Origin of the sequence: Rhizobium sp. ZW T2_16, assembly GCF_044987325.1 — a bacterium.
Classification (GTDB): Bacteria; Pseudomonadota; Alphaproteobacteria; order Rhizobiales; family Rhizobiaceae; genus Neorhizobium; species Neorhizobium cellulosilyticum.
Window position 1 is genome coordinate 115,344 of the sequence record NZ_JBJDRG010000002.1, and the last position, 112,212, is coordinate 227,555.

The following is a 112,212-nucleotide window of genomic DNA, read 5'->3' on the forward strand; positions in this document are numbered from 1 at the left end:
CTCGCTCCACACGGCGTCGCTTGCCTTTCCGGGCGGCTCGCATGTTCTCGGCGGCGATGCCGGCATCGCGTTGCCGGACGGGCGCAGGGTGGCGTTGGCCGACAAGGACAAGCCGGGCGAAGGCACGCCCGACGAAGATCGCATCAACCGCTCTGAAAAGAAGGGCCGCATCGTTGCCGTCATGCCGATGCTGCCGCCGAAGGCATTCTCTGCCGGCTCCATCCTCGATCGTTCGAGTTCGTTGACCAGGCCCGTCGATGACGAGGACGAGATGACCGCCTTCGTCAAGGTCGCCCGGGGCGAGCAGGCCAGTCAGCAACCGGTCGAAGTGGCCGAATTCTATTTCCGCAAGGATGAGGTGAAGGAAAAGAGCCTTCCGCCGATGATTGCCAGCCTCGTGACTAACGATCGTGCGGATATACTGGCAACCGCCTATGCTTCATCCGCCCCTGATTTCTCCCGCCAGTCACCCTTCGATGCAATCCTGAAGAAGCCCGAGGCGGGAAGGTTTATCCCGCCGATCGGTCCCGAGGACCATGCCTGGGCGGCGAACCCGCTGCCCGCCGATTCTTTTTCGCCCAAGCAGCAGCAGTGCCTGGCATCCGGCATCTATTTCGAGGCGCGAGGCGAATCGGTGCGCGGCCAGGCCGCGGTTGCCCAGGTCATCCTCAATCGGGTGCGCAATCCAGCATATCCGGATACCATTTGCGATGTCGTCTATCAGAACGAGGATTGGCGAAACCGCTGCCAGTTTTCCTTCGCATGCGACAATATCAAGGACCGGATACGTTCGCAGGATCATTGGAAGACGGCGCGTGAGGTGGCCATGGCCGTCACCGCCGGAAAGATCTGGATGCCGGAGGTCGGCTCTGCGACACATTATCACGCCACCTATATCCGGCCGAACTGGGCGAAGACGATGAAAAAGGTGGGACGCATCGGTTTGCACGTCTTCTATAGAACCTATGGTGGTGGTTGGAGCTGATACAAGCGCCCCAGTGCCCGCCGATTCCCGCAACAGTTTTATCCACTATCCCGTCACTTATGCTATAAGGCGATGAATTCATTAGCTTTAAAACGCTTGTGGCAAGCTTGTTCAGCGCCTTGACTAGCAAGGCGGTGAAAACTATGTTGCGCGCACTTGAAAGAGGGCCGGAAGGCGCGAAATCCCTCGCTAACCGTTGCACGGCTTTGCCGTGCGGGAGAGCCGGTGATGGAGGATGCGATGGACGACCCTGATGATGGTCTGGATGAGCGCCGGAAGCGCCTTTCTGCAGCCTTGGCTGAAAGAAAGGCCGAAGACGCGGCAGAGGATCGGAAGAACGGACAATCGGAAGCCAGCCGCAAGGGTATGGCGCTCGGATTGAAGATTTCCTCCGAATTCATCTCTGCCATCGCGGTTGGCGGGGTCATAGGCTATCTGATCGATTGGGCCATCGGCTCAAAACCCTGGGGGATGATACTTTTTGTCCTCCTCGGTTTTTGTGCCGGTGTGCTAAGTGTGCTCCGCGCCGTAGGTATGGTGGCTCAACCGCCGCACCTTGAAAGCCGGAGCAGTGAAGACAAGAAGTGAGGCGACCTCGGGTCGTCTTGGTGAACAGGCCGCGCGGGCGGTCATCGAAAGAGGGTAAACGGTGGCAAACGATCCGATCCATCAGTTCCACATCAACACGATCGTGCCGATTGAAATCGGTGGCATCGACTTCTCTTTCACCAATGCTTCCCTGTTCATGGTTGCGACAGTCGCTATTGCAGCCGGCTTTCTCTATTTCTCGACCTCGCAGCGCTCGCTGATCCCGGGCCGCGCGCAGTCTGTTGCCGAAATGTCCTATGAATTCGTCGCAAATATGTTGCGAGAAGGGGCGGGCAGCCACGGCATGAAATTCTTCCCGCTGGTCTTTTCGCTGTTCATGTTCATCCTGACTGCGAACCTGATCGGCATGTTCCCTTACTTCTTCACCGTCACCAGCCAGATCATCGTCACCTTCGCTCTGTCGATCCTGGTCGTCGGTCTCGTCGTGGTCTACGGTTTTGCCAAGCATGGCCTTCGCTTCCTGAAGCTTTTCGTGCCGTCGGGCGTTCCTGGTGCGCTTCTGCCGCTGGTTGTTCTGATCGAGGTCATCTCCTTCATCGCCCGCCCGATCAGCCTCTCGGTTCGTCTCTTCGCCAACATGCTGGCTGGCCACATCACGCTCAAGGTTTTCGCAGGCTTCGTGACCTCGCTCGGTGCACTCGGTGCGCTCGGCATTGGCACGGCTATCCTGCCCCTCATCATGACCGTCGCTCTGACCGGTCTGGAATTTCTCGTTGCATTCCTTCAGGCCTACGTCTTCGCAGTCCTGACATGCATGTACTTGAACGATGCCCTGCATCCGGACGGTCACTGAGAAATAAAGTCGTTGGTGCTTGAGGGCACCAGTCCAAAGCCGCAACAAACCATTCGAAGGAGTTCATCATGGACGCGGAAGCAGCAAAGTACATCGGCGCAGGTATCGCTTGCCTCGGCATGGGTGGCGCAGGCATCGGCCTCGGCACGATTTTCGGCAACTACCTGTCGGGCGCTCTGCGTAACCCGTCGGCTGCTGATGGCCAGTTCGGCCGCCTGATTTTCGGCTTCGCCGTTACGGAAGCTCTGGGCATCTTCTCGCTGCTCGTAGCTCTCCTTCTCCTGTTCGCTGTCTAAGACTTATCGTCTAGCGGCATAGGATAGGATCACGGCCGGCCGGCAACGGTGAGCCGTGATCCACTTTATATGGAATTCACCTGGAGGTGATGATGTTCGTGACCTCGGCATACGCGCAGACCGCGCCGGCCGCATCTGAAACGCCTGCTGCGCCCGCAGGCGAGGTTCATACCGAAACCGGCGTCGCTCACGGCGGAGAGCACGAGTCTGCGGGTTTCCCGCCATTCGACTCGTCGCATTTCGCGTCGCAGCTGCTCTGGCTCGCCATCACCTTTGGCCTTTTCTATCTCGTCATTCAGAAGGTCATCATGCCGCGCGTTGGCGGCATCATCGAAGATCGCAAGGGCCGTATCGCCGGCGATCTCGAAGAGGCAGGCCGCCTGAAGGCCGAAGCTGACGCTGCCGTCGAGACCTATGAAAAGGAACTGGCTCAAGCCCGTTCCAAGGCAAACGGCATTGCTGACGCTGCTCGTAACGACGCCAAGGCCAAGGCCGCTGCCGATCGCACCGCGATCGAGGCGGAACTTGCTGCCAAGCTCGCCGCAGCCGAAACCCGCATCGGCGAAATCAAGTCCAAGGCTTTTGCCGAAGTGGGCGCGATTGCCGAAGAAACCGCGACCGCGATCGTCGATCAGCTGATCGGCGGCAAGGCCACCGGCGACGACATCAAGGCTGCTGTCGCAGCTGCCAAGACGGGAGCCTGATCCATGGACGCAACATTTTGGGCCCTTATCGGTCTCGTCCTCTTTCTCGGCCTGATGATCTACATCAAGGTTCCGGGTATGGTCGGCCGTTCGCTGGACAAGCGCGCCGATAACATTCGCGGCGAACTCGACGAGGCAAAGCGCCTGCGTGAGGAAGCCCAGGCTCTGCTCGCCGAATACCAGAAGAAGCGCAAGGAAGCCGAGGCCGAAGCGGCAGCCCTGTTGGCCGCCGCCGAACGCGAAGCCGCTCTTCTGACCGAGGAAGCCCGCCAGAAGACCGAGGAATTTGTTGCTCGCCGCAACGCACTTTCGGAACAGAAAATCAAGCAGGCCGAAGCCGACGCCATCACCGCCGTCAAGTCCGCTGCCATCGACATCGCTGTCGAAGCCGCAGGCAAGGTGATCGCCGCAAAGACCGACAAGACCACCCAGACCGCCCTCTTCAAGGACGCCGTCGCCAAGGTCCAGTCGCGCCTGAACTGATTTTTTCTCAGAATTCGAATTTGAAAAGCCGGGTGAAAACGCCCGGCTTTTTTGTTTCGAGATGTCGGACGTTGATTATGGCCTGTAGACAAGTCTCTAATTCGAGGTAGAGCTTCCCGGCTCCTAGTAGAAATAGATTCTATCGAGTTCGATCTCATAAGGATCTATAAGGATCGGGCTGCCGTCCTCTTTATAGATTTCAAGCTCATCTATTTTCCCGTCGATGACATGAAGCAGCAAGTGGACCAATGCGCCGCTTTCATCGACGTCATCCATATAGAAGCCTTCAACGGGAATGCGCCCACTAACCCTATCCGATGGATAGTCATTATCGCGAACATCCGCCCAGGGGCCGTTGCTGCGCAATTTCAAGCTTCCTTCCGGATCAATGCGCATGACTTCTACAGACTGCATCTGGTCGAGAATTTGACGCCGTCCGGGGAAGTCGCCACGAAGGAGATGCATCAGCAGATTGTGCTCAACTGTTCCGATGGGTCTCCAATTGTCAACGATGCGCTCTTTGAACGGATCCTGACCTCGTTCTTCAGAAAGCCTGAGCCAGCCTACGGCTTGCCGGGCTTCGATGACTGCTTCGGCGGTGCTATAAAAAATTCCGGAGACTAGCTCTTCGACCCAGGCCGGCGGGCAGTCGTCCCACATCGATACCTGTTCCTCAACATAGAAAAACAGTCCACCGGTGCGCCTATATATACTTATGCGCTTTAGCTGATCGGCGCGCATAATTCGCTTTACGAGTTTCCTAGTCATCCTACTTGCTTGACCCTTGGACGATTGCTGTTGCCCGGAGAAGCGCAGCATCGGCCAATGAGGGCAAACAGGCAATGCGTCGAGACCGCCCGGCGTTCTGTTCGCTCTATTCTAAAAAGTCGTCGTTCTTCAACGGCCGAAAACTCATCCTGTGCAGCGGGCAGGGGCCGTCGGCGATGATCGCGTCCCTATGCTGCTTCGTCCCGTAGCCGGCATGCTTTGCAAAGCCATAGGCTGGATAGACGACGCCGGCGCGGTTCATCATCCGGTCGCGCGTCACCTTTGCGACGATCGAGGCGGCGGCGATGGAGACGGAACGGCTGTCACCCTTGATGACGGCCGTGCCCGAGCAGGAAAGCCCCTTGGGCACATCGCGGCCATCGACCAGCACATGGGCTGGAGCGACCGAAAGGAAGGCGACGGCACGGCGCATGGCATCGAGACTGGCACGCAAGATGTTGATCTCGTCGATCAGCTTCGGCCCGGAGGAGGCGATCGACACATGGGCGGTCGCCATGATCGCTTCAAACAGGGCTTCGCGCTGCTTCAGGCTGAGCTTCTTGGAATCGTTGAGGCCGGCCGGGATATTATCGGGGTCGAGGATCACCGCAGCGGCGACTACAGGGCCCGCGAGCGGCCCGCGGCCTGCCTCGTCGGTTCCGGCAACCGGCCAGTGTCCGGCATCGCGAGCGGCAAGCTCCAGGCTGAAATCACAGGTGAGGGGGGTATCGAAAAGCATCGGAGAATCGGGCGGCGTGTGAACCAACATGGCGGCAGGCTCGCACGCCGTCCCGATCTCCTGCAAGCCCCGAAAGCGAGTGCGGCTTCGCTTTCCACCGCGCTCATGGCGGTGGGCTCGGGGCAATGTTCTCGGCGGGGCAAGGGGGCGGAAACCTTACCGAGAACGAAGTTGAATATGTCGTGCCTCACGGGAGGCGCATGAATGACACAAAACTCGACATGCGGAGGACTGAAGAAAAATCTGGCTTAGAATGCGCGGGCATTCTTGGACGTTTCCCTTCCTGCGTGTTCTTTCGCGCTATGGTTCCTTATCCTAGAGAAGCGACAGCTGGATCCCGCCGCCATTGGGGCGGATGAACAGGTCGTCGCGCAGATGCATGCCGCGCCGGCCGAGCCCAAGCCGCTTGGTCGCCATTTCGAAACGGCGGCCGATCTGCCATGCATAGGGACCGGCACCCTTCATCCGCTTTCCGAACTCGGCATCGTAATCCTTGCCGCCCCGCATCGAGCGGATCAGCGACATCACATGCCGGTAGCGATCCGGATAATTGCGCAGCAACCAGTCGCGAAACAGCGGGCTGACTTCCAGCGGCAGGCGCAAAAGCACATAACTTGCTTCCGTCGCCCCCGCAGCATGGCCTGCATCCAGAATTCGTTCTATCTCGTGGTCGTTCAGCGCCGGAATGATCGGCGAAGCCATGATCGCAGTCGGTATGCCGGCATCCGACAGCGCCTTGATCGCTTCCAGCCGCTTGGCCGGTGTCGAAGCACGGGGTTCCATCGTTCGGGCGAGCTTGCGATCCAGTGTCGTCACCGAAATCCCGACTTTGGCCAGGCCTTTCGAGGCCATGTCGGAAAGGATGTCGATATCGCGCATGACCAGCGCCGACTTCGTCACGATCACCACCGGATGATTGGCCTTCTGCAGCACTTCGAGGATCTGGCGCATGATCCGCCATTCCCGCTCGATCGGCTGATAGGGATCGGTATTGGTGCCGATCGCAATTGCCCGCACCTTGTAATCCGGCCTGCTCAGCTCCCGTTCCAGAAGCCGCGGCACGTCCGGCTTGGCAAATAGTTTAGCCTCGAAATCGAGCCCCGGTGAAAGGCCCATGAAACTGTGGCTCGGCCTTGCAAAACAATAGATGCAACCATGCTCGCAGCCGCGATAGGGATTGATCGACCGGTCGAAACCGATATCGGGGCTGTCGTTGCGGGTGATCGCCGTTTTCGGCTTCTCGATCTGCACTTCCGTGCGGAACGGCTCGAGCTCCTCGAGTGTCTGCCAACCGTCGTCGAACACCTCGCGGCGTTCCTCCTCGAAGCGTCCGCTCGGGTTCAGGCCGGCGCCTCTGCCGCGCCGCCGATCGATCTCGATCCTGAGCCCGGATGATTGGACCAGTGCATCGGCAATGTCAGCCGTATGGGCGGGCGCAAACGCACCCTGCCGCAGTTGGGACAGCTCGGTCATTGAAGGCTCCTGACGGGATCACTTCCCGTTCTCGATGACTAAATTCCTATCGCCAAAATGAGAACATTGCAAGAACAAACTTTGTTCGTTGCTGGCTTTTGCCCAAGCTATGGGTTAAGGGTCAGAAATGCTGACTGTTTTAATGGAATGCAGGGACCAGGAAGCCGAGCTTGCGCAGACGCTTTCGATCCTCGTTACTGCCGCTGTGGAAGGACTTGTAAGTGACGTGATCGTGCTCGATCACGCGTCGCATGATGGTTCGTCCCGTGTGGCGGATGCTGCCGGCTGCCGGTTTCACAGTCACTGGGACATCAAGGATGTCCTGCGCAGTGCGCGTGGCGAATGGCTGCTTTTCATAGAGGCAGGCGCGCGTCCGCAAAGCGGCTGGATCGAGGAAGTCATCGAGCATCTGGCGATCCACAAGCAGCCGGCGCGCTTTTCGCCGTCGCGCAACTACCGCCGGCCATTCTTCCAGCGTATCGGTCGTTCGGTCCCTCCGCTGGAATACGGGCTGATCCTACCGAAGAAGAGCGCGATTGCGGTCGCCAAATCAGGCATGAGCCTGGAAGCGCTGGCAAAGGGCCACAAGGCGACGAAGCTGATGAGTCAGCTCATTCCGGCGTGGGTTGTCCGCAGCCGATAATTTCAGCCTTTCGTGCGCTTCAGATGTTCGTCCAGCCGCGGCAGGATTTCGACGAAATTGCAGGGCATGTGACGATAGTCGAGCTGCGCCTTCAATATCCCGTCCCAGGCATCCTTGCAGGCGCCGGGCGAGCCGGGAATGACGAAGATGTAGGTGGCATTGAGCACGCCGCCCGTCGCGCGCGACTGGATCGTCGATGTGCCGATCTTGTCATAGGAAATGCGGTGAAAAAGCGCCGAAAATCCGTCCATCCGCTTTTCGAACAGCGGTTCCAGCGCTTCCGGCGTCACGTCGCGGCCGGTAAAGCCGGTGCCTCCGGTGGTGATGACGACATCGATCTCCGGGTCGAGCGTCCAGGCCGTCACCTGTCCGGCGATCTTTTCGCGGTCGTCGGTCACGATGGCGCGGGCTTTCAGCAGATGCCCCGCCGCCTCGATGCGGTCGACAAGCGTCTGGCCCGACTTGTCGTCTTCGAGTGTGCGCGTATCGGAGACGGTCAGAACCGCGATGCCGAGCGGAATGAAGCTGCGCATTTCGTCTATCCCGATCATTATTTCGCTCCGATGGTCCGTGCGGCTGTGAAATACCAGTCTGGCCGCTTGCTCTGAAGATCGTTCGCAGCGTTTACCGCTTTGGCTGACGTTTCAAACAGTCCGAAATATGTCGCACCGGAACCGGACATGCGGGCAAGCCACGCGCCTTCCGCCGCAATCAGTTCGGAAAGCTCGCCGATCTCGCTGACAAGCGAGCGCGCCGGCGGCTCCAGATCGTTGCGCAAGGCGCTGAGATCGGCTTGCCAGTCTCCGGTAAGGGCTGGAATGGCGGGATTGTTCTTGGTTGTCAGCCGCCGAAAAATATCCGGTGTCGAGACGCCGCGAAGCGGATTGCCAAGCACGATGGCGAAAGACGGCATGGTGTCGAGCATGGTGATGTCCTCACCTATGCCTCTTGCGGCAAGCGGCCGGCTTTTCAGGCACATGGGCACATCGGCGCCGAGTGAAAGCGCAAGCGCCGAAAGTTCCGGCTCGCTGATCTGTGCATCCCACAGGCGTAAAAGACCGCGTAGGGTTGCTGCCGCATCGGCCGATCCGCCGCCGATGCCAGAGGCGATCGGCAGGTTCTTTTGCAGATGGATGGCAACCGGCGGCGCGGCAATGCCTTTTGCGTCAAGCGCAATGCGCAGGATATCGCGAGCCTTGAGCACGAGGTTCTGCTGGGCCGCATCCGGATCAGGCGAAAGCCCTTCGCCGAACCGGCCGGAAATCGAAAATGCATCCTTTTTGGAAAGCGTAAAACCCAGCCTGTCTCCGGCGGGCGCACCCGCCGTCGCATCGTCTGCATCAGCGGTAAAGGTCACGATACTGTCGAGCAGGTGATATCCGTCGGCGCGCTGGCCGACCGCATGCAGCGCCAGATTGATTTTCGCCGGTGCGAATTCGGTCACTGCGAAGTTTGTGAATGCTAAGTCGAAAAGGCCCGCGTCTGTGGCGGGCCTTTTGATATCTGCCGATGTGATGTCCAGAGACATATCGTGCATCAGGACTTCTTATCGGGCGTGGCAGGTGCCGGAGCGGCCTGAGCCGGGGTTTCCGTCTGGTTGCGCACCGTATTGGTGGCATTCGGATCGAGCGCCGGCAGGCCGTTTTCGATCTTCTGCTTCACATGCTCGCGGTTGACGTCTTCGCCTTCGGAAACAAGCGTGCGGTTCCACTGGTAGACGGCTTCGAGCTTGCGCCCGACCCGCCAATAGGCATCGCCCAGATGGTCGTTGATCGTGGCATCACCGGCGCGCAGCTGGATTGCTTTCTCAAGCTCCGTCACCGCATCGTCGAACCGGCCGAGGCGATAGTAAGCCCAGCCGAGCGAATCGACGATATAGCCGTCATCGGGGCGCGCATCGACGGCCGCCTGGATCATCTTCAGGCCTTCGTCCAGGTTGAGGTTCATGTCGACCAGCGAATAGCCGAGATAATTCAGAACCTGCGCCTGTTCAGGGTTCAGTTCCAGTGCCTTGCGGAAATTGGGTTCGGCTTTCGGCCATTCCTTCAAGCGCTCATAGGCAATGCCGCGCTGGAAGAACACCGACCAGTCGCTCTGCCGAGGCACCGAGCCGATGACTTCGACGGCCTTGTCGTAATTCGCGGCCATCTCCTTGTAGTCCTTGGCCTCGGACAAGACGCTGCCATAGGCGATGTAGCTGCGGATATCGGCCGGGTCGGACTGGATCAGTTCCTTCAGGTGGCTCTTGGCCTCATCGATCTTGCCGGTATCGGAAAGCGTGATGCCGAGCTGCAGTTCGGAAATCCGCCGCATCGGCGAATCCTCGGGAACCTGCTGGTAGAATGCGATGGCGCGCTGCGGCTGTTCCAGTTTTTCGGCAATGCCGCCGAGCATGATCAGCGTATCGGCACTCTTCTCGTCGAGCGCATGCGAGATCTGCAGGTAGAGCGCCACCATGTCTTCCGCACCCTGGCGGTTCAGCGCCCCGCCGATGGAGAAGAGCACGCCGGCTGCACCTTCGGCAGCGGTCGTGACCTGCTGGGCCGGCTTTTCACCCTTTTCGATGCTCTGGCGCAGCGCCTTGAGCGGAGCGTAATTGGAGATCATGCCGTCGCCGACAGAGATCGCATCGAGCGCCTTCTGCTTGTTGCCCGCCGAGGCTTCCAATCGCGCCAGCGCCATGACGGCGCGCATGAACGTATCCGGAGCGGTAGCGACCGCGTCATTATTGGTCACGGCCCGGTTGAGATATTGGCGGGCGGTCGAGGTGTCGCCGGCGACGATCGCCATTGCACCCAGATGGTAATCGGTAAAGACCTTGAACCAGGCGGGGCCTTTCAGCCCGTTGATCGTCGCGATCGCCTTTTTACCCTTGCCGGCGCCGACATCGGCCCAGCCGGACAGAAGAAGATGCGTCAGGCGGTCGAGATCGTTCGGTCCCTCATAGGCAAGGATCTTCCTGGCGCTGTCGTATTTACCGCTGCGCAGCGCATCCAGCCCGCGCACGATCTTCGTCACGCGCTCGACGGCGGTGTCGCTCTTCAGCGCTTCGGCTTCCTTCAACCCGTCGGCAAAATCGCCGTTGAGAAGAAGCGAGATCATAAGCCGTTCGCGGATTTCGAGATTGGCCGGCTCGAAATCGAGTGCCTTGCGATAAAGCGCGATTGCGGTCGGGTAGTCGTGATCGACATCGGCCGTGCGGGCAGCGAGAAACGCGCCGGCAAACGACTTCACGTCACGCGCCCCGAACGTCGCCGCCTTCTCTTCGGCCGGCTTGGCGTCCGGTGTGGCGGCGCCCGCCACAGAACCGAACACCAGGCATGCCGCGAGCGCGACGCTGGAAAGCAGGAGATGACGGTTTGTCTGCCGCATAAACGGGCCTTTCATGAAAGCTGGCGTGTCGGCGACGCGTCGCCGCAGGAATGCGCCGAATGATTCATAACAGAATGGCTTTTTTGAAGCAGGTCCGCAAGGAAATCTGCCGTGAGCTCAGCTATCCCCAGAAGGGTTGTCACGGCAGATTGATCAGTTCACCCGCTGGATGGTGAAGTCGATGACTTCCATCATCGCATCCTTCAGCGGACCGGCCGGAAGCGGAGCCAGCGCATCGCGGGCGATCTTGCCGTAATGCAGGGCGCGCGCGATCGTATCCTTCAGCGCGTCGTGCCTGGTAATCAGACCTAGCGCCTTTTCGAGGTTCTGGTCGCTGCTTTCACCCTTTTCGATGGCGCTGCGCCAGAAGGCTTGTTCTTCCTGCGTGCCGCGACGGAAGGCGAGGATGACGGGAAGTGTGATCTTGCCCTCGCGGAAATCGTCGCCGACATTCTTGCCGAGATCAGCAGCATTGCCGCCATAATCCAGCGCATCGTCGACCATCTGGAAGGCATAACCGAGGTTCATGCCGTAGGAGCGCAGGGCCGAACGGCTTGCCTTGTCTGCATTGGCGATGATCGGGCCGACTTCGGCAGCCGCGGCAAACAGTGCCGCTGTCTTGGCGCGGATGACGGAGAGATAATCGTCTTCGGTCGTTTCGAGATTCTTGGCGACAGAAAGCTGCAGAACTTCACCTTCGGCGATCACGGCGGCTGCTGTCGCAAGCACGTCGAGCGCTTCGAGCGAACCGACATCGACCATCATCTTGAACGCCTGGCCGAGCAGAAAATCGCCGACGAGAACGCTTGCCTGATTGCCCCAGATCATCCGTGCTGTGGACTTGCCGCGGCGCAGATCGCTTTCGTCGACCACGTCGTCATGCAGAAGCGTCGCCGTATGCATGAACTCGACCGAGGTCGCGAGCCTCACATGGCCTTCGCCCTGGTAACCGAACATCGAGGCCGATGCGAGCGTCAGCATCGGGCGCAGCCGCTTGCCGCCGGAAGAGATCAGGTGGTTGGCCACTTCCGGGATCATCTGTACATCCGAGCCGGCCTTAGACAGGATCAGCTGGTTGACGCGATCCATGTCCGCCTTGGTGAGATCCACCAGCGGCTTTACGGATGCAGATTTGTTTTTGCCTTCTTCAAGCGGTATGACGACGCCCAAGTTCAGGCCTCCCTGGAAATGTATGAGACGAGACTAGTAACGTCGTCATAGGGCGGTAGGGCAAAAACATAAAGGGCTTTTCACGAAAGGGTGCCTGATGATCGAGCTTATCCGCACCAATGATGTCGTCACGCTGTCACTTGCGGAAAGCCTGATGAAAGATGCCGGCATACATTGCCTCGTCGCCGATCAGTCGATGAGCGTGCTGGAAGGTTCGCTTGGCCTCCTGCAGCGCCGTCTTCTGGTGGAAGAGTCGCGTTCGCAAGAGGCCCGCACAATCCTTACTGATGCCGGCCTGGAGACCGAACTGCGGTCATGAGCACATCCGATCTGATCAAGTCCAAGCCGCAGGTAGACTTCACCATCGATGCCTTCCATCGTGGCCGCTTCCACGTTGTACAGCCGAAAAATGAAGGGCATCGCTCTGGTGTGGACGCCATGCTGCTTGCCTCGCTGGTATCGGGCGACGGGCCAGCAAGCGTTGCCGATCTAGGCTCCGGGGCAGGAGCGGCGGGTCTCGCGGTCGCCTCGCGGCTTGGTGGGGCACACGTCCTCCTGGTCGAAAAATTTCCGGTCATGGCGGATTATGCCAGACGAAGCATCGCTCTGCCCGAAAACGCCTTCCTGGCGGACCGCGTGGATGTGCTCGAGGCGGACGTGAGCCTGACCGGCAAGGCCCGGGTCGCAGCAGGTCTTGAAGACGAGGTTCACGATCACGTCATCATGAACCCGCCCTTCAATCATGCCGGGGATCGCAGGACCCCCGACAACCTGAAGGCAGAGGCGCATGCGATGACGGATGGCCTGTTCGAGGCCTGGCTGAAGACTGCGGGCGCTATCATGAAATCCGGCGGGCAGCTGTCGCTGATCGCACGGCCTGAATCCATTGCCGATATTCTGGCAGCTTGCGGAAAGCGTTTTGGCGGCGTCGAAATCACCCCCGTCCATCCGCGCCCCGGCGAGGATGCGACCCGCATTCTCGTGACGGCGATCAAGGGATCGAAGGCAAGGCTGATATTCCGCGCACCGCTTGTCGTGCATGGTCCAGACGGCCATTCGTTCAGCGCCGATGTCGACGACCTGAACAATGGCCGTTCGGCCTATCTGCGTCGCACTGTCAGCCGCTCACCACGTCGATCAGCAGTTTGACATTGAGCGCGGCAATGGCGAGGGCGATCAGGTAGGCAAGTGCCGCCAGCCAGCGTGGCGCGACCAGCGCACCCATCTTCGCCTTGCTGGTCGTGAACATCACCAGCGGAAAGACGGCGAAGGAAAGCTGCAGGCTGAGCACGACCTGGGTGAGGATCAGAAGTTCGGACGTTCCAGCATCGCCATACCAGATGGTGACGATACCGGCCGGCACGATCGCAATTGCCCGCGTCACCACGCGCCGGACCCACGGCTTCAGCTTGATATGCAGAAAACCTTCCATGACGATCTGCCCGGCAAGCGTTGCCGTCACCGTCGAGTTGAGGCCGCAGCAGAGCAGGGCGATGCCGAAGAAGACCGGCGCCAGAGCGAGGCCAAGGATGGGCGACAGGAGCGCATTTGCCTGGCCGAGTTCAACCACATTGGTGTGCCCGTTGGCATTGAAGGCTGCTGCCGCAAGGATGAGAATGGCGGCATTGATCATCAGCGCGAAGGTGAGCGCAACCGTGGAATCGATCGTCGCGAATTTGAGCGCCTCGCGCTTTTCCGGCACCGTCTTGCCGAAATCACGCGTCTGCACGATGCCGGAATGCAGGTAGAGATTATGCGGCATGACGGTCGCGCCTAAAATGCCGAGCGCCAGATAGAGCATTTCGGGGTTTTTGACGATCTCCGTCGTCGGCACGAAGCCGAACGCGACCTCAGACCAGACCGGATCTGCAAAGAAGATCTGCACGCCGAAACAGACGGCGATGACCCCGAGCAGGGTAATGATGAAGGCCTCGACCCAGCGAAAACCGAGCCTCTGCAGATAGAGGATGAGAAACACGTCGAGCGAGGTGACGAGAACGCCGACTTCCAGCGAGATGCCAAAAATCAGGTTGAGCCCGATCGCGGTGCCTATCACCTCGGCAATGTCCGTGGCGATGATGGCGATCTCCGCCAAAGCCCAGAGAACGACCGAGACCGACCGCGGAAAGGCATCACGGCAAGCTTGCGCCAAATCGCGGCCCGAGGCGATCGCCAGTCGGGCGCAGAGCGATTGCAGCACGATCGCCATCAGGTTGGAAAGCAGCGCGACAGAAAGCAGCGCGTAACCGAATTTCGACCCGCCGGCGAGCGAGGTGGCCCAGTTGCCGGGATCCATGTAACCGACTGCGACCAGATAACCCGGACCCGCGAAGGCAAGGACACGTCTCAGTTTCGAGCCGTGGCGGGTGACATTGACCGATTGATAGACATCCGACAGCGACGCCTCGCGGGCATCTTGCCGCCAGCCACTCTCGGTCTTTATGCGGGAGAAATCCATGTAATCCTCGGATGGGCAATAACGGCATCTTGCTTGTTTGGAATGAAATTGCAAGTCATTCGCAATAAGCCGTAAACCTTCGTTGGAACACAGCGATTGCACTTGTCGTTCCAATGCCTACATGCATTGCTGAACCGATATTCTGGAAGGATCTTAAATGGCTGGCTTGTTCAATCGTCTGCTCCCGAAGCGTTTTCGCAAGAAGGGATTGGCGATACCCGTCGTTCGCCTGCATGGGGCGATCATGACGGGCGGAAACCAGTTCAAGCCGACATTGAGCCTGGCGACGGCAGCCCCGATGCTGGAAAAGGCATTCGCCAACAAGGAGACACCGGTTGTTGCCATCTCGGTGAATTCCCCGGGCGGCTCGCCCGTGCAGTCGCGGCTGATCTTCCAGCGCATCCGGGCGCTTGCCGAGGAAAAGCAGAAGAAGGTGCTGATCTTCGTCGAGGATGTTGCGGCCTCCGGCGGCTATATGATCGCGCTTGCGGGCGACGAGATCTTTGCCGACCCGACCTCGATCGTCGGTTCGATCGGTGTCGTCTCCGGCGGCTTCGGTTTCCCTGAAATGCTGAAGAAGATCGGCATCGAGCGCCGCGTCTATACCGCCGGTGAAAACAAGGTCATCCTCGATCCGTTCCAGCCGGAAAAGGATAGCGATATCGAATATCTGAAGACGCTGCAGGTCGAGATCCACAAGGTCTTCATCGATATGGTGAAGATGCGCCGAGGTGAGCGTCTGTCCGATGACGGAGAAATTTTCTCCGGCCTGTTCTGGACGGGCTCGAAAGGTCTGGAACTCGGCCTGATTGACGGGCTGGGCGACATGCGCGAAGTCTTGAAACGCCGCTTCGGCAAGGATGTCCGCCTCGAACTGATCGGCAGCGCCCGCACCCTGTTCGGCAAGCGTCTGCCCGGCGTGGAAATGACCACACCCGCCTTTGGTGAAATCGCCGCGCAGGCGGGGGCGGGACTTGCCGCCAGCATCGAAGAAAGGGCATTGTGGAGCCGATACGGGCTCTGACGCCCGACACGTCTCGTTTGAGAGCGGGGCGCATTTGCATAAGGACTTCGAGGGGAAATGGCCCAGCTCATATTCATGGCCGTGCTGATCTGCGGCGGATGGATGCTTTACAAGCGCTTCATCAAGGACGCGGAGAAACTGACCGCACGCCGCAAGCAGCAGGAAAAGGAACGCCAGACCGGTGCCGTCGGCACGCTGGAAAAGGATCCGGTGACGGGCGAGTATCGGGTGAAGAAGGAAGAAGAGTAAGGCACTCGTGCCTTCACGCTTGACCCTCGCCGCCTCGCGTGGCACTCGTCCGCATCCTCAATCAAACGATGCCGATATGCCCATGACCGATCTGCCCGAACACATGGACCCCAAGCGCTCTTTCCAGGCGCTCATCCTGACGCTCCATAATTACTGGGCGGACAAGGGCTGCGCCGTTCTGCAGCCTTACGACATGGAGGTCGGTGCCGGTACCTTCCATCCCGCGACCACTTTGCGTGCGCTTGGTCCCAAGCCGTGGAAGGCAGCTTACGTTCAGCCGTCGCGCCGCCCGTCCGACGGTCGTTACGGCGAAAATCCGAACCGCCTGCAGCATTATTACCAGTATCAGGTCATCCTGAAGCCGAACCCTTCCAACCTGCAGGAGCTTTATCTCGGCTCGCTGAAGGCGATCGGCCTCGATCCGCTTCTGCATGACGTGCGTTTCGTCGAGGATGACTGGGAAAGCCCGACGCTCGGCGCCTGGGGTCTCGGCTGGGAATGCTGGTGCGACGGCATGGAAGTCTCGCAGTTCACTTACTTCCAGCAGGTCTGCGGCATCGAATGCTCGCCGGTTGCCGGCGAGTTGACCTATGGTCTCGAACGTCTCGCCATGTATGTCCAGGGCGTCGACAACGTCTATGACCTGAACTTCAATGGCCGCGAAGGCGAAGAGAAGATTTCCTATGGCGATGTTTTCCTGCAGGCAGAGCAGGAATATTCCCGCCATAACTTCGAATACGCCAATACCGAAATGCTGCATCGCCACTTCATCGATGCGGAAAAGGAATGCCAGGCGCTTCTCGCTGCCGGTGCACCGGGCGACAACGCCAACCAGATGCTGCACAAGTGCGTCTTCCCGGCTTACGACCAATGCATCAAGGCATCCCACGTCTTCAACCTGCTTGATGCCCGCGGCGTGATCTCGGTCACCGAACGCCAGAGCTACATCCTTCGCGTCCGCACGCTCGCCAAGGCCTGCGGCGAGGCTTTCCTGCTGACGGATGCCGGTGGCGCGAATTTCGGCGAAAAGGCCGCCTGAGGCTCGCTTGATACTATCGCGCGATGCCGCAGTTACGCGGCGTCGCTTTTTTCCAGAGCCAGCCGGAAGCCCAGAGCCTGAACGACTTTCTGGACGGTTTCGTAGCGCAGTTTCGATCCTGATTTGAGAGCTTTGTAGAGGCTTTCCCGTCCAAGCCCCGAAAGTTCTGCGACTTGGGACATGCCGCGCGCCTTGGCGACGTGCCCGAGTGCCGCGATGAAAACGTCCGGGTTTTCATCTTCCATGGCCAATTCCAGATATTCCAGCATGGCATCCGGGCTATCGAGATATTCGGCAATTTCGAATGTGCTGGTCTCGCTCATGGCCATTCTTTCCTGATTGTCGCGGCCAGCTCGATGGCTCGGCCTATATCCCGCTTCTGCGTGGATTTATCGCCGCCGACCAGCAGCAGGTAAACAGTCTGGCCGCGGCGGGTGTAGTAGATGCGGTAGCCGGGACCGTAATGAACACGCATTTCGGAAACCCCGCCGCCGACCGGTTCGCAATCACCGAAATTCCCTTGCTCTGCCGATGTCAGGCGAGCGAGAATTCGCAGCCTGCCCTTTTGATCCTTGAGCGAACGCAGCCACTCGTCAAATTGCTTGGTCTTCTCGAACGTGATCATACGAATGTATCCGATTGGATACGGTTTCGCAATAGAAGCGAAAGCCGTCAAAGTTTAGTGCGGTCAGCTATTCAATAAGTGACGGATCGCGTTAGATGTATCGGCAGAAACTGGGGGTATTACCGATATGTACATCGCGCTCGGCCTTATCGCGCTCGTCGCTCTCTACGTCATCGTCATTTATAACGGCCTCGTCCGCGCGCGGCAGATGGCGGAAGAGGCTTGGTCCGGCATCGATGTGCAGCTGAAGCGCCGCGCCGATCTAGTCCCCAACCTGATCGAGACGGTGAAGGGTTATGCTGCGCACGAAAAAGGCACGCTCGAAGAGGTGGTGAAGCTGCGCAATCAGGCTCAGGCGGTGCCCACCGGCGATGTCGCCGGTCGTGCGCAGGCGGAAGGCCTGCTCTCTCAGGCGCTCGGCAAACTGTTCGCGCTCGCAGAAGCCTATCCCGACCTCAAGGCCAACCAGAATTTCGCCGAGCTGCAGACTTCGCTGGAGACGATCGAAAGCGAGATCCAGATGGCGCGGCGTTATTACAATGGCTCGGCGCGCGACCTGAACATCAAGGTCGAGAGCTTTCCCGCCAATCTTGTCGCCGGCCCCTTCGGCTTTTCCAAGCGCGAGTATTTCGAGATCGAAAACGAGGCCGATCGCGCCGTTCCCAGCGTGAAATTCTAAAGCGGAGGTCGCTGATGTTTCGGCGCCTTGTCCTCGCCCTTGCCTTGGTTCTGGCAGGTTATCTTCCGGCTGCGGCGGAGGAATATATCCGCAGCTACAATTCGGATATCAGGATTGCTGCCGATGGTGAGCTGACGGTGACCGAGGCGATCACGGTCAATGCCGAGGGCAATCGCATCCGCCGCGGCATTTTTCGCGATTTCCCGATGACCATGGAGGATGCGAAAGGCCGCACGATCCGGGTCGGTTTCGAGCCCGTCTCCGTTACCCGCGATGGCCGCCCGGAAGCCTTTCATACGGAAACCATCTCCCGCGGCATCCGCATCTATGCCGGGGATGAAAACACGTTTCTATCTCCCGGCGAGCACACCTACGCCATCACCTACAGAACCAACCGGCAGATCCGTTATTTCGACGATCATGACGAGTTGTACTGGAACGCCACCGGGAATGGCTGGCAGTTCCGCATTGCACAGGCTTCGGCGCGTGTGACGCTGCCGGGCGGCAGGGTCACGGATACCACTGCCTTTACCGGTGCCTACGGTTCCACCGCCAGCGACGTCCGCGCAAGCGCTTCTGGCAGCCAGGCGACATTCACCACGACCCGCCCGCTGGGCAGTGAGGAAGGCCTCACGATAGTCGTCGGCTTCCCCAAGGGCATCGTTACAGCACCTTCCGCAGATCAGGAGAGTGCGTGGTGGTGGCGTGACAACCGTAACTTGTTCCTTGCCCTCGGTGGCCTCGCCGTCGTTGCTTTTTATTATTTCGTGGTCTGGCGGAGAGTCGGCCGTGACCCGCAAGGCGGCGTCATCGTGCCGCGCTGGGATACACCGGCCGGCATCTCGCCGGCGCTGGTCAACTATATTGACAACAAGGGATTTTCCGGCGGCGGCTGGACTGCGTTTTCGGCAAGCCTGCTTGATCTTGCGGTAAAGGGTTATCTGACGCTCGAAGACCTCAAGTCGCGGGTTGTCGTCAGGATCAGCGATAGAAAGCCGTTGAAGGATCTCCCCTCCGGACAAAAGAGCATGCTGTTCCAGATGGGCGCAGCGGGTGACACATTCGCGATCGAGAAGTCGAATGGCGAACGGGTACAAGAGATCGGCAAGGCCTTCCGGCAGGCGATCGAGAAGGAACATCGGGGCAAATATTACAGGCACAATACCGTCTATGTCGTGCTTGGCGTGCTGCTCAGCCTGATGGCCGCGGCGGCGTTGCTGATTTTTGGCGATATCGATCCGGATGATCTCGGGCTTCTGCTTCCCGCCGTCTTGTTCGGCGGCTTCTGGTCCTTCTTTGCGGTCAATGCCGGCAAGTCACTGCTGCGGAAGAAAACCATTGCCGCCCGCATCGTCGCGATCATCTCGCTTGCCATGTTCGGCCTTGTCGCCTTTTCCATTGGCGGGACTTTCATCGTCGGCATGATCGACAGCATCGGGGATGGCCAGTGGCCGGTCTTCGCCGGCATCGGCGGTTTCGTCCTCATCAATGCGCTGTTCTTCTTCCTGATGGGCGCGCCGACCCCGCTCGGCCGCAAGCTGATGGATGAGATCGAAGGCCTGCGCACCTACCTGACGGTCGCCGAAAAGGACCGGATGAACATGGCCGGCGCCCCTTCCATGTCGCCGCAGCATTTCGAAAAGCTCTTGCCCTATGCCGTAGCGCTCGGCGTCGAAAAACCGTGGAGCGAGGCATTCGAGGCATGGCTGGCAACGGCGGTTGCCGCCGGTGCCGCAGCCTATAGCTCGACCTGGTATCACGGTGACGGTTTCGGCAGTTTTGGCGATCGCATCGGCGGCTTCTCGTCATCCATGTCGCAGACCATCCAGTCCACCATCCCGACCCCGAAATCCTCGTCGTCTTCCTCCGGCTTCTCGACAGGTGGCGGTTTTTCCGGCGGCGGGGGCGGCGGCGGAGGCGGTGGAGGATGGTAGCTGCTGCTTGAATTCTGCAAGCTGATCGACTACGTTACATGTAACGCGATCCTTGGAGGTGAAAATGCCCGCTTCCGTTGGCAGAAGAGTACAGAAGCATCGGGATGCCCTGAGAGCATCCGGTCTGCGTCCGGTGCAGATTTGGGTACCTGATACGCGTCGACCGGGGTTTGCGGCGGAATGCCGCCGTCAGGCCAAAATTGCCGCCGCCGCGGATGCCGCCGATCGTGATCTCGATGCAATTCTGGATGCGACGCTTGCCGACCTTGATGACGAAGGCTGACCATGCGGCGTGGCGATCTCGTTACCATTGGGGTCTCTGGTGATTTCGGTAAACCACGCCCGGCACTAGTCATCCAAGCGGACCTATTTTACGAGACCGGCACGGTGACCGTGCTGCTTATTTCTTCCGCTCTTGTCGAGGCGCCGTTGATCCGGGTGAGGGTTGAGCCTTCCTCTTTAAACGGCCTGCAGAAGACCTCCCAGATCATGATCGACAAGGCCATGTCGGTAAAGCGTGACGAGCTCGGCCTCGTTATCGGCCGCCTCGAAGACGAAACGCTGCTTGCCGTCACCAGATCGCTTGCGGTGTTTCTCGGCCTGGTCTGAGCTTTACCGGCGGCCTAGCCGCCACTTTCCCAATCAGACCTGATGACTTTTGCGGATGGGCTTGCTAAGCCCGCCACGTCATTATTTTTAAGCGCAAAGACTTGAGCCCCATGCCCGACCTGCTTCTAGAACTTCGCTCCGAGGAAATTCCTGCCCGCATGCAGCGCAAGGCGGCGGGTGACCTGAAAAAGCTCGTGACCGACGCGCTGGTGGATGCAGGCCTGACCTATGAAGGTGCGCGCGAATACTGGACACCGCGTCGCCTGACGCTCGATATCCGCGGCCTGACAGCCCGTTCGGCCGATCTGCGCGAGGAAATCAAGGGACCGTCCACCAAGGCGCCGGAACAGGCGATTGCCGGTTTCCTGCGCAAGGCCGGACTTTCGGATATCTCCGAAGCCCAGGTCGCCACCGATCCGAAGAAGGGCGATTTCTATGTCGCCATCGTCTCCAAGGCCGGCCGCGCCGCCGAAGAGATTATTGCAGACGTGATGCCCGGCATCATTCGCTCCTTCCCTTGGCCGAAATCGATGCGCTCCGGTTTCGCCTCCATGCCAAAGGGTTCGAGCTATGGCGGCGTCGAGGGCAAGGGTTCGGAAAGTCTGCGCTGGGTGCGCCCGTTGCAGTCGATCATCTGCACTTTCGGCTCCGAGCATGACGAGACCAAAGTCATCCCCTTCGAAATCGATAGCATCACCGCCGGCAACGTCACCTATGGTCACCGTTTCCACGCACCGGATGCGATCACCGTTCGCCGTTTCGATGATTATGTCGCAAGCCTCGAAAAGGCGAAGGTCATGCTCGATGCCGACCGTCGCAAGGACATGATCCTGCACGATGCCCGTGATCTCGCATTCGCAAGCGGCCTCGATCTGGTCGAGGACGAAGGCCTGCTCGAAGAGGTTTCCGGTCTGGTCGAATGGCCGCATGTGCTGATGGGCACGTTCGAGAAGGACTATCTCGAAATCCCGGCTGAAATCATCCGCCTGACGATCAAGACCAACCAGAAATGCTTCGTTACCCGCCCGCAAGGCGTGGAAGAAGGCCTGTCCAACCATTTCATCCTGATCTCGAATATCGATGCCAAGGATGGCGGCAAGGAAATCATCCACGGTAACGGCAAGGTCGTGCGCGCCCGCCTGTCGGATGCCAAGCATTTCTGGACCCGCGACCAGGGCGATATCCCGGATCTCGGCACGCTGGTGGACTCGGCGAAAAAATTCGATCTCGACCTGAAGAAGCCGCTCGACCAGCGCATGGCCAAGCTCGATGCGCTGAACGTGACGTTCCACGCCAAGCTCGGCACGCAAGGAGCGCGCGTTGCCCGCATCCGCGCGCTGGCCAAGGAACTGGCCCCTATCGTCGGCGCCGACCCGATCCTCGTCGATCGTGCGGCTGTGCTCGCCAAGGCTGACCTTCGCACAGAGGCCGTCGGCGAATTCCCCGAACTGCAGGGCCTGATGGGCCGCCGTTATGCCGGTCTGCAGGGCGAAAAGGAATCCGTCGCGATCGCCATCGAGGATCACTACAAGCCGCAAGGCCCGTCCGACCGTGTGCCGAAGGACAAGGTGGCAATCACCGTCGCGCTCGCCGACAAGCTCGATACGCTTACCGGCTTCTGGGCCATCGACGAAAAGCCGACCGGCTCGAAGGACCCGTATGCGCTGCGCCGTGCGGCTCTGGGTGTTGTGCGCATTCTCTTGGAGCGGAGTGTCGAGTTGCCGCTCCTCAAGCAGATCGAAAATGCGGCTATTCCCGTTCTAAATTCGGACGCAGAGAGGTTCTTCTCTGAGATGGGGAAAAGCGTAAGTGCTGCAGCGGAGATACTGAACCGCCCAGAAATGGTTGAGGAATTTGATAGTTCTTCGCCCGTCATCGAAGGATGGTCGGATCACGTGTTTCACGGGATCTATCGAGTTCAGAACGACCTCCTGTCCTTCTTCCATGACCGCCTGAAAGTCTACCTGCGCGATATGGGCGCCCGTCACGACATCATCGACTCGGTACTGACGCCGGAGACCGATGATCTCCTGCTCGCAGCCCGTCGGGCAGAAGCGCTGACCTCCTTCATCTCCTCCGAAGACGGCCAGAACCTGCTGGCTGGCACCAAGCGCGCTACACAGCTGCTTGCCGCCGAAGAGAAGAAGGGCACCGTTATTGCCGAGGGCGTTTCCGGCGAACTCCTGAAGCTCGATGCCGAAAAGGCGCTTTGGGCTGCGGTCCAGGTGGCCTCTAAGGAAACCTCCGAAGCGGTATCGAAGAAAGAATACCGCTCCGCCATGGAAGCCCTGTCACAGCTGCGCGCGCCGGTCGACAAATTCTTCGAGGATGTTCTGGTCAACGACGAGGACACCGCCATCCGCGCCAACCGCCTGGCCCTCCTGAAAGCCATCCGCGAGGCGACCGGCACGGTTGCGGATTTCTCCAAGATCAGCGGGTAAGGCGCGGCTCTGCAAAAGCAGACGCAATCCATCCGAACTTTCAAAAGCCCCGCTAATCCGGGGCTTTTTTCTGCGCTGCGCTCCGTGTTAAACTGAGTGTGGATTTCTCCAGGAGCCTTCGATGAACAAGCCCGTGCAAGTGACCGTCAGCGATCAGGCCGCAAGCTTCGTCTCGCGCGAGTTGGAAAGCGGACGCTTCGAGACCGTTGACGAGGTTATCGAGGCGGGGCTTCGCATGCTCGAGGAAGAGCAGATGAAGATCGAGAGGCTGCGCGAATTGCTGATCGAGAGCGAGAATAGCGGCCCTGCGCATTACGTCGATCGGGATGAGTTCCTGTCCCGGATGCGTGAAAAGCATGGGCGATGAAAGTCTATCGTCTACGCCCGACTGCCGAGGCAGATCTTGACGATATCTGGTTATATACTGCCAATATCTGGTCCACTGAGCAGGCTGAGACCTATGTCTCCCGCTTGTTCGATATGTTCGTTTTGCTTGGGACCAATCAAGGTCTCGGGCAACAGGTAGATACGATCATGCCCGGCTATCGCCGCTTTCTATGCGACCACCATCTCATTTTTTATGTATGCGCTGATGACGGGCAGGTCGAAATCGTTCGTATCCTCCACGAAAAGGTCGATATCCGCCGCCATCTCGACGAACAGCAATGACAGTCTCCAAAATCCTCATCAGCGCCTGCCTTCTCGGCCATGCCGTCCGTTATGACGGCAAGGGAAAGCCGCTCGTCCATCCGGCGATCGATCGGTGGCGGGAGGAGGGGAGGCTGGTGACGATCTGCCCGGAGCTGGCCGGCGGCATGGGCGTGCCGCGGCCGCCTGCCGAGATCGAGAAGGGCATGACCGGGGCCGATGTGCTTGAGGGGCGGGCGCGGGTCATGGAGATCACCGGCGGTGATGTGACCGAGGCCTTCGTCGCGGGTGCCCGTCACGCGCTGGAATTTGCGCAGGCGCATGGCTGCACCCACGCGCTTCTGATCGACGGCAGCCCATCCTGTGGCTCGGGCTTTATCTATGACGGATCGTTCGAGGGGCTGAGACACGCAGGCAACGGCGTGACGGCTGCGCTTCTGGAGCAGGCAGGTATCGTCGTGTGTTCAGATCGCCAGGTGGAGGAACTGGTGGAGCTGTTGGCAAAAGCCTGACGCCGCCCGTTTGCCGCTATCGCGCGGATCCCGAAAAAGTACTGAAAAGAGAAAGCCGCCGGACCATATTGTCCTGACGGCTTTCATCCCCGCGTCCCCCGCGTAACTTGGTGAGCACTCCGCCCGACTAGGGCGGAACCTAGATAGTGTAAATTAGCTTGCCATGCGCATCTGGCCGGCCATGTCGCGCAGGCTGTCGGCGTGTTTCGAACCGCTGACGCGGAAGCCTCGGATCAGGTTCAGGAGGTCCTCGGTATCGACTGCGAGCGCTTCCGCAGAGGCCGTGGTCTCTTCCGCCATGGCGGCGTTCTGCTGGGTTGCCTGGTCGAGATGGTTGAGCGACGAGGAGATCGAACGCAGTGTCGAATCCTGCTCTGCGGCGGAATCGGCGATCTTGCTGACGATGTCGCTTGCCGCCTTTACCTGGCTCGAAATTCGCTTGAGCGCTTCGCCGGCCTCGCCCACCAAGCGAACGCCATTTTCCACCTGATGCGAGGAATGCGAGATCTGGTCCTTGATCTCCTTGGCGGCGGCTGCCGAACGCTGGGCGAGTTCACGCACTTCCTGGGCGACGACGGCAAAACCCTTGCCGCTTTCGCCGGCACGCGCGGCCTCGACGCCGGCATTGAGCGCCAGCAGGTTGGTCTGGAACGCGATCTCGTCGATGACGCCGATGATCTTGGAAATCTCGCCGGAGGATTGCTCGATACCGCTCATCGCCTCGATCGCTTCGGCAACCACGGCATCGCTGCGGTTCGCTTCGCCGCTGACCGTGACGACCCGCTGGGCCGCCTCGCGAGCGCCGTCAGCGGTCTGCTTGACGGCAACCGTCAGTTCGTCGAGAGCCGCCGAAGTTTCTTCCAGACTTGCCGCCTGGCGCTCGGTGCGCTGCGACAGCTCGTTGGAAGCGCGACGGATTTCCTCCTTCGAGCCGCCGATATCGATGCCCTTGGCATTGACCTTGGACATGGCAGCTTCGAGATGGCCGAGCGCCTCGTTGAAGTTGTCGCGCAGGCCGGCATAGCGACTGCCGAGATCGCCGCAGCGAACCGTGAGGTCGCCCTTGGCGAGGTTTTCGAGAGCGGAGCCGATCGTGGAGACGACGCGGGCCTGCAATTTGGCCTCGTCGCGCTGCATGTCGAGGTTCTGCTGGCGCTCGCCGTCGAGTTCCTCCTGTTGGCGCTGTTGGCGTTCTTCCATCGCATGGCGCTCGCGCACCTTCTGCTGCAGGGCTTCGGTGGCGCGGGCCATCAGGCCCACTTCGTTCGTCATGCCCGTATGCGGGATCTTGAGATTGACATCCTCGTCGGCAACGGCGTTCAGCGCGTTGCGGATATCGCTGAGCGGTCCGGAAATGTTGCGGATGACAATCAGTGCAAGGATGGCGGCAAGCACAAGGATGCCGGCTCCGATGCCGACGGCCTTCATGATGTCCGAGCGGACCTGGGCTTCGAGGTCATCGACATAGACGCCGGTAACGAGAACCAACTGCCAGGGTTCGAAAGCGAGCGCATAGGAGCTCTTGCGGAAATCCTCGCCCTGTTCGCCGGGCTTGGGCCCAAGGAAGTCTGCAGTGCCGCCGCCGGCACGGGCGAGCTTGACCAACTCGTCGCGATACATGAAGCCCTGGCTGTCGGGCTTGCCCTTGAAATTCTGGCCGAGACGCTTGGGGTCTGGATGCAGGCGCATCGTCACGTCATAGTCATAGGCATAGAGATAACCGTCCGGCTTGAAGGTCATGGCGGAGACAGCTGCGAAGGCCTGTTTCTGGGCGTCCTCGCGCGTCAGCTCGCCAGCCGCTTCACGCTCCTGGAATTTCTTCAGAATGCCGATGCCGGATTCCACTTGGCTGCGCAGCATTCCGTAACGCTCTGCATAGATCGCGCTGGTGGATGCGCGTAGTTCGAAATAGGTACCGACCGCGAAGGCGACCATTAATGTCAGCACGAGCAGGACGAGCTGATGGGAGATCTTCAGGTTCTTCATGGAATCCTCGCGACCATACCGACCGCCATTGTCCGGCAGCCGAATAAACTTCAAGTGTTGGGAAGGAGCGCATCCTGCGCAAAATTCGTGCTGCATCGCACAAGGCTAAAAATGCCCTGTATCTTTGAATAAAAATTTAAGTTTTTGGCGGATGGCCGATGATAACGGATATATTATCGAACGTTATCGCGAATTTTCAGCCCGATAGGGAATTTAACAAGTCAGGGTAGAAGTATTAGGAATAGTGTATCTTGCGGATGGCGAAATAAGCAGCTCTCGTTATTCACTCAACCTAAGTGGAGTGTCTTTTATCTTCTGCTCGCTGAAGGTGCTTTTCTCCACGGCGCCTGTCTTTGACTCAAGGTCGATCGGGTCAGCTTGATGGCTCGCGGTCTGGACCTCTGTCTGGACATATCTGCCGCTCGTGGTCGCAATCACAGCCTGCATCTGATCGATGTTCATCCAGTCCGGTACCTTGCTGATATGGACGACCGGCGAGCCGCCCATCCAAGCATCGGTACGTACGATCTTCTTCTGGCCGTCGATCTCCATAAGCGAGACCGATTGGATGCTGCCTTTCAGCTCGGGAACCTTGTAGTTACTGTCTTCGGCCTTCTTGAGAGGAGGGCAGGTTTCGCAAGTCAAGCTCAGCATGCTTGGGGTCGTTCCCTGCGTATTGCCCGGAAATGGCATTACAGACTGCGCCTGGGCAGTACCGGCGAAAAGCACGAAGGCTGTGAGGGCCAGATGGCGCATGATGCAAATCCTCTCTTTGCATCATGCATAGTCCATCAGTGGTTTCGATCCCGTCAGGAGAACCGGTAAATAACGGCTTAAACTGTAACGATCGGCCGCATCAGCAGAAGGCATGCGGCCAAGCTGTCAGGAATTCTCGCGCGCGGCCGCACGCCAGCCGATATCGCGGCGGCAGAAACCGTTTTCCCAGGTGATGCCTTCTACGAGCGAATAGGCCCCGGCCTGTGCCTCGCGGACATTATGGCCGATCGCCGTAACGTTCAGCACCCGGCCGCCGGTCGCAACCAGCTGTCCGTCCTTGATCGCGGTGCCGGCATGGAAGATCTTCTCGCCTCTGCCGGTTGACGGCAATTTGGCGATCGGCGTGTTCTTGTCATAGGCGGCGGGATAACCCTTGGATGCCATGACGACGCTCAGCGCCACATCGTCGTTCCACAGCGCCTCGACCTGATTGAGGGTGCCGGTTGCGGCGGCATAGAGCAGTTCGAGAAGATCGCTCTTCAGCCGCATCATCAGCACCTGGCATTCCGGGTCGCCGAAGCGGACATTGTATTCGATCAGTTCCGGACCCTTCTGGGTGATCATCAGGCCGGCAAAGAAGACGCCGGTGAACGGATGGCCGCTTTCCGCCATGCCGCGGATGGTCGGCTCGATAATTTCCTTCATCGTCCGCTCGACCATTTCGGGCGTCATCACCGGGGCAGGGGAATAGGCGCCCATGCCGCCCGTGTTCGGTCCGGTGTCGCCGTCGCCCACACGCTTGTGGTCCTGCGCGGTTGCCAGCGCCAGCGCGGTCTTGCCGTCGGAAAGGCAGAAGAAGCTTGCCTCCTCGCCATCGAGATAGGCCTCGACCACGACTTCCGCACCGGCTGCCCCGAAGGCGCCGTCGAAGCAGTCGTCGATCGCGGCAAGTGCTTCTTCGACCGTCATTGCCACGGTGACACCCTTGCCGGCGGCAAGTCCGTCCGCCTTGACCACGATCGGCGCGCCCTGCTCGGTCACATAGGCCTTGGCTTCTTCACCATTGGTGAAGCGGCGATAGGCTCCGGTCGGGATATTGTAGCGGGCGCAGATATCCTTGGTGAAACCCTTGGAGCCTTCGAGCTGGGCTGCCGCGGCCGATGGTCCAAATACGACGATGTTCTTGGAACGCAGCACGTCGGCGATACCGGCCACCAGCGGACCTTCCGGACCGACCACGACGAAGTCGATACCATTGGTCAGGCAGAATTCGGCAACTGCGCCATGATCATCGACGTCAAGGGAAGCGATCTGGGCATGTTCCGCGATACCGGGATTGCCCGGAGCGGCATAAAGGGCAGTCAGTTTGGGAGACTGTGCGAGCTTCCACGCCAGTGCATGTTCGCGGCCGCCTGAGCCGATCAGCAGAACCTTCATAAACCGCCCTCATGGTTGTTTCACTGGGGCGGTTAAGGCCCGTTGCCGCAAAGGTCAAGGGTCTGCGGCCGATATGCACCCGGTTGGCGGCCGGCCCCACAGGGATAACAGGGTCGGCACCGCCTTGATGATATGTTTCTAGAGCGTGCATGCTCCTACCGGCGCAACGCCAGTGTCGTTTCGAAAATCAGTCGATTTCTATAGGCGAGGAAGGGAACCGGTTCGTCTCTTTTGGCCGCATCTTTTATCTTTTCGCTCAGGTAGATGATGGCGGCCTCCAGCTCTTCGGAGCCCACCGCCTCATCACGGGCGAGTTGGGTGGCGATTCTTCTGGGCATTCATACCTCCATGCGTACCGCATCATGCGGCGTCGCTAACTATAGGTGGCGCGACGAATGCGAGAAGATGTCACGTCTTTATCCACCGGGTGACGGTTATCGATTTGTGAATGCCGGTCCGTTTTGGCACAGGCTGCTTCATCATCCTGTGAGCGCAGGGAAAGGCAGTGTTGTCTTGCCGCAAAGTTTGACTATGGTCGCGCCTCCCGATCTAGACGAGGACTTCCATGGCCGCCGACATCCAAAAACTCAGCCTTGCGATTGCCGCAGAAATCAACGCGCGCCCGGATCAGGCGAAGGCGGCGATCGGTCTGCTGGATGAAGGCGCGACGGTTCCCTTCATCGCGCGCTATCGTAAGGAAGTGACCGGTGGCCTCGACGATACGCAGCTTCGCAATCTCGCCGAGCGCCTCGTCTATCTGCGTGAGCTGGAAGCCCGCCGCGTCTCGATCGTCGACAGCATCAATACCCAGGGCAAGATGACCGACGAACTGGCGGCCAAGCTTGCCGTTGCCGCCACCAAGGCCGAACTGGAAGACCTTTATCTTCCCTACAAGCCGAAGCGCCGTACCCGCGCCGAGATCGCCCGCGAGCGGGGCCTTGGCCCGCTCGCCGAAGCCATCTGGGCAGATCGCAACGCCGACCCGGCAAAGCTTGCGCAAGACTATGTTCAGGGTGAAGTCGCCGACCTGAAGACGGCGCTCGATGGCGCGCGCGATATCGTTGCCGAAACCATCTCCGAAAATGCCGATCTTCTCGGCCGCCTGCGCCAGCATATGCGCGATGGCGCCGTTCTCCGCGCCAAGGTGGTCGATGGCAAGCAGGAGGCGGGCGCAAAGTTCGCCGACTATTTCGATCACACGGAGCGCTGGGCAACCGTTCCCGGCCACCGTGCACTCGCCATGCTGCGCGGCTGGAATGAGGAAATGCTAACGCTGACGATAGATGTCGATGCCGACGACACATCCCCGGTCAAGCCGGCACAGCGCATCATTGCCGCTGCGTTTGAAATCCGCGGCTCTGGCAAGGGCGACCTGTGGCTGATGGAGGCTGCCGGCTGGACCTGGCGCGTCAAGCTCTCTGTCTCCCTGTCGCTCGATCTGATGCGGGAAATGCGCGAGCGCTCCGAAGAGGATGCAATTCACGTCTTCGCGCGTAATCTCAAGGACCTGCTTCTGGCCGCTCCTGCCGGTTCCCGCTCGACCATGGGCCTCGATCCGGGCATCCGCACTGGCGTCAAGGTCGCGATCGTCGATGCCACCGGCAAGCTGATCGACACCTCGACCGTCTATCCTTTCCCGCCGAAGAACGACCTGCGCGGTACCCAGGCTGAACTTGCCTCGCTGATCCGCAAGCATGATGTCGAACTGATCGCCATCGGCAACGGTACCGGCAGCCGCGAGACGGAAAAGCTGGTGGCCGATATGCTGTCATCCCTGCCGGGGGCCAAGCCGACCAAGGTTATCGTGTCGGAAGCCGGCGCCTCGGTCTATTCCGCCTCGGAAACGGCAGCCGCCGAATTCCCTGGGCTCGACGTGTCGCTGCGCGGCGCGGTCTCCATCGCCCGCCGCCTGCAGGACCCGCTGGCCGAACTGGTCAAGATCGAACCCAAGGCGATCGGCGTCGGCCAGTACCAGCACGATGTCGATCAGGGCAAGCTCGCCCGCTCGCTCGATGCCGTCGTCGAAGATGCGGTGAATGCCGTTGGCGTCGATCTCAATATGGCGTCTGCGCCGCTGCTCGCCCGCGTTTCGGGCTTGAGTAAATCCATTGCTGAAGCGATCGTTGCCCATCGCGATTTGAATGGCGCTTTCGCAAGCCGCAAGGATCTTCTGAAGGTCGCGCGCCTAGGCAACCGCACGTTTGAGCAGGCTGCAGGCTTCCTGCGTATTCCGAACGGCAAGGAGCCACTCGATGCCTCCTCCGTCCACCCGGAAGCCTATGGCGTGGCAAAGAAGATTGTTGCCGCCTGTGGCCGCGACCTGCGCACCCTGATGGGCGACAGCGCCGCGTTGAAGTCGGTCGATCCGCGCCAGTTCATCGACGAGCAGTTCGGTCTGCCGACGGTGAAGGACATCATCGCCGAACTGGAAAAGCCCGGCCGCGACCCGCGCCCGAGCTTCAAGACCGCCACTTTTGCGGAAGGTGTCGATGAGATCACCGATCTCAAGCCCGGCATGCTGCTGGAAGGTACCGTGACGAACGTTGCGGCCTTCGGCGCCTTCGTCGATATCGGCGTGCATCAGGACGGTCTCGTCCACGTCTCGCAACTGGCCGACAAGTTCGTCAAGGACCCGCATGAAGTCGTCAAGGCGGGTGATGTGGTGAAGGTTCGGGTAGTCGAGGTGGACGTCAAGCGCAAGCGAATCGGCTTGACAATGCGCAAGGATGGAGGCGAAAGCGCCCCGCCGCCGCGTGGTCCGGGCAAAAATGAACGCCCCGCCAATCAAAAATTCATGAAGACCGAAAAGCCTTCTTCACAAGGCGCTTTCGGCGCAGCGCTCGCAGAAGCTTTAAAAAAGCGCTGAATTTTACAAGCTTCGATGCCGTTGCTACCATTAGGTGTGCGCCGTCAAACAACCCGTTTGACGGCGTGCTGTTTCGTGTCATTTTCATGACCGGAATGTGCTTGCAGTCCGAGGAATAGACGCTAGATTTCGAAAAATAGTAAGGTTCCCTTAGTATTCAGGAGGTGGGTCCGTGAACTCGTCCCTTCACGATCTTCTTAGCAAAATCATCAAGATAGGCACTCTCACCGTCCGTGGGACGGGAGGCGAACAGCGATATGGAGGAGGGGGAGGTCGGTCGGTGGCCATCCGCTTCACCGACGAGGCATCGGAATTGGCGCTTCTGCGTGATCCGCAGTTGCAACTCGGCCAGCTCTACATGGATGGCCGTCTCCTTGTGGAAGAAGGCGACATCTATGAGTTCCTGGCCCTGATCAAGGACAACACCCTGTCCGAAGGCCTGACATTCGGCATGATCGTCCGCGGCATCGGCCGCATGATCGAGGCGCAGTTCCGTAATCGCGTTCCGATCAACCACAATCGCAAGAACGTCTCGCATCACTACGATCTCGACGAAAAGCTGTTCTCGCTGTTTCTCGACGAGGACTGGCAATATTCTTGCGCCTACTTCAACCCGCCCGGCATTTCGCTGGACGAGGCGCAGATCGCCAAGAAACGCCATATCGTGGCAAAGCTTCTGGCAGAGCCCGGCCAGAAGGCGCTGGAAATCGGCTCCGGCTGGGGCGGCATGGCGATGTATCTGTCGGAAAGCTCCGGTATCGACGTGACCGGCATCACGCTGTCGACCGAGCAGCTCAAGATCTCCCGCGAACGCGCCGCCAGGCGGGGTCTCGCCAACAGCGTCCGTTTCGAGTTGCAGGACTATTATTACCTCCCGCCGACCAAGAGCTACGATCGCATCGTCTCCGTCGGAATGTTCGAACATGTCGGCCGCCTGAACTACAAAAAGTTCTTCAACAAGGTGAACGATGTGCTCGCCGATGACGGCGTGATGGTGTTGCATTCGATCGGCCAGCCCTATCCGGCGATCTACAACAATCCGTGGATCGAAAAGTACATCTTCCCGGGCGGTTATATCCCGTCTCTGGCGGAAGTGCTTCCGGCGATCGAAAAGGCGGGACTGCTGGTCTCCGACGTTGAAATCCTGCCAATGCATTACGCCTATACGCTGCGCCACTGGCGCGAGCGCTTCATGGCCAACAGGGAAAAGGCGGCAGCGCTTTATGACGACCGTTTCGTCAGGATGTGGGAATTCTATCTCGCAGCGTCCGAAATGGCCTTCACCCACGAAGCCTTCCACATCTTCCAGATCCAGATCGTCAAGAAGCGCCAGGCCGTGCCTGATACGCGCGACTACATCTATGAGCGGGAAGCCGAGTTGCGGGCGTTTGAACAGAGCCGGTTGCCGCTGGACAAGATTGCGGTGTGATGGTGGCCCAGCTGGGGGCAGAAGACCCCTGCAAACCCTCCCCACAAGGGGGAGGGCTTAACCCGGCCGATCCCTCCGGTGAGAAATTGGCAAGAGGCCGCCACGGGTCTTCTCCCCCCCTTGTGGGGGAGATGGCCGGCAGGCCAGAGGGGGACTTGAAGGCGATGATTCTTCCATCTCCTTGACCACCCCAAATCCCCGGCGCTAGAACCTCGGCATGATGACAAACGCCCCAAATGATGCCGCTCGCGTGGCCGATGCCCCTTCCGACAATTTTGTCTATCGCGTGCTGCCGCGATCGCTATGGGGATATTCCCAGCTTGCCCGCTGGGACCGCCCGATCGGCTGGCAGCTTCTGATGTGGCCGTGCTTCTGGTCCATCGCTCTTGCGGCGGACGCGGCACCCGATGGTCTGGAGCCATCGGCAGGCACGATCATCTTCTATCTTTTCCTGATGTTCATAGGCTCGGTCGCCATGCGTGGCGCAGGCTGTGCCTATAACGATCTCGTCGACCACGATATCGACATGGAAGTGGCGCGCACCCGCTCGCGCCCGCTGCCATCTGGTCGTGTGTCCCGTTTCGGTGCCAAGGTGTTCATCATCCTGCAGGCGCTGGTCGGACTGCTTGTCCTCATTCAGTTCAACACCTTCTCGATCGTGCTCGGCATAGCCTCGCTCGCTGTCGTCGCCATCTATCCCTTTGCCAAACGTTTTACCGATTGGCCGCAGTTCTTCCTTGGGCTCGCATTCTCCTGGGGCGCGCTGATGGGCTGGGCGGCAATCTTCGGATCGCTCTCCTGGGCGCCGGTGTTTCTCTATATCGGTGCCGTTGCCTGGACGATCGGTTACGACACGATCTATGCCTATCAGGATATCGAGGATGATGAACTGATCGGTGTTCGCTCTACTGCACGGCTGTTCGGTGACAAGGCAAAACCCTGCCTTGTCGGGCTCTACGGCGTCACCGTCCTGTTTCTTTTCTTGTCCTTTATCGCAGCCGGTGCCGGTTTCTTCGCCTATGTCGGGCTGATTGCTATGGTCATTATGCTCGGCTGGCAGATTCTCATTCTGGATATCCGCAATACCGCCCAGTGCCGGGACCTGTTCCTCTCCAACAATCGTGTCGGCGCAATCCTCTTTGCTGGCCTGCTTCTCTCGCTCATTTTCTGAGACAGCGATGATGCTGAACTGAGAAAGCCCGGCTTGTTGAAGCCGGGCTTTGCGCTGCGCCTTGCAGGTTCAGGGGACGTTCCTACCGGCGCGCGATGATTTCCCGGCCTTCGATCCTCAGCGCGACGCCGAGGCTGCCGGTCGTGCGGCGAACGAGGAAGCGGGGACGCCTTGCGGCGAAATAGGAGTGACGGCGGCGCTGCTTGGTGCCATGGTTGCGCACGTCGCCGATATGGTTTTCGAGCGGACGGGCAACGCCATCGGCTTCAACCATCAGCATCGGAATATGAAAGGCTTCAGACCACGAGCGCCAGTCGGCTGCGATGTCGCAGAGATCGTGCGCTACGAGAAGCGGGATGCAGAGATCAGGATCGTCGTGATGGAGTTCGAGCGTGACGGTGACTTCACCGTCGCCATGGTCGATCGCACGGGCGGCGACACCCTTGAACGCGCGCGCCGGCAGGGCGAAGGACAGCGGCAGACCGCTACCCGGAAGGATCTTGCGCAGCACGGCGCCGCGCTCGTCGATGGTGATCGTGACATCTCCTGAGGTCTCGCGCAGCGAATAGGTAATCTGCTGCGGAAAACGAGACGGATCGAGCCTCAATGTCGACCCTGCCCAATCGGGCTTCAGAACGGTTTTGCTCATCGCTTTATGCTACCCTTGTTTTACCTGAGAGCCGCTTCCGGTTTCCCGTATTCGTTTCTCTGCGGGACTTTTGTCCTCTGATGGGCTCACATTAGGCGGCGGGGTTGCGAAAACCCCTTAAAAATCGCGGTTAAGGAAAGTTTGCCTTGGTGGATGGTTACCGAATGCCGCAATTATCGCGGTTTCTGAAGGGTGAACGCGTCAGCTTGGATTGAAGGCGTATCGCCGTGAGACACGCCCTTGCGATCGCGTTTTCGGGTCTGTGGAAAACCGTCCGGATCGCCGATTATGCAGGCCGAAAGCCTGGGACAAAAATCAGCTGTCGTCTTTTTTGGAGAAGGGTGTGAAGGCCGCGTCGATATTGGACGACAGCCACGCCAGATCCTCGTCGGCGGCTTTGAGCATGGCGGCTTCCATCCGTCGATAGCGTGAAAGAAGCTCCCGGCCGAACTCGGTAAGGCCGGCCCCACCGCCGCTTTTTCCACCATGGCGGGTAAAGATCGAAGGTTCGCGGAACATCCGGTTAATCTCGTCCGAAAGCAGCCATGCGCGCCGGTAGGACATGCCGATCGAGGCCCCGGCAGCGCGGATGGAACCATGTTCCTCGATCAGTTCGAGCAGTTGCGCCTTTCCCGGCCCGAGCCTGACGCCGATGTCGAAATCGATGCGGATCGTGGTTTTCCGGATATGGCTCATGGGGCGATGATGACCTTGCCCGGGTTCATGATGCCGGCCGGATCGAAGGATTTCTTGATCCGGGCCATAAGGTCCATCTCGATCGGCGAGCGGACATGCGCAAGCTCGTCGCGCTTCAGCTGGCCGATGCCATGTTCGGCGGATATCGACCCGCCCGCAGCAAGCACGATCCTATGGACGATCTCGTTGATCTCGCGCCAGCGGTCGAGAAACGCTTGTTTGTCGGCACCTACCGGTTGGGAGATGTTGTAGTGGATATTGCCGTCGCCCATATGGCCGAAGGCGCAGACGCGCGCGCCTGGCATGGCGGCGAGAACCGCCTTTTCTGCTTCTGCCATGAATTGGGGGATCTTCGAGACCGGCACGGACACGTCGTGCTTGATCGATCCACCTTCCGGCTTCTGAGCGCCGGACATGCTTTCACGCATCGTCCACAGCGCCTTCTGCTGCGCAACCGAGCTGGCAATCACCGCATCGCGTACCAGACCGGCCTCGAAACCCTGCTCCAGCAGCGAATGGACCATGACTTCAGCAGTCTCGGCCGAGTCCGAGGTCGATATGTCGATCAGCACATACCACGGATGCGGTTCCGAAAGCGGATCGCGCACGCCGTCGATATGGCGCGAGGTGAATTCGATGCCGATCCGAGGCATCAGCTCGAAGCCGGTCAGGGCCATGCCGCAAAGTGTCGAGGCCTTGTCGAATAGCGCGAGCGCGTCTTCGGTCGAGGCAACACCGGCAAATGCCACCTGATGACCGACCGGGCGGGGAAAGAGTTTCAGCACGGCACCTGTGATGATGCCGAGCGTGCCTTCCGCACCGATGAAGAGGTCGCGCAGGTCGTAGCCGGTATTGTCCTTCTTCAGCCGACGCAGGCCGTCCCAAATCTCGCCGGTCGGAAGCACGACTTCCAGCCCGAGGCAGAGCTGGCGCATGTTGCCATAGGCAAGCACCGCCGTGCCGCCCGCATTGGTGGAAAGATTGCCGCCGATCCTGCAGGAACCTTCGGAACCGAGCGAAAGCGGAAACAGCCGGTTCACCTCTTCCGCAGCCTTCTGCACGTCGGCAAGAATTGCGCCGCCATCGGCAACCAGCACATTGGCTACCGGATCGACGTCGCGGATGCGGTTCATACGGGCAAGAGAGACGATAACGTCATTGCCGCCGGCGCGTGGTGTCTGTCCGCCGACAAGACCGGTATTGCCGGTCTGCGGCACGATGGCGGTGCCGGTTTCGCTGGCGAGTTTCAGGATCGCCGAGACCTCCTGCGTCGAGGCAGGCTTCAGAAGCAGCGGCGAGGAACCCTTGTAGAGACCACGATCCTCCACCAGATGCGGGGCGAGGCCTGCCGCATCGCGGATCACATTGGCATCTCCGACAATCGCGGCAAAACGGTCGATCAGTCCCGAAGCCATCTCTGAACCGGCCTTTGCGCTCTCGCCTGCTGCATTGTCCATTTTCATTCCTCTCCGTCGCGTGGTGCGGCTGCCCGTCCCAGCCTGTCATTGATCGCTTCGCCCAGTCCCTCGTTCGGGATCGGCGCAACAGCGATGCTTGAGGCACCGCTGGCATCCGCGCGCTTCAAGTATTCGAACAGGTTGGCCGCTGCCTGCGCAAGGTCGGCGGATGGGCTAAGGTCGAGATCGATCGCAGCCTTTTCCGCACCGGCAACCGGCTGGCCACCGAAACGGATCAGCGCTTCGCCCGGTTCGATCGCCGTCGCGTCGAGACGCACGTTAGCGCCCGGCGCATAATGCGAGGCGAGCATGCCCGGCGCCTCGATGATCGCGGCAGGGCCTGAGCGGCGCTCAAGGTCACGCCCGGCAACATCGGCGATATGCATGGCCGCAAGACCACCGGGCCTGAGAAGCAGGATCGCGCCGGTTTCGGGATCGACGCGGATGATCGTCGACTCGACGCCGACTGGCGAAGAGCCGCCGTCGATGATCAGTTGAAGCTTGTCGCCGAGGTCGTCCATCACATGGCGTGCCGAGGTCGGGCTGATCTTGCCGGACGTGTTGGCGCTTGGTGCCGCAAGCGGCCGGCCGAAATCGCGGATCAGGTCGTTGGCAAAACCTTCCGGGCAGCGAAGCCCGACCGTTTCCAGCCCCGCGGTTGCCAGCGGATGGATGGTGCTGTCTTTCCTGAGCGGCAGGACAATGGTCAGCGGACCGGGCCAGAAGGTTTCGGCCAACTTTCTCGACGCCGGATCGAACACCGCGTACCGCTCGGCCATCTCGATATCGCAGACATGGCAGATGAGCGGATTGAACTGCGGACGCCCCTTGGTCTCGTAGATGTGCGAGATCGCATCGGCGCGCGTCGCATCCGCGGCAAGGCCGTAGACCGTTTCGGTCGGAATGGCGACGGGAAAACCGTCATTGAGCACGCGGCTTGCCTCGCTGATGGCGCGCTGGGGCTCATGGGTGATGTTTATGATTTCGGCTGTCATGCCGCTGTCAATACAGCGGAGTGCCCGTGCTTTAAAGCCTTTTGATGATTTCGCGCACTGCGGCACTGGGCGCGCCGAGCATCAGAACGTTGCGCATCGCCTCGCGCGGGCTGTTGGTCTGGAACAGAAGCCCGTTCTTGCGCCATGTCCGGTCGATCCGCGCCTGTTCGCCTGCTTCGCCTTCCACCGCGACGGCGAAATACATGCGGGAATTCCGTGGATTGATTCGGGCGAAAAACACCTCGTCGCCGCCGATCTCGGAAGAGAAGTTGGCGATGTAGAATGACCAGCTGACCATCGCATCCTGCGAAAAGAAGGTACGTGCTGCGGTCACATGGCAATAGCCCAGATGCGGGCTACCCTCCAACGTGCGGTGAAAGATGATCTTCGGCAGGTGGATAGACCGGTGAAAGCTGTTCAGCCGCTTATGCGTGGTTTCGCCGGCCGTTTCGAGCTTCTTGCCTGTCTTTTCAGCCACTTCGTCATGGGTGAGATAGCGACGTTCGTCGGGAACCCAGACAGGGCGGGAGCGTGGAATTCTGCCGGTTCGCAGGAATTCCGTATGGGCATTGCCGCTGCTTGGCGGCATCATCAAGGGCCTGGGCCTGTTGACTTCGTAATAACGGAGCTGTCCTGGCATGGTGGCGGCTCTTCCCAATGAATTTTCAAGAACACTATTAGCAAGACCTTAACAGTCGGTTTCTCCCGCAATCGGATGCTATTGCGCGATCGTCGCCAATGCAGTGGCCGATGTCGCAATGTCGTCTATGCGACAGGCCGGCGTCCCGCTTAAATATGACAAAGCTCAAGGTGCCGCCTCGCTAGGGGAGGCGGAGAATTGGGAAGCCGGCGGGTCGCAGAGATCTATCCGGCGCTGCCCCCGCAACGGTGGTGGAGTTGAAGGCATGGTAGGGGGCGACCCCGGCCACTGGGACAGAGCCGAACGGCCGACCGGGAAGGTGCCATGCAGTCCTTTTGGGACAACTCCTCAGCCCGGAAACCAGCCTGAGCTTGATGACACCGGTCGCGGAGGGCGCACGGGACGGGAATTGGCTGCATTGATTGTTGCCGGCTTGTCCATGCCCTGAAGCTTGCTTGTATTGCGAGGAAGCATATGGACATTCACAATCAGGTTCTGCGGCAGCTGAAGAACCGCCGCGAAGGTTTCAGCCTGGAACAGCCCTTTTATATCGATCCCGATTATTACAAGCTCGATCTCGAGATGATCTGGTATCGCGACTGGCTGTTTGCCGGCCACGATTGCCAGATCAACAAGGCGGGCATGTATTTTACCCTGCAGGTTGGCGACTATCCGGTTCTCGTCATCCGCACGCGCGAGGGCGATATCCGCGCCTATCACAATACCTGCCGCCATCGCGGCCACCGCGTCTGCACCAAGGAAACGGGTTCTGCGACCCGCCTCGTCTGTCCCTATCACCAGTGGACCTACCAGCATGACGGCTCGCTGATGTCGGCCCGTCATATGGGCGAGAATTTCGACAAGAAGCAGTTTGGATTGAAACCCGTCCACTGCCAGGTGGTTGCTGGCTACATCTTTATCTGCCTCGCAAAGGAAGCCCCGGATTTTGCTCCGGTTCGCGCAACGGTCGAGCCTTACATGGCGCCGCATCGCCTGCCCGAAACGAAGGTTGCTGCCCAGAACACGATCATCGAAAAGGGCAACTGGAAGCTCGTCTGGGAAAACAATCGCGAGTGTTATCACTGCGCCGGTAACCATCCGGAACTCTGCCGCACCTACCCGGAAGCGCCGACTGCGACCGGTGTGCAGGGCGCCGGCGACGATCCGTTCATTTCCGAACACTGGAGCCGCTGTGAAGCGGCCGGCCTGCCGAGCACGTTCAACATGTCGCCGGACGGCCAGTTCCGCGTGGCGCGCATGCCGCTGATCGAGGATGCCGAAAGCTACACGATGAACGGCCGTCCCGCAGTTCAACGGTCGCTCTCCGACGACGTGACGATTTCCCATATCGGCACGATGCTTCTGTTCCATTACCCGACCACCTGGAACCATATGCTGGTCGACCACGCGATCTCTTTCCGAGTCATCCCCATCGGGCCGGAAGAGACGGCGGTCACCACCACATGGCTGGTCCACAAGGATGCGGTGGAAGGCGTCGATTACGATGTCGAGCAGCTGACCCATGTCTGGAACATGACCAACGACCAGGACAGGCAGATCGTCGAGGAAAACGCCTTCGGCATCCGCTCTCCCGCCTATGAACCCGGCCCTTATTCCGAGGCGCATGAAGGTGGTGTGATGCAGTTCGTTGAGTGGTATTCGAACTTCATGATCGATCGCCTGCAGGGCAAGGACAGCACGCTTTACGCGGTGGCGTGATACTGAGCGCTCCTCCGCAATGTGCCGTCAGTTTGCGGAGGAGCCTGTTTTTACGCTGAGTGGGACGTACGATCACTCCCGATTAAGGCGTCGAAGGCTTGGTGTCTTTGGGTCGCAAGCCAGGCCCGAAAGGAAATGATCTCGGGATTGATCTCGCGCATCGCAGCAAGGTCCACGTGATCCGCCAGCGGGCCGTTATCCAGGATCGCCGCAAGCTGACCAAGATCGCTATTGGCGGCAAGGACTTCATCGGCAAAGCGGGAATAGATGACCGGACGACCGGCGGCTTCGCTGAAGATTTCCCCCAGCTGGCGCCCTGTAACCGTATCGCTCGCGATCTTAATCGTCCGTCCGCTGAACCGTATGCCATCGGCAAAGATCGCGGCGACGAATTTCCCGATGTCTTCCACGGCAATCAGTTGCATCGACTGGTCCGGCCTGAGGAAGAATGTGTACCGGCCTTCTGAAAGGCCGAATGCCGGGTTGATCAGCATATCCATGAATATCATCGGTCTGATTATGGTTGCGGTGACCGGCAGCCAACGGATATGCGCCTCGATCCGCGGCTTGGCGTCGAAACGGGCGATCCCGGTCGGTGTGTCGCCGGAACTGGCGCCCGAGGAATAGACGAGATGTGCGACGCCGCTTTCGGCCGCAAGATCGGCGATCCCGCACCCTATCCGTACCTCTTCGGTCTCTGACAGGTTGGCCGGTAAGACGCTGAACACGCCATGGGCACTGTCCATCCCGGCGCGAAATGTATCGAGATCGGCAAATGATCCTTCAACCAGTTCGGCACCCGCCTGACGAAGGGCGACGGATTTGGGGGCCGCAATGTCTCGCACAATCGCGCGAACGGGCCATCTTGCCTTCAAAAGCGCTTCGGCGACCGCTCCACCCTGCCGGCCGGTGGCGCCGAATACCAGGATTGGACGCTTGTCTTCTTTCATCTGAGAACCCTCGTGGTGAACACGGGGTCTCCATATATACTGTTGAAACACAGCCGGAAGACGGCACTATTTTCAGCCTCGGGCACACGGGTGATACTCTTGGACAATTCAGGTCGGAGCAAAACCGAAAGGCAGTTGACGCGCGATCAGGCTTTCCTGCCGCAACCTGCTAACGGAGTATGCGGGCGTCTGGGTGACAAGTGGACGGTTCAGGTCATCTGGCGCCTCTCGCTGGCAGAGGGTCGAAGGCTCCGTTTTTCGCATCTGAAAAGGGAAATCGACGGCATCACGCAGCGCATGCTGACACTGACGCTACGCGGCCTGGAACGCGACGGTTTCGTCAGGCGACACTATTTTCCCGAGGTGCCGCCGCGCGTCGAATACGAGCTGACCGAATTGGGAGCCGGCATACTGGCGTCTCTTCAGGCGCTGAATTTCTGGATCAGGGACAACTTCTCCCGCATCGAGGAAAACCGGCGCGTTTTCGACGAAGCCGGCGAATAGGGCATCTGGCATTCCTCTGCCAGGGAATATGGCGTGGAACAAATTGGTATGTATCACGTTCTAAATCGCTGATTATATGTCGAGGAAACATTCCCATGAACGCATTCCGCATGCGCATTGCCACCGCCTTAACGGCAGCGGCCGTTCTTGCTACGAGTTTTGTTCCGGTTTCGGCCGCACCTGTGATGCCGGTGGCACCGATGGCGGTGCAGGCCTCCGCCAGCCAGGCGACCGAGGTCCAATACCGTCGCGACGATCGTGACCGCCGCTATTATCGCCATGATCGCGATCGCCGCCACTACCGCCATGATCGACGCGCCTATCGGGAAGGATATTACAACGGCCATCGCGGATATCGCGAGCGCCGCCAAGGATATCGCTATCACAACGGTTACTGGTTCCCGCTGGCAGCATTCGGTGCCGCTGCGATTATCGGCGGCGCCATCGCCAACCAGCCGCGTGCTTCGGGGGGCAGCCATTATCAGTGGTGCGCCAATCGCTACCGGACTTATCGAGCTTCGGATAATACCTATGTCGCCAGCGCCGGCGTCCGCCGCTCTTGCGTTTCGCCTTACAGGTAAGCGGATATCATGACGAACAAGCCCGGACGCTCACGCGGCCGGGCTTTCACATTTCCGCGCATAGCATGCATTCAGGACAAAAATCCTAGCGTTGGAATGTTTGTTGACTATCCTGTGAGTTGGTGGCGCGGGAGGCGTCACCTCTTCAACTAAGGGAATGGAGAGTACGAAATGACTCTGTTCAAGAAATTTGCCGTTGCAGCTGTTTCAGCCGTCGTTCTTGCTGGATCACTCGGAACCGCGCAGGCGCTGCCGCTGCCAGCCGCACCGAATGCGCAGTTCGTATCCGACGTAAGCAACGTGCAATATTATCGCGACCGCGGCTGGCGTGGCGATGGCCCGCGCCGCGGCTGGTACGGAGGTCATCGCGGTTACCGCTACCACCGTGACGGATATCGTCGTCACAATGATGGCTACTGGTATCCGCTTGCAGCCTTCGGTGCCGGCGCGATCATCGGAGGAGCGATCGCTTCGCAGCCACGTTATGTCGAGCCCGCACCCCGGCCTGCTTATAGCGGCGGAGGCGGCTTGAACCCGCGCCACTATGAATGGTGTGCGGGCCGCTACCGGTCCTATGATAGCTATTCGAACTCGTTCCAGCCGTATAACGGCCCACGCCAGACCTGTTATTCGCCCTACTACTGAGTGGGGTGGGAAATGGCACGATAGATCGGCCCGCGCTTCGGCGCGGGTTTTTCGTTTGCGCATTACAGAATGCCGACCCGCCTTAGTAGCCACCAAGCGGCGGCAACCGAAAGCCCGATCGCGCCGAAGGCGAACAGCGTGCCATGCTCCAGATGCGCAAATGGCAGGCCTTCCGTATTCATCCCGAAAAAGCCGGTGACCAGCGACGGTGGCAACAGGAAGGCGGTCATCAGCGACAGGATGTAGAGGTGGCGGTTGGTTTCCGACGAAAGCTTGGAATCGATTTCCTCATGCAGCAGCCGTGCCCGTTCCTGCAGCGCATAGACATCATGATCGACCGCTTCCAGACGGCTGATCAGTCGTGATGCCGCATCATCGAAACCATCCGGCATCTCGTCCTCGTCGGAAGCCGCGGCCCGTCGCATCAGGGTCAGCACCGTTCGCAGATGCCGGTGAAGCCGAACGACGGTGCGGCGCACGGGCGCGAGCTTGCGGCGTTCGTCACGCGGTGCGTTGTCGTAGACGAAATCCTCGATCAGGTTCAGCTCTTCCGTCAGTTCCATGACAAGCGTGATCAGTGTTCGCTGGAATTCCGCCACCAGCGTCTCGAACACGTCGATCGGCCGTTTGAAGCGTGCCGCATTCTTTTCCATCTGCGCCTTGAGCCGGTCAATGGAACGCAGCGGCTGCAGACGCGTGGTGATGATGATGCGGTCGGAGACGAAAAAATGCAGCCAGCCGATATCGCGCGTTTCGCTGTCGAACTCCTTCTGGAAGTCGATCAGCGTGCCGTAGATCAGCTGCTCGTCGAGAATGATCGCCGCATGGGTGTCACGCGTGGTGAGAGCCGCAAGCACCGGCGGCGTCACACCCGGCAGGCTTTCCAGAAACGCCGGTACCCGGCTGTCGGCAAGGTTCAGATGCAGCCAGAGAAAACCGTCGCCGCTATCCAGCTCTCGCGCCGTCGTCTCGAGCGGTAGCCGTGCGCAGGAGCGCGTCGGCGCATCGAAGCGGTAGGCCCAGACGAGACCGGGAATGGCAGGCGTCATCAGCGGTGGCGTATCCATCGGCAGAACTCCGGTATCCTGAAGACCTTCTAGATCAAACTCGCGAAAGAATCTTTATCGCCGCGGCATCCTGCATTTTATCATTTTTCTTTCCCCTCATGCGCGACTGCTTCATGATGGAACAACCTGCCGATTGACAATCTCCTTTACGTTTACGTAAAAGGAATTACTTGTCCCGAGAGGCAAGGCTGCACTTCTGATGAGGAGGATCATATGTACAGCGCCCCGGTGGAGGAGATTGCCTTCACGTTGAACCATGTTGCCGGTCTTTCCGCGGCCCTGGAGGAGGGGCGCTTCGGCGACCTCAGCGGCGATCTGGTGGCGGCAATCCTTGAGGAGGCCGGACGCTTCGCCTCGAGCGAGATCGCGCCGCTCGGCGAGAGGGGCGACCGCGAAGGCGCGAAACTCGAAGACGGCGAGGTGACGACGCCGAAGGGCTGGCCCGACCTTTATCGTCGCTGGCGCGAAGGCGGCTGGAACGGACTGACCGCGCCGGAGGCTTATGGCGGCCAGAACCTGCCGCATATGCTCAATGTCGCAGCGCTCGAAATGTGGAACTCAGCCTCAATGGCCTTCGCGCTGGCCCCGACACTGACGATGGGCGCGATCGAGGCGCTCGCAGCCCACGGCTCGGATGAACTCAAAGAAGTCTTTCTGGAAAAGATGGTGTCCGGCGAATGGACCGGCACGATGAACCTCACGGAACCGCATGCCGGCTCCGATCTCGGCGTGCTGAAGACCCGCGCCGAGCCGCGCGACGATGGCACCTATCGCATCTTCGGCCAGAAGATTTTCATCACCTGGGGCGAGCATGATGCCGCCGACAACATCATCCATCTGGTCCTCGCCCGTTTGGCGGACGCACCGGCCGGCACACGTGGCATCTCGCTGTTTCTGGTGCCGAAATTCCTGGTCAACGAGGATGGATCACTCGGTGAGCGCAACGACGTTCTCTGCCACTCGATCGAACACAAGCTCGGCATTCACGGCTCTCCCACCTGCACGATGATTTTCGGTGACGGCCGGTTCGGCGAGGAATGGGGTGCTGTCGGTTATCTCGTCGGCGAGGAAAACAAAGGTCTCGCCTGCATGTTCACGATGATGAACAACGCACGCCTCGCCGTCGGCATCCAGGGTGTCGCGATTGCCGAAGCCGCGACCCAGAAGGCCATCGCCTTCGCCAAGGAACGCACGCAGGGCAAGGCGCCGAACTGGTCGGGAAACGATAAAAGCACCGTCCAGAACGGGGGCCAGAACGGGGGAATGAGCCCGATCGTCGAGCATCCGGATGTCGCCCAGATGCTTTTGACCATGAAGGCACTGACCCAAGGCGCACGAGCCATTTGTTATGCCTGCGCCCATGCCACCGACATGTCCCATCATCATGAGGGTGAAGAGGCCAAACATTGGGCAGAGCGTGCGGCCCTGCTGACCCCGATCGCCAAATCCTTCTCCACCGATATCGGCGTCGATGTCGCCTCGCTTGGCATTCAGGTCCATGGAGGAATGGGCTTCATCGAAGAGACCGGTGCGGCGCGTTATCTGCGCGATGCCCGCATCGCCCCGATCTATGAAGGCACAAACGGCATTCAGGCGATCGACCTCGTCACCCGCAAGCTGCCGCTTTCCGGCGGCGATCAGGTGAAGGGGTTGCTTGCCGAGTTGAAGCAGGTGGCCGAAGAGATCGCCGTCCGCAACGATCCCGATTTCGGCGAAACCGGTGACCGGCTGCGCGCCGCAATCGCTGCTCTGGAGGCTGCAACCGCCTGGCTGCTGGTGGCGCAGGCGGATGGCCGTACGGCCGATGCTCTGGCAGGAGCGACGCCCTATCAGCGCCTCTTCGGCCTCGTCCTGACCGGCGTCTATCTCGCCAGGGGCGGGCTGGTCGCAGCCGATAACGGCGAGGGGAGCGGCCGCGTCAACCTCTGCCGCTTCATGGCGGAAAACCTGCTCGCCGAAACCTCGGCGCTCAAGGATCGCGTCATCGCAGGCTCCGCCAGCCTTGCCGCCGCCCGCAGCCTGCTGGATTGAGGAAGATATCTTGACCGAACATATCATCGTCGATCGTACCGATGCCTATCCCGGCGTGCTGGTCATCCGTTTCAACCGGCCGGAAAAGAAGAACGCCATCACCGCCGCCATGTATCAGCGCATGACGGCCGCGCTTGAAGAGGCCAATGCCGATGACGAGGTGAAGGCCGTCGTGTTTCTTGGCACCGAAGGCTGCTTTTCCGCCGGCAACGACATGGGCGATTTCGTCGGTTACGCGATGTCGGGCACCACGGAGCCGCCGGCCGGCGCCCTGTTCATCAAGGCGCTGGCACTGGCCGAAAAGCCGCTCGTCTCCGGCGTCGACGGGCTGGCGATCGGTATCGGCACGACACTCAACCTCCATTGCGACCTGACGGTCGCTTCTGGCCGCAGCCTGTTCAGGACGCCCTTCGTCGATTTGGCGCTTGTCCCGGAAGCTGCATCGAGCCTGCTTGCGCCGAGGATCATCGGCCATCAACGCGCCTTCGCGCTTCTGGTGGCCGGCGAAGGCTTTTCCGCCGAGGCAGCACTCGAAGCCGGCATGATCTGGAAGGTTGTCGCTCCGAATGCGGTGGAGATGGAGGCGCTGGCAATCGGTGCCGAACTTGCCAAGAAACCGCCCCAGGCGCTGCAGATCGCCCGCGATCTCGTTCGCGGCCCGCGCGATGAGGTGTTGGCGCGGATCGATGACGAACTCGTCCATTTTTCCGCTCGTCTGAAAAGCGCCGAGGCGCGGGCCGCCTTCGAAGCCTTCCTTCGTCGTTAGAAGAATAGGGGCAGCCTGCCGATGCGACTGTGAGGTCGGCACCGGCAGGCCTTGCCTGCGGGCGGGCGGGCAGTCTCGGTTGTTTACGGCTGCGGTTCCAATGCCTGTTCCAGGGCGGTGCCGACCGGGTTGATATCGCCGACGAAGCGGATCAGGTCCGCCATGGTGAAATGCCCGGCCTTGGCGCTCGGCAATTCCGGCTTCCAGTCGGACCGCTGCCAGAGGAAGGAATCGTGATCGCCATGCACCATGCCGAGAAAGGTTTCGGCGACGATGGTCGAGGCCATCGGGCCGAGGCGTTCGCCCTTGTGGTAATGCTCCGCCTCTTTCAGCGCATAATACCAGAGCGGCGTTTCCTCATGCAGCCCGTGTTTCTTGGCGGCCTTGCCGTCAGGCCCGGTCGCAACCTGCGCCGGTTTCAGCGGCGTGAGGCCCATCGCCCGACAGACAGCCTGGCCGGACGGAAGCCCGATCTGCACGCCGCGGCGCAGGTTACGGAAGGCGAGGTTGAATTCCCGCACCAGCTGCGGCGGTGCCTCGGGTATCAGCCCCGGCAGCGTATGTAGCGCCGGTGTCAGCAATGGGTCGAGACGGCGGCTGTGGTTGAGTGCGAAGTTGCCGCCGGCCGGCGTGCCGAGATCGAAATAACGCCGCCAGTCGATCACCCAGTTGGAGGGCAGCGTGTTCTGCGCCGCAGGAGGCGGGGCAGGCGGCACGGGCGCGAATTCGCCGGTGATCGATCCTGACTTGCCGGTGAAGAAGAACAGAAGCCCCAGCGTGCCATTGGCGATCGAATCCGCCGTCGGGTTGAATACCTGGTTATGGCTGTAGGTCTGCCGCACCATCGAATGCCCGAGCCGGTAACAGGCAGCGGCAAATTCCGCTGGCATGTAGGGCCGCTGCTTGAACCGGTAGAAACGCCGGCCCTGATGCTTGATCTTCTGGATGAGGCCCGGCTCGGTCAGCCGTTCGACGAAATCGAACAGCACGATCCACTGGTAGTGCCAGGTGACGATCCGCCTTGTTTCCTTGAAAAGCGCGTCGTCGCTGAGGCCGGGATTTGCGGCGACCACCCTGTCGAATACCTTGTTGTGGAACTTCAACATCAGAAGATGCATCTGCGCCACCAAAAGGTTCTCGTCATTGCGCTCGTCGAAGATCAGCGCATGTCCGACCTGGTTGCGCGGCAGGTCGTTGGGCAGTGTCGGGATGGAGCGGCCATTCTGGTCGGGTGATTGCGCCGCATGTCCGATCAGCATCTTGCCGATGATCTTCGGCTTGGCGGGATCGCGCTGGTAGAGATAGGGATGGATGCCCGGCCCGTCGCCATAAAGCGAATCGAGGTCGAGCGCCGGTGTGCGGAAATTCACCGTCGCCAGCGGATCGGCCTTCTGCTGGTCGAGCGGCGTCGTGTCCAGCGTGATGTCGTGGTCGATGAATTGGCCGAGATAGGTATAGCCCGCCGGGATGTTCATGTTGTCGCCCGCGGGATCGGGATTGCCCGCCGCATCGAGCCTGTCCAGCATCGCTGCCGCCAGTTCCGCAAGCGCATCATCGCTGGCCGAAAGCGGCAGAAGATTTGGAAACATCACCCCGAATTTGCCGGGATCGCCTATGCCGTCGAAGGAATGCAGCGTCTCCGGTTTCATCCCGCGCACGCCATGCCCATGCATCGCTACGTCTGTCATGATTTCCCCTCCCGTCGCAGCAAAGCAAGTCATTTGCTTCCACAGGCTGCGAGGCGGCGAAATATGCTCTCGTCCTAATGTTCGGTAAATTGGAGGGAATTCAAAAGTGCCGAAAGCAATACCGGAAGGTGTATCTTCGCGGCACTTCAGAATGAGCCTGCCCCGAACTGGGGCGAGGTTTGCGTCAGATTAACGCGAAAGCAGCGCCACGGCTTCCACATGCGTCGACCAGAGGAACTGGTCGATCGGCGTCACCGACTTGATGCGATAGCCCGCATCGACGAGAATTTTGAGGTCTCGCGCAAGTGTTGCAGGGTTGCAGGAAACGGCCACGACCGTCTTGATCCCGGAGCGGACAAGCTCCTTCACCTGAACTTCGGCGCCGGCGCGCGGTGGGTCGAAGACGGCCGCATCATAGACCTTCAGTTCCTGCGCCATCATCGGACGACGGAAGAGGTCGCGCTTTTCCACCGTGACCGGTTTCAGCCCCTGCGTGTTGCGCGCCGCAAGATCGAGCGCCTTGATCGACTTGTCCTCGCCCTCGACCGCATGCACTTTCGCCTTGCGGGCTATCCTGAGCGAAAACGTACCCGAGCCGGCAAACAGGTCGATCACCCGCTTGGCCTTGCCGAGATGGTTCATCACCAGTTCCGCCATCGCCTCTTCCGCGGGCTTGGTCGCCTGGGTGAAGGCTCCGGGCGGCGGCGACACGTTGACACCGCCGAAATCGATGATCGGCTTCGTCGGTTCGAGAATGATCTCGCCATTCACCGAAACCCGCGCAATGCCTTTCAGCGAAAGCACGGCTTCGGTCACGGCACGACGCTGTTTGTCGTCGAGCTTTTTCAGTCCATCAGCCGCCAGATCAAGCCCGGATAGCGTCTCGAGCACCGTCAGGTGGAAGCTCTCGGACCCTTGAGCAAGCGCTGCTGCCACTGTGCGGATCGCGGGAAGCCTCGCCACGATACCGGGCGAGGTGATGGGACATTCTTCGATTGATACGATGTGGTTGGTCTCGGCGCGATTGAAGCCGAGAAGCAGCTCCTTCTCTGTGCGGCGCACGGAAAATACGGCGCGGCGTCGCTCGCCGGGATGGCACGCAATGGTCTCCCCGACTTCCGGTGTCAGCCCGCGCGCCTTCAGCGCATCAATGACCAATTCACGCTTGAAAGCGTTATAGGCCGGTGCCGCCAGATGCTGCAGCGAACAGCCGCCGCAATTGTCCCGGTCGGGATTGAAATGCCGACAGATCGGCTCGATCCGGTCCGGGGACGGATTGGAGGTCGACATGACGGTACCGTAATCGCCGTTGCGGGCGATTGCCAACGTTTCGCCGGGCAGCGCGTAAGGCACATAAACCGGCCCGTATTCACTTTCGGCAACGCCATGGCCCTGTGCGCCGAGCTTTTCGATCGTGACGGTGACCGTACTCATGATGGCTTCCTTCCGCCAAGCAGGAATTCGACATTGCCGTCGCCGCCAGCGATCGGCGAGGGGATCATCCCGAGACTTTCCCACTCCATCTCTTCGACGAGCCAGCGCTGCAGTTCCGCCGCAACATCCGGCGCAGTCTCCGGCTGTTTCAGCATGCCGCCCTTGCCGACATTTTCGCGGCCCGCTTCGAACTGCGGCTTGACCAGCAGCACGCAATGGCTGCCCGGTTCCGCCAGTTCGAGCGCCGGCGGCAGGGCAAGCTTCAGCGAGATGAACGAGACGTCGGAAACGATGAAATCGACCGGCTCGTCATCGATGTCGTCCGCCGTCATCTCGCGGGCATTCAGGCCCTCGATATTGGTGACGCGCTCATCGCTGAGCAGCCGCTCATGCATCTGGTCATGGCCGACATCCACGGCGATGACGTGGGCGGCACCGCGCTCCAGCAGAACCTGGGTAAATCCACCCGTCGACGCGCCGACATCGAGGCAGGTCAGGCCTTCCGGATCGAGGCCGAAATGGTCGAGCGCCGCAATCAGTTTCAGCGCCGCGCGCGAGACATAGGTGCTGGCCGGATCATCGACGACGATCTCGGCCTCCGACGAGACGGACTGCGCGGGCTTGGTCACGACCTTGCCATCGACCTTCACGGTGCCGCGCGCAATCGCGTCGCGCGCCCGCGAGCGGCTGTCGAAAAGGTTGAGCGAGACCAGCAGCTGGTCGAGACGGACGGATGAGGAGTGTTGGTTCATGCGGCTCTCTTGGCGGTTTCCGTGTCGCAAGGCAAGCAATTCCAGCAAAAGCAGGTATCAGTTCCGCCTCCGGATTGGAGCAAAAGCGAAACAGACAGGCGATGGCGCCGTGCCCCAGCAATAGGCAGAGAATCCCGAAATCGGCCATAAGTCGGAGATCTGTAAAATGAGTATGAGTTCTTCAAGCGGCCGGTAGTGATTTTTCGCTAGGAACGAGCCAGCGGCATTGGTGATGATTGTGTCGCGGAGACACCCATGGGAATTCAACGCGAAGTCAGGATCGATCTGTTACGCGGCATAACGCTGCTGCTGATTTTTATTGGCCACGCCGAATTCACCTTTTCCGCCACGTTCCAGCATTCGCGCGGCTTTGCCGATGCGTCGGAGCTATTCGTGCTGCTCGCCGGCATGTCTTCGGCGCTTGCCTATTATCGCCCGAATGCCGGTCTCTCTCTGTCGCGCCCCTGGCGCCGTGCATGGCGCATCTATCTCGCATACCTGCTGCTTTTCCTGATCATGGCGGCATTCGCGTCGCTGCTGGCGATCGAATATGCCCATACCAGCGCGGTCAGTGATATGGCCGGCTTTCTCAACGAGCCGGTCCGGCGTGGGGTACAGGCCGCGCTACTGGCGTACATGCCCGGAGATCTGGACATTTTGCCGATGTATATCGTGCTCATGCTATGGGTTCCGGTCGTCTTCTTGCTTCACGATCGTTCCCCGACACTGCTGATAGGCCTTTCGACGCTCATTTGGATCGTCGCGGGTCGTGGGCACGTCAACTTTGCGAACCCGGCGCTGGAAAGCGGGCATTGGTACTTCGATCCGCTTTCCTGGCAGCTGATCTTCACAATCGGCGTCGTGCTCGGTATCCGCATCAAGACCGGTCGTGATCCCTTGCCCTATGACCGCAAGGCGTTCTTCCTTGCGGCAGGCTTCGCCATCATCGCCATCCCGGTAAACCTTGCCTATTTCCTGGCATGGTTTCAGCCGCCTTATCCCGGTTTCTACAAGGAACTGATTTCGAAAACCAACAGTGGGCCGTTGCGCATCGCCGACGCGCTGGCCATCCTCTATCTCGCCTGGAACATGGATTTTGTGAAAAAGGCAACAGGATGGGTATGGCTGCGGCACGTTTCGATGATCGGTCGCCACAGCCTGCCGATCTTTTCGATAGGTATCGTTCTTTCTACCTCGGCAAGCGTCTATATGGACCTGCACCCGCAGGCGTCGCTTGGCGCCCAGATGATTATCCTTGTTGCGGGCTGCGCCGCACATCTGGCGCTTGGCTGGTTTCTCGAAAGGAAAAGGCTGCGCGCTTCTTCCGACCGCCTGCAGCTTGGCAGAGCTAATCCGGCTTGACCGGAATACCGGCCGATTTATCGTTATCTGCTCGGTATGATTTGAGGCGACGCAAGTGATTGTGAGTTGAAGCAACCACCGGCCAGGCGCAAAGCTGTTTGTTAAGGCATCGGGAAAGCCAGCCATGCGCCGTCATGCCAAGGGCCTTGATCGATATAACTTTGTGACGATCACGCTCCATTGGCTGGTCGCCCTGCTGATCTTCGGGTTGATCGTGCTTGGTTTCGCGATGACGCGCCGTTCCGTCGATCCGGCTTTGCAGTTCTCATTGTTTCAGTGGCACAAGTCTTTCGGCATGCTGGCTCTGCTTGTGTCTCTGGTGCGGCTTGCCTACTCATTGTTTGGTCCCCGACCGAAACCGGTCGCCGAGATGAGCGCTCTCGAACATGGGGCCGCGCGCGGAATGCATCATCTGCTGCTTTTGCTGGCGCTTGCTGTGCCGCTCGCAGGCTGGATGATAGCCTCTGTGTCTACGCTGGAGATACCGACATTTGCTTTTGATCTCGTCGTCATCCCGCATCTGCCGGTGGCAAAATCCGATGCCGCCGAAGCCTGGTGGACGACGGCGCATGCCGTGCTCGCCTATCTTGTCCTCGCACTGGTGGCGCTGCATGCCAGCGCTGCGCTTTACCACCATTATATAAGGCGCGATGCCGTTCTGATCCGCATGCTCGGCCTTCGCGGCCATCGATAAGGCAAGGATTCGTCAGGGAGGTGACGTGTCATGATCCGAGGGACATCAATTCTAACCGCAATAGTTCTCTATTCGTCATCGGCGCAACTTGCTCCGGCGGCGCCAGGCGTCCCAAATCTCACCGAAGCGGCGGGGCGTTACACCATCACCGGCTCATCCGATATCCGCTTTCAGGTCGATCAGGTCGGCGGTGGCGGTATCAAGGGAAGCTTTCGCAGGTTCTCCGGCAATTTCAATCTGAAGGCAGGCGACTTGAGCAATGCGGTGGTGAATTTCGAACTGGAGCCGCAAAGTGTCAGCACCGGCCAGGCAAGGGTCGATACCTTCCTGCGTTCGAGTGCCGTGTTCGATACCGAAAATTACGACAGCATTACCTTTCGTTCCAATCGTGTCGAGCAAACCGGTCCGGATAGCGCCCATATCACCGGCACGCTAACTGCCAAAGGGCATAGTGCAGCGGAAAGTTTCGATGTCAGGTTGACGTCGTGGAACGGCCGCATGATCGGATTTACCGTCAGCGGCCGGATACTGCGGTCGCATTACGCCATGGATGTCGGCACGCCGATCTATTCCAACGTGGTGGAATTCGACATGCTGGTAGAAGGTCAGCGAAACTGAGGCGTGGCTTATCCCGCAGCGCCCACGCCGATCACAGTCTTGCCGAGCGCGCCGAACACGGTCCTGACGATGCCGGCGCGGTCGAGGCCGGCCTTGGCATACATCACGTCCGGGCTTGCCTGTTCCATCCAGATATCCGGAAGAACCATAGAGCGGACCTTCAGCCCGTGGTCGAGCAGGCCTTCAGAGCTCATGAACTGCAGCACATGGCTGCCGAAACCGCCGACGGCGCCTTCCTCGATGGTGATCAGCACCTCGTGGTGGCGGGCAAGCTGGCGGATCAGCTCATAGTCGAGCGGCTTGGCGAAACGCGCATCCGCAACCGTCGTCGAAAGCCCGGCGGCCTCAAGATCTTCGGCAGCAAGCAGACAGTCCTTCAACCGCGTGCCGAAGGATAAAAGCGCAACCTTGGAGCCTTCCTTGACGATGCGGCCCTTGCCGATCTCAAGGATCTCACCGCGCTCCGGCAGTTCGACGCCGACGCCTTCGCCGCGCGGATAACGGAACGAGATCGGGCCATCGTCATAGGCGACGGCGGTGCGCACCATGTGTTTCAGTTCCGCCTCGTCGGCGGCGGCCATGACAACCATGTTCGGCAGCGTGGCGAGGAATGTCGTGTCGAACGAACCGGCATGTGTCGGCCCGTCGGCACCGACGAAACCGGCGCGGTCGATCGGGAAGCGCACCGGCAGACCCTGGATCGCAACGTCATGCACGACCTGGTCGTAACCGCGCTGCAAGAAGGTGGAATAGATGGCGCAGAACGGCTTGAAGCCTTCGGTCGCAAGACCGGCCGCAAAGGTCACCGCATGCTGTTCGGCAATGCCGACATCGAAGGTGCGCGACGGATAGGCCTGTTGCAGCTTGCTGAGACCCGTACCGTCCGGCATCGCCGCGGTAATACCAACGATCTTGTCGTCGAAGCCTGCCTCCTGTACCAGAGCGTCACCGAAGACGCTCGTATAGGAGGGGGCATTCGGCTTGGCTTTCGCCTGCGCACCGGTGATGACGTCGAACTTGTTGACGCCGTGATATTTGTCGGCCGCAGCTTCCGCCGGCGGATAACCCTTGCCCTTCTGGGTGACGACATGGATCAGCACCGGGCCATGGGCATTGTCGCGCACATTGCGCAGGACCGGCAGGAGATGGTCGAAGGAATGACCATCGATCGGGCCGATATGGTAGAAGCCGAGTTCCTCGAACATCGTACCGCCGGTCACGTAACCGCGTGCATGTTCGACGGCACGGGTGATCGCGCGGTCGACGGAACGGCCGAGATAGCCGGTCAGCTTCTTGCCCATTTCGCGCACGCCCATATAGGCGCGGCCGGAGGCAAGGCGCGCCAGATAGGCGCTCATCGCGCCGGTCGGCGGGGCAATCGACATGTCGTTGTCGTTGAGAATGACGATCAGCCGGGCATCCAGCGCGCCGGCATTGTTCAGCGCTTCAAACGCCATGCCGGCCGACATCGAGCCGTCGCCGATGATCGAGATCACGTTGCGCTTCTTGCCCGCAAGCTCCGAGCCGACCGCCATGCCGAGACCGGCCGAAATCGAGGTGGAGGAATGCGCGGCGCCAAAGGGATCGTATTCGCTTTCCGCCCGGCGGGTGAAGCCGGAAAGACCGTCTTCCTGGCGCAGCGTGCGGATCCGGTCGCGGCGGCCGGTCAGGATCTTGTGCGGATAACACTGGTGGCCGACATCGAAGATCAGCCGGTCGTCGGGCGTGTTGAAAACCTTGTGGATGGCGATCGTCAGTTCGACCACACCAAGTCCGGCACCCAGGTGACCACCCGTTTTCGAGACCGCATCGATCATCTCGTCGCGCACTTCACGGGCAAGCTTGGGCAGGTCGCGGTCATCGACTTTCTTCAGATCTGCGGGGAGCTTGACGGTGTCGAGCAGCGGCGTCGCGGGCAGGGAAGTCACGGAAGCTGGCTTTCTCTTCTTGTTTTCTTGGAAGTCGTTTCGTCCCAAAAGATGAGCAGAAAACGGCTTTTTTCAAGTTTTACGAACATCCGGTTCTAATCGATTTTAGCTGCCGGGCAAGCGGAAAGCCTATGGCGAGGGCAAAGGAACGAACTCTTCCTCGTCGCCCGGAACGATGTCGAAACGGCCCGTTCGCCACTCTTCCTTGGCTTTTTCGATCCGTTCCTTCGAGGAGGAGACGAAGTTCCACCAGATGTAACGCTTCGAATTGAGCGCGGCACCGCCGAACAGCATGACATGACAGCCGAGCGGCCCGGCCCGAAGCGTGATCTCGTCGCCGGCGCGAAACACCAGCAGCTGATCGGCTGCGAACCGGTCACCGGCGATCTCCAGCTCGCCAGCGAGGATGTAAAGCGCGCGCTCCTCATGGCCCGCGCCGAAGGGAAAGCTCTTGCCCGGTTCGAGCCGCAGGTCGACATAAAGCGTGTCGGTAAAGGTCGAAACCGGCGAGGCAAGCCCCTCGAATGCGCCGATTACCACGCGCCCATGCGCGCCGTCCCATTCTATTTCGGGCATCACTTCCCGGCCGGTATGGGCAAAGGCGGGGTCGATTTCTTCCTTGTTGTCCGGCAGCGCCAGCCATGTCTGCAGCCCGGACATCGACAGCGGATGCCCGCGCAGGTTCTCCGGCGTCCGCTCCGAATGCGTAATGCCGCGTCCAGCCGTCATCAGGTTGATGTCGCCGGGCTTGATCACCAGTTCGGTGCCCAGACTGTCGCGATGCTTGATCTCGCCGTCGAACAGATAAGTGACGGTCGAAAGCCCGATATGCGGATGCGGCTTCACATCCAGCGCCTCGTCGGGCTTGAGGATGGCCGGTCCCATGCGGTCGAAGAAGATGAACGGCCCTACCAGCCGCCGCTGCCGGCTCGGCAATGCGCGCCTCACCGAAAATCCGCCGATATCGGAAGAACGCGGAATGATCAGGTTCTCGATCGCATCACAAGCAAAGGCATCGCCGGGGGCGGGGTCTGTTCCAGGGAAAAAGGACATCCAGCAATCTCCGTCTTTCGGTTCATCCTAGCGCGTTCGCCCCCGGGTGGACAACCACGAGGCAACAGGGGCGGGCAGCTGCTCCGCCAAGCTCAATATGGGGGTGGGTCTTGCGAATACAGGTCCATCTGCTCATCGCCTTCGGATGGCGGAAATATTTCGGCGACGAAAGTCTCCGGATCGGAGGTGAACTCCTTCATCAGCGAGAAATGGTCGGTCTCGCGGAAATCGATTTCCGACAGCCCGTCCTTCGTCATGCGCAAAAGCCGTGCGCCGGGATAGGCCATGATCAGCGGTGAATGGGTGGCGATGATGAACTGCGCTTCGCCTGCATGTTCCGCCTCGCGCAATATCCTCATCAATTCGATCTGGCGTCTGGGAGAAAGTGCAGATTCCGGTTCGTCGAGGATGAAGATACCGCGTCGCCGGCAGCGTTCGTGGAAAAAACGCAGGAACCCTTCGCCATGGGAATAGGAAAGAAAGTCCGGCCCCATCTCGTTGCTCTCTCTGGCGGCCTGATCGAGATAACGGGCGACGGAGAAGAACGTCTCTGCCTTGAAGAACCACCCTGCAGAAACTTTCGGCAGCCATCCGCCGATTAGGCATTTGGACAGGATGCCGCCGGGCGTTTCGATCGCCATCGAGTGATCGACGGGACGGTAACCACTGCCGCCGCCGGCATCATCGAATCCGGCAAGCACGGCAATGCCCTCCAGAAGGGTGGATTTGCCGATGCCGTTTTCCCCCACGATGATCGTAATCGGGTGGTCGAACCGAAGGGAGAAATCCCCGCCCTGCAAAAGCGGCAGGGAATAGGGATAGGCTTCGAAGTCCGTCCAAGTGCTTTTTATGGAAATGCTGCGCAGGTAAGGCGGTTTGGCCCGGACTTTCGGCTTTTTGCTCATGGCATACCTGTCTTGCGGCATCTGGTGGCGGAGCACGCATGCAGTTATCGGGGAGCGCCTTCCAGCGTTACCGCTGAGCCTTATTCCCCGTCGAGCGGCTCGACGCCCTGCACCTTTCCGGCGCGGTCGAGGCGGATCTTCTCGATCCGGTTTTCGGCCGCGTTGAGCAGCTTCTCGCAATGTTTCTTCAGCGCTTCGCCGCGCTCATAAATGGCGATGGACTCGTCCAGCGCCACGTCGCCGCGTTCCAGCCGCGCAACGATGCTTTCGAGTTCGGCAACAGCCTTTTCGAAGGAATAGCCGCTTACATCGATCGTATCGGTGGTTTCGGTCATGTCCTTCATCCTCTCATCAGTCTTACGATATGCATGCCGGCGGATTCTGCCAGTCCTTCCAGATCATAACCACCCTCAAGCAGGCTGACGACCCGGTTGTTGGCGTATTTCCCAGCAATTTCCATCAGCCGCCCGGTCGCCCAGTCGAAATCATCGCCGACAAGGTTGATCTGCGCCAGCGGATCGCGGTGATGCGCGTCGAAACCGGCCGAGATGATGATGAAATCGGGACGAAAATCATCGAGCCGCGGAAGCACGCGGTCCTTGAACGCATCGCGAAAATGATCGCTGCCGTCATTGGGCGAAAGCGGCGCGTTGACGACCGTGTTCTTCGCACCCGTTTCGTTCTTGGCGCCTGTGCCGGGGTAGAGCGGCATCTGGTGGGTGGAGCAGAACAGGACAGACGGGTCATCCCAGAATATGTCCTGCGTACCGTTGCCGTGATGCACGTCCCAGTCGATGATCGCGACGCGCTCGACGCCATAGGTCTGCTGGGCATGGCGCGCTGCAATCGCTGCATTGTTGAACAGGCAGAAGCCCATTGCCTTGGATTTTTCCGCATGGTGGCCCGGAGGCCGGGCCGCAACAAAGGCATTGTCGACCTTGCCCGTCATCACATCGTCGACAGCCGCCATCGCGCCGCCGATACCGGTCAGCGCCGCCTGCAGGCTTTTCGGCCCGACATAGGTATCCGCCTCGATCTGACGGATCGTGTCCTCTTCCGGGATTTCGCGCATCACGGCGCGAAGATGCTCTTCCGGATGCGCAAGCAGGACCGCATCCTCGTTGGCCTGGGGGGCTTCCTTGCGTGCCAGATCGGAAAAATTCGGATGCTGGAGCGCGATCGCCAGCGAACGCAGCCGGTCGGGTCGCTCAGGATGGCCTTCAGGTGCAGGATGTTCGAGAAAGATCTGGTGTTCGTAAAGGCGGGTGGTCATGAAACGTGTCCCCGACGGTCTGTTGCCCACGACATGGCGCATCCGCCGCATTTTTTCAAGCAGCAGCCCTTGCCCTCGGGCCGGTTTGGCCGGAAAGAATAGTGTTGGGGAAATGGCTGTTCAGAGGTGTGCGTGGCCAAGGATACGATCAAGGCGTCGGATTTTCGCGTTGCCTTCCGCGACGTCGACATGAATGGCCAGATGTTCCGTTCGGTCTATATCGACCGCGCCGAGGAAGCGGTTGCCGCCTTCTGGCGTCGCCGCAAGACCAAGGACGATGACCCGTTCTTCATCACCGGCAAGGTTGCCGGGACATTCCATGTGCCGCTTGCCGTCGGAGATATCGTCCACACCCATGTCGGTGTCAGCAAGATCGGCGGAAAATCGGCAGGTTTCCTTGTGCGCATGACCCGTGGCGAAGAAGCTGTCGCCGAAGTCGAGATTGTCTGGGTCGCAACAGACGGGAAGGGTGGCAGCCCGGTCGCGCTTCCGGAAGACCTGCGCGACTGGCTTTATTCGTTTCTCGATTGAGCCTTATGCTCAGGCCCTCTGGGGCAGGAGCGGGTAGCCGACCATGACGGCGCGGCCGGCAAGGGCTGCGATCACGGCTTTCAGGACATCGCCCGGAATAAAGGCGAGCGAACCCATGAATGCCTTTGAGAAGCCGAGGCCGGTGATCAGCGCCAGATAGCTGATGCCGCAGACGTAAAGAACGATCACACCGCCGAACAGCGCCGCGACGAAGAAATTGACCGTTTGCACGAAGCCGGCCTGGCTGTGGCTGACGAGAAGCTGCGACAGGTAGCCGGTGGTGAGGACGGCGAAGACCCAGCCGATCAGATAACCGGTGGTCGGCGCCATGAACACGGCAAGGCCGCCACGGCCGCCGGAAAGAACCGGAAGCCCGATCGCGGCAAGCACCAGCACAAGCAGCACCGAAATCGTGCCGCGCTTGGCGCCGAGCACGACGCCTGCCAGCATCACGCCGAGCGACTGGGCGGTGATCGGAACCGGAATGAAGCCGAGCATGATCGGCGGAACGAGGCCGAGAGCCACGATGATGGCGGCAAAGAGCGCTGAAAGAACGAGGTCGCGGGTTGCCATGGTTTGGAGTTCCTTGAGACTGACAATCCGTCACTTCTGACTGCGGATGCCGCGGGCGTCAATGGCAGCGGCAATCTCGTCCGCGCTTTGGAGCGTTGTGATGATCAGCGGAACGATGAGCGACACCGGGCGCGGCTTCAACCCGCGGGCGTAATGCGCATCCCGGATCACCTCGTAGCGGCTGAGGATTTCCGGCACGAAACGGATGACCAGGCCGATCGAAAGCCCGACATCCCGCGCTTTCAGAATGCCCAGCCGCTCCAACGGCATCGCAGCCCTGGTGATCACGTCGATGAAATCGCCGGTCGTCGTCGTTGCGGTGACAAGGCTGGCGAAAAGCGCCAGCGCCGCCAGCCGGAAAAACGCGGTCAGTCCTTCGGCCGTGCCGTTGAAAGTCGCCGTAAACAGCGCAACGACGACAACGATCAGTGCAAACGGGCGCATGCGGCGCCAGATCTCCGCGGTGCTGATTCTCAGCAGCGCGTGGCCGGCAAGGCCTGCAAATGCCGCACCCGCGAGAAATCCTGCATTGTTGATCATGAAGAGGATCAGGCTGATGATGGCCAGCGCCGCCAGTTTCACAGCCGCCGGAAGCCGGTGCAGAACGCTGTCGCCATTGATATGCAGCGAGCGCATCAGGCTGTCGCTCCGTGCATCGCTCGGTACTCGCCGATGACTTCGGCAGGTCCACCGTCTGCCGCGATCCGTCCTTCATGAACGAGCAGCACCCGGTCCAGACCGGCCACGAGATCGAGATCGTGGCTGATGACGATCACGTCTTCCGGCAGTGTGTGGATCGTCTTTTCCACCAGGTTGCGGTTCTTCAGGTCGAGCTGGTTGGTCGGCTCGTCCATCACCAGAATTTTTGGTTCGGTGACGAGCACCGAGGCCAGCGCTGCAAGTTGCAACTCTCCGCCGGAAAGCTCGTGCGCGCGCCGGTCTCCGAGATGTCTTATACCGAAACGGTCGAGTATGGCATCGACCGCCGCCGTCACCTCCGGCTTCGGCAGTTTGCGTGACTTGAGGCCGAGCGCGATATCTTCGCGCAGCAGCGGCAGAATGATCTGGTTCTGCGGGTTCTGGAAAATGAATCCGCTTTGTCCGCGCGCTTCGTCTTCGTTTGTCACCGTATCGAAACCGTTGACCGTGACCCGGCCGGACGATGGCTTGACCAGCCCGTTGATCATCCGCGCAAGCGTGGTCTTGCCGGAGCCGTTCAGCCCGATAATGCCGACCCGCCGCCCGCTTATCGTCAGGTCGAGCGGATGGATGACGGTGCGGCCCTCGAAGCGAACCTCGACCTTTTCAAAGTGGATATCCAAACCTGATCCTCAAAATCCTCCCGCGTCTATAAACCGCCATCGGCAACAAAGGAATTCGGAACAAAAAAAGAACATTGCAAAGGTTGCATGAAGCCCATAGTCTCCCGCCATGGCTATTTTGATCAACAACGAGCAGGCAAGGCGGATCTTTCTGGAACGGCAGCAGCTTTGCGCTCCGCCCGGTCGCGCGCTGGCCAAGGCCGATCTCCTGCAACTGATCGACGATCTCGGCTTCGTCCAAGTGGATAGTATCGCCACCGTCGAGCGCGCCCATCACATGATCCTGTTTTCCCGTAACCAGACCTATCGACGGGAGCATCTGACCGCGCTTCTCGAAAAGGACGGCGAGCTTTTCGAGCACTGGACCCACGACGCCTCGATCATTCCGGCGCGGCTTTTCCGTTACTGGAAACATCGCTTTCGTCGCCGTGAACCTATCCTCGCAGAGCGCTGGCGCAAATGGCATGGCGAGGGCTTCGATTCCGCTTTCGACGACACATTCCGACATATCGCCGAAAACGGGGCCATCATGTCCCGCGATATGAAGATGGAGGACCACAAGTCCGGCGGCTGGTGGAATTGGCATCCGAACAAGACGGCGCTCGAATATTACTGGCACACCGGCAAGCTGGCGATCGCAGGGCGGGTCAACTTTCAAAAGGTCTATGATCTCACCGAACGCGTCATCGCCACTCATCATCACGAACCCGAAGTCGATCATCAGGAATTCGTCGACTGGGCCTGCCGCAGCGCGATGAAAAAGCTCGGTTTTGCCACATCCGGAGAACTCGCCGCCTTCTGGGATATCGTCACGCCGGAAGAAGCAAAAGCCTGGGTGGCAAGCCATCGCGACGAACTGACCGAAGTGGTGATCGAAGCAGCCGACGGCAGCCGTCCGCGGGCCTCCTTTGCGCTTCTCGGTTTTCCCGATCATCTCGGCGACATTCCCGATCCGCCGGCGCGCATCCGGGTGCTGAGCCCGTTCGATCCGCTGCTGCGCAACCGCGACCGCGCCGAGCGCCTGTTCAATTTCGTCTACCGTATCGAGGTTTTCGTGCCCGAGCCGAAACGGCAATACGGTTATTACGTTTTCCCGCTTCTGGAAGGCGACCGGATGATCGGCCGCATCGACATGAAGGCGGACCGCAAGGCGGGCGTGCTCGACGTCAAGCGCCTTTGGCTCGAAAAGGGCGTGCGGGCATCGGCCGGACGACTGGAAAAGCTTGATGCGGAGCTGCAGCGGGTGGGCAGGTTTGCCGGTGTCGAAAAGGTTTTCTATCAGCCCGGTTGGCGAGGATAGTGATTACCTCAGCCACCTCAGAAACACCGTCGAAAGTGGCGGGAGGTCAAGCGCGATCGAGTATGGCTTGTCGTGCTGCGGGGAGCGTTGTCCCCAGGCATCCATCTGGCCGAAATTCGAGCCGCCATAGATTGCTGCATCGGTGTTGAGGACCACCTCCCAGCGGCCGTCTTCCGGCACGCCGACACGGTAGCCGTAGCGCGGCACTGGCGTCATGTTCGACATGACCAGCATATGTGATGAACGGTCCTGTGATGAGCGAAGCATGCCATATACGGAGTTTTCCGCGTCATCCGCCACGGCCCATTCAAATCCCTCGGGATGCACGTCGCTGAACTGCAGCGCCGGCTCGGTCGCATAAAGCCGGTTGAGGTCGCGGATGAGGAACTGGATACCGGCATGCTCCGGCCGGTCGAGGAGATCCCAGACGACCGAGGCGTCATGGTCCCATTCGCTTTCCTGACCTATCTCGCAGCCCATGAAAAGCAGCTTCTTGCCTGGATGTCCCCACATGAAGCCGTAATAGGCGCGCAGGTTGGCAAGCTTCTGCCACCGGTCGCCTGGCATCTTGCCAAGCATCGAGCCTTTGCCATGTACCACTTCGTCATGGGAAATCGGCAGCATGAAACGCTCGGAATAGGCATAGATCATCCCGAAGGTCATGCCGCCATGTTCATACTTGCGGTAGACCGGGTCGTCCGAGACATAATGCAGTGTGTCGTGCATCCACCCCATGTTCCACTTGAAATCGAAGCCCAGCCCGCCGTCTTCCGGTTTCTTGGTCACGCCAGGCCATGCGGTGGATTCTTCCGCAACGGTAAAGGCGTGTGGGCAGCGCTCGTGGATGATGCTGTTCAGATGTTTGAAGAACTCGACGGATTCAAGGTTCTCTCGCCCGCCATATTGGTTTGGGACCCATTCACCCTCGTTGCGGCTATAGTCGCGGTAAAGCATCGAGGCGACTGCATCGACGCGCAATGCATCGACATGGAAATGCTCAAGCCATTCGAGCGCCGAGGCGATCAGGAACCCTTTCACTTCGTTGCGGCCAAGATTGTAGATCAGCGTGTTCCAGTCCTTGTGAAAGCCCTCGCGAGGATCGGAATGTTCATAAAGCGCGGTCCCGTCGAAACGGGCAAGACCCCAGACATCGGTCGGGAAATGCGCCGGCACCCAGTCGAGAATGACGCCGATGCCGGCCTGATGGCAGCGGTCGACGAAATAGGCGAAGTCCTCGGGCGTGCCATGACGCCCGGTCGGTGCGAACAGGCCAAGCGGCTGGTAACCCCATGAACCGCCGAACGGATGCTCCATGATCGGCAGCATCTCGATATGGGTGAAGCCGAGGGATTGCGCATAGGGAATAAGTCGCTGGCTGAGCTCTACCCAGTCCAGCGAGCGGTTGCCCTCTTCGGAAATCCGCACCCAGGAACCGAGATGCACTTCATAGACAGACATCGCGCCGTCGCGGCTGCGATCCTGTGCCTGCCGTTCCATCCAGTCCGCATCATGCCAGCGAAACGGTCGCGACGATGCGACGATAGATGCGGTTGATGGGGCCGCTTCCGATGACCGCGCCACCGGGTCGGCGCGTTGCGGCGAGAGGTGGCCGTGGCTGTCGAGCAGCTCGAACTTGTAGCGCTCGCCATGCGTCAGCCGCGGAATGAACAGTTCCCATATCCCCGCTTGCGGGCGAAGCCGCATCGGGTTGCGCCGTCCGTCCCAGGCGTTGAAATCACCGACGACGGAAACCCGCTGCGCATTCGGCGCCCAGACGGAAAAGCGTACGCCTGAAACGCCGTCGATCTCCATCGGGATGGCCCCGAGCGTGCGGCCGAGTTCGTAATGGGTGCCCTGGCTGATCAGATGCAGATCCAGTTCGCCGAGCAGCGGTGAAAATGAATAAGGGTCTTCGGTCTCCTGAACCGCGTCCGGCCATTCGATCCGCAGACGGTAGGGTGCCGGCCCGCCGACAAGACCAGCGAAAATGCCGACGTCATGGATCGGTTCGAGCTCTGCCATCACCCGTCCGGTATCGCTTTCGATAACCGACACAGACAGTGCGCCGGGCAACAGTGTCCTGACGACGGTGAGATCACCATATTGATGCTGCCCGAGCATGGAGAACGGATCTCCGTGACGCCCTTCGGCAAGTGCCTGCAGTCCTTCCTGCACCATGCCGGTCATCAGCTCTGCGCGTTCATATCTCATCTGTCAGTCTCCAATAGTCGTGAGGCGATCGCCGAAAAACCGGCAAGCGGAAGGGGCAGCCAGTGCGGTCGGCTGCGAACCTCATAGGCCACTTCGTAAGCGGCCTTTTCCAAAAGGAAGAGATCGAGTACCCGGTCTCGATTTTCGTTGGATTGCACAAGCGCATCGGATTTTTCGACTGCGGTGAAATAGGCGCTCAGGAATGCCGGTTCGGCCAGTTCGATGAAGCGGGTGATCAGCTGGCGGTGGCGGATATCGTCTACCTCGCTCACAACTTCGCGGTCCATGTCTGCCGCAGCGGCGAGATAGCTGAGTGAACGTAAGAGTCCTGCCACGTCGCGCAGCGGATTGGTTTTTGCCCTTCGCTCGCCAAGCGTCTTGGTCGGCTCGCCCTCGAAGTCGATAATATAGGCATCGCTTTCGGCAACCAGGATCTGGCCGAGATGGAAATCACCGTGGTGGCGCGTCTTCAACGTGCCGCCGGTCGCTTCCGTCAGACGGCTTGCAAGTGCTGTAAGTTCGTCACGGCGGGCGATCAGCGACCGCGCGATCTCGGCCATCTCGCCCTCCAGTCCCGGCAGGGTGCCCTCCAGAATGGCAAGGCTCTGGCCGATCTGTTCGGCCACTGCACGGCGGGCTGCGGCGACGTCGTCCTTCGTGCCCCATTCCGGCTTGAAGGCTTCGTCATCGGTATTTTCCGCCAGCGCCACATGCAGCTCGCCAAGCCGTGTTCCTATTGTCGCGGCGAAATCCACCAGCGGTTTGAAATGTTCGTCGGCGGTTTCGTTCTCCAGTCCGGTGACGACGATCTCGTCGATCGAGCGGCGCAGATTTCCGAGCATCCAGTTCCACGCATCACCCTGGTTGCGGATTGCCTTCTGTACAATGATCAGCGTGTGACGCGTGCCGTCGGGCCCTGTGCGGGCGACTTCGCCGAGAAGCTGCGCCGTGTTCCGGTACCCCACCTTGGTGAGGTGCCGCGTCATCTCCACCTCCGGATGGATCCCCGGAAAGATATGGCGGATCAGCTTGACCATCGCCAGATCGCCGACGATCAGTGAACTATTGGACTGTTCGGCTGAAAGCCAATGCACCGGCAGCTCGTCGCTGATCTCCAGTTTATCAAGATGATCGGTGCCGATGAATTCAAGGGCCCCGGTGCGACCGGTAATCACGGCACGCTCCGACAGGCCGCGCAGGATAGCGCGTGCAAAACTTTCATGCGCAAAGCCATCGGTCAGGAAGCCGACCCGACGCCCTTGTCTCAACCGCGCCATGGCAAGCTGCTGGGCAAGTGCGGTCGGAAAACTGTCGTCCCAGGATACTGCCAGCGGCAGGAGATAGTTGTCCATGCGGCCGGCGATATCGGCTTCCAGTTCGCCGAGAAGGATGTTGTTGGCAAAGGGAAGCGGCGTTGCCGAGATGAGCGCCGCGTGGTTCAGGATCTCACCCTTCGCGCCGAACCAGCGCCGCATCGTGAGATATCCCGGCAGCACCTCGTTCGACATCGTGTCCACCAGCTTGGGCTGGTCGACCAGTTCCTGCAGGTCGCGGCGCACCACCATGGTCACCATATCCTGCACCTGTTCCGGCGGCGCCTTGCGCCAGCTCGGCCCATCGGATTCGGGCGACAGCTGGAACCAGAAAAAACCATAGGGCGGAAGCGTCAGCAGATAGGTCAATTGCCCGATCGGCGGGAAGGGTGACATGCCGGTGAGCTCGATCGGCACCGAGCCCTCGAACTGCGCCAGATCCAGCTCCACGGCTTGGGGCAGTCGCGAAAGATTGGCGACGCAGAGGATCGTCTCGCCGTCATGCTCACGCAGATAGGCCATGATCTTGCGGTTGCCCGGCGTCAGGAACCGAAGCGAACCACGGCCGAAAGCCGGGTGCCGGTTGCGCAGCGCCAGCATGCGCCGGGTCCAGTTGAGCAGCGAATGGGCGTCAGCCCCTTGCGCCTCGACATTCACCGCCTCATAGCCGTAGAGCGGGTCCATGACCGGTGGCAGCACGAGACGGGCAGGATCGCCCTTGGAAAAGCCGCCATTGCGGTCCGGCGACCATTGCATCGGGGTGCGCACGCCGTCGCGATCGCCGAGATAGATATTGTCGCCCATGCCGATTTCGTCACCATAATAGATGACCGGCGTGCCGGGCATGGACAGGAGCAGCGCATTCATCAGTTCGATCCGCCGCCGGTCACGTTCCATCAGCGGAGCGAGGCGCCGGCGGATACCGAGATTGATGCGGGCGCGACGGTCTGCGGCATAGGTGTTCCAGAGGTAATCGCGCTCCTCGTCGGTCACCATTTCCAGCGTCAGCTCGTCATGGTTCCGCAGGAAGATCGCCCATTGGCAGTTTTCCGGAATTTCCGGCGTCTGGCGCATGATGTCGGTGATCGGGAACCGATCTTCCTTGGCAATGGCCATGTACATGCGCGGCATCAGCGGAAAATGAAACGCCATGTTGCATTCGTCGCCGTCACCGAAATATTCGCGCGTATCCTCCGGCCACTGGTTGGCTTCTGCGAGCAGCATTTTTCCGGGATGGCTCTCATCGAGTGCCGCACGAATGCGCTTCAGGATGTCGTGGGTTTCGGGCAGGTTCTCGTTATTCGTGCCCTCACGCTCGATCAGATAGGGGATCGCGTCCAGCCGAAATCCGTCGATCCCGGTATCGGCCCAATAACGCATCACCTGCAGAAGCTCTTCCAGCACGGCCGGATTGTCGAAGTTGAGATCCGGCTGATGCGAATAAAACCGATGCCAGTAATACGCTCCGGCTACCGGATCCCAGGTCCAGTTCGACTTTTCCGTATCGAGAAAGATGATCCGGGTTTCGGGGAATTTCTGGTCAGTATCGGACCAGACATAGAAATCCCGTTCCGGCGAACCCGCCGGCGAATGTCGCGCCCGCTGGAACCAGGGATGCTGATCCGAGGTGTGGTTGATGACGAGCTCGATGATGACGCGGATTCCGCGCTCGTGTGCGGCTTCCACAAACGCCCGAAAATCCTCCATCGTGCCGTAGTCGGGGCTGATATTGCCATAGTCTGCGATGTCATAACCATCGTCGCGGCGCGGAGAGGGAAAGAAGGGCAGGAGCCAGATCGCATTTGCGCCGAGCGAGGCAATGTGATCGAGCTTTTCGGTCAGCCCCTTGAAGTCGCCTATCCCGTCGCCGTTCGTGTCGTGAAAAGACTTCACATGCAGCTGGTAGATGATCGCGTCCTTGTACCATAGCGGATCGTCGTTCTGCTGCTGGTTCTGGCTGATCGCCTCCGAAAGGCTATTGGTCATGAAATCCACGGCGCATTCCTCCCTTATCTGACACGCCAGATGGCGAACGGCAGTCCTGCCTGCGGGTCGAGCCGCAGGCGCTGGATTTTTCCTGTCCAGGTGAACCGGTTGCCGGCGATCAGGTCTTCCAGTTGAAGCGAAGCGTGGTCGGGCTTGTTCCACGACCAGAGCGGAATTTCGACATCCGCCTCATGCGCATTGTAGGGGTCGAGATTGACGGCGATGAGCAGCACGTTCTCGCGTCCTGCACTGGCCTTTTCGAAGAACATGATATTGTCGTTCCACGCGGTCAGAAGCTGCAGGCCGAGATGCGAATGCAGCGCCGGGTTTTCGCGGCGGATACGGTTCAGGAGCGCGATCTCGCCCTTGATATTGCCGGGCCTGTCGTAATCCCAGGCGCGGATTTCGTATTTTTCCGAATCCGCATATTCCTTGCGCTTGGCATCCGGCCGGCCTTCACAAAGCTCGAAGCCGTTATAGACGCCCCACAGACCGGACAGCGTGGCGGCAAGGGCAGCCCGGATCAGATAGGCAGGGCGCGGCGCGTTCTGCAGGAAATCCGGATTGATGTCGTGGGTGTTGACGAAGAAATGCGGCCGGAAGAACTCCTTGGGCTCTTCGGTGGTGATCTCGCGCATATATTGCTCAAGTTCCCACTTGGCGTTTCGCCATGTGAAATAGGTATAGGACTGCGAGAACCCGACCTTGGCGAGCCGGTACATCACCTTCGGCTTGGTAAACGCTTCCGACAGGAACACCACATCCGGATGCCGCGAGCGGATATCGGCGATCATCCATTCCCAGAAGGGAAACGGTTTGGTGTGCGGGTTGTCGACGCGGAACAGCTTGACCCCGTTGTAGACCCATTTCTGGACCACGTCGCGCAGTTCGATCCAGAGCGAGGGAACTGCCTCTTTCGCGTAGAAATCGACATTGACGATGTCTTCGTATCGCTTCGGCGGATTTTCCGCATAGCGGATCGTCCCGTCTGGCCGCCAGTCGAACCAGCCTGGATGTGATTTCAGCCACGGGTGATCCGGCGAGGCCTGGATGGCGAGGTCGAGGGCAATCTCAAGCCCATGATCGGCGGCTGCATCCACCAGTCGACGGAAGTCATCGAACGTGCCGAGTTCGGGATGGATCTCGGCATGCCCGCCATCCGGCGAGCCGATTGCGTAAGGACTTCCCGGATCGTCCGGTGCGGGCGTGAGCGTATTGTTCTTGCCCTTGCGGTTGGTCTTGCCGATCGGGTGGATAGGCGGAAAATAGAGCACGTCGAAGCCCATCTCGCGAATGGCGGGCAGCCGGGCGATCACGTCATCGAATGTGCCATGGCGGCCCGGATCGCCGCTCTGCGAGCGCGGAAAGATCTGGTACCAGCTGGCAAAGCTTGCCGCGGTCCGTTCCGCATCGACGGGTATCGCTTGCGAGCGAACCCGGTGTGGTCGACGGTCGGCTTTTGCCATCAGCTCGGCAGTTTCCGGCAGAAGCAGGGTCTGCGTTCGCTGCTTGTCCTGTTCTGCCGTCAACCGGTCGAACAGCTTTTGCAGTTGGGGTTTCAAATTGCCGGTGGCATGATCCAGCGCATCGAGTACCAGATTGATACCTTCCTGAATTTCCAGCCGGAGATCCAGGCCGGCCTCGTGTTTCTTGGTGAACTCGTAGCGAAAAATCTGGAACGGGTTCTTCCAACCTTCCACGGCAAACTCGTGCCGTCCCATGCGTTTCAGCGGAAATTCCGCCTGCCAGCGGTCGTTGAGAACGAGCTGCATCGGCACTTCCTGCCAGTCCTCGTCATCTGCGCAGCGATAAAGCAGGGCGGCCGACAGCGGATCATGCCCATCGCCAAAAATGTCGGCCTCGACCTTCAGGATCTCGCCCACCACGCGCTTGACGACAAAGCGGCCCTCATTGACGGCAGGCGTGATCTTCTCAATCGCCAGCCGTGGGGAGGCTGCAGCCGCTTCGGCTCTGGGAACCGGTACGGCATCGACGATCGGTTCGGAAACATAACCCTCGAAGATGCGGATTTCTCCGGGCCTGAGCTTCAGTTTCGCATCAAAAACCTCTGTCCCGTCCTCCGGTGCTACCAGGGGCAGGAAGGGTGAGGCGGCCTCACGCAATACGTTGAAAGGGGCGGGAGCAGTCTTGCGCAGGTCGCGATTCAGAAGCACGACGCGCATCTTTTCTGACGCGCGGCTGTCCTCTTCATCCGTCTGGAACAGTCCGACGACGGGACCCTGGCTAGCGGAAACGAGCGTCAGCGGGCGCCGGGCAAAACCGGCGGTCGTTTTGTTGGTCGCACCGTTGATGTCGCGGATCTCGGCGGAAAGATTGTAGGAGCCCTGGTCTTTCAAACCCCGCAGCCCCAATCCGTCGCCATGGAGCGGATCAAGCGGCAGTGAAACGCCATATTCGAATCCCATCGGGATCATCAGCCCGCTGGTGAAAGTCGAGGCGAGCTTCAGCGCCCGCACGGCCTTGCGCTTCAAGACCTCGCAACCATCCGTGCCATGGGCGATGCGTCTTCCGAAAGGCGCTTCGGGAAAAGCGATCTGGTAACCGAGGTCACGCTGGATCTGGTATTCGTCCATGATCCATCGCTCTTCCATGTCCCACCACGCGAGCGAGGAAAAACTGCCGTCGAATCCGCTGTCCTTCAGTGCCTTGCGGTCGGCAAACGAGCTTCCCGGCGTCCAGGCAATGAAGATCGTCTCGGGTCTGGACCGGCGCGTATGAGCGACCAGATCATGCCATGCTTCCGGGGCAACGCTACCGATGCCGATACAGCGGAAACCGGAGACACCGGCCTCGGTCAGAGACACCAGCCGCTCCTTCCATTCTTCGACATGTCGGGGCTGCGCGGTAAAATCGATCCTCTGCGCGCCCATCTGATGTGGCTTCAGGCGTGGATCGGCTGCAACCGATGGCGAAGCGTAGCGGTCTGCCGCGACCTGATCGATAACCAGATCAAGCATGAATTTCAGCTCGCATTCGTGCGCGGCATGCGTAAGTGCGGTAATCGCCTCCAACGAATTCGAGCCAAGCCCGAGAGAGGGGGCCAGACGATCGAAGTCAGATGTCGTAAAGATGCTTGCACCACTTGCGCTATGAAACAGTGGGCCTGACAGGATCGTGTCGAAGCCCAGGGCGCGGGCATGAGCAAAAACCTCTTCCCACGCATCCATCCCATTGAGCGCAAGCGGATGCACATAATAGATTTGTGGTGGCAGAGCGGTCAGCGGAATACGGGATGCAAATTGAGGGCGCGTGTTCATCGGTCCTGCCTTGCATTTGATGGTTGGGGGCACGTGATCGGATCCACGAAGTCCTCGACTAACTGCAAGCCCGCATGGCTGGTTCCGATAAAATTGCAGCAATCATCTCCGCCCGCGCGGCCTTGCCATTTCCTTCGGTGCCGAAGATGTTGAAGATAAACAGCAATCAGGGATTGATCCGAGAGCGCTTTCCTGCTCGGTTTCGCAGCAGTTTATGAAAGGCGTCCATTCGTCACGCCAGGACGATGTCACTGACGGATCGTCCGGCATCGCAAAGCAGCGACGATCCGGTTAAGTCTTGGACGCTGCATATCGGGAGGAATACGACATGGCAAAACTACAGGTGGCGATGATTGGTCTTGGCATGGCGGCAGGCCACCACGCCCGAGCCTTGATCGATCTCGCCGATCAGGTCGAATGCGTTGCAGCCTACAGCCCGACAGCGGCACGTCGCGAGGCTTTCGCCGCACAATACCCGATCCCGGTTATCGACAGTCTCGACGCTATTTTCGACGATCCGGATATCGATGCCGTGCTGATCCTCACACCTCCAAGCAGCCATTGGGAGCTTGTCGAGCGTGCCGCAGCGGCAGGAAAACATATTCTCCTGGAAAAGCCATTGGATATCAGCCTTCAACGGGCCGAGGCTATTGTGGCTGTGGCTGAGAAGGCGAATGTGAAATTGGGCGTCGTGCTGCAGAACCGGTTTCGCCCGGCCGCACTCGCGCTCGATCTTCTGGTCGTCACCGGCCGCCTCGGTTCGCTGGTCGGCGCATCCGCTGCCATTCGCAACTGGCGGCCGCAAAGCTATTACGATGTCGAGGGCAGGGGAACGAGGGCGCGTGACGGCGGCGGCGTCCTGCTCACCCAGGCGATCCACACGATCGACCTTCTCCTGAGTTATGCCGGCGCGCCCAAGGATGTTTCCTCCTTTGTTCGCACCACGCCCATCCACCAGATGGAGACAGAGGATCTGGTCGCGGCCTGCCTCTCCTTCGAAAGCGGCGCGATCGGTACGCTGAACGCCACGACCTCGGCCTATCCCGGCCTGCCAGACCGGATCGAACTGATCGGCACGCAAGGCACGGCCACCCTTTCCGGCGACACGCTGGAAGCAGCGTTCATGGACGGCACGGTGGCAAAGGTGGGGGGCGAGCAGTCGATCGGCACGGGCGTCGATCCGATGGCCTTCGGGCATGAGATGCACCGCGCCCTGATCGGCAATTTTATCGGTTCGATCACCGGTGAAGAGACATTGCGCGTCTCCGGTCGCGATGCGCTGCAGGCGCACCGCTTCATTGAGAACATACTGGCGGCCAGCCGCTGAAGGCTTGAAGCGCTGAAGGTTTAAAGTCCGGCGGCCTTGCGCAACTCTTCCGCCATACGGCTGCGCCAGTCCTTGCCGGATGCCTTGAACCTGTCGAGCACGTCGGGATCGAGCCGCAACGTCACGGCAACCTTCGGCGCCTCGACCTTGGGGCGGCCGCGGGCAGCAATTGGCTTTTCCATCTTCTCCGCCATTTCGGGGAAGACCTCGCGGAAGGGGCGGGCGTTTTTCATTTCCTCTTCCGTCCACGGCGGATTGTCGGAAACTTCGTCCCAATCCTCTTTCGAATATCCTCGGCCGGGCTGAAACTCTGTCTGCTTTTGAGGCTTGATGTTCATTCGATCAAACTCCTCTCATCCCTTCGCGCCGGGCGCCTTGATATGACTGAAAGCGCCTCGGATCCAAGATTGACAAAGATTGCTGCGATTACACCGTTTCGCAATCTGCCGATCGCTGTGCGCCGCCCGTTCTTCGCCGGAACGGTCACGGCTGACAGAAAGAAATCAAATGACAGATCTTCGAAATCGAGACCATGCTTCTCGATATTCGCAACTCGCTTCTGCTCGTCCCAGATGATCCGCATTATTCGTACACGAAAAATCGCCGCCCGACAATGAGCGACGATCCGACGAAACGAAAGAGGTTACAATCCCGGAATTATAGTGGTTGCGATCGCAGCGATCAGCAGATCACCGTCTCGGCGATCCGGATGCCGAAACCTTCCAGCCCGACATAGTGGCGCTCGCTGCGGGTGAGGAGCTTGATCGAGGTGACGCCGAGATCTTTCAGGATCTGCGCGCCGAGACCGATTTCAAGCCATTCGCTTTCACGCGCCTGCGCCTCGGCATGGGCTTCCTGGTCCTGGCGCATCTTGCGTCCATGTTCGGTCTGGCCGACGCCCACGGAACCTTCGCGCAGGTAGATGATCACACCGCGGCCTTCGTTCTCGATCATCTTCATGTAGCGCTCGACAGAGCGTTCGGCGCCGAACACATCCTGCGCCACGTTTTCGAGGTGAAGGCGAACCGGAATGTCGACGCCGTCACGGATGTCACCGAAGATCACGGCGACATGCTGCATCGGGTCCCAGGGCAGCGAATAGGCATGCGCCTTGGCGCGGCCGACCGGGGTTGTCACGTCGAAGGATGAGATCAATTGGATCAGGGTTTCCTTGCGCTGCCGGTAGGCGATCAGGTCGGCAACGGAAATCTGCTTCAGCCCGTGTTCGACAGCGAATGCCGCCACCTGCTGGCCGCGCATCACGGTGCCGTTGTCGTTGACGAGTTCGGAAATCACGCCAATCGGCGGCAGGTTGGCGAGCTTGCAGAGGTCGGTCGCCGCTTCCGTATGGCCGGAGCGCATCAGAACGCCGCCCTCGCGCGAAATCAGCGGAAAGATATGGCCGGGACGAACGAAATCCGCAGCACCGACATTCGGGTTGGCAAGGTTGCGCACCGTCAGCGTCCGGTCGTCGGCGGAAATGCCGGTCGTCGTGCCATGCTTGAAATCGACGCTGACGGTAAAGGCCGTCGTGTGCGCGCTGTCGTTTTCGGCCACCATGGCGTTGAGGTTCAGCCGCTTGGCTTCCTCGCGCGGCATCGGCGCGCAGACGATACCGGATGTATGGCGTACGATGAAGGCCATCTTTTCGGGCGTGCAATGCACGGCGGCGACGATCAGGTCGCCCTCGTTCTCGCGGTCGTCATCATCGGTAACGACGACGATCTCTCCGGCCTCGAAGGCGCGGATGGCTTCAACGACGGACTTCTGATCGTAAACCATTGGAAAATTCCTATTTCAGGCGGCCGGTCTGGCCGCGATCCCTAAGATAATGATCTGCAATCGCGCAGGCGACCATGGCTTCGCCGATCGGCACGGCGCGGATCCCGACGCAGGGGTCGTGGCGGCCCTTGGTGCGCACATCGACATTGTGGCCATCGGCATCGATCGACTGGCGCTCGGTGAGGATCGACGAGGTCGGCTTGATCGCAAAGCGCGCAACGATCGCCTCACCGGTGGATATCCCGCCGAGAATGCCGCCCGCGTGGTTGGAGAGGAAGATCGGCTTGCCGTCATTGCCCATCCGCATCTCGTCGGCATTTTCCTCGCCGGTGAGCTCCGCCGAGGCAAAGCCTTCGCCGATCTCGACGCCCTTCACAGCGTTGATCGACATCAGCAGCGAGGCGATGTCCTGATCGAGCTTGCCGTAGATCGGCGCGCCGAGACCTGCCGGAACACCTTCGGCGATAACTTCGACAACCGCGCCGATCGAGGAACCGGATTTGCGGATGCCGTCGAGATACTCTTCCCAAACCGGAACCATCTCCGGGTCGGGGCAGAAGAACGGGTTCTGGTCGACTTGGCGCCAGTCCCAGTTATTCCGGTTGATCTTGTGCTTGCCGATCTGGACGAGCGCGCCGCGCACGGTCACACCCGGCACAACAAGCCGTGCAATGCCGCCGGCGGCGACACGGGCCGCGGTTTCGCGGGCAGACGAGCGTCCGCCGCCGCGATAATCGCGAATGCCGTATTTGACGTCATAGGTATAGTCGGCATGGCCGGGACGATAGCGGCGGGCGATCTCGCCATAATCCTTGGAACGCTGATCGGTATTCTCGATAAGCATCGAGATCGGCGTGCCGGTCGAAATCATCGTCTCGCCGTCCTCGTCGAACATCACGCCGGAGAGAACCTTGACGATATCATCCTCGCGCCGCTGGGTGACGAAACGCGACTGGCCGGGCTTGCGCTTGTCCATCCAGGCCTGAATGTCGGCATGGGTGAAGCGCAGTCCGGGAGGGCAGCCATCGACCACGCAACCGAGTGCGGGACCATGGCTTTCGCCCCAGGTCGTAACGCGGAAAAGATGGCCGAACGAATTGTGGGACATGAAGACTGCCTGGCTGCAAGGGCGCTTGAAACGCCGGTTTTATCGAGGCTTTATTAGGCAAAAGCATGGGCGCGGACAAGCCTTTCTTGCTTGCTGCCGGTACCCGCCGGGTGAACAGTCCGGTCGACAGGCGCAAGGTTCGGCGGCTCATGCCACCGATCTTTGCCAGCCCTCCTGTGCTCTTAACGTGAAATCGTCGAAGGGCAGGGCGCGCGCGAAGGCATAACCCTGCAGAAGATCGCAGCCGAGGTCCTCAAGCAGACTTGCGTGTTCGAAGGTCTCGACACCTTCCGCAACCGTTTCGACGCCGAGTGAACGGGCTATATCGATGATCGATCGAACCAGCGCGCGCTCTTGCGGCGAATGAAGGATTGGCAGAACCAGTTGCTTGTCTATCTTCAGTCGCTTCGGTTTCAGTCGCAGAAGGCTGACGATTGAGGTGTGCCCGGTGCCGAAATCATCGATCTCCACATCGATGCCGAGTTCCTTGATCCGGTCCAGATTGGCGACGACGGCGCTGTCGCTGTCATCGAGGAAGATCGATTCCACCAGTTCGAAGGCGATCTCGCCGGGTGCGATCTGCAGGCCACGCAGCATGTCGATCAGGTGTTCGTCATGCAGCCGTCGCGACGACACGTTGACAGAAACCCTGGGCACAGCGACGCCCATCGCCGCCCATCGCATCTTGTCCTTCAGCACCGTTTCCAGCATCAGCTGATCGAGCGTCGCCGTCACGTTAAGGTCGTCTGCGATCTTCAGGAACTGGTCGGGAGCAAGCAGGCCCCGGCGGGGATGCCGCCAGCGGATAAGCGCCTCGACGCCCGTCAGCTTATGTGTGCCCGCGCTGATCTGCGGCTGGTACCAGGCGGAAAACTCATGGTTCTCGATTGCCGCCAGCAGCTCGTCCGCCGTCCGCTTATGGTCGATAATCTCCGCATGCAGGTTCTGTGTAAAGAATTCGAACCGGTTGCGCCCCATGCCCTTGGCTCGGTAAAGCGCCAGATCGGCATTGACGAGAATGCGCCGCGCATCGACATGCGTGCCATTGGCTTCGGCGATCCCGATCGACACGCCGCAGCGGCAGGAAAACCCGTCGAAATCGAGCGGCTGGCGAAACTCGGAAATGATCCGGGCCGCAAGCTGCGCAAGCTCCTTCGAGCTTGCCTGATCGTGCACCAGAATGACGAATTCGTCGCCGCCGATGCGAGCGACCGTATCTTTTTCGTTGATATTGCGGGTCAGGATTTTGGAGGCGTGCACGAGCATCGCGTCGCCTGCGGCATGTCCCAGCGTATCGTTTATCTGCTTGAAACGGTCGAGATCGAGGTGAAGCAGGGCGAATTTTCGCCTGCCGGAAGCGCGCGACAGGGCGTCGAGCTCCATGTCGAGCTTACGCCGATTGGCCAGCAGCGTCAGCGGGTCATGCAGCGCGTTGTGTTCGATCCTGCTCTTGGCAATTTCGAGTTCGCTGTTCTTGGCGTCCGCTTCTGTCTTGGCCTTCTGCAGTTCCACCGTGAGTGCCGTATCCTTCGTCACATCAAAGGCCAGCCCGATGAGTTTCTTCGAGCCGTCCTTACCCTGATGCAGCTGGCCGACGGAGCGCACGTAGCGGATCGTACCGTCCGCCTGCGCTACGCGAACCACCAATGCCTCCTTCGTTTGGCCGCTGAGATACGCTCTCGATGCGTTGATCGCGATCGGTCGGTCTTCGGGCAAGAGCAGATTGAGCCAGCGTTCCTGGGTTATGATGCCGTTGGTGAAAGGGATGCCATACAGCTGGCACATGCGCGCATCCCACGTTTCGGTGCCCTGCCCGGGCGTATATTCCCATATGCCGCAGCCGTAGGAGGCAAGTGCGAGGTCGAGCTTGCCGGATAGTTCCTCAAGCTCCCGCTCGCGGCTCGACAATTCGTCCAGCGCAAGCTCCAGCTCGGCATTCTTGACCTCGGTATTGGCCTTGGCGTCGCGCAGCGTCTGCGCCATCAGCATGTCGGCGCTCACATCCCACACGATACCGGTCATGCGGTGGCTGCCGTCGATGTTTTCGTAACGTGCGCCGGCTGATCTCAGGTGCCGGACCTCGCCGTCAGCCGAGGTTATGCGATAGGTTTCGGTGCAGGATTCGTAGAGCCGCGCCCATTTCAGGAAATGAGCTTCCGCCTTCGCTCTATCTTCAGTGGCCACGTGCTGCAGCAATCCCTTCAGCCGCTGCACATCCTGTGGCGAGTTTACGCCGTGAAGCAGTCTGGCGCGCCGATCCAGGAAGAGCTGCAACCCGTCGCCGCTGACCTCCCATATGCCGATGTTGGAAGCCTCCATCGCGAGATTGAAGCGCTGTGAAAGATCAAGAAGGCTGGATTCACGCGTTTTCAGTTCGGCAATATTCCGGTTGCGCTCGGAAAGCAGCCCGGTCGCCACCACGATTGGTACGATGAGCGCAACCGCACCGAATGCGAGAAATAGCCGGAAGTGGTGCTGGTTTTCCGGGGGGGTAGCCCAGCCGTTCTTCGGGGCAAGCGAAAGATCCCAGCGCGAGCCGGCAATCTCCAGCGTCTTGGTGAGCGGCGATTGGTCGTCGACCGTGTCATCGCCAAAAAACGCCAGATAGCCAGGTTTCGCCTTGTCTCGCAGCGAGAAGTTTACGTTTGTAAGATCGACTGGGCTGGGCCGGCCCGCGTCATCGTCGACGATCATTCCCGCTTCCTTTAGAAGCTCCGCCTTGTCGATGACGATGGCAAGCGCGCCCCAGGGCTGGCGAAGTGTCTTATCGTCCAGCACAATCGGTACGACCAGCGTCAGGTGGTTCTCCTGCGAACCTGTGACGATACTCGGCGATGTCCTGTCCCTGGTATCCATCAGATCCGCGTCTAACCTTTTGACGTCGAATGGCAGCGAAGCGTCCGCGCTCGAAATACCCTCGGGTGTGTGGATCTGCGATATGGAAAGATCTGGCGCCAAGGCTACCGCGGCAAAATGCCGATGATTGTCGAATGTAGCCTCGACGAGATGTCGCAGGTGGTCTGAGGTTGCATTCTGTTCGCGCAGAAGACGCTGTGCAAGCGCCTGCGCATCCTTGATATCTGTCTCGATGCGCCCAGTCAGGTTACGTGACACGGCAGAGGCTGTGTTTTCCACATCTGCGCGCAAGGCGGCACGCCCGAATTCGGTATTGCGCCGATCAAGACCTAGTGCAATCGCAAATATGCAAAGCGAAATTGTTAGTGCCGCAAGCAGGGAAATTGGATTCGAGGCAATTATATTGTGCCAGTTTAAATAGTGTGGCGGCCTGAATTTCACCTGCTGAATGCCCTTCTCTAACCCGGGATGACCGAGAAATAGTGTATTGGCGGGGTGTTAATTTATCATTTCGCGATACAGGGTGCTGTGAACGAGGAATTATGTTTAATCAATACTTGATTTTGATGTTTTGAATCTCCTGGGGAAAGTCGAAAAAAGGTATTTGTTATATTTTTGTTAATAATAATGCCTCGTTTCACGCGCGAAATGTCATGATCAAGAGCAACTTTTGCCACATTCTGAGGGCTATCTTTGCTTCGAAACGAAACACACGGACCTCATCAAAGGCCTCCAAGATGCGCATGCTCATCGCCACCCTGCTCGCCACCGCAAGTATCTTCTCGCCGCTCAACAGCTTTGCTCAGAGCGCGGATATCGAGGCGACAATCAGGAAGGTGGACGTCAATGCGCTGAGCCTGACGCTTGACGACGGCAAGACCTACAAGGTTCCGGAAGAGTTCAACTTCGAAGGATTGAAGGCAGGCGTCAAGGTTCTGGTCTTCTATACCATGGTAGACGGCAGCCGTATTGTCGACGATCTGGAAATCGTTTGATATCAGAGTGAGAGAATGCGGGTGCTTTCGACGTGTTTGACGCCCGTTCAGCTTAAATCCAGGCGATCGAACCTTTGGCAACCGTTCCGTCACCCGCGTCGCCCTCACTCAACTCGATCCTGACGATACGGTCCTGATGGATCGGCATGTTGGCGGCTTCATCTTCATCGACATTGCCGATAATGCGGAAAAGCGAGCGAAGCACTCCGCCGTGGCTGACGGAAATCGTCGGTCCCTTCAGCGACGCGAGCCATGCGCCTATACGCCAGGAAAGGATTTCATAGCTCTCGGCATCTTCGCCCGGTGGAATGAAGCTCCACTTGTTTTTTGAACGTTCCCGCAGTCGCTCCGGAGCAGTCTTCTTTATCTCGGCGGTGGTAGACCCTTCCCAGTCACCGAAAGAAAGCTCTTTCAGGAGTTCATCTGTACGGTAGCCCGCCGGGTCCAATCCCATGGCTGTCCGTATGCGCTCCATTGTCTCCCTTGTACGCCAAAGGGGGCTTGCAACGAAATCGAACCCGTCGGCTGAGCCGACGAGTTCGCGCAGCGTTTCACCGTTACGGGTAGCCTGTCCACGCCCGATCGCATTGATCGGGATATCCTTTTGTCCCTGAAGACGACCTTCGGCATTCCAGTCCGTCTGGCCGTGGCGGATCACATAGACAAGCACGGGATCGTTCCTCGTTAGTCCTTGATGACCGAAATGTCCGGAGCGTCGACCGCCTTCATGCCGATAGCGTGATAACCGCTGTCGGCGTGATGCACTTCGCCGGTCACAGAACGGGAGAGGTCGGAAAGCATGTAAAGGCCGACATCGCCGACATCTTCGATGGTGACGGTACGGCGCAGCGGCGCATTGTACTCGTTCCATTTCAAGATGTAGCGGAAGTCACCGATGCCGGATGCGGCAAGTGTCTTGATCGGACCGGCCGAGATCGCGTTGACGCGGATGTTCTTCGGGCCGAGGTCGACCGCCAGATATTTGACGCTGGCCTCGAGAGCCGCCTTTGCAACGCCCATGACGTTGTAGTTCGGCATGACCTTTTCCGCACCGTAATAGGTCAGCGTCAGCATCGAGCCGCCATCGGTCATCAGCTTTTCGGCCCGGCGTGCGACGGACGTGAAAGAATAGACCGAGATCTGCATCGTCTTGGCAAAATTGTCGGCAGAGGTGTCGACATAACGACCGGTCAGCTCGTCCTTGTCGGAAAAGCCGATGGCGTGCACGATGAAATCGATCTTGCCCCAGTGGTTTTCGAGATTGGCGAAGACCTCGTCGATCGTCGCTTCGTCGCTGACATCACAGTGGCCGGCCATGAAGGCGCCGAGTTCGGCCGCCAGCGGTTCGACCCGCTTCTTCAGCGCATCGCCCTGATAGGTGAAGGCCACTTCGCCGCCATTGTCGACGATGGCCTTGGCAATGCCCCATGCAATCGAGCGATTGTTCGCAACGCCCATGATGAGCCCGCGCTTGCCTGCCATAAGGCCGGATGCCTGAACCATTGTGTAATCCCTGACACGAAAAAATGAATGTTGCCTATGGCATAGGCCGCATCAGGGTTCAAGCATGCGTCAAATCATCAACCGTAAAGATGGCCTGAAATAGATGCGTGCCTGGGGATGATGTCATCCCTTTGTCACGCTTTCCGTCTCACAGATACAGCCCATCGCGCATCAGTCGCATCAGGTCGGTGACCTTGGCGTCCGGCGTTTCCAGAAGCACGATCCTCAGTTCGACCACCAGATCGCCGCGTCCTGCAGCGTCATGAAGGCCGAGCCCTTCGATCGTGATCGTGCGGTCGGATCCGGACCAGCTGGGAATTTCCACCGTCCGCCGGCCCGCTGGTGTCTCCACCTGCGCCTCACCGCCGAGGACGGCATCCTGCAGCGAGATGGGCAGCACGATATGAAGGTTGAAATCCCTGACGATATAGATGTCGTCGCGGGCCGCATTCAGCGTCACGACAAGATCGCCCTGTTTCATGTTGGGCAGTTTCAGGCCTTGGCCCGTAAGCCTTACCTGATGTCCGTCGGTGGTGCCCCGCTCGATCGGAACGCGAACTTCCCGGTCGTCCGAGAGCTTGATCGTAACCGGTTTCAGCGCCAGCAGTTCGGCCACCGTCACCTTTGCCTCGACCAGAAGATCCGGCGCCTTTTCCGGTGTTGGCGCTGTGCCGCGGATACGTTTGACCAGATTGGCGATGAGGTCGACTGCCATCATCGGCAGCGGGGAGCGGACTTCCGGCCCCGGCGCATCCTTCGGGCTCGTTTCTTCGACCTTTGTCTCCGACGTGTCGGCATGTTCCTTGGCGCGCTCGCGTGCCTCGGGGCTGCCGCCGAAAATGCGTTCGATGGTTTCTTCCGGGCTTTCGCTCGGCTTCTTGCCCGTCTGCTGCTTGGCTTGTCCGCTTGCCGCACCCTGGGCTTTCGCCTTTGCCGCATCGGCCTTCGGTTCGGCCTTGGTGGCGTCGGCCTTGGTAGCATCGGACTGGGCTCGGGCAGCCTGGGCCTTTGCCAGCTCCTCCATCACCTTTTCCGCATTGGCGCGCGCAGCCTTGGCGCGCTCTGCCGCATCGCGCTGCTGCATGATCGTCTGGTGCATGTCGGCTGCACGGTCATAACGCCGGCGCCGCTCCGGATCCTTGAGCAATTCATAGGCCTGCCCGATCTCCGCGAACCGGTCCGTTGCACTCGGATCGTCGCGATTGTGATCGGGATGAATCGTCTTGGCCTTCGTCCGCCAGGCCGCCTTGATTTCGTCTGCATCGGCGTTCCGTCTGACGCCGAGGATGGAATAGGGATCACGCATCGTGAGACCACCGGTTACGCTTTTGGCGGCAGATCCGGCATAATCGCGAACCTGCCGATAATAAACTTAAACACGGGCAACACAGGGCCATCATGCACTGCTCGCTGCTCCGATTTTCTCGGATTGAGAGAGTAGAGGCGCAGTCCTGAATCAGTGGTTACAGCGCGGCTTCACAGCTGAGGCATGGTGAAGGATCAGTTAACGCGGTGTGTGGTTTGGAAACAATTAGGCCAAGGGTGACAATTTGGCTCAGCCTTGCCTGTCGAAGGCCGTCAGCATCCAGTCGCCGCTTCCAGTCATGCAGGTCTGGCCAGCAAAAACGGCGATCCCTTCATAGGAATGACGCGTTGTCTTGAAGGCGCGGCAGACGCGACCCTGGGCGTTGTCTTCCTGAATGACGGAAACCACGCCGGCACTGCCGGTCGCGGCATTGGCCCAGGGAAGGGGAGTGTTGCCCATTTTCACGAGATCGGCCGAAGTGACGGCATTGCGCACAGTCGCTTCGTCGGAAAGGCTTGTCTCGGATTGGGGCTTGCCGGCAACGGTTCCCGTCGCAAGCGATCGATCGACCTTGCTCGATCCGCCAAACAGATCCAGACTACTCGTACATCCCGCAAGCGACAGTGTCAGCGTGGCGAGGCAAATTGCAGCGCCGCTCTTGCGGCCCAGGCACTTTGTCATTTCGGTCCACTTTGCTATCACTGACACCTAATATCCTGTCCGGCGCTTCGTCTCGGGCATGTTCGAGCAGATTGGGAGTATTTAAGTCAATATGTCTGGAAGTGAGTTAACAACCGGTGACTTCACCGAAGAATCTGAACCATTTACCCTTTTCGCCCGCTGGTTGAAGGATGCGGAAGCTTCTGAGCCTAACGATCCAAACGCCGTTGCGGTTGCAACAGTAGATGAACATGGCCTTCCGAATGTGCGCATGGTGCTGCTCAAAGGTTTCGACGAGCACGGGTTCGTTTTCTATACCAATTTTGAGAGCCAGAAGGGCCAGGAAATCCTAGGCCAGAAGAAGGCGGCCATGTGTTTCCACTGGAAATCGCTGCGCCGGCAGGTGCGCATCCGTGGCCCGGTAGAAGTCGTGACTGATGCTGAGGCCGACGCCTATTATGCATCCCGCCCGCGCGGCAGCCGCATCGGCGCCTGGGCATCGAAACAGTCGCGTCCGCTCGAAGGACGTTTTGCCCTGGAGAAGTCAGTCGCGGAATATGCGGCGCGTTATGCAATCGGCGAAATCCCGCGGCCGTCCTACTGGTCCGGCTTCCGTATCCGGCCGACATCGATAGAATTCTGGCACGACCGCCAGTTCCGCCTGCATGACCGTGTCGAGTTCCGTCGCGACGATCCGTCCGGCAACTGGAACAAGGTGCGGATGTACCCGTGAGCAATTCCAGCAAAAGCGCGAACCGGTTTTGCGTTCGGAATTGCGTAGAACAAAACCTCTAGCGCTTCAGCGCGAAGGGAATGCCGGAGGCGAGTGCGGAAACGTAACGCGCCTTCTGGTAATAGCCATTCAGTGAGACGCGCGGCAGGGCGGTCGGCCGGGCCAGGTCGGCGGCGGTGAGCATTCCAGGTTGTGTGGTAAGGCCGATCACAAAACCGAGATCGCGGGCGGATTGGAATTCCCTCGGTCCGATCGCGTCCCGGCTTCCATAGGGATATGCAATTGCTGTTGGTCGCTCGCCCGTGAGTTCCGTCAGCCATTCTGCCGATTTGCGCATCTCTCTCAGGGCTTCTTCCGCGCCAAGTCGGCTGAGCTTGCGATGCGTCACGGTGTGAGCGCCCAGCGAAACGAGCGGATGCGCCGCGAAGTCTCGCAGTTCCTGTGGCCCCATGATGAGTTCGCGGGTAGTGGCAAGGGGATCGATGCCGTATCGTTCCGCCAGGAGACAGAGGTCTGCGACGGCTTCGGCCTCTTTGCGAGCCCAGACATAGCTGGCAAAGCGGAAAGACGTGTCGAGTTGCTGTACCGGCGTCTTCAAGTCCACCGTTTCAACGCCACGCCCGAAATCGAAGCTGATGCGATCCTGCTCACGCAGAAGTCGGCCCATGATCTCCCACCAGAGCGGTTGCCTGTGTTCGGCAAGCCCTTGTGCGATGAAGACGGTGAAGGGCACGCCATGCCGGGCGAAAACGGGCAGCGCGTGTTCCGCATTGTTGCGGTACCCGTCATCAAGCGTGAAGGCTGCAAACGGCTTGGTCGAAGGGACAGCCAGCCGTTCCGGTAAATCCGAAAGTGCTATGAAATCGTAGCCGAGTGATTTCAGCCGAACGATCGCGGCATCGAGGAATTCCGGCGTGATTTCCAGATGCCGGTTAGGCCCGATGACCGATGCGGATTCCGGCCTTACATGATGCAGCGTGAAGATGACGCCCGAGCCGCGAGCCGACGTCAACAGGCCGCCCCCTGCCATCAGCGCCGAAGCTTCCAGCCCGGCACCGATCAGCCAGCGCTTGACGTTGCGACGCCAGATCGCTTTTGCCTTGTCCTTCATCGTGTCCGCAATTAGCCCCCGGGGCAGCCATGCCCGATACGGGACAGGCTAGTGCCGACCCATTAAGCCTTGCTGAACGATGGCACGCTTACGGCCGTAATCCGTCGAGAAGCGGAAGCCCGATGACGGCGGCGGCTCCGATAAGTGTGAAGCAGATCCGCCGGAACGTGGTCTCACTGGCGATACCGAACATCCGTGAACCGAAAAAAAGCCCGATGCCGTAAGCCGGCCCTGCAGCAAGCGCGATCAGCAGGACTTGCAGCGTCAGGATGCCACCGATGATATAGGACGTGGCCGAAAGCACGCTGGCCAGCGCGAAGTAGAGAATGAGGTTGGCGCGCACGACATTACGTTCGATCGCTCCACCGAGCCAATAGGCGACGATCGGGGGGCCGGACATCTGGGCCGCGCCGCCGAAAAGGCCGGCAATCGCGCCGACGCCGACCGTCAGCCAGGTTTTCGGCCGGCCATGATAACGCCAGCCCGAGATCAGGAAAACCAGCAGGCAGACGACGACAGCGGAAATGATCCAGCGCAGCGTCACCGACGGCATCAGCGAAAGCATTGCCGCGCCAGCCGGAACGCCGATGATGGCGCCGGCCAGCATGGTGAAGACATCGCGGCGGTTCGCCCTGCGCCATCCTTCCGGCAGCATGCCGAGCGTCATTACCCAATCGATGACAAGGAGCAGTCCCGACGCGATCTGCGGGCTCGTCGCCGCTCCGGCGAGCGGTATGAATATCAGCGCCCCGCCAAAGCCGGAAAAGCCGCGCGCAAGGCCTGCAACAACGGCGGCAAGAAGCACGAAGGCAAGTTCGCCGATCGAGTGGCCCGGAAGCCATGTCGCGAGAAAAGCGGAGATAGGATTGAGGGAAGTCATGACATGCGGTGTTTGTGAGGTGAAGAAAGCCGATCACCTGCTGCGGTTTCGTACGATCTGTCAATAAGGGGTAGTCGGGGAGGGGTGACGAAAATCGTTTGCGATCCACCAGTCGCATTCCTCTTGTGTATAGCCGAGCAGATACCCCTGTCGCCGTTCCATCTCTTCCGTCCACGGCCTCGGGCCGTTCATCAGGTCGTCATAGGCCTTGAAGCGCCATTCTTCACCGGGCAGGGCGTAATAGACGGTCAGAAATGTTTGGCCGCCACCCCGCACAGCCTTGACGCTCTCGACGAACGCGCCGCTTTCGACATGCGGCCGAAAAAGGTTGCGAACGTTTTCGAACCATTCAACCCCTTCTTCGCCATCAAGAATGGCAAACGGCTTACGTCCCTCCAGCATCAGCGGCAGTTCGAAATTCGTATGGACCAGATAGCTAGCCTCGTCGATCCGATGCGGCCGTGTCAGCATGATCTCGCCGTCCCATTCGGGCAGCAGGAGATCGGCTGCCGAGGCAAGCGCGAACAATTCCTCCTTGTCGGGATAGAAGGAGTGTGTTGCCAGATCTGCGAATTCCGTAACCAGAATGGATGCAACGATCGCCGGGTTGGCTTCAAAGCGCATTTCGTGGATCGAGCATCCCGTTTGCGGCGACAGGAATTTTAACACGAATGTCTCAGCACGCATCACTTTCTGATCTGGGGATGTGTGCCTGATTTTGCTGGGTCGTCTGTCTGCTGCGTGCCACATGATCTGTCGCGCATCGGGCGCTTCTTGGCAGATTGAAATCGGCATGTTGCGGCGCAGGTCGCTGCGAAAGCGCGATGCATAGCGCCTCCCCCAAACGCCTAGGAAATGGCACCCCGTTTCGTCATTTCGGAAGACGACGGCTCCACCGAAGGCCGAGGAAAGACCCTCCGTGCCGAATGGTCCTTCACCACCATAAACAGCGATGACGCATTCAGCGGGCGCGACACACACTACGGTATCCCCGGCGGGTGCGAACCCCTGGCTTCTGAAAAGATAGACTGGACAAGGTTGTGTAGTCATGTCGCGACCATACTGCACAGGTCTACTTCAGCAACTCGGAAGTTTGACGCCGTCAAACCGTCCGTCGATAGAACTTCGTATCCACCGCCATCCGCGGAAAGCTTGCCGGCAGCTCGTCGGCGACGATCTCGGAGAAGCCGTTCTTCTCGTAGAAACGGTGGGCAGCGAGAAACTTGTCGGTGGTGCCGAGCAGGATCGTCTTCAGCCCGACAGCCGCTGCATGCGCCATAAGCGCGTCGAGCAATCTCGCAGCCACGCCGAACTCCTTGCCACGAACCTCGGCGGCGACGAACATCTTGCGCAACGCGGCCTCGTCATTGCCGATATCCTTCAGGGAAATCGTGCCGACGATCTTTCCGTCCTTTTCGGCGACCCAGAACCCGCTCTTGGCCGTCTGATAGAAATCCGCAATGGCGGCGAGATCCGGCTGATCCGCCGCGGTGATCGCGACACCGAACTCCTCGCGCTGGATCGGCAGGATGACACCGATCACGCCCTGTTCGTCGCCTGCCCGGAAGGCGCGGATCACGATGTCGCTCATCCTTTTTACGCCTTCGTGCCGCCGACGGTGACCTGATCCATCCTGAGATGTGGCTGGCCGACGCCGACCGGAACCCATTGACCGGCCTTGCCGCAATTGCCGATGCCGGTATCGAGCTTCATGTCGTTACCGACCATCGACACGCGCTTCATCGCATCCGGGCCGTTGCCGATCAGCATCGCGCCCTTGATCGCCGGGCCGACCTTGCCGTTTTCAATGAGATAGGCCTCGGTGCAGCCGAAGACGAATTTGCCCGAGGTGATATCCACCTGACCACCGCCGAAGGAGACGGCATAGACACCCTTCTTGACGGACGCGATGATCTCTTCCGGCGTCTTGTCGCCGCCAAGCATGTAGGTGTTAGTCATCCGCGGCATCGGTACTGAAGAATAGCCCTGTCGGCGGCCGTTGCCGGTCGGCTTCATGCCCATCAGCCGGGCATTCTGCCGGTCCTGCATATAACCGACGAGCTTTCCGTTCTCGATCAGCACGTTATAGGCCGACGGCGTGCCTTCGTCGTCGATAGTGATCGAGCCGCGGCGATTGTCGATCGTGCCGTCGTCGACGACGGTGACGCCCGGAGCGGCGACCATCTCGCCCAGAAGCCCGGCAAAGGCAGAGGTTTTCTTGCGGTTGAAATCGCCTTCCAGCCCGTGACCGACCGCCTCGTGCAGCATCACGCCCGGCCAGCCGGAGGAAAGCACCACATCCATCGTGCCGGCCGGCGCCTCGATCGCCTCGAGATTGACCAGCGCCTGGCGCAGCGCCTCATCAGCGCCAACCTGCCAATTGCCTTCGGCGACGAAATCGCCGAAGCCGATGCGGCCACCGGTGCCAAACGAACCGCTCTCCTGCCGGTCGCCGCTTCCCACGACGACGGAAATATTGATGCGCGTCATCGGACGGATGTCCTGCACCCGGTGCCCGTCCGCACGCAAAATATCGACCACCTGCCAGCTGGCGGATATCGTCGCGGTGACCTGGCGAACCTTTTCGTCCTTGTTGCGCAGATAGGCGTCGATATCGGTCAAAAGCTTGGCCTTCGCCTCGAAGCTCGGGGAGCCGATCGGGTTCTCGTCGCCGTAATATTTCTTGTTGGTCCGCTGCGGGGCGCTCGCATAGGAACCGGAATAACCGGCGGTTACCGCGCGAACGGCATCCGAGGCGCGTTCCAGCGCTGCGGCGCTCAGGTCGCCCGCATGGGCGTAACCGACCGCCTCACCCGCAACCGAACGCAGGCCAAAACCCTGGTCGGTATTGAATGAGCCACCCTTCAGCCGTCCGTTGTCGAAGGTCAGCGATTCCGCCTGGGCGTGTTCGACGAAAAGCTCGCCGTCATCCGCGCCGGAAAGCGCTTTTGCGACAATCGCCCGCAGCTTCGCTTCGTCCGTGTCGAACAGGCTCAAGAGATCGGTGTTCATGGAAATACTCCTTGGGCAGGACCCGCCTCGGCGCGGCAGGCTGTGGCGGCAAACCGCCTTTTCATCCGATGTAGGTCCGGCACGGAGCCGAAGCAAGCCTATCCTTGGGTCGGCCTGGTTCGCAGATAGGCTTGAACCGCATCAGGCATGGTTTCGCGAGGCAGCGTGTTGAACTGGCCGTCACCGCTGAAGACCATGAAGGCCCGCGGACGCTCCCAGACTTCGGTAATGCTTCGCCACGTCAACTTGCCGCTGCCGAGATCGGACACGATGTCGATTCCATCGGCATCGACGGTAATCTCGGCCTTCGGATCGCCCATGCGCTTGTAGCGACCGAAGGTGTTGACCTTGTGGGCGCGCCAGATCACGGCGACGAAGATGACCGGCGCCAAGGCGAGGACAAGCATGACGCCGGCGAAAATATTGTTGTCGCCCGAGATAATGAAATAGATGGAAAAGCTCAACATCAGAACCGAGATGACCCACATCATCTTCTGTTCGACCACGGCACGGCGCCAGACGAAGGCGCGGATCGCATCGCGCACGATATCGTCATCATAGCGAACGGTGAAACGGTGGCTGCCTGCAAGGCCCATGGTCTTCCTGCCCTTCGACGCAGCTATCCGATGATCAGGGAAGTGCGTCGTAGCCGGGGCCAAAACCGTTGAGTTCGACGGGAATGCCGACGCGGTCCTGATCGGAAGATTCGCGCAGCGCGAAGACGGCATTCTTGCCGGCGCGCAGGATACGCATCAGTTCCTCGTCGATTTCCACTTCCACATAGCAGCCTTCCGAGAAGCAGCGGGTGAAATAGGCGCGGCCGATATTGTTGTTATCGACGTAAAGCTCCATCCCGTCCTTCAAGAGAACGCCGAGCGGTGCGAGGATGCGCAGGATACGCGCCTTGCGATCGGCGGTCTTGAGCACGACGACCGAAAGCCCCACTTCCGGCCGGTCCTCGGCAATGACGTTCTGCATCAGCGCGCATTGCTCGGCGGAAGCGCCGGCAGGGCGGTCGCAGATCACCGACCATGCGCCATGGCTTTCCTTCACATTCCCGGGCTGCTGTCCGGAAGGGCCAGGCGTGGGGGCGGGTGCCGGAGCCTGCGCGCTCGGGGCGGGACCTTTCGGTGCGGCACTCGGCACCGGCGGCGTCTGTGCCGGCTGTGCGAATGCGGTGGAGACCGTGCCCAGCGTCAGGAGGGCAATAAGGCTTGCGCCGATGAGGGAGGGACGACCCATGGAAACCTCTGGTTCGAATCAATGCGGCTTATCCTGTCTTTCGCGGTGCGAATTGGAAAGCCTTGCCGAGTTTTCAGCGGAGTACGGCGAAAGTAGGACCCTGTTCAAGTCACAAGGGCGTCGCCGGCTTCAAAATCTGGTGGAATTTGTCAGCCGAAAGAGCATATCTTCACTTCAGGCTGCGACTCTGTGGAGGGAGGTGTGGTCTATTACGGAGGGAAATCAACCAGAGGATGTCGCGCGTCTGCAATGCGCAAAATGCCGCAGGGGCATTTGTCGCAAGACGTTGCGGATATAAGCAAACTATGGTTGAACCAAGCTATAGCTTGGAGACTGCGTAAGAGTTGATCTGGATCACATGCGTGGGGAGAAAGTTTGTGATGAACAGGGCTTATGCGATGATGATGGCGATCATCTGTCTTATCACCGCCCCGATTGCGGGGCTGGTAAGCGCCTCGGTGGCGCATGCGGACCAGCCGCATCCCTGGCAGATGGGGCTTCAGGCGCCGGCAACCGAAATCATGCACCAGATAAGCTGGTTCGAGAAGTACACGCTCTGGTTCATCGTTCCGGTCACGCTTTTCGTTCTGGCACTGTTGATCATCGTCGCCGTGAAATTCCGCGCCGACAAGAACCCGACGCCATCGCGCACCAGCCATAACACGACGATCGAGATCGTCTGGACGGTGGCGCCGGTCCTGATTCTCTTCATGCTGGCCATCCCGTCCTTCAATCTTCTGAACGCCCAGCTGGAAATTCCCGAAACCGACATGACGGTGAAGGCCACCGCCACCCAGTGGCAGTGGAATTACGAATATGAGGGATCCGGCCAAGGGGAAGGGGCGTCGCCTGTCGCTTTCGACAGCTACCTGTTGAAAGAACCCGATCGCGCCGCGGCCGGCAAGACGGACATATCCGTTTATCCGCGCCTTCTTGCCGTCGACAACGAGATGATCATTCCCGTAGGCAAGACGGTACGCCTTCTCGTGACAGCCGCTCCGACCGATGTCATCCATGCTTTCGCCATGCCGGCTTTCGGCGTGAAGATCGATGCCGTGCCAGGGCGCCTTAACGAAACCTGGTTCCGCGCCGAACGCGAGGGCCTTTATTACGGGCAGTGCTCCGAGCTTTGTGGCAAGGACCACGCCTATATGCCGATCGCCATCCGTGTCGTCTCTGAAGACAAATACACCGCCTGGCTCGCTGCCGCCGCAAACGATCTGCCGGGAGCCTACAAGGCGCTTCTGGCATCTGCGGACAACAAAAATGCAGTCGGCGTCGATGTCGCTGCAAACGACGTCAAGTAAGGGAGGCGAGATCAATGGCTGAAACGACACATCACGACGACCATTCCCATCGTGCCGCCCATGACGACGCACATGCGCATGGCGAACATCATCACAAGCCGGGTTTTGCCGCCCGCTGGCTCTTTTCGACCAACCACAAGGATATTGGCACGCTCTACCTGATCTTCGCGATCATGGCCGGCATTATCGGCGGCCTTCTGTCGGTCGCGATGCGCATGGAGCTGCAGGAACCCGGCATCCAGATTTTCCACGGCCTCGCCTCTATCGTCTATGGTTTCGAGGGCGATGCCGCGATCGATGGCGGCAAGCACATGTTCAATGTGTTCACCACCGCCCACGCGCTGATCATGATCTTCTTCATGGTCATGCCGGCGATGATCGGCGGTTTTGCCAACTGGATGGTGCCGATCATGATCGGCGCGCCGGACATGGCTTTTCCGCGCCTCAACAACATTTCCTTCTGGCTGATCGTCCCGGCCTTCCTTCTTCTTGTCTTGTCGATGTTCGTCGAAGGACCGGCAGGCGCCTATGGCGCGGGCGGCGGCTGGACCATGTATCCGCCGCTTTCGACCTCCGGCCATCCGGGACCTGCCGTCGATCTCGCGATCTTCTCGCTCCACGTCGCCGGTGCCTCGTCCATTCTCGGCGCGATCAACTTCATCACCACCATTTTGAACATGCGCGCGCCGGGCATGACGTTGCACAAGATGCCGCTGTTTGCCTGGTCTGTTCTGGTAACCGCCTTCCTTCTGCTTCTGTCGCTGCCGGTTCTGGCCGGTGCCATCACCATGGCGCTGACCGACCGTAACTTCGGCACCACATTCTTCTCGCCGGAAGGCGGCGGCGACCCGATCCTCTACCAGCACCTGTTCTGGTTCTTCGGCCACCCGGAAGTCTACATCCTCATCCTGCCCGGCTTCGGCATCGTCAGCCACATCGTCTCGACCTTCTCGAAAAAACCGGTTTTCGGTTATCTCGGCATGGCCTATGCGATGGTGGCGATCGGCGCTGTCGGCTTCATCGTCTGGGCCCACCACATGTACACGGTCGGCCTGTCGCTCGATGCGCAGCGTTATTTCGTTTTCGCCACGATGGTGATCGCGGTGCCGACAGGCATCAAGATCTTCTCCTGGATCGCGACCATGTGGGGTGGCTCGATCACGTTTGCGACACCGATGATCTGGGCGATCGGCTTCATCTTCCTGTTCACCGTTGGCGGCGTCACCGGCGTGCAGCTGGCCAATGCCGGCCTCGACCGCTCGCTTCACGACACCTATTACGTCGTGGCCCATTTCCACTACGTCCTATCGCTCGGCGCGGTCTTCGCCATCTTTGCCGCCTGGTACTACTGGTTCCCGAAAATGTTCGGCTACATGTATAACGAGACGATCGGCAAGCTGCATTTCTGGGTCATGTTTATCGGTGTGAACCTCGTTTTCTTCCCGCAGCACTTCCTCGGCCTTGCCGGCATGCCGCGCCGTTATATCGACTATCCGGATGCTTTCGCCGGCTGGAACTACGTCTCCTCAGTCGGTTCGTATATCTCCTTCGTGGGTGTACTCATCTTCCTCTTTGGCGTATGGGAAGCCTTCGCCAAGAAGCGGGTTGCCGGTGATAACCCCTGGGGCGAGGGTGCGACCACGCTTGAATGGCAGCTGTCGTCGCCGCCGCCCTATCACCAATGGGAACAGCTTCCCCGCATCAAGTAGGAATTCCGATCCGGGTGCTGCCTTGGCAGCGCCCGGCATCTCGTCAGGATCTGAATTGAAATGACTGTTATCGATTCCACCCAAGCGATGTCGCAAGAGGAAGGAAAGCTCCTTTCCGAAGCCGATGCGCGCGATTTCTTCGCGCTGCTGAAGCCGCGCGTCATGTCGTTGGTGGTTTTCACCGCCTTTGCAGGCCTTGTTCTCGCGCCCGGTGAGATCAACCCGGTTCTGGCGATCATCTCCATCCTCTGCATCGCCGTTGGTGCCGGCGCCTCCGGCGCGCTCAACATGTGGTACGATGCCGATATCGATGCCGTGATGACGCGCACCGCAAAACGCCCGATCCCCGCCGGCCGTATCCGCCCTAATGAGGCACTTGCCTTCGGCCTGACGCTCTCGGCCTTCTCGGTCGTCATCCTCGGCCTTGCCGTCAACTGGTTTGCCGCCGGCCTGCTCGCCTTCACCATCTTCTTCTATGCCGTCGTCTACACGATGTGGCTGAAACGCTCGACGCCGCAGAACATCGTCATCGGCGGTGCTGCAGGCGCATTCCCGCCCATGCTGGGCTGGGCCTGTGTAACCGGTGGCGTGTCGCTCGACAGCGTCATCCTGTTCATGATCACCTTCATGTGGACCCCGCCGCATTTCTGGGCGTTGGCGCTGTTCAAGATGCGCGATTACGGCTCCGTCGGTATTCCGATGATGCCGAATGTCGTTGGCCAGCGCTCGACCAAGATCCAGATGGTCGTCTATTCGGTCCTGATGGCCGCCGTCGTCGCCGCACCGACCGTCACCGGTCTTGCCAGCGTCGGCTACGGCGTCTTTACCGGCATTCTGAGCCTCATCTTCATCTGCTATTCCATTCTCGTGCTGCGCATGGCCGAGGATGACGAGAAGATGCTGCCGGCAAAGAAGCTGTTCTTCTATTCGATCTTCTATCTCTTCGCGGTCTTCTCCGCGCTGATCTTCGACCACATGGTGGCCGGTCTCAGCCAGTTCCTCGGAGGGCTTCTGTGATCGATACCGTCAAGCTCAGCGAGACACAGAAGAAGTCGCGACGAAACCGCAATGTGGCGCTCGGCCTCGTTCTCGCGGGGCTTTGCGTGCTTTTCTACATCATCACGCTCGTCAAGGTCGGCGGGTTCTGGAACTAGGCTGAGTATCGGAGCCAAATGGAGCTAGGGAGGAGCGACATGGGAGGCGGAATTCAGGGCGGTCATTCAGGTCAGGCAAAGCGGGTCAGCAACGCCTCGATCTTTGCCGGTTGCGCCGTATTTGTTTTCGGCATGGTTGGCGCCGCTTACGCGTCTGTTCCGCTCTACCGTCTCTTCTGCCAGATCACCGGCTATAACGGCACAACCCAGCGGGTAGAGCAGTATTCGTCGACCGTGCTCGACCGCACTGTTCAGGTTACCTTCGATGCAAACATATCAAGCGGCCTGAACTGGGATTTCAAGGCGGCGAAAGCCGTGCAGCCGAAGATCGGCGAGACCATCCAGGTCGAATACACGGCGACCAACCGCTCGGCCGTCGCCACCACCGGCACCGCCGTCTTCAACGTCACGCCGATGGAAGCCGGTGCCTATTTCAACAAGGTGCAGTGCTTCTGCTTCACCGAGCAGACGCTGCAGCCGGGTGAAAGCGTTTCCATGCCCGTCGTCTTTTACGTCGATCCGGAGATCGTCAAGGCGGAGGAAACGAAGAATATCAGAACGATTACCCTGTCCTATTCCTTCTACCCGAGCGAGCCGGCAAAGCCCGTCGCAGCGGTGAAGAAGAATGAGGCAGACAATAAGCTTTGAGAGGAGCGCCTGCGAAAAAATTCCGCAGGCGGTGGAGAGGCATTTATCGGGGATTTTGACATGGCAGACGCGCATCAGAAAAATCACGACTACCACATCATCGATCCGAGCCCTTGGCCGCTTCTGGCCGCGATCGGCGCCTTCGTCATCACCTTCGGTGGTGTCGGTTACATGCGCTATCTCAAGGGCGCTGAGTTCCACATGTTCGGCCTCAACTGGGCCACCCCCTGGGTGTTTTTCATCGGCCTGGCGATCATCCTCTATGTGATGATCGGCTGGTGGGCGGACACGATCAAGGAAGGTGATGAAGGCCATCACACGCGGGTCGTATCGCTGCACCTGCGCTACGGCATGATCATGTTCATCGCCTCCGAAGTGATGTTTTTTGTCGCCTGGTTCTGGGCCTTTTTCGATGCGAGCCTCTATCCCAACGAAGCGATCCAGGCCGCCCGCGTCGAAGCGCTCGGCGGTCAATGGCCGCCCAAGGGCATCGAGGTTCTCGATCCCTGGCACCTGCCGCTATACAACACGATCATCCTGCTTCTCTCCGGCACCTGCGTAACCTGGGCGCATCACGCGCTCCTGCATAACGACCGCAAGGGACTGGTCACCGGCCTTGCGCTGACGGTCGCGCTCGGCATCCTGTTCTCCGCCGTGCAGGCCTACGAATACGCGCACGCACCCTTCGAATTCTCCAATTCGATCTACGGCGCTACCTTCTTCATGGCCACCGGTTTTCACGGTTTCCACGTGCTGATCGGCACCATCTTCCTGATCGTCTGCCTGATCCGCGCCATCAATGGCGGCTTCACCCCCGAACGCCATTTCGGCTTCGAAGCGGCCGCCTGGTACTGGCATTTCGTCGACGTCGTCTGGCTGTTCCTGTTCTTCTCGATCTATATCTGGGGCGGCTGGGGCGCACCGCTGGCGCATCTGTGAGGTTTTTTGGGGGGGGCCTGCCCCTCATCCGCCTGCCGGCACCAACCGGGGACGGGTCGCTTGCCCCGTCCCGTCCTCCGGACCCCCGTAATGACGGGGAGAAGGACGCAAGCCGCGGCCGCTATGCCTCAATCGTGGCACGTTCCCTCGCCCCGTTTACGGGGAGAGGGTTAGGGTGAGGGGCTAGTTCTCCGCGTGTGACTTTGTTTGAGATTGGTCGTAGCAAGATGAGAACCAACGTCGTCACGACCAACTCACGCAAGAAAACCTCATTGAGAAACATCCTCACCACTGCCCTTATCCTCCTCTCACTCGCCATCCTGCTCGCTCTCGGCACATGGCAGGTAGAGCGGCTCTATTGGAAGGAGGGCCTTCTCGCCGATATTACCGAGCGCCGCGCAGCCCAACCGGTATCTTTGGCGGAAATCGAGCAGAGAGCTGCAGCCGGCGACGATATCGAATACCGCCGCATCGCGCTTTCCGGCATATTCGACCACACAAAGGAGCGGCATTTCTTCGCCACGTTCGAAGGTCGCACCGGCTTTTATGTCTACACGCCGCTGACGCTGGCGGACGGCCGCAAGATCTTCGTCAATCGCGGCTTCGTGCCCTATGAGATGAAGGAGCCGGCGACACGAGCGGAAGGCGAGGTTTCCGGCGAACAGACGATCACCGGTTACGCTCGCGCAAAACTCTCCGGCAAGCCGTCCATGCTGGTCCCGGACAATGATCTCGCTAAAAACATCTTCTATTGGAAAGACCTCGATGCCATGGCGGCAAGTGCCGGGCTCTCCGACGTCATTGCCTTTTTCGTCGATGCCGATGCATCCGTCATCAATCCCGGCGGCTGGCCGAAGGGCGGTGTGACGCAATTCGACCTTCCCAACAGCCATCTCCAATATGCCGCGACATGGTACGGTCTCGCCGCAGCACTGCTGGCCGTGGTTTTCGGCATGTGGTGGCGCAGCCGCAAGTCCGCATCATCACCGGCCGGAGAAGGTCGATAACGACATTTTCTGTTGGCGCGCCTCAATTGCCTCGCCTATATGAGGCCTTAGGCATTTTCCAACAGCGGATGCGGAATGAACATTCAGCTCACCAAACCGGCTCTTTCGATCAGGCTTTGCGGTCCGCGCGGTTTCTGCGCCGGCGTCGACCGGGCGATCCAGATCGTCGTTTTGGCGCTGAAACAATACGGTGCGCCGGTCTACGTCCGCCACGAGATCGTCCATAACCGTTATGTCGTCGAGGGACTGGAAGCCAAGGGCGCCGTCTTTGTCGAGGAACTGAACGAGATCCCGGAAGAACATCGCCAGCAGCCGGTCGTTTTCTCCGCCCACGGCGTACCGAAATCGGTGCCCGAAGATGCGCAGTCGCGAAACCTCTTCTATCTCGATGCGACCTGCCCGCTGGTGTCCAAGGTTCACAAGCAGGCCATGCGCCATCAGCGCCTCGGCCGCCATGTCGTGCTGATCGGCCATGCCGGTCATCCGGAAGTCATCGGCACGATGGGGCAATTGCCGGAAGGCACGGTCTCGCTCGTCGATACGATCGCCGATGCCGAAGCCTATATGCCGGAAGATCCCGACAATCTCGGCTATGTCACCCAGACGACCCTGTCTGTCGACGACACGGCGGGCGTCATCGCCAAGCTGCAGGAACGGTTTCCGAACCTGACAGCCCCGGCCGCCGACAGTATCTGCTATGCCACCACCAACCGCCAGGAAGCGGTGAAGGAAGCCGCCCCCGGCTGCGATCTCTTCATCGTCGTCGGCGCTCCGAATTCATCCAACTCCAAGCGCCTCGTCGAGGTAGCGCTGAGGGCAGGGGCAAAGCGCTCGCTGCTTGTTCAGCGCGCCTCCGAACTGAACTGGGACGAAATCGGTAATATCCGCACGCTCGGCCTCTCCGCAGGCGCATCGGCACCCGAAGTCATCGTGGACGAGATCATCGCCGCCTTCAAGGAACGGTTTGCCGCCGAGATCGAGCTGGCGATCACCGCCGAGGAAACCGAAAACTTCCTCGTCAACCGGGAGCTTCGCAGTGTTCCGCTGACGGTGGAAGATATGGCGTGGGTGAATGGGCGACGACCGGTCGGCGTAGCCGACGAAACGATCCAGTGAATCGTTTCGAGGGAGGAGCGCCCGGAGCGTAAGCGCAGGGCCGGGGCCGCTTGTGGCGGAATGAGCGTGATCGCTTGTTGCACCCCCTCTGCCCTGCCGGGCATCTCCCCCACAAGGGGGGAGATCGACCTGAAGCTTTCGTCCTGCCAAGACCTTGAACTTTCGAGCCTTGCAGGCGACTAATCTGCTACTTCATCCTCTCCAGCGCGATAGGGGAGCGATCGTTGGCCTCTTTATGATCTCCCCCCTTGTGGGGGAGATGCCCGGCAGGGCAGAGGGGGGTAATATGACGGCAGATGATTCTGCCCCTTGACCGACTGTGAGACCGCCTTGGCCGTTTATACCGACATCACCGAAACCGACCTCAAGCACTTTCTGGCGCAATATGACGTCGGCGAGCTGACCTCCTACAAGGGCATTGCCGAAGGCGTCGAGAACTCCAACTTCCTGCTGCATACGACGAAGGATCCGCTGATCCTGACGCTTTATGAAAAGCGGGTGGAAAAGTCGGACCTGCCGTTTTTCCTAGGGCTCATGCAGCATCTGTCGGAACGCGGCCTGTCCTGCCCGCTGCCGCTTCCGCGCCGTGATGGCGAACTTCTGGGCGAGCTTTCCGGTCGTCCGGCAGCGATCATCTCCTTCCTCGAAGGCATGTGGCTGAGAAAGCCGGAGGCAAAACATTGCCGTGAAGTCGGCAAGGCGCTGGCCGGCATGCATCTTGCCGGTGAGGGGTTCGACATCAAGCGGCCGAATGCGCTGTCGCTCGAAGGCTGGAAGGTCCTTTGGGAAAAGTCGGCCGAGCGTGCCGACGAGGTCGAGACGGGCCTTGAAGCGGAAATCACCGCTGAACTCGCCTATCTCGAAGCCCATTGGCCGAAAAACCTGCCCGCAGGCGTCATCCATGCCGATCTTTTCCAGGACAATGTCTTCTTTTTGGGCGACGAGCTTTCCGGCCTGATCGACTTCTATTTCGCCTGTAACGACCTGCTCGCCTATGATGTCTCGATCTGCCTCAATGCCTGGTGCTTCGAGAAGGATGGCTCCTACAACGTCACCAAGGGTTCGGCCCTGCTGGAAGGTTATTGCTCCGTGCGTCCGCTTTCGGATGAAGAACGCGAAGCGATGCCGGTTCTCGCCCGCGGCTCGGCCCTGCGCTTTTTCCTCACCCGTCTCTATGACTGGCTGACGACGCCGGAAGGCGCGCTGGTGGTGAAGAAGGACCCGCTCGAATATCTGCGCAAGCTGCGCTTCCACCGGCAGATTTCATCGGTCGCCGAATATGCACCGGCAATCGAGGTGGCGTCATGAAACAGGTCGAGATTTTCACCGATGGCGCCTGCTCCGGCAATCCCGGCCCCGGCGGCTGGGGCGCTATCCTGCGTTACGGTGAAACCACCAAGGAACTGAACGGCGGCGAGGCGGAAACCACCAATAACCGCATGGAGCTTCTGGCTGCCATCTCCGCGCTCACCGCATTGAAAAGCGCTTGCGAAGTCGATCTCTATACCGACAGCAAATACGTGATGGACGGCATCTCCAAGTGGATCTTCGGCTGGAAGAAAAACGGCTGGAAGACCGCCGACAAGAAGCCGGTGAAGAATGGCGAACTCTGGCAGCAGCTCGATGCCGCCAACCAGCGCCATAAGGTCAAGTGGCACTGGGTCAAGGGCCATGCCGGCCATCCGGAAAACGAACGGGCTGACGAACTTGCCCGCCTCGGCATGGAGCCGTTCAAGAAACCCAATCTCGGCCGGTCGCTTCTGGTAAAATAACCCGCCTTCGACGTCGCTCAGCCGCATCAGACCCGACTTGCCATTGCGGCGTCACCGCCTATGGTGATCGTGGCCAAATCGGGGCACGACAACGGGAGACCACGCATGATCCTTCACTGTGTTTTTCTGCGCTTCAAGTCGTCGGTACAGGACGCCGAAAAACAGGAAATCTACGCGGCGATCGCAGGCCTTCAGAACACGCTTTCGGGCATCGTTGATGTTAAATTCGGTCCGAACATATCGTCCGAAGGTTTGAGCGGTGGCTTTCTCGATGGCTTTATCGTGACATTCGAAAGTCCGGAGGCGCGTGATACCTATCTCGCGGCTCCGGATCATCTTGCCGTCGCCGAACGTATCGTCGCCTCCGCCGATGGTGGCCTGTCCGGCCTTATCGTCTACGATCTCGCAGCGTAGCCACACCAATTTAGTTCACAATGCAAAGGGCGCCATCTGGCGCCCTTCGTCATTCTACAAATCCCGTCAGTTAGATCAAAGCTGTTCCAGCATCGCCGCGGCACCCGAGACGGTGGCCTGGCCGGGGCTTTCCTCGATGTTGAGCGACTTCACCACGCCGTCCTCGACCAGCATGGAATAACGCTTCGAGCGCACGCCGAGCCCACCGCCGGAGAGGTCGATGTCGAGGCCCATGGCCTTGGTGAAGGAGGCGTCGAAATCGGCGAGAAAGTGGATCTTGCCGAGCGCGTTGGATTGTTGCGCCCAGGCACCCATCACATGCCAATCGTTGACGGCAACGACAGCGATATCATCGACGCCGCGTGCAAGAATGGCATCGCGGTTTTCAATGTAACCGGGCAGATGGTTGAGCGTGCAGGTCGGCGTGAAGGCGCCGGGTACCGCAAACAACACGACCTTCTTCCCGGCGAAAAGACCGCTGGTTGTCACTTCCACCGGGCCATCTGCCGTCTTTTCCTTGAATGTTGCTTCCGGAAGCTTTTCGCCCACTGCGATCGTCATGTCGTCTCTCCTGCCAATGATCGCCCATGCGATCGTTCGCGGCACTATAAAGTTGGCGAATGACAAGACAAGAGAGGGCAGGGAGAACTGTCGACCAGTTTGCGATCACGGCATGCGGTGCCCGGAAAGGCTCACTCGAAGGCCAGCGAGGTTTCCATGGCGCGCTTGCCGGCAAGCACGAGAATGCCCCAGTGCTTGCCCTTCATGTCATAGCCTTTCGGCAGCTTGCCGACCGGCATGTCGACGGAATAGCTGTCCTCAAGCCGTTCCCCCTTGGTCTCGTTGAACAGCACATGTCCTTCCGGCCCGGTGACGATCACTTGCGGCTTCTTCGGTGCGTCTTTGGGTAATTGCAGCCGCAGCCGCAGCGTGTCGCCGTCGGCGGAAACGGAATAATGCGTGACGGCAAAATCGTCGGACGGATGTTCCGGCAGCTTGCCTTCCGCATCGTTGATGATCATCGCCTCGGCAAAGGACGTGCCGCCATCTGCCTTGAGTCCCAGGTTGAATTCGGCCTGGAAGGGAATGCAGATGTTTCGGCAGATGCCGATAAAGGCAAATGCCGTGATTGCGGATGACTGGTTCGGGTTCTTCACCGAAAGCTCGAAGGGAAAGCTGACAGCCGTATCGTAACCGATATCGCGAACGTCACCATTGTCGAAACGACGCGGCACCGGGTAGGAGATCTTGCTGAGGCTGACGTCGGATGTCTCGGGAAACGAGATATGCGGCGGTATGCCTGCATCGCCCGGTTCGCGCCAATAGGTGATCCAGCCGGCCTTGGGCTCGATTTGCAGCGCGCCGCGCACGGTGCCGCGCGCATCAGGCGCCAGCGCAACGATCCTCATGCGCCCGCCCTCATTGCTCACCCAGTCGGTCGTTTCTGCCTGTACTGAGACCGGCATGAAGGCAGAGGCGAGCAGAAGTGGGATGGCGATGAAAAGGCGGCGGGTGGTGAAAGCGGTCGAGATCATGAGAACGGATTTATCCCAGCAATCCCATGCTCGCCAGCCACGTCTGATGAAAACCAATCATTTTCGGTTGAATGATCCCGTAGACTGCCCCATGTTGCCTTGGAAGGGTCGCCCGATGCGGCCGCCGCCACACGGCGCTTTAAAGGCACACGGGAGGCTCGATGGGAATTACGGCGCTCAAAGACAAGCGTGAACGCGGATTTCTCGACGGCCAGTTCCTGATCGCCATGCCCGGTGTTCAGGACAGTAGTTTCGCTCGCAGTGTTGTTTATATCTGCGCTCATTCACCAACCGGTGCTATGGGTTTCATCATCAACAGGCAGCAGGAACTCTCATTCCCCAACGTGCTTGAATATCTGAAGATCGTTGAGGAACCTCACACCGCCTTTCTTTCGGAACAGGCGCGTTATTTCCCGGTTCTTTACGGCGGTCCGGTGGAAACGGGCAGGGGCTTTGTTCTGCATTCCGACGATTTTTCCTGCGAGTCCTCGATCCCTGTCAGTGACGAGATTTCACTCACCGCAACGCTTGATATTCTAAGGGCGATCGCGGAAGGCCGGGGGCCGACGCGGGCAACTCTGCTTCTCGGCTACGCCGGATGGGGGCCGGGACAGCTTGAGGCCGAAATCAGCAACAACGGCTGGCTCAATTGCGCATCGCAGGATGACATCATTTTCGATCCTTGCGTTGATGCCAAATACGAACGCGCGCTTGCCCTTATGGGCGTCAGCCCGGAAATGCTTTCGACCGAAGCAGGACATGCCTGATCTGTTTCGGTGGAACGATATCCACCCTTCAGAGTTCTATTATCGCAAGGCGTTGAACAACGTCGAAAGAGATAAGGAGAACAAGGAATGGGTAGCACCAGCGATAAGATGGCAGGCAAGGGCAACGAAGTTGCCGGTAAGATCAAGCAGGCCGCAGGTGACATGACCGACAATCCGAAGCTCAAGGCGAAGGGCAACGCCCAGGAAGCCAAGGGCCATGCTCAGCAGGCTAAGGGCAAGATCAAGGAAGCGGGCAAGGATTTCGTTGACCGCATGTAATGTCTGGGACCTGACCAAATCCCGGTAATGTCGGACGGCATAGTCCGAAAAAATGATCTCCAGTCATTTGATAAACCTGTTTCGGCACTGCCGGAGCAGGTTTTCTCGATTCCCCTCCCTCCATCGATGCGGACCAGCCCATGCGCCTCTACGATTGCGATCACTGCGGACAGCCTATCCATTTCGACAACCGGGACTGCATGAATTGCGGCTCCCGTCTGGCCTTCGTGCCGGAGGCGCTTGCCATGCATGCGCTGCAGCCTGTCGAAGGCGAGGAGGTCTGGTTGCTATTCGCCAACCCGCAGCGGAAGGTCCGGCTTTGCGCCAATGCCGGCATGGATATCTGCAACTGGACCGTTCTCGCGGACGATTCCAATCCCTTTTGCCCGGCCTGCCGCCATAACCGTCTGGTACCGGATGCCTCCACCGAGGAGGGATTGCGGCAATGGCGGCGCATCAGCCAGGCTCAGCGTCACCTCTTTTATTCCATGCTGAAATGGAACCTGCCGCGCATCAACCGCGATGAGGATCCTGCAGGCGGTCTCGTTTTCGATTTTCTCGTTGACGAGATCCAAGCCGACGGAACGGTAAAGGCCGCATTGACCGGCCACGAAAACGGCCTTATCGCAATCCGCGCAGCCGAGGCGGACGATGCGACGCGTGAGCAGATCCGCGTGTCGATGAACGAACCTTATCGCACTATGCTTGGCCATTTCCGGCACGAGACCGGCCATTACATCTGGGACAAGATGGTCCGCGACGGCGGCAGGCTGGATGAATTTCGCGCGGTATTCGGCGACGAGACCGTCGATTACGGCGAGGCGCTCAAGCGCAATTACGAGGAAGGCCCGCCACCGAACTGGCAGGAATTCTTCATCTCTACCTATGCAAGCTCGCATCCATGGGAGGATTTCGCCGAGAGCTTCGCCCACTATGTCCATATAGTCGACACGCTGGAAACGGCACGAGCCTACGGCATGTCGATAGACCCGCGCAGGCACGAAGAACTATCGGCGGAAGTGGATTTCAATCCCTATCGCGCCGACAGCGCCGAACAGCTCGTGTCCGCCTGGATCCCCTTCAGCCTGGCGATCAACGGTATCCACCGCTCGATGGGGGTGCCTGACCTTTACCCGTTCATCCTGACGCCGGCCGTGACGGCAAAGCTGCAATTCGTGCATGATCTGGTGTTGAGACGGTAGGGCGGAGACGCCCCTTCCCAATCCTCTCCACAAGGGAGAGGGTTTAATCCGACCGCCTCGTCGGACCACAATTGCGGTAAGGAGCGTGCCACGGATTTTCTCCCCGCGTGTTGGCGAGATGGCCGGCAGGCCAGAGGGAGACTGTGGGAAGTTACGCCCGTTTCGTCAGTGGAAACCGTTCCTTCAGTAACCGCAGCATGGCTTCGCTGGTGGCAGGCGGGCCGAACAGGTAGCTCTGGCCGTAGTGGCAGCCCATCTTGGCAAGCTCCATCGCATGCTCATCCGTCTGGATGCCTTCGGCGACGACTGTCATTTCCAGCCCACGGGCCATGGCGATAACGGAGCGCAGCAGGATCGAGCCCTTTTCGCTCATGTCGCTGACAAGCGTCTTGTCGAGCTTGATCATGTCGAACGGAAACTGCGTCAGGTAGGCGAGTGAGGAATAACCGGTGCCGAAATCGTCGAGTGCAAGGCTGAGGCCGGTCTCTTTCAGCTTGGCGAGGATCAGGCGAGCCTGTTCCGGGTTTTCCATCATCAGGGATTCGGTCAGTTCCAGCTTCAACTGGTGCGGATTGACCTGAGTCTTCGAAATCAGTGCCCTGACATCGTTATAAAGGTCCGCATTCAAAAGCTGTGCGCTAGACAGGTTGACGGAAACGAAGATCGGCACTTCACCAGTCTGCTCCTGCCATGAAACCAGGTCCGACGCCGCACGCTCCATCGCAAACACGCCGAGAGGGCCGATAAGGTCGGACATTTCGGCGATCGGGATGAATTCGGCAGGCGGGATGCTGCCACGCTTGGGATGTTCCCATCGCATCAGCGCCTCGAAGCCGGCGATCTCGCCGTCTTTCAGCGATATGATCGGCTGATAGGCGAGCGACAGTTCCTTGCGCTCCAATGCGCGGCGAAGATCCGTTTCGATCTGCAGCCGGTCGGTGCCGGACGTGCGGAAGATCGGCCGGAACGGCTCCACCTTGTTACCGCCGCCGCGTTTTGCCCGGTACATTGCAAGTTCCGCGTCCGCCAAAAGCCCCGCGGCGCTTTCCTGCTGGTCGACGAAGGACGCAAGCCCGATCGAGGCGGTCAGTACGATCTCGCGATTGGCATAATTGATCGGCACCATGATGGCCTGCGATACGGCCTCGGCAAAATCGGCGATCTTTGCGGGGTCGCGCTCGGAAACTAGGATCAAGCCGAACTGGTCGCCGGCAAGGCGTGCCAACGTATCCTGCGGCTTCATTAGGCGCCGAAGACGCCGGGTAATCGCGATCAGCATGTTGTCGCCTGCCGCAATCCCGAGGCTGTCGTTGACCTGCTTGTAGCGATCGAGATCGATTGCCATCACGGTCGGGCGCACGGTGTCGCCGCTGGCGGCAAGTGTCAGAACGCCCTGCAGGCGATCGAGGAAGATCTGCCGGTTCGGCAAGCCTGTCAGGTTGTCGTGCAACGCATCCTGCAACAGCCGTTCGACCGAATTTTTCTGTTCGGTCACATCGACGATCGTGCCGACACAGCGGATGATCTCGCCGTTCGAGCCAAGCACGGGCCGCGCACGGATCTGCAGCCAGTGAAAATGTCCATCCTCGGCGCGAATGCGGAATTCGTGATGCAGGCGGCCGCGGCGATGTTCGAGCAGCACGTCGAGCGTGGCACGGAACCGGTCGCGGTCGTCGGGGTGGAGGCGGGGAACCCAGTTGCGCACCGGACCATGCATGGCGCCGGCCTCAAGTCCGAGACGGCCCGAAATATCTGGGGTCGTGACGACACGATCACGCGCGACATCCCAGTCCCACACGGTATCGCCGGAGCCGGTCAGCGCCAGTGACTGCCGTTCCAGATCGGAGAACAGGCCCTGCTGATAGGCGCCGCCGGCAAAGGCGTGCTGCATGACCGTAAAGCCGATCAGAAGAACGATCAGCACCAGACCACCGCCGAGCGCCGGCTGAATGATGTCGTTGTCGAGCTGCCCTGTCACCGTCAGCCAGCTGCCGAACAGCCAGACGAGGATCAGCGTCCAGGTCGGCACCAGCAGGATCGCCCGGTCGTAGCGGTTGAAGCCGAGATAGATGATCAGCAGGATGCCGACCGTACCCGTCAGCGCGAAGGAAAGCCGGGCGATACCGGCCGCAACGGAAGGGTCATAGATCGCCACGCCGCCGAGCAGCACCAGTCCGACGACCCAGGCAAGCGTCGCGTAACCCAGATGCACATGCCAGCGGTTGAGGTTCAGATAGGTGAACAGGAAGATGACGAGCGACGAGGCGAGCGCCACTTCCGCACCCGCACGCCATATTCGCTGGTCGCTGGATGTGATGGTGATCAGCTTGTCGAGGAAGCCGAAGTCGACGCAGATATAGGCGAGCACGGCCCAGGCAAGCGCTGCCGCCGCCGGCAGCATCGATGTGCCCTTGACGACGAACAGGATCGTCAGAAACACCGCCAGAAGACCCGCAATGCCAAGCACTATGCCGCGATAGAGTGTGAACGAGTTGACCGTATCCTTGTAGGCGTCCGGCTGCCAGAGGTAGATTTGCGGCAGCGAAGGGCTGGCCAGTTCGGCAACAAACGTGATCGTCGATCCCGGATTGAGCGTGATGCGGAACACGTCTGCATCGGGGCTCGGCAGACGATCGAGCGAGAAACCTTCCGATGGAGTAATCGCGGTAATACGCTGCGAACCGAGATCCGGCCAGAACACCTTCGATCCGACAAGGCGAAAATGCGGTGCGACGATGACGCGCTCCAGCTGTTCCTCCGAGACGTTGGAAAGTGCAAAAACCGCCCAGTCGCCCTGGTGCCCGGGATTGCTGGATCTGACTTCGATGCGTCGCCGAATCCCGTCACCGCCCGCCGCCGTGGAAACCTGGAAAGCCTCGCCCTGATTGGTATAGATGTCGGTCGTGGCCGTCAGGTCGAGCGCCGTGTCGTCACGCGAAATTTTCACCGGCTCGGCGGCACGCGCACCGTTAAGCCCGAAGGCCAGAATGGCGACGATCATCAGCAGCAGAAACTTCAGGCCAAAGGCCCGATACGCAGAACTAAAACGCATACCGTCAATCATGGTCCGACCATTTTCCCGAATTCGCCGTCTTCCGGCAACCGGGAAAACATCATGTGGTCACGCCATTCGCCGTTTATTTTGAGATACTTCCGCAAAAGACCTTCCCGCTCGAAGCCGGCTTTTTCTAGAAGCCGCATGCTTTTCCAATTGTCCGGAATACAAGCTGCCTCGATCCGGTGCAACTGAAGTCCGCCATAGATATACGGGATTGCCACTCTCAATGCGGCCAACATATGGCCTTGGCCCGCATGTTTTTCACCCATCCAATATCCGATCATGCAGCTTTGTGCTGCACCCCGGCGAATATAGCCGATGGTAAGTCCCCCGAGCAGGGTCATGTCGTCCTTGCGGAAAAGCAGCATCGGCATGGCGAGACCGGACGCGCATTCCTGGTTTGCGCGCAGGATTCGGGCGCGAAACGAGCTTTCCGTCAGTTCGTCGGCCCGCCAGGTCGGTTCCCACGGCTGAAGGAAGCTGCGGCTCTCGGAACGCAGCCGATACCATTGCTTGTAATCGGAATTATGCGGCAGCCTCAAAATATGCTGAGGCCCGGATAACTCGGGCGTGTCCGGCTGACGGGACAGAAACCGAAACACCGATCTACCCATTGTGCTTCGGAGCCTCTGTTCAGCTGGCGGCTTTTGCCTTGATGACAGGTGAGGATAGAGCCGAGGCGATATCGGACATCGGCGCGAGCTTCTCGATCGGGCCGACGGCCGAAAGGGTCGGTACGGTGTCGAAGAACAGGCGGCCTGCCAGATCGGTCAGCCGCTCGGTGGTAATGCCTGCGAGACGCTCCATCATCTCTTCGTTGGGGATAGAGCGACCATAAAGCATCATCTGCCGGGCGATCTGGCCGGCGCGGGCGGCAGGGCTTTCCTGACCCATGAGCAGCTGTGCGCGAATTTGTGCGCGAGCCCGGTCGATTTCCACCTGATGGATCGTGTCGGCAGACTTGTGCAACTCGTCGATGATGACCGGGATCAGCTTCGGCAGATCGTCGGCACCGGTTGCCGCGTGAATGCCGAAAATGCCGGTATCGGAAAAGCCCCAGTGGAAGGCATAAACCGAGTAACAGAGGCCGCGATGCTCGCGCACTTCCTGAAACAGGCGCGAAGACATGCCGCCGCCAAGGATATTGGCGAGGATCTGCGAACAGTAGAAATCGCGCATGTGATAGGCCTTGCCCTCGAAACCGAGCAGGACCTGTGTATCCATGAGGTCGCGTTCCTCACGAATATCGCCGCCGATATAGCGTGCAGCATCAAAGACGGGCGGCGCGCTGGGCGAAGTCGGCAGACCGGCAAAACGCTCTTCCACCTGTTTACAGAAGGTCTGGTGGTCGACCGCACCGGCGGCCACCACGAACATCCGGTCGGTCGTATAATTGCGCGAAAGGTAACCGCGAATCTGACTCGGCGTGAAGCTTTTCACCCGTTCCGGTGTGCCGAGGATGGCGCGCCCGATCGTCTGGCCGCGATAGGCGACTTCGGAGAATTTGTCGAAGACGACATCGTCGGGCGTGTCGTTGGCCGCACCGATTTCCTGCAGGATCACGTGCTTTTCGCGGCGCAGTTCTTCCTCGTCGAATTCCGACTCCGTCAGGATGTCGGCAAGGATATCGACCGCCAGCGGCACGTGATCCTTGAGCACGCGCGCATAATAGGATGTGGTTTCTGTAGAGGTCGCCGCATTCAGCTCTCCCCCGACATCTTCGATCTCCTCGGCGATGTCGCGGGCGCTGCGCCGTGCTGTTCCCTTGAAGGCCATGTGCTCGAGCAGGTGGGCGATGCCATGCTCTTCTTCGGTCTCGTTGCGAGAACCCGACTTGATCCACACGCCGAGTGCCACGCTTTCCAGATGTGGCATGCTTTCGGTGACGACAGTCAGCCCGGAGGGGAGCCGGGTAATCTCTACATTCATACTATGTCTTTCCGGCGCGCCGTTACTTGGTCCGTGCGTTGCTGCCGATAAAGGTCTCGACGGCTTTCAGCTCCGGTTCAAGTATATCGAAGCGCTCCTCCCTTTGCATAAGATCAGACAACCATGATGGGAGCGCCGGATCAATTCCGCAAGCGGATTTTACCGCAGCCGGGAATTTGGCCGGATGCGCCGTCGACAGCGTTACCATCGGGTTGGATGGCTTGGCATTCTTCGCGGCGACGAAGACGCCGGTTGCCGTATGTGGGTCGAGAAGGTAACCGGTGGCCGAAAGCGTCTCGCGGATCGTGGCGGCAACTTGGCGTTCGGTAGCACGTCCGGCGCGGAACTCGCGCTTGATCGCCTTCAGCGCCTTTTCCTTGATCTCGAACGAACCGGATTGCTTCAACCCGTCCATCGAGCGGCGCACTGCTGCGTCGTCGCGATCATAGGCTTCGAACAGCAGGCGTTCGAAGTTGGATGAGATCTGGATGTCCATCGAAGGCGAGGTCGTCGCTTTGACGCCCTTCATCTCGTAACGGCCGGTCTTCAGCGTGCGGGCCAGGATGTCGTTGTCATTGGTGGCGATGACGAGGCGATCGATCGGCAGGCCCATCTTCTTGGCCACATATCCCGCAAAGATATCGCCGAAATTGCCGGTCGGCACGGTGAACGAGATTTTCCGGTCCGGTCCGCCAAGCGAGAGAGCAGCGGTGAAATAATAGACCACCTGGGACATGATGCGCGCCCAGTTGATCGAGTTGACGCCCGAAAGCTTGACCTTGTCACGGAAGGCCGCGTCGTTGAACATCTCTTTGACGAGGTTCTGGCAGTCGTCGAAATTGCCCTTCACAGCGATCGCGTGCACGTTGGACGCGGAAGAAGAGGTCATCTGCCGCTGCTGCACCGGCGAGACCTTCTCATGCGGGAAGAGAATGAAGATGTCGGTGCGCTCGCGGCCGGCAAATGCATCGATCGCAGCACCGCCGGTATCGCCCGATGTGGCGCCGACGATCGTTGCGCGTTCACCGCGCTCGGCAAGAACGTGGTCCATCAGGCGCGCAAGCAATTGCATCGCCACGTCCTTGAAGGCGAGTGTCGTGCCGTGGAAGAGTTCGAGAATGAAATCGTTCGGCCCGACCTGCACCAGCGGCACCACGGCCGGGTGGCGGAAAGTGGCATAGGCCTCGTCGATCATGGCCTTCAGCTTGTCATCGGCAATCTCGCCATCGACGAAAAGCGACAGGATCTCGAAGGCAACTTCCTGGTAGGATTTGCCGCGCAGGGCACGGATCTGTTTTTTCGAAAGGGTAGGCCATTTGCGCGGGACATACAGACCGCCGTCTTTTGCAAGCCCGGCCATGAGCGCATCCCGAAAGCCGAGAGCGGGTGCTGTACCACGGGTAGAAATGTATTCCACGACCTTGAATCCCTAATCGATTTTTGTTCTGACCGCTGATATAGACTATCGAAATCGGCGGTGAAAGACCGGAAAATGCCGGGTCGGTACCGTATCGGAAACGAGGCTGCAAAGGGTTGAGTAACGTGGTTGGCAAGTTCTCTCGCGGTTTTCTGACGTTGTCTTTGGTGGCTGGCTTAGGTGGCTGCAATTCTGCTTCGCAGGGACTGGATCTGAGTTCCAACGCTGCTCCTGCCAATGCCCAGCCGGTTCAGGCTGTCGTGCAGGCCTACTGCCCACAGGTGGTTATGCGTGACCAGGATGCCGTCTATCGCTCCTATGCGCGCGGCGGGCAGGATAACCCTGACAAACTTCTCTACCAGGCCTCGTTCAACGACGCGACGCGCCAGTGCACGGCAAACGAAACCACGATGACCATTAATCTCATCGCCCAGGGCCGTGTCGTGCAGGGACCTGCCGGCACGCCGGGTTCCGTCACTCTGCCGGTTCTGGTCGAGGTGGTCGATGGTGACAACGTGCTCTATTCGCAGAAGGTGGCCTTCCCGGTCAAGATCCCGGTGGGCGGCACACAGTTCATCTTCTCCAAGGCCGACGTGCAGATCCCGAACAATGCAGGCGGCGCAACGCGTTTCACCCGCGTTCGTCTCGGTTTCGACACCGGCCCGGCCAAGAAGCCGCGCCGGTCCTGATTTCGACCTTGTGAAAGAACCGCCAGCCGCTGCGGGAAACGGTCGCCATTAAGGCTCCGTTAACCATAATTCCTTAACTCATATTAGCAGATCATTAAGGGTGCTTCGCCCTGAACTGCCCTGCGTGAGGTGGGAATGTCTGCTCCGGCGATCTCGGCGGGCGCGAAACGGCGTCTCAAGCTATACACGGCTATCGTCTCGGTGGCCTGGCTGTTGCCGGCTGCCGCCTCGGCGCAATCCACCTGGACGGGCACCTCCGATAATGACTTCTCCAACGGCGCCAACTGGACACCGGCAGCACCCGGTGCGACCGGCAGTGCCGCAATTGGTTCCGGCGCACCGACCGTCTCGACGGATACGACCGTCAGCACGGTCGATGTTTCCGGCGGCACGCTGCATGTTGACGCCGATCTTTCGGCGGCCGGCGGTACCAGCCTTGCCGATCCGGGGCGCATCGAAATCTCCACTGGCGGAAGGCTATCCTCGGATGTCGGGATGAGTGGCGGCAATCTCGCCAATTCAGGCACGCTGGACGGCAACCTGCATATGACCGGCGGCGAGACGGTCAACGACGGCACGATCACCGGCACCGCGACCATCGACGACGGCAAGCTCACCAACAATTTTGTCGTAACCAATGTCGATGTGTCGGCCGCTGCCGAATTCGTCAACAACTCTGGCGCTGAGGCAGGAAATGTCACCAGTGCCGGCACGTCGTCGAATGCCGGAACGATAACGTCGCTGACCAACACGGGCGGCTCCTTCACCAACAACAGCGGCGGCAGGATTACCGGCGATACGAACGTCATCGGCGGGACGGTGACCAATAATTTCGTCGTCACCTATGTGGATGTCGCGGCTGCGGCGATTTTCGTCAACAACTCGGGCGCGACTGCAAGTGCCGTCACCAACGCCGGCACATCGTCGAATGCCGGCACGATTGCCTCGCTGACCAATACCGGTGGAACTTTCACCAACAATGCCGGCGGCACGATCACTGGAACGACGGTGATTTCCGGCGGTACTTTGACCAACAATTTCGTCGTTACCGATGTGGACGTGGCCGCCGCTGCAATCTTCGTCAACAATACCGGTGCCTCGGCAGGCGATGTGACGAATGCCGGTAATTCCTCGAACGCCGGTACGATCGCCTCGCTGACCAATACCGGCGGCACTTTCACCAACAACGATGGCGGCACGATCACCGGTAATACAGTGGTATCCGGCGGCACGCTCGTCAACAATTTCGTCGTCACCGATGTCGATGTTGCGGCAGCAGCCAGCTTCGTCAATAACTCGGGCGCGACGGCGGGTGATGTCACCAATGCTGGCAGCGCCTCGAATGCGGGAACGATTGCCTCGCTCACCAATACCGGCGGCACGTTCACCAATAATGATACCGGCACGATCACCGGCGACGCGACCATAGCCGATGGCACGCTGGTCAACGACGGCACCATTGGCGGCACGATCGGTATCGGCTCGGACGGCGTGCTGGCCGGCTCCGGCGCGATCGGTGGGCTGACCGTTGGCTCCGGAGGCACCTTCGCCCCGGGTCCCGGTATCGCGACCGTTGCAGTGAACGGCGATGTCACCTTCGAAAAGGGCTCTACCTATCAGGTTGAAACCGATGCATCCGGCCTGTCCGACCGCCTCGATGCCGCCGGAAGCGTGACGATAAACGGCGGCACGGTTGATGTCCTGGCCGGGTCGGGCACCTATTCTCTGGCCACCACCTACACGATCCTGACCGGCGACAGCGTCACCGGCACCTTCGATGAGGTCAATTCCGATCTGGCCTTCCTGTCGCCGATCCTCAGCTACGACCCGACCACGGTGACATTGGGCCTTTACCGCAACGACGTCGATTTCGCCGATGTGACGGAGACGCGCAATACGCGCGCGACGGCCGAGGCGGTCCAATCTCTCGGTGCCACCAATTCCGTCTTCCTCGGCGTGCTTCCGCTGAACGCTA

109 protein-coding genes, 1 pseudogene and 1 riboswitch (2 of these 111 running past the window's edge) are annotated in these 112,212 nt (G+C 59.8%); of the genes and pseudogenes, 53 read left to right on the plus strand and 57 right to left on the minus strand.

Going from position 1 to position 112,212, the window contains the following annotated elements; all coding sequences use genetic code 11:
• From ACI3K0_RS06035 to ACI3K0_RS06060, 6 genes are all read left to right on the plus strand, one after another.
• Positions 1-985: the 3' portion of a cell wall hydrolase gene (locus tag ACI3K0_RS06035; protein WP_183823093.1), read on the plus strand. 194 nt of this gene lie to the left of the window's left edge; the window shows 985 of its 1,179 coding nt (coding positions 195-1,179); the start codon falls outside the window, past its left edge; the stop codon is at positions 983-985.
• Between the two features lie 228 nt (positions 986-1,213).
• Positions 1,214-1,573 (plus strand): AtpZ/AtpI family protein, encoded by a 360-nt coding sequence (locus tag ACI3K0_RS06040; RefSeq protein WP_246435949.1) that lies wholly within the window; start codon positions 1,214-1,216, stop codon positions 1,571-1,573.
• A 61-nt stretch (positions 1,574-1,634) separates the two neighbouring features.
• Entirely contained in the window at positions 1,635-2,387 is a 753-nt protein-coding gene (locus tag ACI3K0_RS06045; protein WP_148142891.1) for a F0F1 ATP synthase subunit A, read from the plus strand.
• A 68-nt stretch (positions 2,388-2,455) separates the two neighbouring features.
• On the plus strand, positions 2,456-2,683 hold the full coding sequence (locus ACI3K0_RS06050) for a F0F1 ATP synthase subunit C (RefSeq protein WP_112455014.1): 228 nt from the start codon (positions 2,456-2,458) through the stop codon (positions 2,681-2,683).
• Between the two features lie 92 nt (positions 2,684-2,775).
• On the plus strand, positions 2,776-3,387 hold the full coding sequence (locus ACI3K0_RS06055) for a F0F1 ATP synthase subunit B (protein WP_148142890.1): 612 nt from the start codon (positions 2,776-2,778) through the stop codon (positions 3,385-3,387).
• A gap of 3 nt (positions 3,388-3,390) precedes the next feature.
• Entirely contained in the window at positions 3,391-3,870 is a 480-nt protein-coding gene (locus ACI3K0_RS06060; RefSeq protein WP_183823091.1) for a F0F1 ATP synthase subunit B, read from the plus strand.
• 123 nt (positions 3,871-3,993) lie between these two features.
• On the opposite strand, the gene ACI3K0_RS06065 is transcribed toward ACI3K0_RS06060, so the two are convergent.
• The 3 genes from ACI3K0_RS06065 to ACI3K0_RS06075 form a co-directional block, all read right to left on the minus strand.
• On the minus strand, positions 3,994-4,530 hold the full coding sequence (locus ACI3K0_RS06065) for a DUF6984 family protein (RefSeq protein ID WP_246435947.1): 537 nt from the start codon (positions 4,528-4,530) through the stop codon (positions 3,994-3,996).
• 214 nt (positions 4,531-4,744) lie between these two features.
• Positions 4,745-5,407, minus strand: a complete 663-nt coding sequence (locus tag ACI3K0_RS06070) for a ribonuclease HII (protein ID WP_183823088.1) — start codon at positions 5,405-5,407, stop codon at positions 4,745-4,747.
• Between the two features lie 285 nt (positions 5,408-5,692).
• Positions 5,693-6,850, minus strand: coding sequence for a PA0069 family radical SAM protein (locus ACI3K0_RS06075; RefSeq protein WP_183823086.1), 1,158 nt, complete (start codon positions 6,848-6,850; stop codon positions 5,693-5,695).
• Between the two features lie 127 nt (positions 6,851-6,977).
• Between ACI3K0_RS06075 and ACI3K0_RS06080 the strand changes: the two genes are divergently transcribed.
• Entirely contained in the window at positions 6,978-7,493 is a 516-nt protein-coding gene (locus ACI3K0_RS06080) for a glycosyl transferase (protein WP_183823084.1), read from the plus strand.
• A gap of 2 nt (positions 7,494-7,495) precedes the next feature.
• Here the strand turns inward: ACI3K0_RS06080 and moaB are convergent, their stop codons facing one another.
• The 4 genes from moaB to ACI3K0_RS06100 form a co-directional block, all read right to left on the minus strand.
• On the minus strand, positions 7,496-8,044 hold the full coding sequence (gene moaB / locus ACI3K0_RS06085) for a molybdenum cofactor biosynthesis protein B (protein WP_183823081.1): 549 nt from the start codon (positions 8,042-8,044) through the stop codon (positions 7,496-7,498).
• Positions 8,044-9,021, minus strand: a complete 978-nt coding sequence (locus ACI3K0_RS06090) for a 4-(cytidine 5'-diphospho)-2-C-methyl-D-erythritol kinase (protein WP_183824082.1) — start codon at positions 9,019-9,021, stop codon at positions 8,044-8,046. Before ACI3K0_RS06090 ends, moaB begins: the two co-directional genes overlap by 1 nt.
• Positions 9,022-9,029: 8 nt before the next feature.
• Positions 9,030-10,865 (minus strand): tetratricopeptide repeat protein, encoded by a 1,836-nt coding sequence (locus ACI3K0_RS06095; RefSeq protein ID WP_183823079.1) that lies wholly within the window; start codon positions 10,863-10,865, stop codon positions 9,030-9,032.
• A gap of 153 nt (positions 10,866-11,018) precedes the next feature.
• Positions 11,019-12,035: a polyprenyl synthetase family protein gene (locus tag ACI3K0_RS06100; protein WP_148142883.1), complete on the minus strand. Its 1,017-nt coding sequence runs from the start codon at positions 12,033-12,035 to the stop codon at positions 11,019-11,021.
• 97 nt (positions 12,036-12,132) lie between these two features.
• On the opposite strand from ACI3K0_RS06100, the gene ACI3K0_RS06105 reads away from it, so the two are divergent.
• On the plus strand, positions 12,133-12,354 hold the full coding sequence (locus ACI3K0_RS06105; RefSeq protein ID WP_148142882.1) for a DUF2007 domain-containing protein: 222 nt from the start codon (positions 12,133-12,135) through the stop codon (positions 12,352-12,354).
• On the plus strand, positions 12,351-13,184 hold the full coding sequence (locus tag ACI3K0_RS06110; protein WP_148142881.1) for a tRNA1(Val) (adenine(37)-N6)-methyltransferase: 834 nt from the start codon (positions 12,351-12,353) through the stop codon (positions 13,182-13,184). Before ACI3K0_RS06105 ends, ACI3K0_RS06110 begins: the two co-directional genes overlap by 4 nt.
• Here the strand turns inward: ACI3K0_RS06110 and ACI3K0_RS06115 are convergent.
• Entirely contained in the window at positions 13,153-14,493 is a 1,341-nt protein-coding gene (locus ACI3K0_RS06115) for an Nramp family divalent metal transporter (protein WP_183684978.1), read from the minus strand. The genes ACI3K0_RS06110 and ACI3K0_RS06115 overlap by 32 nt on opposite strands.
• A gap of 157 nt (positions 14,494-14,650) precedes the next feature.
• On the opposite strand from ACI3K0_RS06115, the gene ACI3K0_RS06120 reads away from it, so the two are divergent.
• From ACI3K0_RS06120 to ACI3K0_RS06130, 3 genes are all read left to right on the plus strand, one after another.
• A complete protein-coding gene (locus ACI3K0_RS06120; protein ID WP_183823075.1) occupies positions 14,651-15,517 on the plus strand; it encodes a S49 family peptidase in 867 nt (288 codons plus the stop codon).
• Between the two features lie 57 nt (positions 15,518-15,574).
• The gene (locus tag ACI3K0_RS06125) at positions 15,575-15,766 is read left to right on the plus strand and encodes a hypothetical protein (protein WP_148142878.1); all 192 of its coding nucleotides are present in this window, start codon (positions 15,575-15,577) and stop codon (positions 15,764-15,766) included.
• An 82-nt stretch (positions 15,767-15,848) separates the two neighbouring features.
• Positions 15,849-16,805, plus strand: coding sequence for a glycine--tRNA ligase subunit alpha (locus ACI3K0_RS06130; RefSeq protein WP_148142875.1), 957 nt, complete (start codon positions 15,849-15,851; stop codon positions 16,803-16,805).
• Positions 16,806-16,837: 32 nt separating this feature from the next.
• On the opposite strand, the gene ACI3K0_RS06135 is transcribed toward ACI3K0_RS06130, so the two are convergent.
• Together ACI3K0_RS06135 and ACI3K0_RS06140 are read right to left on the minus strand one after the other, a co-directional pair.
• Positions 16,838-17,134, minus strand: a complete 297-nt coding sequence (locus ACI3K0_RS06135) for an addiction module antidote protein (RefSeq protein WP_210303622.1) — start codon at positions 17,132-17,134, stop codon at positions 16,838-16,840.
• The gene (locus ACI3K0_RS06140) at positions 17,125-17,430 is read right to left on the minus strand and encodes a type II toxin-antitoxin system RelE/ParE family toxin (RefSeq protein WP_183823071.1); all 306 of its coding nucleotides are present in this window, start codon (positions 17,428-17,430) and stop codon (positions 17,125-17,127) included. Before ACI3K0_RS06140 ends, ACI3K0_RS06135 begins: the two co-directional genes overlap by 10 nt.
• Before the next feature lie 127 nt (positions 17,431-17,557).
• Here ACI3K0_RS06140 and ACI3K0_RS06145 point away from each other — a divergent pair, with 127 nt between their 5' ends.
• From ACI3K0_RS06145 to ACI3K0_RS06180, 8 genes are all read left to right on the plus strand, one after another.
• Entirely contained in the window at positions 17,558-18,109 is a 552-nt protein-coding gene (locus tag ACI3K0_RS06145; protein ID WP_183823069.1) for a LemA family protein, read from the plus strand.
• A gap of 14 nt (positions 18,110-18,123) precedes the next feature.
• A complete protein-coding gene (locus ACI3K0_RS06150) occupies positions 18,124-20,043 on the plus strand; it encodes a DUF2207 domain-containing protein (RefSeq protein WP_183823067.1) in 1,920 nt (639 codons plus the stop codon).
• 64 nt (positions 20,044-20,107) lie between these two features.
• Positions 20,108-20,326, plus strand: coding sequence for an antitoxin MazE family protein (locus ACI3K0_RS06155; protein WP_183823065.1), 219 nt, complete (start codon positions 20,108-20,110; stop codon positions 20,324-20,326).
• A gap of 2 nt (positions 20,327-20,328) precedes the next feature.
• Positions 20,329-20,652, plus strand: coding sequence for a type II toxin-antitoxin system PemK/MazF family toxin (locus ACI3K0_RS06160; RefSeq protein ID WP_183823063.1), 324 nt, complete (start codon positions 20,329-20,331; stop codon positions 20,650-20,652).
• Positions 20,653-20,762: 110 nt separating this feature from the next.
• Positions 20,763-23,093, plus strand: a complete 2,331-nt coding sequence (gene glyS, locus ACI3K0_RS06165; RefSeq protein ID WP_183823061.1) for a glycine--tRNA ligase subunit beta — start codon at positions 20,763-20,765, stop codon at positions 23,091-23,093.
• Positions 23,094-23,214: 121 nt separating this feature from the next.
• Entirely contained in the window at positions 23,215-23,460 is a 246-nt protein-coding gene (locus ACI3K0_RS06170) for a type II toxin-antitoxin system ParD family antitoxin (RefSeq protein WP_183823059.1), read from the plus strand.
• Positions 23,457-23,762 carry a type II toxin-antitoxin system RelE/ParE family toxin gene (locus tag ACI3K0_RS06175; RefSeq protein WP_183823057.1) on the plus strand — a complete coding sequence of 102 codons (306 nt, stop codon included), beginning with the start codon at positions 23,457-23,459 and terminating at the stop codon, positions 23,760-23,762. The genes ACI3K0_RS06170 and ACI3K0_RS06175 overlap by 4 nt, the downstream gene beginning before the upstream one ends.
• Positions 23,759-24,253: a DUF523 domain-containing protein gene (locus tag ACI3K0_RS06180; RefSeq protein WP_183823055.1), complete on the plus strand. Its 495-nt coding sequence runs from the start codon at positions 23,759-23,761 to the stop codon at positions 24,251-24,253. Before ACI3K0_RS06175 ends, ACI3K0_RS06180 begins: the two co-directional genes overlap by 4 nt.
• A 153-nt stretch (positions 24,254-24,406) precedes the next feature.
• Here ACI3K0_RS06180 and ACI3K0_RS06185 read toward each other — a convergent pair whose 3' ends face one another.
• The 4 genes from ACI3K0_RS06185 to ACI3K0_RS06200 all read right to left on the minus strand — a co-directional run bounded on the left by ACI3K0_RS06185 (position 24,407) and on the right by ACI3K0_RS06200 (position 28,731).
• The gene (locus tag ACI3K0_RS06185; RefSeq protein ID WP_148142866.1) at positions 24,407-26,239 is read right to left on the minus strand and encodes a methyl-accepting chemotaxis protein; all 1,833 of its coding nucleotides are present in this window, start codon (positions 26,237-26,239) and stop codon (positions 24,407-24,409) included.
• 279 nt (positions 26,240-26,518) lie between these two features.
• Positions 26,519-26,995 carry a plant virulence effector HPE1-like domain-containing protein gene (locus tag ACI3K0_RS06190; protein ID WP_148142865.1) on the minus strand — a complete coding sequence of 159 codons (477 nt, stop codon included), beginning with the start codon at positions 26,993-26,995 and terminating at the stop codon, positions 26,519-26,521.
• Between the two features lie 126 nt (positions 26,996-27,121).
• Positions 27,122-28,393: a phosphoribosylamine--glycine ligase gene (purD, locus tag ACI3K0_RS06195; RefSeq protein WP_183823052.1), complete on the minus strand. Its 1,272-nt coding sequence runs from the start codon at positions 28,391-28,393 to the stop codon at positions 27,122-27,124.
• A gap of 155 nt (positions 28,394-28,548) precedes the next feature.
• Positions 28,549-28,731 (minus strand): hypothetical protein, encoded by a 183-nt coding sequence (locus ACI3K0_RS06200; protein ID WP_148142863.1) that lies wholly within the window; start codon positions 28,729-28,731, stop codon positions 28,549-28,551.
• 227 nt (positions 28,732-28,958) lie between these two features.
• Between ACI3K0_RS06200 and ACI3K0_RS06205 the strand changes: the two genes are divergently transcribed.
• The 3 genes from ACI3K0_RS06205 (at position 28,959) to ubiA (ending at position 33,859) form a co-directional block, all read left to right on the plus strand.
• Positions 28,959-31,259, plus strand: a complete 2,301-nt coding sequence (locus ACI3K0_RS06205; RefSeq protein ID WP_183823050.1) for a Tex family protein — start codon at positions 28,959-28,961, stop codon at positions 31,257-31,259.
• A gap of 172 nt (positions 31,260-31,431) precedes the next feature.
• Complete coding sequence (locus tag ACI3K0_RS06210; protein ID WP_148142861.1) at positions 31,432-32,688, plus strand: cyclopropane-fatty-acyl-phospholipid synthase family protein; 1,257 nt, start codon at positions 31,432-31,434, stop codon at positions 32,686-32,688.
• 220 nt (positions 32,689-32,908) lie between these two features.
• Complete coding sequence (ubiA, locus tag ACI3K0_RS06215) at positions 32,909-33,859, plus strand: 4-hydroxybenzoate octaprenyltransferase (protein WP_404945289.1); 951 nt, start codon at positions 32,909-32,911, stop codon at positions 33,857-33,859.
• Between the two features lie 82 nt (positions 33,860-33,941).
• On the opposite strand, the gene ACI3K0_RS06220 is transcribed toward ubiA, so the two are convergent.
• The 5 genes from ACI3K0_RS06220 to ACI3K0_RS06240 all read right to left on the minus strand — a co-directional run bounded on the left by ACI3K0_RS06220 (position 33,942) and on the right by ACI3K0_RS06240 (position 38,248).
• Complete coding sequence (locus ACI3K0_RS06220) at positions 33,942-34,508, minus strand: DUF6101 family protein (protein ID WP_148142860.1); 567 nt, start codon at positions 34,506-34,508, stop codon at positions 33,942-33,944.
• Positions 34,509-34,823: 315 nt separating this feature from the next.
• On the minus strand, positions 34,824-35,204 hold the full coding sequence (locus tag ACI3K0_RS06225; RefSeq protein ID WP_148142859.1) for a winged helix-turn-helix domain-containing protein: 381 nt from the start codon (positions 35,202-35,204) through the stop codon (positions 34,824-34,826).
• Positions 35,201-36,661 carry an FAD-binding oxidoreductase gene (locus ACI3K0_RS06230; RefSeq protein ID WP_404945134.1) on the minus strand — a complete coding sequence of 487 codons (1,461 nt, stop codon included), beginning with the start codon at positions 36,659-36,661 and terminating at the stop codon, positions 35,201-35,203. The genes ACI3K0_RS06225 and ACI3K0_RS06230 overlap by 4 nt, the downstream gene beginning before the upstream one ends.
• Before the next feature lie 2 nt (positions 36,662-36,663).
• Entirely contained in the window at positions 36,664-37,656 is a 993-nt protein-coding gene (locus ACI3K0_RS06235; RefSeq protein WP_206824187.1) for an L-threonylcarbamoyladenylate synthase, read from the minus strand.
• A gap of 31 nt (positions 37,657-37,687) precedes the next feature.
• Positions 37,688-38,248, minus strand: a complete 561-nt coding sequence (locus tag ACI3K0_RS06240) for a DUF6656 family protein (RefSeq protein WP_286194183.1) — start codon at positions 38,246-38,248, stop codon at positions 37,688-37,690.
• A gap of 199 nt (positions 38,249-38,447) precedes the next feature.
• Positions 38,448-38,680: riboswitch (cobalamin riboswitch) on the plus strand.
• Positions 38,681-38,770: 90 nt separating this feature from the next.
• Here ACI3K0_RS06240 and ACI3K0_RS06245 point away from each other — a divergent pair.
• Positions 38,771-40,015 (plus strand): aromatic ring-hydroxylating dioxygenase subunit alpha, encoded by a 1,245-nt coding sequence (locus ACI3K0_RS06245; protein WP_183823039.1) that lies wholly within the window; start codon positions 38,771-38,773, stop codon positions 40,013-40,015.
• Between the two features lie 50 nt (positions 40,016-40,065).
• Here ACI3K0_RS06245 and ACI3K0_RS06250 read toward each other — a convergent pair whose 3' ends face one another.
• A complete protein-coding gene (locus ACI3K0_RS06250; protein ID WP_183823037.1) occupies positions 40,066-40,965 on the minus strand; it encodes an NmrA/HSCARG family protein in 900 nt (299 codons plus the stop codon).
• Positions 40,966-41,100: 135 nt separating this feature from the next.
• On the opposite strand from ACI3K0_RS06250, the gene ACI3K0_RS06255 reads away from it, so the two are divergent.
• The 3 genes from ACI3K0_RS06255 (at position 41,101) to ACI3K0_RS06265 (ending at position 42,695) form a co-directional block, all read left to right on the plus strand.
• Positions 41,101-41,469 carry a helix-turn-helix domain-containing protein gene (locus ACI3K0_RS06255; protein ID WP_246435944.1) on the plus strand — a complete coding sequence of 123 codons (369 nt, stop codon included), beginning with the start codon at positions 41,101-41,103 and terminating at the stop codon, positions 41,467-41,469.
• A gap of 95 nt (positions 41,470-41,564) precedes the next feature.
• Entirely contained in the window at positions 41,565-42,050 is a 486-nt protein-coding gene (locus ACI3K0_RS06260) for a BA14K family protein (protein WP_148142853.1), read from the plus strand.
• A 171-nt stretch (positions 42,051-42,221) separates the two neighbouring features.
• On the plus strand, positions 42,222-42,695 hold the full coding sequence (locus ACI3K0_RS06265; protein ID WP_183823033.1) for a BA14K family protein: 474 nt from the start codon (positions 42,222-42,224) through the stop codon (positions 42,693-42,695).
• Positions 42,696-42,757: 62 nt separating this feature from the next.
• Here ACI3K0_RS06265 and ACI3K0_RS06270 read toward each other — a convergent pair whose 3' ends face one another.
• On the minus strand, positions 42,758-43,762 hold the full coding sequence (locus tag ACI3K0_RS06270) for a transporter (protein WP_183823031.1): 1,005 nt from the start codon (positions 43,760-43,762) through the stop codon (positions 42,758-42,760).
• Between the two features lie 213 nt (positions 43,763-43,975).
• On the opposite strand from ACI3K0_RS06270, the gene ACI3K0_RS06275 reads away from it, so the two are divergent.
• Both ACI3K0_RS06275 and ACI3K0_RS06280 read left to right on the plus strand, forming a co-directional pair.
• Positions 43,976-45,793 carry an acyl-CoA dehydrogenase gene (locus ACI3K0_RS06275; RefSeq protein WP_183823029.1) on the plus strand — a complete coding sequence of 606 codons (1,818 nt, stop codon included), beginning with the start codon at positions 43,976-43,978 and terminating at the stop codon, positions 45,791-45,793.
• A 10-nt stretch (positions 45,794-45,803) separates the two neighbouring features.
• Complete coding sequence (locus ACI3K0_RS06280) at positions 45,804-46,559, plus strand: crotonase/enoyl-CoA hydratase family protein (protein ID WP_183823027.1); 756 nt, start codon at positions 45,804-45,806, stop codon at positions 46,557-46,559.
• Between the two features lie 83 nt (positions 46,560-46,642).
• On the opposite strand, the gene ACI3K0_RS06285 is transcribed toward ACI3K0_RS06280, so the two are convergent.
• From ACI3K0_RS06285 to ACI3K0_RS06295, 3 genes are all read right to left on the minus strand, one after another.
• Positions 46,643-48,247 carry a heme peroxidase family protein gene (locus tag ACI3K0_RS06285; protein ID WP_183823026.1) on the minus strand — a complete coding sequence of 535 codons (1,605 nt, stop codon included), beginning with the start codon at positions 48,245-48,247 and terminating at the stop codon, positions 46,643-46,645.
• 189 nt (positions 48,248-48,436) lie between these two features.
• A complete protein-coding gene (locus tag ACI3K0_RS06290) occupies positions 48,437-49,681 on the minus strand; it encodes a class I SAM-dependent RNA methyltransferase (RefSeq protein ID WP_183823023.1) in 1,245 nt (414 codons plus the stop codon).
• Complete coding sequence (locus ACI3K0_RS06295; protein WP_183823021.1) at positions 49,678-50,433, minus strand: TlyA family RNA methyltransferase; 756 nt, start codon at positions 50,431-50,433, stop codon at positions 49,678-49,680. Before ACI3K0_RS06295 ends, ACI3K0_RS06290 begins: the two co-directional genes overlap by 4 nt.
• A 255-nt stretch (positions 50,434-50,688) precedes the next feature.
• Here ACI3K0_RS06295 and ACI3K0_RS06300 point away from each other — a divergent pair, with 255 nt between their 5' ends.
• From ACI3K0_RS06300 to ACI3K0_RS06310, 3 genes are all read left to right on the plus strand, one after another.
• Positions 50,689-51,795, plus strand: a complete 1,107-nt coding sequence (locus ACI3K0_RS06300; RefSeq protein ID WP_404945135.1) for an OpgC family protein — start codon at positions 50,689-50,691, stop codon at positions 51,793-51,795.
• A 124-nt stretch (positions 51,796-51,919) separates the two neighbouring features.
• The gene (locus ACI3K0_RS06305; protein ID WP_183823017.1) at positions 51,920-52,489 is read left to right on the plus strand and encodes a cytochrome b; all 570 of its coding nucleotides are present in this window, start codon (positions 51,920-51,922) and stop codon (positions 52,487-52,489) included.
• A gap of 30 nt (positions 52,490-52,519) precedes the next feature.
• Positions 52,520-53,107, plus strand: coding sequence for a YceI family protein (locus tag ACI3K0_RS06310; RefSeq protein WP_183823015.1), 588 nt, complete (start codon positions 52,520-52,522; stop codon positions 53,105-53,107).
• Positions 53,108-53,115: 8 nt separating this feature from the next.
• On the opposite strand, the gene dxs is transcribed toward ACI3K0_RS06310, so the two are convergent.
• The 5 genes from dxs to ACI3K0_RS06335 form a co-directional block, all read right to left on the minus strand.
• Positions 53,116-55,035, minus strand: coding sequence for a 1-deoxy-D-xylulose-5-phosphate synthase (gene dxs / locus ACI3K0_RS06315; protein WP_183823013.1), 1,920 nt, complete (start codon positions 55,033-55,035; stop codon positions 53,116-53,118).
• A gap of 129 nt (positions 55,036-55,164) precedes the next feature.
• On the minus strand, positions 55,165-56,088 hold the full coding sequence (locus ACI3K0_RS06320; RefSeq protein ID WP_183823011.1) for a pirin family protein: 924 nt from the start codon (positions 56,086-56,088) through the stop codon (positions 55,165-55,167).
• Positions 56,089-56,180: 92 nt separating this feature from the next.
• A complete protein-coding gene (locus ACI3K0_RS06325) occupies positions 56,181-56,993 on the minus strand; it encodes an AAA family ATPase (RefSeq protein ID WP_183823009.1) in 813 nt (270 codons plus the stop codon).
• A gap of 80 nt (positions 56,994-57,073) precedes the next feature.
• Complete coding sequence (locus ACI3K0_RS06330; RefSeq protein WP_148142839.1) at positions 57,074-57,328, minus strand: exodeoxyribonuclease VII small subunit; 255 nt, start codon at positions 57,326-57,328, stop codon at positions 57,074-57,076.
• 5 nt (positions 57,329-57,333) lie between these two features.
• Positions 57,334-58,266, minus strand: coding sequence for a histone deacetylase family protein (locus ACI3K0_RS06335; RefSeq protein ID WP_206824217.1), 933 nt, complete (start codon positions 58,264-58,266; stop codon positions 57,334-57,336).
• A gap of 132 nt (positions 58,267-58,398) precedes the next feature.
• On the opposite strand from ACI3K0_RS06335, the gene ACI3K0_RS06340 reads away from it, so the two are divergent.
• Positions 58,399-58,797, plus strand: coding sequence for a thioesterase family protein (locus tag ACI3K0_RS06340; protein ID WP_183823006.1), 399 nt, complete (start codon positions 58,399-58,401; stop codon positions 58,795-58,797).
• 9 nt (positions 58,798-58,806) lie between these two features.
• Here ACI3K0_RS06340 and ACI3K0_RS06345 read toward each other — a convergent pair whose 3' ends face one another.
• The 3 genes from ACI3K0_RS06345 to ACI3K0_RS06355 are packed head-to-tail and all read right to left on the minus strand — an operon-like array spanning position 58,807 to position 60,692.
• Positions 58,807-59,370 carry a biotin transporter BioY gene (locus ACI3K0_RS06345; RefSeq protein ID WP_183823004.1) on the minus strand — a complete coding sequence of 188 codons (564 nt, stop codon included), beginning with the start codon at positions 59,368-59,370 and terminating at the stop codon, positions 58,807-58,809.
• A gap of 30 nt (positions 59,371-59,400) precedes the next feature.
• Positions 59,401-60,006: an energy-coupling factor transporter transmembrane protein EcfT gene (locus ACI3K0_RS06350; RefSeq protein ID WP_183823002.1), complete on the minus strand. Its 606-nt coding sequence runs from the start codon at positions 60,004-60,006 to the stop codon at positions 59,401-59,403.
• Positions 60,006-60,692 carry an energy-coupling factor ABC transporter ATP-binding protein gene (locus ACI3K0_RS06355; protein ID WP_183823000.1) on the minus strand — a complete coding sequence of 229 codons (687 nt, stop codon included), beginning with the start codon at positions 60,690-60,692 and terminating at the stop codon, positions 60,006-60,008. Before ACI3K0_RS06355 ends, ACI3K0_RS06350 begins: the two co-directional genes overlap by 1 nt.
• A gap of 109 nt (positions 60,693-60,801) precedes the next feature.
• Here ACI3K0_RS06355 and ACI3K0_RS06360 point away from each other — a divergent pair, with 109 nt between their 5' ends.
• Positions 60,802-61,992, plus strand: coding sequence for a winged helix-turn-helix domain-containing protein (locus ACI3K0_RS06360; protein WP_183822998.1), 1,191 nt, complete (start codon positions 60,802-60,804; stop codon positions 61,990-61,992).
• A gap of 3 nt (positions 61,993-61,995) precedes the next feature.
• Here the strand turns inward: ACI3K0_RS06360 and glgB are convergent, their stop codons facing one another.
• From glgB to ACI3K0_RS06375, 3 genes are read right to left on the minus strand one after another with little or no spacing between them, the layout of a single operon-like run.
• Positions 61,996-64,203, minus strand: coding sequence for a 1,4-alpha-glucan branching protein GlgB (gene glgB, locus ACI3K0_RS06365; protein WP_404945136.1), 2,208 nt, complete (start codon positions 64,201-64,203; stop codon positions 61,996-61,998).
• Positions 64,200-67,502 (minus strand): maltose alpha-D-glucosyltransferase, encoded by a 3,303-nt coding sequence (gene treS / locus ACI3K0_RS06370; protein ID WP_183824080.1) that lies wholly within the window; start codon positions 67,500-67,502, stop codon positions 64,200-64,202. The genes glgB and treS overlap by 4 nt, the downstream gene beginning before the upstream one ends.
• A 23-nt stretch (positions 67,503-67,525) precedes the next feature.
• Positions 67,526-70,780: a maltotransferase domain-containing protein gene (locus ACI3K0_RS06375; RefSeq protein ID WP_183822995.1), complete on the minus strand. Its 3,255-nt coding sequence runs from the start codon at positions 70,778-70,780 to the stop codon at positions 67,526-67,528.
• 328 nt (positions 70,781-71,108) lie between these two features.
• Here ACI3K0_RS06375 and ACI3K0_RS06380 point away from each other — a divergent pair, with 328 nt between their 5' ends.
• On the plus strand, positions 71,109-72,107 hold the full coding sequence (locus ACI3K0_RS06380) for a Gfo/Idh/MocA family protein (RefSeq protein ID WP_183822993.1): 999 nt from the start codon (positions 71,109-71,111) through the stop codon (positions 72,105-72,107).
• A 20-nt stretch (positions 72,108-72,127) separates the two neighbouring features.
• Here ACI3K0_RS06380 and ACI3K0_RS06385 read toward each other — a convergent pair whose 3' ends face one another.
• The 5 genes from ACI3K0_RS06385 to ACI3K0_RS06405 form a co-directional block, all read right to left on the minus strand.
• A complete protein-coding gene (locus ACI3K0_RS06385) occupies positions 72,128-72,445 on the minus strand; it encodes a BrnA antitoxin family protein (RefSeq protein ID WP_183822991.1) in 318 nt (105 codons plus the stop codon).
• Positions 72,442-72,690 carry a BrnT family toxin gene (locus ACI3K0_RS06390; RefSeq protein WP_183822989.1) on the minus strand — a complete coding sequence of 83 codons (249 nt, stop codon included), beginning with the start codon at positions 72,688-72,690 and terminating at the stop codon, positions 72,442-72,444. Before ACI3K0_RS06390 ends, ACI3K0_RS06385 begins: the two co-directional genes overlap by 4 nt.
• A gap of 98 nt (positions 72,691-72,788) precedes the next feature.
• On the minus strand, positions 72,789-73,889 hold the full coding sequence (gene ribB / locus ACI3K0_RS06395; RefSeq protein WP_183822987.1) for a 3,4-dihydroxy-2-butanone-4-phosphate synthase: 1,101 nt from the start codon (positions 73,887-73,889) through the stop codon (positions 72,789-72,791).
• Between the two features lie 10 nt (positions 73,890-73,899).
• Positions 73,900-74,997 (minus strand): chorismate synthase, encoded by a 1,098-nt coding sequence (gene aroC / locus ACI3K0_RS06400; protein ID WP_183822984.1) that lies wholly within the window; start codon positions 74,995-74,997, stop codon positions 73,900-73,902.
• A gap of 147 nt (positions 74,998-75,144) precedes the next feature.
• Positions 75,145-78,144, minus strand: coding sequence for an EAL domain-containing protein (locus tag ACI3K0_RS06405; protein ID WP_246435942.1), 3,000 nt, complete (start codon positions 78,142-78,144; stop codon positions 75,145-75,147).
• Between the two features lie 446 nt (positions 78,145-78,590).
• On the opposite strand from ACI3K0_RS06405, the gene ACI3K0_RS06410 reads away from it, so the two are divergent.
• On the plus strand, positions 78,591-78,848 hold the full coding sequence (locus ACI3K0_RS06410) for a DUF1344 domain-containing protein (RefSeq protein ID WP_148142825.1): 258 nt from the start codon (positions 78,591-78,593) through the stop codon (positions 78,846-78,848).
• A gap of 52 nt (positions 78,849-78,900) precedes the next feature.
• Here the strand turns inward: ACI3K0_RS06410 and ACI3K0_RS06415 are convergent, their stop codons facing one another.
• From ACI3K0_RS06415 to ACI3K0_RS06430, 4 genes are all read right to left on the minus strand, one after another.
• Positions 78,901-79,518, minus strand: a complete 618-nt coding sequence (locus tag ACI3K0_RS06415) for a histidine phosphatase family protein (protein WP_183822982.1) — start codon at positions 79,516-79,518, stop codon at positions 78,901-78,903.
• 14 nt (positions 79,519-79,532) lie between these two features.
• Positions 79,533-80,351: an enoyl-ACP reductase FabI gene (gene fabI / locus ACI3K0_RS06420; RefSeq protein ID WP_183822980.1), complete on the minus strand. Its 819-nt coding sequence runs from the start codon at positions 80,349-80,351 to the stop codon at positions 79,533-79,535.
• 148 nt (positions 80,352-80,499) lie between these two features.
• Positions 80,500-81,657, minus strand: a complete 1,158-nt coding sequence (locus ACI3K0_RS06425; RefSeq protein WP_183822978.1) for a DnaJ C-terminal domain-containing protein — start codon at positions 81,655-81,657, stop codon at positions 80,500-80,502.
• 249 nt (positions 81,658-81,906) lie between these two features.
• Positions 81,907-82,365: an RT0821/Lpp0805 family surface protein gene (locus tag ACI3K0_RS06430; protein WP_183822976.1), complete on the minus strand. Its 459-nt coding sequence runs from the start codon at positions 82,363-82,365 to the stop codon at positions 81,907-81,909.
• 64 nt (positions 82,366-82,429) lie between these two features.
• Between ACI3K0_RS06430 and pdxH the strand changes: the two genes are divergently transcribed.
• Entirely contained in the window at positions 82,430-83,050 is a 621-nt protein-coding gene (gene pdxH, locus ACI3K0_RS06435; protein ID WP_148142821.1) for a pyridoxamine 5'-phosphate oxidase, read from the plus strand.
• Positions 83,051-83,108: 58 nt separating this feature from the next.
• On the opposite strand, the gene ACI3K0_RS06440 is transcribed toward pdxH, so the two are convergent.
• The 7 genes from ACI3K0_RS06440 to ACI3K0_RS06470 form a co-directional block, all read right to left on the minus strand.
• Positions 83,109-84,161: a polysaccharide deacetylase family protein gene (locus ACI3K0_RS06440; protein WP_183822974.1), complete on the minus strand. Its 1,053-nt coding sequence runs from the start codon at positions 84,159-84,161 to the stop codon at positions 83,109-83,111.
• Positions 84,162-84,249: 88 nt separating this feature from the next.
• The gene (locus tag ACI3K0_RS06445) at positions 84,250-85,041 is read right to left on the minus strand and encodes a sulfite exporter TauE/SafE family protein (protein WP_183822972.1); all 792 of its coding nucleotides are present in this window, start codon (positions 85,039-85,041) and stop codon (positions 84,250-84,252) included.
• 60 nt (positions 85,042-85,101) lie between these two features.
• Positions 85,102-85,728 carry a hypothetical protein gene (locus ACI3K0_RS06450; protein ID WP_148142818.1) on the minus strand — a complete coding sequence of 209 codons (627 nt, stop codon included), beginning with the start codon at positions 85,726-85,728 and terminating at the stop codon, positions 85,102-85,104.
• Between the two features lie 415 nt (positions 85,729-86,143).
• Positions 86,144-86,632, minus strand: coding sequence for a GNAT family N-acetyltransferase (locus ACI3K0_RS06455; RefSeq protein ID WP_183822970.1), 489 nt, complete (start codon positions 86,630-86,632; stop codon positions 86,144-86,146).
• Between the two features lie 5 nt (positions 86,633-86,637).
• Positions 86,638-88,053, minus strand: coding sequence for a metalloprotease TldD (gene tldD / locus ACI3K0_RS06460; RefSeq protein ID WP_183822968.1), 1,416 nt, complete (start codon positions 88,051-88,053; stop codon positions 86,638-86,640).
• A gap of 98 nt (positions 88,054-88,151) precedes the next feature.
• Positions 88,152-88,649, minus strand: coding sequence for a YcxB family protein (locus ACI3K0_RS06465; protein WP_148142815.1), 498 nt, complete (start codon positions 88,647-88,649; stop codon positions 88,152-88,154).
• A gap of 34 nt (positions 88,650-88,683) precedes the next feature.
• Positions 88,684-89,295 carry an invasion associated locus B family protein gene (locus tag ACI3K0_RS06470; RefSeq protein WP_246435939.1) on the minus strand — a complete coding sequence of 204 codons (612 nt, stop codon included), beginning with the start codon at positions 89,293-89,295 and terminating at the stop codon, positions 88,684-88,686.
• 380 nt (positions 89,296-89,675) lie between these two features.
• Here ACI3K0_RS06470 and coxB point away from each other — a divergent pair, with 380 nt between their 5' ends.
• The 11 genes from coxB to ACI3K0_RS06525 all read left to right on the plus strand — a co-directional run bounded on the left by coxB (position 89,676) and on the right by ACI3K0_RS06525 (position 99,361).
• Positions 89,676-90,602, plus strand: coding sequence for a cytochrome c oxidase subunit II (gene coxB, locus ACI3K0_RS06475; protein WP_183822966.1), 927 nt, complete (start codon positions 89,676-89,678; stop codon positions 90,600-90,602).
• 14 nt (positions 90,603-90,616) lie between these two features.
• The gene (gene ctaD / locus ACI3K0_RS06480) at positions 90,617-92,311 is read left to right on the plus strand and encodes a cytochrome c oxidase subunit I (RefSeq protein WP_183822964.1); all 1,695 of its coding nucleotides are present in this window, start codon (positions 90,617-90,619) and stop codon (positions 92,309-92,311) included.
• Positions 92,312-92,371: 60 nt separating this feature from the next.
• A complete protein-coding gene (gene cyoE, locus ACI3K0_RS06485; protein ID WP_183822962.1) occupies positions 92,372-93,328 on the plus strand; it encodes a heme o synthase in 957 nt (318 codons plus the stop codon).
• Entirely contained in the window at positions 93,325-93,465 is a 141-nt protein-coding gene (locus ACI3K0_RS06490; protein ID WP_162706676.1) for a hypothetical protein, read from the plus strand. Before cyoE ends, ACI3K0_RS06490 begins: the two co-directional genes overlap by 4 nt.
• A 39-nt stretch (positions 93,466-93,504) precedes the next feature.
• On the plus strand, positions 93,505-94,113 hold the full coding sequence (locus tag ACI3K0_RS06495; RefSeq protein ID WP_246435937.1) for a cytochrome c oxidase assembly protein: 609 nt from the start codon (positions 93,505-93,507) through the stop codon (positions 94,111-94,113).
• 60 nt (positions 94,114-94,173) lie between these two features.
• Positions 94,174-95,052, plus strand: coding sequence for a cytochrome c oxidase subunit 3 (locus ACI3K0_RS06500; RefSeq protein WP_183822958.1), 879 nt, complete (start codon positions 94,174-94,176; stop codon positions 95,050-95,052).
• Between the two features lie 227 nt (positions 95,053-95,279).
• Positions 95,280-96,059: an SURF1 family protein gene (locus ACI3K0_RS06505; RefSeq protein ID WP_183822956.1), complete on the plus strand. Its 780-nt coding sequence runs from the start codon at positions 95,280-95,282 to the stop codon at positions 96,057-96,059.
• Positions 96,060-96,134: 75 nt separating this feature from the next.
• Entirely contained in the window at positions 96,135-97,175 is a 1,041-nt protein-coding gene (gene ispH / locus ACI3K0_RS06510; protein WP_183822954.1) for a 4-hydroxy-3-methylbut-2-enyl diphosphate reductase, read from the plus strand.
• Between the two features lie 330 nt (positions 97,176-97,505).
• Complete coding sequence (locus ACI3K0_RS06515; protein ID WP_183822952.1) at positions 97,506-98,483, plus strand: homoserine kinase; 978 nt, start codon at positions 97,506-97,508, stop codon at positions 98,481-98,483.
• Positions 98,480-98,947 (plus strand): ribonuclease HI, encoded by a 468-nt coding sequence (gene rnhA / locus ACI3K0_RS06520; protein WP_183822950.1) that lies wholly within the window; start codon positions 98,480-98,482, stop codon positions 98,945-98,947. Before ACI3K0_RS06515 ends, rnhA begins: the two co-directional genes overlap by 4 nt.
• Before the next feature lie 105 nt (positions 98,948-99,052).
• Complete coding sequence (locus ACI3K0_RS06525) at positions 99,053-99,361, plus strand: Dabb family protein (protein ID WP_148144080.1); 309 nt, start codon at positions 99,053-99,055, stop codon at positions 99,359-99,361.
• Positions 99,362-99,436: 75 nt separating this feature from the next.
• On the opposite strand, the gene ACI3K0_RS06530 is transcribed toward ACI3K0_RS06525, so the two are convergent.
• Complete coding sequence (locus ACI3K0_RS06530; RefSeq protein WP_148144079.1) at positions 99,437-99,922, minus strand: peroxiredoxin; 486 nt, start codon at positions 99,920-99,922, stop codon at positions 99,437-99,439.
• Between the two features lie 131 nt (positions 99,923-100,053).
• Positions 100,054-100,896 (minus strand): protein-disulfide reductase DsbD domain-containing protein, encoded by an 843-nt coding sequence (locus ACI3K0_RS06535; RefSeq protein ID WP_183822948.1) that lies wholly within the window; start codon positions 100,894-100,896, stop codon positions 100,054-100,056.
• Positions 100,897-101,057: 161 nt separating this feature from the next.
• Between ACI3K0_RS06535 and ACI3K0_RS06540 the strand changes: the two genes are divergently transcribed.
• The 3 genes from ACI3K0_RS06540 (at position 101,058) to ACI3K0_RS06550 (ending at position 103,144) form a co-directional block, all read left to right on the plus strand.
• Positions 101,058-101,663, plus strand: coding sequence for a YqgE/AlgH family protein (locus ACI3K0_RS06540; RefSeq protein WP_183822946.1), 606 nt, complete (start codon positions 101,058-101,060; stop codon positions 101,661-101,663).
• Positions 101,664-101,750: 87 nt separating this feature from the next.
• Positions 101,751-101,942 carry a CsbD family protein gene (locus ACI3K0_RS06545; protein WP_148144076.1) on the plus strand — a complete coding sequence of 64 codons (192 nt, stop codon included), beginning with the start codon at positions 101,751-101,753 and terminating at the stop codon, positions 101,940-101,942.
• Between the two features lie 140 nt (positions 101,943-102,082).
• Positions 102,083-103,144, plus strand: a complete 1,062-nt coding sequence (locus ACI3K0_RS06550) for a putative zinc-binding metallopeptidase (protein ID WP_183822944.1) — start codon at positions 102,083-102,085, stop codon at positions 103,142-103,144.
• A 151-nt stretch (positions 103,145-103,295) separates the two neighbouring features.
• Here the strand turns inward: ACI3K0_RS06550 and ACI3K0_RS06555 are convergent.
• The 4 genes and pseudogenes from ACI3K0_RS06555 to thrC all read right to left on the minus strand — a co-directional run.
• Positions 103,296-106,109: pseudogene (locus tag ACI3K0_RS06555) on the minus strand (EAL domain-containing protein); the annotation flags it as partial.
• A 95-nt stretch (positions 106,110-106,204) separates the two neighbouring features.
• Positions 106,205-106,816 carry a GNAT family N-acetyltransferase gene (locus ACI3K0_RS06560; protein ID WP_183992356.1) on the minus strand — a complete coding sequence of 204 codons (612 nt, stop codon included), beginning with the start codon at positions 106,814-106,816 and terminating at the stop codon, positions 106,205-106,207.
• 19 nt (positions 106,817-106,835) lie between these two features.
• Positions 106,836-108,131, minus strand: a complete 1,296-nt coding sequence (locus ACI3K0_RS06565; RefSeq protein ID WP_148144073.1) for a pitrilysin family protein — start codon at positions 108,129-108,131, stop codon at positions 106,836-106,838.
• A 22-nt stretch (positions 108,132-108,153) separates the two neighbouring features.
• The gene (thrC, locus tag ACI3K0_RS06570; protein ID WP_404945137.1) at positions 108,154-109,548 is read right to left on the minus strand and encodes a threonine synthase; all 1,395 of its coding nucleotides are present in this window, start codon (positions 109,546-109,548) and stop codon (positions 108,154-108,156) included.
• 125 nt (positions 109,549-109,673) lie between these two features.
• On the opposite strand from thrC, the gene ACI3K0_RS06575 reads away from it, so the two are divergent.
• Positions 109,674-110,237 carry a PilZ domain-containing protein gene (locus ACI3K0_RS06575; RefSeq protein ID WP_404945290.1) on the plus strand — a complete coding sequence of 188 codons (564 nt, stop codon included), beginning with the start codon at positions 109,674-109,676 and terminating at the stop codon, positions 110,235-110,237.
• Between the two features lie 135 nt (positions 110,238-110,372).
• Positions 110,373-112,212, plus strand: the 5' portion of a protein-coding gene (locus ACI3K0_RS06580; protein WP_183822937.1) for an autotransporter domain-containing protein. The gene runs 950 nt beyond the window's last position; only the first 1,840 of its 2,790 coding nucleotides appear in the window; the start codon lies at positions 110,373-110,375; its stop codon lies off the right edge, out of view.

What these genes read in the sequence shown, in the direction of transcription:
- ACI3K0_RS06040 (WP_246435949.1), top strand. Translation starts at nt 1,214, where the DNA reads ATGGAGGATGCGATGGACGACCCTGATGATGGTCTGGATGAGCGCCGG.
- ACI3K0_RS06050 (WP_112455014.1), top strand. Translation starts at nt 2,456, where the DNA reads ATGGACGCGGAAGCAGCAAAGTACATCGGCGCAGGTATCGCTTGCCTC.
- ACI3K0_RS06055 (WP_148142890.1), top strand. Translation starts at nt 2,776, where the DNA reads ATGTTCGTGACCTCGGCATACGCGCAGACCGCGCCGGCCGCATCTGAA.
- ACI3K0_RS06060 (WP_183823091.1), top strand. Translation starts at nt 3,391, where the DNA reads ATGGACGCAACATTTTGGGCCCTTATCGGTCTCGTCCTCTTTCTCGGC.
- ACI3K0_RS06065 (WP_246435947.1), bottom strand. Translation starts at nt 4,530, where the DNA reads ATGTGGGACGACTGCCCGCCGGCCTGGGTCGAAGAGCTAGTCTCCGGA.
- ACI3K0_RS06070 (WP_183823088.1), bottom strand. Translation starts at nt 5,407, where the DNA reads ATGTTGGTTCACACGCCGCCCGATTCTCCGATGCTTTTCGATACCCCC.
- ACI3K0_RS06075 (WP_183823086.1), bottom strand. Translation starts at nt 6,850, where the DNA reads ATGACCGAGCTGTCCCAACTGCGGCAGGGTGCGTTTGCGCCCGCCCAT.
- ACI3K0_RS06080 (WP_183823084.1), top strand. Translation starts at nt 6,978, where the DNA reads ATGCTGACTGTTTTAATGGAATGCAGGGACCAGGAAGCCGAGCTTGCG.
- moaB (WP_183823081.1), bottom strand. Translation starts at nt 8,044, where the DNA reads ATGATCGGGATAGACGAAATGCGCAGCTTCATTCCGCTCGGCATCGCG.
- ACI3K0_RS06090 (WP_183824082.1), bottom strand. Translation starts at nt 9,021, where the DNA reads ATGTCTCTGGACATCACATCGGCAGATATCAAAAGGCCCGCCACAGAC.
- ACI3K0_RS06095 (WP_183823079.1), bottom strand. Translation starts at nt 10,865, where the DNA reads ATGCGGCAGACAAACCGTCATCTCCTGCTTTCCAGCGTCGCGCTCGCG.
- ACI3K0_RS06105 (WP_148142882.1), top strand. Translation starts at nt 12,133, where the DNA reads ATGATCGAGCTTATCCGCACCAATGATGTCGTCACGCTGTCACTTGCG.
- ACI3K0_RS06110 (WP_148142881.1), top strand. Translation starts at nt 12,351, where the DNA reads ATGAGCACATCCGATCTGATCAAGTCCAAGCCGCAGGTAGACTTCACC.
- ACI3K0_RS06115 (WP_183684978.1), bottom strand. Translation starts at nt 14,493, where the DNA reads ATGGATTTCTCCCGCATAAAGACCGAGAGTGGCTGGCGGCAAGATGCC.
- ACI3K0_RS06120 (WP_183823075.1), top strand. Translation starts at nt 14,651, where the DNA reads ATGGCTGGCTTGTTCAATCGTCTGCTCCCGAAGCGTTTTCGCAAGAAG.
- ACI3K0_RS06125 (WP_148142878.1), top strand. Translation starts at nt 15,575, where the DNA reads ATGGCCCAGCTCATATTCATGGCCGTGCTGATCTGCGGCGGATGGATG.
- ACI3K0_RS06130 (WP_148142875.1), top strand. Translation starts at nt 15,849, where the DNA reads ATGACCGATCTGCCCGAACACATGGACCCCAAGCGCTCTTTCCAGGCG.
- ACI3K0_RS06135 (WP_210303622.1), bottom strand. Translation starts at nt 17,134, where the DNA reads ATGGCCATGAGCGAGACCAGCACATTCGAAATTGCCGAATATCTCGAT.
- ACI3K0_RS06140 (WP_183823071.1), bottom strand. Translation starts at nt 17,430, where the DNA reads ATGATCACGTTCGAGAAGACCAAGCAATTTGACGAGTGGCTGCGTTCG.
- ACI3K0_RS06145 (WP_183823069.1), top strand. Translation starts at nt 17,558, where the DNA reads ATGTACATCGCGCTCGGCCTTATCGCGCTCGTCGCTCTCTACGTCATC.
- ACI3K0_RS06150 (WP_183823067.1), top strand. Translation starts at nt 18,124, where the DNA reads ATGTTTCGGCGCCTTGTCCTCGCCCTTGCCTTGGTTCTGGCAGGTTAT.
- ACI3K0_RS06155 (WP_183823065.1), top strand. Translation starts at nt 20,108, where the DNA reads ATGCCCGCTTCCGTTGGCAGAAGAGTACAGAAGCATCGGGATGCCCTG.
- ACI3K0_RS06160 (WP_183823063.1), top strand. Translation starts at nt 20,329, where the DNA reads ATGCGGCGTGGCGATCTCGTTACCATTGGGGTCTCTGGTGATTTCGGT.
- glyS (WP_183823061.1), top strand. Translation starts at nt 20,763, where the DNA reads ATGCCCGACCTGCTTCTAGAACTTCGCTCCGAGGAAATTCCTGCCCGC.
- ACI3K0_RS06170 (WP_183823059.1), top strand. Translation starts at nt 23,215, where the DNA reads ATGAACAAGCCCGTGCAAGTGACCGTCAGCGATCAGGCCGCAAGCTTC.
- ACI3K0_RS06175 (WP_183823057.1), top strand. Translation starts at nt 23,457, where the DNA reads ATGAAAGTCTATCGTCTACGCCCGACTGCCGAGGCAGATCTTGACGAT.
- ACI3K0_RS06180 (WP_183823055.1), top strand. Translation starts at nt 23,759, where the DNA reads ATGACAGTCTCCAAAATCCTCATCAGCGCCTGCCTTCTCGGCCATGCC.
- ACI3K0_RS06185 (WP_148142866.1), bottom strand. Translation starts at nt 26,239, where the DNA reads ATGAAGAACCTGAAGATCTCCCATCAGCTCGTCCTGCTCGTGCTGACA.
- ACI3K0_RS06190 (WP_148142865.1), bottom strand. Translation starts at nt 26,995, where the DNA reads ATGCGCCATCTGGCCCTCACAGCCTTCGTGCTTTTCGCCGGTACTGCC.
- purD (WP_183823052.1), bottom strand. Translation starts at nt 28,393, where the DNA reads ATGAAGGTTCTGCTGATCGGCTCAGGCGGCCGCGAACATGCACTGGCG.
- ACI3K0_RS06200 (WP_148142863.1), bottom strand. Translation starts at nt 28,731, where the DNA reads ATGCCCAGAAGAATCGCCACCCAACTCGCCCGTGATGAGGCGGTGGGC.
- ACI3K0_RS06205 (WP_183823050.1), top strand. Translation starts at nt 28,959, where the DNA reads ATGGCCGCCGACATCCAAAAACTCAGCCTTGCGATTGCCGCAGAAATC.
- ubiA (WP_404945289.1), top strand. Translation starts at nt 32,909, where the DNA reads ATGACAAACGCCCCAAATGATGCCGCTCGCGTGGCCGATGCCCCTTCC.
- ACI3K0_RS06220 (WP_148142860.1), bottom strand. Translation starts at nt 34,508, where the DNA reads ATGAGCAAAACCGTTCTGAAGCCCGATTGGGCAGGGTCGACATTGAGG.
- ACI3K0_RS06225 (WP_148142859.1), bottom strand. Translation starts at nt 35,204, where the DNA reads ATGAGCCATATCCGGAAAACCACGATCCGCATCGATTTCGACATCGGC.
- ACI3K0_RS06230 (WP_404945134.1), bottom strand. Translation starts at nt 36,661, where the DNA reads ATGGACAATGCAGCAGGCGAGAGCGCAAAGGCCGGTTCAGAGATGGCT.
- ACI3K0_RS06235 (WP_206824187.1), bottom strand. Translation starts at nt 37,656, where the DNA reads ATGACAGCCGAAATCATAAACATCACCCATGAGCCCCAGCGCGCCATC.
- ACI3K0_RS06240 (WP_286194183.1), bottom strand. Translation starts at nt 38,248, where the DNA reads ATGATGCCGCCAAGCAGCGGCAATGCCCATACGGAATTCCTGCGAACC.
- ACI3K0_RS06245 (WP_183823039.1), top strand. Translation starts at nt 38,771, where the DNA reads ATGGACATTCACAATCAGGTTCTGCGGCAGCTGAAGAACCGCCGCGAA.
- ACI3K0_RS06250 (WP_183823037.1), bottom strand. Translation starts at nt 40,965, where the DNA reads ATGAAAGAAGACAAGCGTCCAATCCTGGTATTCGGCGCCACCGGCCGG.
- ACI3K0_RS06260 (WP_148142853.1), top strand. Translation starts at nt 41,565, where the DNA reads ATGAACGCATTCCGCATGCGCATTGCCACCGCCTTAACGGCAGCGGCC.
- ACI3K0_RS06265 (WP_183823033.1), top strand. Translation starts at nt 42,222, where the DNA reads ATGACTCTGTTCAAGAAATTTGCCGTTGCAGCTGTTTCAGCCGTCGTT.
- ACI3K0_RS06270 (WP_183823031.1), bottom strand. Translation starts at nt 43,762, where the DNA reads ATGGATACGCCACCGCTGATGACGCCTGCCATTCCCGGTCTCGTCTGG.
- ACI3K0_RS06275 (WP_183823029.1), top strand. Translation starts at nt 43,976, where the DNA reads ATGTACAGCGCCCCGGTGGAGGAGATTGCCTTCACGTTGAACCATGTT.
- ACI3K0_RS06285 (WP_183823026.1), bottom strand. Translation starts at nt 48,247, where the DNA reads ATGACAGACGTAGCGATGCATGGGCATGGCGTGCGCGGGATGAAACCG.
- ACI3K0_RS06290 (WP_183823023.1), bottom strand. Translation starts at nt 49,681, where the DNA reads ATGAGTACGGTCACCGTCACGATCGAAAAGCTCGGCGCACAGGGCCAT.
- ACI3K0_RS06295 (WP_183823021.1), bottom strand. Translation starts at nt 50,433, where the DNA reads ATGAACCAACACTCCTCATCCGTCCGTCTCGACCAGCTGCTGGTCTCG.
- ACI3K0_RS06300 (WP_404945135.1), top strand. Translation starts at nt 50,689, where the DNA reads ATGGGAATTCAACGCGAAGTCAGGATCGATCTGTTACGCGGCATAACG.
- ACI3K0_RS06305 (WP_183823017.1), top strand. Translation starts at nt 51,920, where the DNA reads ATGCGCCGTCATGCCAAGGGCCTTGATCGATATAACTTTGTGACGATC.
- ACI3K0_RS06310 (WP_183823015.1), top strand. Translation starts at nt 52,520, where the DNA reads ATGATCCGAGGGACATCAATTCTAACCGCAATAGTTCTCTATTCGTCA.
- ACI3K0_RS06320 (WP_183823011.1), bottom strand. Translation starts at nt 56,088, where the DNA reads ATGTCCTTTTTCCCTGGAACAGACCCCGCCCCCGGCGATGCCTTTGCT.
- ACI3K0_RS06325 (WP_183823009.1), bottom strand. Translation starts at nt 56,993, where the DNA reads ATGAGCAAAAAGCCGAAAGTCCGGGCCAAACCGCCTTACCTGCGCAGC.
- ACI3K0_RS06330 (WP_148142839.1), bottom strand. Translation starts at nt 57,328, where the DNA reads ATGACCGAAACCACCGATACGATCGATGTAAGCGGCTATTCCTTCGAA.
- ACI3K0_RS06335 (WP_206824217.1), bottom strand. Translation starts at nt 58,266, where the DNA reads ATGACCACCCGCCTTTACGAACACCAGATCTTTCTCGAACATCCTGCA.
- ACI3K0_RS06345 (WP_183823004.1), bottom strand. Translation starts at nt 59,370, where the DNA reads ATGGCAACCCGCGACCTCGTTCTTTCAGCGCTCTTTGCCGCCATCATC.
- ACI3K0_RS06350 (WP_183823002.1), bottom strand. Translation starts at nt 60,006, where the DNA reads ATGCGCTCGCTGCATATCAATGGCGACAGCGTTCTGCACCGGCTTCCG.
- ACI3K0_RS06360 (WP_183822998.1), top strand. Translation starts at nt 60,802, where the DNA reads ATGGCTATTTTGATCAACAACGAGCAGGCAAGGCGGATCTTTCTGGAA.
- glgB (WP_404945136.1), bottom strand. Translation starts at nt 64,203, where the DNA reads ATGAGATATGAACGCGCAGAGCTGATGACCGGCATGGTGCAGGAAGGA.
- treS (WP_183824080.1), bottom strand. Translation starts at nt 67,502, where the DNA reads ATGACCAATAGCCTTTCGGAGGCGATCAGCCAGAACCAGCAGCAGAAC.
- ACI3K0_RS06375 (WP_183822995.1), bottom strand. Translation starts at nt 70,780, where the DNA reads ATGAACACGCGCCCTCAATTTGCATCCCGTATTCCGCTGACCGCTCTG.
- ACI3K0_RS06380 (WP_183822993.1), top strand. Translation starts at nt 71,109, where the DNA reads ATGGCAAAACTACAGGTGGCGATGATTGGTCTTGGCATGGCGGCAGGC.
- ACI3K0_RS06385 (WP_183822991.1), bottom strand. Translation starts at nt 72,445, where the DNA reads ATGAACATCAAGCCTCAAAAGCAGACAGAGTTTCAGCCCGGCCGAGGA.
- ACI3K0_RS06390 (WP_183822989.1), bottom strand. Translation starts at nt 72,690, where the DNA reads ATGCGGATCATCTGGGACGAGCAGAAGCGAGTTGCGAATATCGAGAAG.
- ribB (WP_183822987.1), bottom strand. Translation starts at nt 73,889, where the DNA reads ATGGTTTACGATCAGAAGTCCGTCGTTGAAGCCATCCGCGCCTTCGAG.
- aroC (WP_183822984.1), bottom strand. Translation starts at nt 74,997, where the DNA reads ATGTCCCACAATTCGTTCGGCCATCTTTTCCGCGTTACGACCTGGGGC.
- ACI3K0_RS06410 (WP_148142825.1), top strand. Translation starts at nt 78,591, where the DNA reads ATGCGCATGCTCATCGCCACCCTGCTCGCCACCGCAAGTATCTTCTCG.
- fabI (WP_183822980.1), bottom strand. Translation starts at nt 80,351, where the DNA reads ATGGTTCAGGCATCCGGCCTTATGGCAGGCAAGCGCGGGCTCATCATG.
- ACI3K0_RS06425 (WP_183822978.1), bottom strand. Translation starts at nt 81,657, where the DNA reads ATGCGTGATCCCTATTCCATCCTCGGCGTCAGACGGAACGCCGATGCA.
- pdxH (WP_148142821.1), top strand. Translation starts at nt 82,430, where the DNA reads ATGTCTGGAAGTGAGTTAACAACCGGTGACTTCACCGAAGAATCTGAA.
- ACI3K0_RS06440 (WP_183822974.1), bottom strand. Translation starts at nt 84,161, where the DNA reads ATGAAGGACAAGGCAAAAGCGATCTGGCGTCGCAACGTCAAGCGCTGG.
- ACI3K0_RS06445 (WP_183822972.1), bottom strand. Translation starts at nt 85,041, where the DNA reads ATGACTTCCCTCAATCCTATCTCCGCTTTTCTCGCGACATGGCTTCCG.
- ACI3K0_RS06450 (WP_148142818.1), bottom strand. Translation starts at nt 85,728, where the DNA reads ATGCGTGCTGAGACATTCGTGTTAAAATTCCTGTCGCCGCAAACGGGA.
- ACI3K0_RS06455 (WP_183822970.1), bottom strand. Translation starts at nt 86,632, where the DNA reads ATGAGCGACATCGTGATCCGCGCCTTCCGGGCAGGCGACGAACAGGGC.
- tldD (WP_183822968.1), bottom strand. Translation starts at nt 88,053, where the DNA reads ATGAACACCGATCTCTTGAGCCTGTTCGACACGGACGAAGCGAAGCTG.
- ACI3K0_RS06465 (WP_148142815.1), bottom strand. Translation starts at nt 88,649, where the DNA reads ATGGGCCTTGCAGGCAGCCACCGTTTCACCGTTCGCTATGATGACGAT.
- ACI3K0_RS06470 (WP_246435939.1), bottom strand. Translation starts at nt 89,295, where the DNA reads ATGGGTCGTCCCTCCCTCATCGGCGCAAGCCTTATTGCCCTCCTGACG.
- coxB (WP_183822966.1), top strand. Translation starts at nt 89,676, where the DNA reads ATGAACAGGGCTTATGCGATGATGATGGCGATCATCTGTCTTATCACC.
- ctaD (WP_183822964.1), top strand. Translation starts at nt 90,617, where the DNA reads ATGGCTGAAACGACACATCACGACGACCATTCCCATCGTGCCGCCCAT.
- cyoE (WP_183822962.1), top strand. Translation starts at nt 92,372, where the DNA reads ATGACTGTTATCGATTCCACCCAAGCGATGTCGCAAGAGGAAGGAAAG.
- ACI3K0_RS06495 (WP_246435937.1), top strand. Translation starts at nt 93,505, where the DNA reads ATGGGAGGCGGAATTCAGGGCGGTCATTCAGGTCAGGCAAAGCGGGTC.
- ACI3K0_RS06500 (WP_183822958.1), top strand. Translation starts at nt 94,174, where the DNA reads ATGGCAGACGCGCATCAGAAAAATCACGACTACCACATCATCGATCCG.
- ACI3K0_RS06505 (WP_183822956.1), top strand. Translation starts at nt 95,280, where the DNA reads ATGAGAACCAACGTCGTCACGACCAACTCACGCAAGAAAACCTCATTG.
- ispH (WP_183822954.1), top strand. Translation starts at nt 96,135, where the DNA reads ATGAACATTCAGCTCACCAAACCGGCTCTTTCGATCAGGCTTTGCGGT.
- rnhA (WP_183822950.1), top strand. Translation starts at nt 98,480, where the DNA reads ATGAAACAGGTCGAGATTTTCACCGATGGCGCCTGCTCCGGCAATCCC.
- ACI3K0_RS06525 (WP_148144080.1), top strand. Translation starts at nt 99,053, where the DNA reads ATGATCCTTCACTGTGTTTTTCTGCGCTTCAAGTCGTCGGTACAGGAC.
- ACI3K0_RS06530 (WP_148144079.1), bottom strand. Translation starts at nt 99,922, where the DNA reads ATGACGATCGCAGTGGGCGAAAAGCTTCCGGAAGCAACATTCAAGGAA.
- ACI3K0_RS06535 (WP_183822948.1), bottom strand. Translation starts at nt 100,896, where the DNA reads ATGATCTCGACCGCTTTCACCACCCGCCGCCTTTTCATCGCCATCCCA.
- ACI3K0_RS06540 (WP_183822946.1), top strand. Translation starts at nt 101,058, where the DNA reads ATGGGAATTACGGCGCTCAAAGACAAGCGTGAACGCGGATTTCTCGAC.
- ACI3K0_RS06545 (WP_148144076.1), top strand. Translation starts at nt 101,751, where the DNA reads ATGGGTAGCACCAGCGATAAGATGGCAGGCAAGGGCAACGAAGTTGCC.
- ACI3K0_RS06550 (WP_183822944.1), top strand. Translation starts at nt 102,083, where the DNA reads ATGCGCCTCTACGATTGCGATCACTGCGGACAGCCTATCCATTTCGAC.
- ACI3K0_RS06560 (WP_183992356.1), bottom strand. Translation starts at nt 106,816, where the DNA reads ATGGGTAGATCGGTGTTTCGGTTTCTGTCCCGTCAGCCGGACACGCCC.
- ACI3K0_RS06565 (WP_148144073.1), bottom strand. Translation starts at nt 108,131, where the DNA reads ATGAATGTAGAGATTACCCGGCTCCCCTCCGGGCTGACTGTCGTCACC.